The sequence below is a fragment of the Rhodococcus sp. WB1 genome, assembly GCF_001700945.1.
Lineage (GTDB): Bacteria > Actinomycetota > Actinomycetes > Mycobacteriales > Mycobacteriaceae > Rhodococcus > Rhodococcus aetherivorans.
The window spans coordinates 2808949-2924291 of the sequence record NZ_CP015529.1 but is presented as its reverse complement, the minus strand read 5'-3'; the positions used below and the strand labels follow the sequence as shown (position 1 = coordinate 2924291).

Annotated in this window: 106 protein-coding genes (1 of these 106 running past the window's edge); 53 read left to right on the top strand and 53 right to left on the bottom strand. The window is 71.8% G+C overall.

What is annotated here, in order from left to right; all coding sequences use genetic code 11:
* Window positions 1-21: 21 nt before the first annotated feature.
* From A4U64_RS12910 to A4U64_RS12900, 3 genes are all read left to right on the top strand, one after another.
* Window positions 22-645, top strand: a complete 624-nt coding sequence (locus tag A4U64_RS12910) for a TIGR03085 family metal-binding protein (protein WP_029543318.1) — start codon at window positions 22-24, stop codon at window positions 643-645.
* 90 nt (window positions 646-735) lie between these two features.
* Window positions 736-3396: an FtsK/SpoIIIE family DNA translocase gene (locus A4U64_RS12905; protein WP_198163416.1), complete on the top strand. Its 2661-nt coding sequence runs from the start codon at window positions 736-738 to the stop codon at window positions 3394-3396.
* Between the two features lie 210 nt (window positions 3397-3606).
* Window positions 3607-4593: a TerC family protein gene (locus tag A4U64_RS12900; RefSeq protein ID WP_006948285.1), complete on the top strand. Its 987-nt coding sequence runs from the start codon at window positions 3607-3609 to the stop codon at window positions 4591-4593.
* Between the two features lie 26 nt (window positions 4594-4619).
* Here the strand turns inward: A4U64_RS12900 and A4U64_RS12895 are convergent, their stop codons facing one another.
* Complete coding sequence (locus A4U64_RS12895) at window positions 4620-4904, bottom strand: YciI family protein (protein ID WP_065922634.1); 285 nt, start codon at window positions 4902-4904, stop codon at window positions 4620-4622.
* 40 nt (window positions 4905-4944) lie between these two features.
* Window positions 4945-5472, bottom strand: a complete 528-nt coding sequence (locus tag A4U64_RS12890; RefSeq protein ID WP_170914076.1) for an amino-acid N-acetyltransferase — start codon at window positions 5470-5472, stop codon at window positions 4945-4947.
* 132 nt (window positions 5473-5604) lie between these two features.
* Between A4U64_RS12890 and pgsA the strand changes: the two genes are divergently transcribed.
* The 5 genes from pgsA to pspM all read left to right on the top strand — a co-directional run bounded on the left by pgsA (window position 5605) and on the right by pspM (window position 9170).
* Window positions 5605-6261, top strand: a complete 657-nt coding sequence (pgsA, locus tag A4U64_RS12885) for a CDP-diacylglycerol--glycerol-3-phosphate 3-phosphatidyltransferase (RefSeq protein ID WP_006948282.1) — start codon at window positions 5605-5607, stop codon at window positions 6259-6261.
* Window positions 6262-6265: 4 nt separating this feature from the next.
* A complete protein-coding gene (locus A4U64_RS12880; RefSeq protein ID WP_065922633.1) occupies window positions 6266-6766 on the top strand; it encodes a CinA family protein in 501 nt (166 codons plus the stop codon).
* Window positions 6767-6911: 145 nt separating this feature from the next.
* The gene (locus A4U64_RS12875) at window positions 6912-7310 is read left to right on the top strand and encodes a helix-turn-helix domain-containing protein (protein ID WP_006948280.1); all 399 of its coding nucleotides are present in this window, start codon (window positions 6912-6914) and stop codon (window positions 7308-7310) included.
* A 194-nt stretch (window positions 7311-7504) separates the two neighbouring features.
* Window positions 7505-8320 carry a PspA/IM30 family protein gene (locus A4U64_RS12870; protein ID WP_003935651.1) on the top strand — a complete coding sequence of 272 codons (816 nt, stop codon included), beginning with the start codon at window positions 7505-7507 and terminating at the stop codon, window positions 8318-8320.
* Between the two features lie 40 nt (window positions 8321-8360).
* Entirely contained in the window at window positions 8361-9170 is an 810-nt protein-coding gene (pspM, locus tag A4U64_RS12865) for a phage shock envelope stress response protein PspM (RefSeq protein ID WP_006948279.1), read from the top strand.
* Window positions 9171-9185: 15 nt separating this feature from the next.
* Here pspM and A4U64_RS12860 read toward each other — a convergent pair whose 3' ends face one another.
* From A4U64_RS12860 to A4U64_RS12850, 3 genes are read right to left on the bottom strand one after another with little or no spacing between them, the layout of a single operon-like run.
* On the bottom strand, window positions 9186-9791 hold the full coding sequence (locus tag A4U64_RS12860; protein WP_006948278.1) for an energy-coupling factor transporter transmembrane component T family protein: 606 nt from the start codon (window positions 9789-9791) through the stop codon (window positions 9186-9188).
* Window positions 9788-10468: an energy-coupling factor ABC transporter ATP-binding protein gene (locus A4U64_RS12855; RefSeq protein WP_029543325.1), complete on the bottom strand. Its 681-nt coding sequence runs from the start codon at window positions 10466-10468 to the stop codon at window positions 9788-9790. The genes A4U64_RS12860 and A4U64_RS12855 overlap by 4 nt, the downstream gene beginning before the upstream one ends.
* A 22-nt stretch (window positions 10469-10490) precedes the next feature.
* A complete protein-coding gene (locus A4U64_RS12850) occupies window positions 10491-11087 on the bottom strand; it encodes a biotin transporter BioY (RefSeq protein ID WP_006948276.1) in 597 nt (198 codons plus the stop codon).
* 217 nt (window positions 11088-11304) lie between these two features.
* Here A4U64_RS12850 and A4U64_RS28510 point away from each other — a divergent pair, with 217 nt between their 5' ends.
* The gene (locus A4U64_RS28510) at window positions 11305-11478 is read left to right on the top strand and encodes a hypothetical protein (protein ID WP_029543328.1); all 174 of its coding nucleotides are present in this window, start codon (window positions 11305-11307) and stop codon (window positions 11476-11478) included.
* Window positions 11479-11493: 15 nt separating this feature from the next.
* Here A4U64_RS28510 and A4U64_RS12845 read toward each other — a convergent pair whose 3' ends face one another.
* Window positions 11494-13995, bottom strand: coding sequence for a bifunctional lysylphosphatidylglycerol flippase/synthetase MprF (locus tag A4U64_RS12845; protein ID WP_043798200.1), 2502 nt, complete (start codon window positions 13993-13995; stop codon window positions 11494-11496).
* Window positions 13992-15326 carry an alpha/beta hydrolase gene (locus A4U64_RS12840; RefSeq protein ID WP_029543331.1) on the bottom strand — a complete coding sequence of 445 codons (1335 nt, stop codon included), beginning with the start codon at window positions 15324-15326 and terminating at the stop codon, window positions 13992-13994. The genes A4U64_RS12845 and A4U64_RS12840 overlap by 4 nt, the downstream gene beginning before the upstream one ends.
* A gap of 57 nt (window positions 15327-15383) precedes the next feature.
* On the opposite strand from A4U64_RS12840, the gene A4U64_RS12835 reads away from it, so the two are divergent.
* Window positions 15384-16103, top strand: a complete 720-nt coding sequence (locus tag A4U64_RS12835) for a PIG-L deacetylase family protein (RefSeq protein WP_006948272.1) — start codon at window positions 15384-15386, stop codon at window positions 16101-16103.
* Here A4U64_RS12835 and A4U64_RS12830 read toward each other — a convergent pair.
* Both A4U64_RS12830 and A4U64_RS12825 read right to left on the bottom strand, forming a co-directional pair.
* The gene (locus tag A4U64_RS12830) at window positions 16085-16990 is read right to left on the bottom strand and encodes a diacylglycerol kinase (RefSeq protein WP_006948271.1); all 906 of its coding nucleotides are present in this window, start codon (window positions 16988-16990) and stop codon (window positions 16085-16087) included. The two genes, A4U64_RS12835 and A4U64_RS12830, sit on opposite strands and share 19 nt — an antisense overlap.
* Complete coding sequence (locus A4U64_RS12825; RefSeq protein WP_065922632.1) at window positions 16987-18609, bottom strand: FAD-binding oxidoreductase; 1623 nt, start codon at window positions 18607-18609, stop codon at window positions 16987-16989. Before A4U64_RS12825 ends, A4U64_RS12830 begins: the two co-directional genes overlap by 4 nt.
* A 20-nt stretch (window positions 18610-18629) precedes the next feature.
* Between A4U64_RS12825 and A4U64_RS12820 the strand changes: the two genes are divergently transcribed.
* The 3 genes from A4U64_RS12820 (at window position 18630) to A4U64_RS12810 (ending at window position 22404) form a co-directional block, all read left to right on the top strand.
* Window positions 18630-19247 (top strand): TetR/AcrR family transcriptional regulator, encoded by a 618-nt coding sequence (locus A4U64_RS12820; RefSeq protein ID WP_065922631.1) that lies wholly within the window; start codon window positions 18630-18632, stop codon window positions 19245-19247.
* Window positions 19244-20779, top strand: coding sequence for a glycerol-3-phosphate dehydrogenase/oxidase (locus A4U64_RS12815; protein ID WP_050035117.1), 1536 nt, complete (start codon window positions 19244-19246; stop codon window positions 20777-20779). The genes A4U64_RS12820 and A4U64_RS12815 overlap by 4 nt, the downstream gene beginning before the upstream one ends.
* A gap of 83 nt (window positions 20780-20862) precedes the next feature.
* Window positions 20863-22404, top strand: coding sequence for a serine/threonine-protein kinase (locus A4U64_RS12810; protein WP_065922630.1), 1542 nt, complete (start codon window positions 20863-20865; stop codon window positions 22402-22404).
* Window positions 22405-22521: 117 nt separating this feature from the next.
* Here A4U64_RS12810 and A4U64_RS12805 read toward each other — a convergent pair whose 3' ends face one another.
* Complete coding sequence (locus A4U64_RS12805) at window positions 22522-23025, bottom strand: DUF427 domain-containing protein (RefSeq protein ID WP_065922629.1); 504 nt, start codon at window positions 23023-23025, stop codon at window positions 22522-22524.
* A gap of 160 nt (window positions 23026-23185) precedes the next feature.
* Between A4U64_RS12805 and A4U64_RS12800 the strand changes: the two genes are divergently transcribed.
* The 4 genes from A4U64_RS12800 (at window position 23186) to recX (ending at window position 26411) form a co-directional block, all read left to right on the top strand.
* Window positions 23186-24340, top strand: a complete 1155-nt coding sequence (locus A4U64_RS12800; RefSeq protein WP_065922628.1) for a glycosyltransferase — start codon at window positions 23186-23188, stop codon at window positions 24338-24340.
* A 63-nt stretch (window positions 24341-24403) separates the two neighbouring features.
* Complete coding sequence (locus A4U64_RS12795) at window positions 24404-24598, top strand: DUF3046 domain-containing protein (RefSeq protein ID WP_029543347.1); 195 nt, start codon at window positions 24404-24406, stop codon at window positions 24596-24598.
* A gap of 185 nt (window positions 24599-24783) precedes the next feature.
* Entirely contained in the window at window positions 24784-25824 is a 1041-nt protein-coding gene (recA, locus tag A4U64_RS12790) for a recombinase RecA (RefSeq protein ID WP_006948259.1), read from the top strand.
* Between the two features lie 8 nt (window positions 25825-25832).
* Window positions 25833-26411 (top strand): recombination regulator RecX, encoded by a 579-nt coding sequence (recX, locus tag A4U64_RS12785; RefSeq protein WP_006948258.1) that lies wholly within the window; start codon window positions 25833-25835, stop codon window positions 26409-26411.
* Window positions 26412-26415: 4 nt separating this feature from the next.
* Here the strand turns inward: recX and A4U64_RS12780 are convergent, their stop codons facing one another.
* The 4 genes from A4U64_RS12780 to A4U64_RS12765 all read right to left on the bottom strand — a co-directional run bounded on the left by A4U64_RS12780 (window position 26416) and on the right by A4U64_RS12765 (window position 29726).
* The gene (locus A4U64_RS12780; RefSeq protein WP_006948256.1) at window positions 26416-27345 is read right to left on the bottom strand and encodes an amino acid ABC transporter permease; all 930 of its coding nucleotides are present in this window, start codon (window positions 27343-27345) and stop codon (window positions 26416-26418) included.
* Entirely contained in the window at window positions 27342-28022 is a 681-nt protein-coding gene (locus A4U64_RS12775; RefSeq protein ID WP_006948253.1) for an amino acid ABC transporter permease, read from the bottom strand. The genes A4U64_RS12780 and A4U64_RS12775 overlap by 4 nt, the downstream gene beginning before the upstream one ends.
* Before the next feature lie 82 nt (window positions 28023-28104).
* Window positions 28105-28938 carry a glutamate ABC transporter substrate-binding protein gene (locus tag A4U64_RS12770; protein WP_006948252.1) on the bottom strand — a complete coding sequence of 278 codons (834 nt, stop codon included), beginning with the start codon at window positions 28936-28938 and terminating at the stop codon, window positions 28105-28107.
* A 59-nt stretch (window positions 28939-28997) separates the two neighbouring features.
* Window positions 28998-29726, bottom strand: coding sequence for an amino acid ABC transporter ATP-binding protein (locus A4U64_RS12765; RefSeq protein ID WP_029543348.1), 729 nt, complete (start codon window positions 29724-29726; stop codon window positions 28998-29000).
* A 260-nt stretch (window positions 29727-29986) separates the two neighbouring features.
* Between A4U64_RS12765 and miaB the strand changes: the two genes are divergently transcribed.
* Window positions 29987-31537: a tRNA (N6-isopentenyl adenosine(37)-C2)-methylthiotransferase MiaB gene (gene miaB, locus A4U64_RS12760; RefSeq protein ID WP_006948250.1), complete on the top strand. Its 1551-nt coding sequence runs from the start codon at window positions 29987-29989 to the stop codon at window positions 31535-31537.
* Window positions 31534-32142 (top strand): Rv2732c family membrane protein, encoded by a 609-nt coding sequence (locus A4U64_RS12755; RefSeq protein WP_006948249.1) that lies wholly within the window; start codon window positions 31534-31536, stop codon window positions 32140-32142. Before miaB ends, A4U64_RS12755 begins: the two co-directional genes overlap by 4 nt.
* Window positions 32143-32216: 74 nt before the next feature.
* Here the strand turns inward: A4U64_RS12755 and A4U64_RS12750 are convergent, their stop codons facing one another.
* Window positions 32217-33575 (bottom strand): DUF349 domain-containing protein, encoded by a 1359-nt coding sequence (locus tag A4U64_RS12750; protein ID WP_029543352.1) that lies wholly within the window; start codon window positions 33573-33575, stop codon window positions 32217-32219.
* Between the two features lie 151 nt (window positions 33576-33726).
* On the opposite strand from A4U64_RS12750, the gene A4U64_RS12745 reads away from it, so the two are divergent.
* The 5 genes from A4U64_RS12745 (at window position 33727) to A4U64_RS12725 (ending at window position 38825) form a co-directional block, all read left to right on the top strand.
* The gene (locus A4U64_RS12745) at window positions 33727-34443 is read left to right on the top strand and encodes a hypothetical protein (protein WP_029543353.1); all 717 of its coding nucleotides are present in this window, start codon (window positions 33727-33729) and stop codon (window positions 34441-34443) included.
* The gene (miaA, locus tag A4U64_RS12740; protein WP_029543354.1) at window positions 34431-35366 is read left to right on the top strand and encodes a tRNA (adenosine(37)-N6)-dimethylallyltransferase MiaA; all 936 of its coding nucleotides are present in this window, start codon (window positions 34431-34433) and stop codon (window positions 35364-35366) included. The genes A4U64_RS12745 and miaA overlap by 13 nt, the downstream gene beginning before the upstream one ends.
* 10 nt (window positions 35367-35376) lie before the next feature.
* The gene (gene dapF / locus A4U64_RS12735; RefSeq protein WP_029543356.1) at window positions 35377-36243 is read left to right on the top strand and encodes a diaminopimelate epimerase; all 867 of its coding nucleotides are present in this window, start codon (window positions 35377-35379) and stop codon (window positions 36241-36243) included.
* A gap of 102 nt (window positions 36244-36345) precedes the next feature.
* Window positions 36346-37794 carry a GTPase HflX gene (gene hflX / locus A4U64_RS12730; RefSeq protein WP_006935077.1) on the top strand — a complete coding sequence of 483 codons (1449 nt, stop codon included), beginning with the start codon at window positions 36346-36348 and terminating at the stop codon, window positions 37792-37794.
* Entirely contained in the window at window positions 37794-38825 is a 1032-nt protein-coding gene (locus A4U64_RS12725; protein ID WP_065922627.1) for a hypothetical protein, read from the top strand. Before hflX ends, A4U64_RS12725 begins: the two co-directional genes overlap by 1 nt.
* 2 nt (window positions 38826-38827) lie before the next feature.
* Here the strand turns inward: A4U64_RS12725 and A4U64_RS12720 are convergent, their stop codons facing one another.
* From A4U64_RS12720 to A4U64_RS12705, 4 genes are read right to left on the bottom strand one after another with little or no spacing between them, the layout of a single operon-like run.
* Window positions 38828-39085, bottom strand: a complete 258-nt coding sequence (locus A4U64_RS12720; protein WP_006935073.1) for an HPr family phosphocarrier protein — start codon at window positions 39083-39085, stop codon at window positions 38828-38830.
* Between the two features lie 38 nt (window positions 39086-39123).
* Window positions 39124-41169, bottom strand: a complete 2046-nt coding sequence (locus A4U64_RS12715; protein WP_029543363.1) for a PTS fructose transporter subunit IIABC — start codon at window positions 41167-41169, stop codon at window positions 39124-39126.
* Window positions 41170-41178: 9 nt separating this feature from the next.
* On the bottom strand, window positions 41179-42201 hold the full coding sequence (locus A4U64_RS12710; protein ID WP_065922626.1) for a 1-phosphofructokinase family hexose kinase: 1023 nt from the start codon (window positions 42199-42201) through the stop codon (window positions 41179-41181).
* Window positions 42198-42965, bottom strand: a complete 768-nt coding sequence (locus A4U64_RS12705) for a DeoR/GlpR family DNA-binding transcription regulator (RefSeq protein ID WP_029543365.1) — start codon at window positions 42963-42965, stop codon at window positions 42198-42200. Before A4U64_RS12705 ends, A4U64_RS12710 begins: the two co-directional genes overlap by 4 nt.
* Before the next feature lie 139 nt (window positions 42966-43104).
* Here A4U64_RS12705 and ptsP point away from each other — a divergent pair, with 139 nt between their 5' ends.
* The 3 genes from ptsP to A4U64_RS12690 all read left to right on the top strand — a co-directional run bounded on the left by ptsP (window position 43105) and on the right by A4U64_RS12690 (window position 47397).
* Window positions 43105-44790 carry a phosphoenolpyruvate--protein phosphotransferase gene (gene ptsP, locus A4U64_RS12700; RefSeq protein WP_006935064.1) on the top strand — a complete coding sequence of 562 codons (1686 nt, stop codon included), beginning with the start codon at window positions 43105-43107 and terminating at the stop codon, window positions 44788-44790.
* A 73-nt stretch (window positions 44791-44863) separates the two neighbouring features.
* Entirely contained in the window at window positions 44864-46174 is a 1311-nt protein-coding gene (locus tag A4U64_RS12695; protein WP_006935057.1) for a uracil-xanthine permease family protein, read from the top strand.
* An 80-nt stretch (window positions 46175-46254) separates the two neighbouring features.
* On the top strand, window positions 46255-47397 hold the full coding sequence (locus tag A4U64_RS12690) for an acyl-CoA dehydrogenase family protein (RefSeq protein WP_006935056.1): 1143 nt from the start codon (window positions 46255-46257) through the stop codon (window positions 47395-47397).
* 93 nt (window positions 47398-47490) lie between these two features.
* Here the strand turns inward: A4U64_RS12690 and lexA are convergent, their stop codons facing one another.
* On the bottom strand, window positions 47491-48204 hold the full coding sequence (lexA, locus tag A4U64_RS12685) for a transcriptional repressor LexA (protein ID WP_006935055.1): 714 nt from the start codon (window positions 48202-48204) through the stop codon (window positions 47491-47493).
* Between the two features lie 251 nt (window positions 48205-48455).
* Here lexA and A4U64_RS12680 point away from each other — a divergent pair, with 251 nt between their 5' ends.
* Complete coding sequence (locus tag A4U64_RS12680; protein WP_065922625.1) at window positions 48456-49085, top strand: LysM peptidoglycan-binding domain-containing protein; 630 nt, start codon at window positions 48456-48458, stop codon at window positions 49083-49085.
* Between the two features lie 192 nt (window positions 49086-49277).
* Window positions 49278-49751 (top strand): transcriptional regulator NrdR, encoded by a 474-nt coding sequence (nrdR, locus tag A4U64_RS12675; protein ID WP_029543374.1) that lies wholly within the window; start codon window positions 49278-49280, stop codon window positions 49749-49751.
* Between the two features lie 42 nt (window positions 49752-49793).
* On the opposite strand, the gene hrpA is transcribed toward nrdR, so the two are convergent.
* Window positions 49794-53714, bottom strand: coding sequence for an ATP-dependent RNA helicase HrpA (hrpA, locus tag A4U64_RS12670; protein WP_065922624.1), 3921 nt, complete (start codon window positions 53712-53714; stop codon window positions 49794-49796).
* 68 nt (window positions 53715-53782) lie between these two features.
* Here hrpA and A4U64_RS12665 point away from each other — a divergent pair, with 68 nt between their 5' ends.
* Window positions 53783-55045 (top strand): aminotransferase family protein, encoded by a 1263-nt coding sequence (locus tag A4U64_RS12665; RefSeq protein WP_006935041.1) that lies wholly within the window; start codon window positions 53783-53785, stop codon window positions 55043-55045.
* Window positions 55046-55094: 49 nt separating this feature from the next.
* Here A4U64_RS12665 and A4U64_RS12660 read toward each other — a convergent pair whose 3' ends face one another.
* The 4 genes from A4U64_RS12660 to A4U64_RS12645 form a co-directional block, all read right to left on the bottom strand.
* Window positions 55095-55358: a hypothetical protein gene (locus A4U64_RS12660; protein ID WP_006935037.1), complete on the bottom strand. Its 264-nt coding sequence runs from the start codon at window positions 55356-55358 to the stop codon at window positions 55095-55097.
* A gap of 111 nt (window positions 55359-55469) precedes the next feature.
* Window positions 55470-56567 carry an MBL fold metallo-hydrolase gene (locus A4U64_RS12655; RefSeq protein ID WP_230304461.1) on the bottom strand — a complete coding sequence of 366 codons (1098 nt, stop codon included), beginning with the start codon at window positions 56565-56567 and terminating at the stop codon, window positions 55470-55472.
* 52 nt (window positions 56568-56619) lie between these two features.
* The gene (locus tag A4U64_RS12650; RefSeq protein WP_006935034.1) at window positions 56620-57207 is read right to left on the bottom strand and encodes a cysteine dioxygenase family protein; all 588 of its coding nucleotides are present in this window, start codon (window positions 57205-57207) and stop codon (window positions 56620-56622) included.
* 111 nt (window positions 57208-57318) lie between these two features.
* The gene (locus A4U64_RS12645; protein WP_065922622.1) at window positions 57319-58368 is read right to left on the bottom strand and encodes an alpha/beta fold hydrolase; all 1050 of its coding nucleotides are present in this window, start codon (window positions 58366-58368) and stop codon (window positions 57319-57321) included.
* Between the two features lie 140 nt (window positions 58369-58508).
* Here A4U64_RS12645 and A4U64_RS12640 point away from each other — a divergent pair, with 140 nt between their 5' ends.
* Both A4U64_RS12640 and A4U64_RS12635 read left to right on the top strand, forming a co-directional pair.
* A complete protein-coding gene (locus A4U64_RS12640) occupies window positions 58509-59165 on the top strand; it encodes a hypothetical protein (RefSeq protein ID WP_029543381.1) in 657 nt (218 codons plus the stop codon).
* 95 nt (window positions 59166-59260) lie between these two features.
* Window positions 59261-59638, top strand: coding sequence for a VOC family protein (locus tag A4U64_RS12635; RefSeq protein ID WP_006935029.1), 378 nt, complete (start codon window positions 59261-59263; stop codon window positions 59636-59638).
* 35 nt (window positions 59639-59673) lie between these two features.
* Here A4U64_RS12635 and A4U64_RS12630 read toward each other — a convergent pair whose 3' ends face one another.
* The 5 genes from A4U64_RS12630 to A4U64_RS12610 form a co-directional block, all read right to left on the bottom strand.
* On the bottom strand, window positions 59674-60426 hold the full coding sequence (locus A4U64_RS12630; protein WP_050035129.1) for a LysR substrate-binding domain-containing protein: 753 nt from the start codon (window positions 60424-60426) through the stop codon (window positions 59674-59676).
* Window positions 60427-60430: 4 nt separating this feature from the next.
* Complete coding sequence (locus A4U64_RS12625) at window positions 60431-61873, bottom strand: amidohydrolase (protein WP_065922621.1); 1443 nt, start codon at window positions 61871-61873, stop codon at window positions 60431-60433.
* Between the two features lie 3 nt (window positions 61874-61876).
* Complete coding sequence (locus A4U64_RS12620) at window positions 61877-64381, bottom strand: DEAD/DEAH box helicase (RefSeq protein ID WP_029543384.1); 2505 nt, start codon at window positions 64379-64381, stop codon at window positions 61877-61879.
* A 185-nt stretch (window positions 64382-64566) separates the two neighbouring features.
* Entirely contained in the window at window positions 64567-65604 is a 1038-nt protein-coding gene (locus A4U64_RS12615; protein WP_006935025.1) for an alpha/beta fold hydrolase, read from the bottom strand.
* Between the two features lie 182 nt (window positions 65605-65786).
* Window positions 65787-66743 carry a proteasome assembly chaperone family protein gene (locus A4U64_RS12610; protein WP_006935021.1) on the bottom strand — a complete coding sequence of 319 codons (957 nt, stop codon included), beginning with the start codon at window positions 66741-66743 and terminating at the stop codon, window positions 65787-65789.
* A 139-nt stretch (window positions 66744-66882) separates the two neighbouring features.
* Between A4U64_RS12610 and A4U64_RS12605 the strand changes: the two genes are divergently transcribed.
* Together A4U64_RS12605 and A4U64_RS12600 are read left to right on the top strand one after the other, a co-directional pair.
* Entirely contained in the window at window positions 66883-67650 is a 768-nt protein-coding gene (locus A4U64_RS12605) for a hypothetical protein (RefSeq protein WP_065923484.1), read from the top strand.
* 149 nt (window positions 67651-67799) lie between these two features.
* Complete coding sequence (locus tag A4U64_RS12600; RefSeq protein ID WP_006935014.1) at window positions 67800-68933, top strand: DUF4192 domain-containing protein; 1134 nt, start codon at window positions 67800-67802, stop codon at window positions 68931-68933.
* A 19-nt stretch (window positions 68934-68952) separates the two neighbouring features.
* Here A4U64_RS12600 and galE read toward each other — a convergent pair whose 3' ends face one another.
* Both galE and A4U64_RS12590 read right to left on the bottom strand, forming a co-directional pair.
* The gene (gene galE / locus A4U64_RS12595; protein WP_029543387.1) at window positions 68953-69945 is read right to left on the bottom strand and encodes a UDP-glucose 4-epimerase GalE; all 993 of its coding nucleotides are present in this window, start codon (window positions 69943-69945) and stop codon (window positions 68953-68955) included.
* A gap of 53 nt (window positions 69946-69998) precedes the next feature.
* Entirely contained in the window at window positions 69999-70685 is a 687-nt protein-coding gene (locus A4U64_RS12590; protein WP_006935008.1) for a metal-dependent transcriptional regulator, read from the bottom strand.
* 150 nt (window positions 70686-70835) lie between these two features.
* Between A4U64_RS12590 and A4U64_RS12585 the strand changes: the two genes are divergently transcribed.
* Together A4U64_RS12585 and A4U64_RS12580 are read left to right on the top strand one after the other, a co-directional pair.
* Window positions 70836-72107 carry an acetoin utilization protein AcuC gene (locus A4U64_RS12585; RefSeq protein WP_029543391.1) on the top strand — a complete coding sequence of 424 codons (1272 nt, stop codon included), beginning with the start codon at window positions 70836-70838 and terminating at the stop codon, window positions 72105-72107.
* Between the two features lie 211 nt (window positions 72108-72318).
* Window positions 72319-74937, top strand: coding sequence for a bifunctional acetate--CoA ligase family protein/GNAT family N-acetyltransferase (locus tag A4U64_RS12580; RefSeq protein WP_075288601.1), 2619 nt, complete (start codon window positions 72319-72321; stop codon window positions 74935-74937).
* Between the two features lie 174 nt (window positions 74938-75111).
* On the opposite strand, the gene A4U64_RS12575 is transcribed toward A4U64_RS12580, so the two are convergent.
* The 3 genes from A4U64_RS12575 to A4U64_RS12565 form a co-directional block, all read right to left on the bottom strand.
* Window positions 75112-76074, bottom strand: a complete 963-nt coding sequence (locus A4U64_RS12575; RefSeq protein ID WP_006935004.1) for a sigma-70 family RNA polymerase sigma factor — start codon at window positions 76072-76074, stop codon at window positions 75112-75114.
* 181 nt (window positions 76075-76255) lie between these two features.
* A complete protein-coding gene (locus tag A4U64_RS12570; protein WP_065922620.1) occupies window positions 76256-77737 on the bottom strand; it encodes a DUF7782 domain-containing protein in 1482 nt (493 codons plus the stop codon).
* Between the two features lie 54 nt (window positions 77738-77791).
* Window positions 77792-78151, bottom strand: coding sequence for a DUF3099 domain-containing protein (locus A4U64_RS12565; RefSeq protein WP_006935000.1), 360 nt, complete (start codon window positions 78149-78151; stop codon window positions 77792-77794).
* Between the two features lie 72 nt (window positions 78152-78223).
* Here A4U64_RS12565 and A4U64_RS12560 point away from each other — a divergent pair, with 72 nt between their 5' ends.
* Window positions 78224-78460 carry a DUF3039 domain-containing protein gene (locus tag A4U64_RS12560; RefSeq protein WP_029543394.1) on the top strand — a complete coding sequence of 79 codons (237 nt, stop codon included), beginning with the start codon at window positions 78224-78226 and terminating at the stop codon, window positions 78458-78460.
* Here A4U64_RS12560 and A4U64_RS12555 read toward each other — a convergent pair.
* Window positions 78433-79614 carry a YihY/virulence factor BrkB family protein gene (locus A4U64_RS12555; RefSeq protein WP_006934997.1) on the bottom strand — a complete coding sequence of 394 codons (1182 nt, stop codon included), beginning with the start codon at window positions 79612-79614 and terminating at the stop codon, window positions 78433-78435. The genes A4U64_RS12560 and A4U64_RS12555 overlap by 28 nt on opposite strands.
* Before the next feature lie 257 nt (window positions 79615-79871).
* Here A4U64_RS12555 and A4U64_RS12550 point away from each other — a divergent pair, with 257 nt between their 5' ends.
* Window positions 79872-81596: a DEAD/DEAH box helicase gene (locus A4U64_RS12550; protein ID WP_029543398.1), complete on the top strand. Its 1725-nt coding sequence runs from the start codon at window positions 79872-79874 to the stop codon at window positions 81594-81596.
* Between the two features lie 118 nt (window positions 81597-81714).
* Here the strand turns inward: A4U64_RS12550 and A4U64_RS12545 are convergent, their stop codons facing one another.
* A complete protein-coding gene (locus A4U64_RS12545; RefSeq protein ID WP_003935586.1) occupies window positions 81715-81915 on the bottom strand; it encodes a DUF7455 domain-containing protein in 201 nt (66 codons plus the stop codon).
* Between the two features lie 255 nt (window positions 81916-82170).
* On the opposite strand from A4U64_RS12545, the gene A4U64_RS12540 reads away from it, so the two are divergent.
* The 3 genes from A4U64_RS12540 to A4U64_RS12530 are packed head-to-tail and all read left to right on the top strand — an operon-like array spanning window position 82171 to window position 84267.
* Window positions 82171-82515, top strand: a complete 345-nt coding sequence (locus tag A4U64_RS12540) for a DUF952 domain-containing protein (RefSeq protein WP_065922619.1) — start codon at window positions 82171-82173, stop codon at window positions 82513-82515.
* A 45-nt stretch (window positions 82516-82560) separates the two neighbouring features.
* Complete coding sequence (locus A4U64_RS12535; protein ID WP_029543402.1) at window positions 82561-83043, top strand: cation:proton antiporter regulatory subunit; 483 nt, start codon at window positions 82561-82563, stop codon at window positions 83041-83043.
* A 3-nt stretch (window positions 83044-83046) separates the two neighbouring features.
* Window positions 83047-84267 (top strand): cation:proton antiporter, encoded by a 1221-nt coding sequence (locus A4U64_RS12530; RefSeq protein ID WP_029543404.1) that lies wholly within the window; start codon window positions 83047-83049, stop codon window positions 84265-84267.
* Window positions 84268-84277: 10 nt separating this feature from the next.
* Here A4U64_RS12530 and A4U64_RS12525 read toward each other — a convergent pair whose 3' ends face one another.
* Both A4U64_RS12525 and ppgK read right to left on the bottom strand, forming a co-directional pair.
* Complete coding sequence (locus tag A4U64_RS12525; RefSeq protein WP_006938149.1) at window positions 84278-85636, bottom strand: RNA polymerase sigma factor; 1359 nt, start codon at window positions 85634-85636, stop codon at window positions 84278-84280.
* Between the two features lie 134 nt (window positions 85637-85770).
* Window positions 85771-86556, bottom strand: a complete 786-nt coding sequence (gene ppgK, locus A4U64_RS12520) for a polyphosphate--glucose phosphotransferase (protein ID WP_006938148.1) — start codon at window positions 86554-86556, stop codon at window positions 85771-85773.
* A gap of 122 nt (window positions 86557-86678) precedes the next feature.
* On the opposite strand from ppgK, the gene A4U64_RS12515 reads away from it, so the two are divergent.
* A complete protein-coding gene (locus A4U64_RS12515; protein WP_065922618.1) occupies window positions 86679-87575 on the top strand; it encodes an inositol monophosphatase family protein in 897 nt (298 codons plus the stop codon).
* A gap of 15 nt (window positions 87576-87590) precedes the next feature.
* On the opposite strand, the gene cei is transcribed toward A4U64_RS12515, so the two are convergent.
* Window positions 87591-88274 (bottom strand): envelope integrity protein Cei, encoded by a 684-nt coding sequence (gene cei, locus A4U64_RS12510; RefSeq protein ID WP_065922617.1) that lies wholly within the window; start codon window positions 88272-88274, stop codon window positions 87591-87593.
* A 367-nt stretch (window positions 88275-88641) separates the two neighbouring features.
* Between cei and A4U64_RS12505 the strand changes: the two genes are divergently transcribed.
* Complete coding sequence (locus A4U64_RS12505) at window positions 88642-88944, top strand: DUF4193 domain-containing protein (RefSeq protein ID WP_029543409.1); 303 nt, start codon at window positions 88642-88644, stop codon at window positions 88942-88944.
* A gap of 86 nt (window positions 88945-89030) precedes the next feature.
* On the opposite strand, the gene A4U64_RS12500 is transcribed toward A4U64_RS12505, so the two are convergent.
* The gene (locus A4U64_RS12500) at window positions 89031-89540 is read right to left on the bottom strand and encodes a DUF3093 domain-containing protein (protein ID WP_006938139.1); all 510 of its coding nucleotides are present in this window, start codon (window positions 89538-89540) and stop codon (window positions 89031-89033) included.
* 19 nt (window positions 89541-89559) lie between these two features.
* Here A4U64_RS12500 and dut point away from each other — a divergent pair, with 19 nt between their 5' ends.
* Entirely contained in the window at window positions 89560-90030 is a 471-nt protein-coding gene (gene dut, locus A4U64_RS12495; RefSeq protein WP_029543411.1) for a dUTP diphosphatase, read from the top strand.
* Between the two features lies 1 nt (window position 90031).
* Window positions 90032-90835: a DUF3710 domain-containing protein gene (locus A4U64_RS12490; RefSeq protein WP_006938137.1), complete on the top strand. Its 804-nt coding sequence runs from the start codon at window positions 90032-90034 to the stop codon at window positions 90833-90835.
* A gap of 18 nt (window positions 90836-90853) precedes the next feature.
* Here the strand turns inward: A4U64_RS12490 and A4U64_RS12485 are convergent, their stop codons facing one another.
* Window positions 90854-91582 carry an alpha/beta fold hydrolase gene (locus tag A4U64_RS12485; RefSeq protein WP_065922616.1) on the bottom strand — a complete coding sequence of 243 codons (729 nt, stop codon included), beginning with the start codon at window positions 91580-91582 and terminating at the stop codon, window positions 90854-90856.
* Between the two features lie 135 nt (window positions 91583-91717).
* On the opposite strand from A4U64_RS12485, the gene A4U64_RS12480 reads away from it, so the two are divergent.
* Window positions 91718-92095 carry an OB-fold nucleic acid binding domain-containing protein gene (locus tag A4U64_RS12480; protein WP_006938133.1) on the top strand — a complete coding sequence of 126 codons (378 nt, stop codon included), beginning with the start codon at window positions 91718-91720 and terminating at the stop codon, window positions 92093-92095.
* A 69-nt stretch (window positions 92096-92164) separates the two neighbouring features.
* Complete coding sequence (locus A4U64_RS12475) at window positions 92165-92845, top strand: DUF3159 domain-containing protein (RefSeq protein WP_006938132.1); 681 nt, start codon at window positions 92165-92167, stop codon at window positions 92843-92845.
* 4 nt (window positions 92846-92849) lie between these two features.
* On the opposite strand, the gene A4U64_RS12470 is transcribed toward A4U64_RS12475, so the two are convergent.
* Both A4U64_RS12470 and A4U64_RS12465 read right to left on the bottom strand, forming a co-directional pair.
* Complete coding sequence (locus tag A4U64_RS12470) at window positions 92850-93503, bottom strand: potassium channel family protein (protein WP_006938125.1); 654 nt, start codon at window positions 93501-93503, stop codon at window positions 92850-92852.
* Between the two features lie 61 nt (window positions 93504-93564).
* On the bottom strand, window positions 93565-94230 hold the full coding sequence (locus A4U64_RS12465; protein WP_006938124.1) for a potassium channel family protein: 666 nt from the start codon (window positions 94228-94230) through the stop codon (window positions 93565-93567).
* Between the two features lie 185 nt (window positions 94231-94415).
* Between A4U64_RS12465 and A4U64_RS12460 the strand changes: the two genes are divergently transcribed.
* The 4 genes from A4U64_RS12460 to A4U64_RS12445 all read left to right on the top strand — a co-directional run bounded on the left by A4U64_RS12460 (window position 94416) and on the right by A4U64_RS12445 (window position 99843).
* The gene (locus tag A4U64_RS12460) at window positions 94416-96410 is read left to right on the top strand and encodes an APC family permease (RefSeq protein WP_006938123.1); all 1995 of its coding nucleotides are present in this window, start codon (window positions 94416-94418) and stop codon (window positions 96408-96410) included.
* Window positions 96407-97675, top strand: a complete 1269-nt coding sequence (locus A4U64_RS12455) for a class I SAM-dependent RNA methyltransferase (RefSeq protein ID WP_065922615.1) — start codon at window positions 96407-96409, stop codon at window positions 97673-97675. Before A4U64_RS12460 ends, A4U64_RS12455 begins: the two co-directional genes overlap by 4 nt.
* Before the next feature lie 114 nt (window positions 97676-97789).
* A complete protein-coding gene (locus A4U64_RS12450) occupies window positions 97790-98248 on the top strand; it encodes a MarR family winged helix-turn-helix transcriptional regulator (protein ID WP_006938121.1) in 459 nt (152 codons plus the stop codon).
* A gap of 59 nt (window positions 98249-98307) precedes the next feature.
* The gene (locus A4U64_RS12445) at window positions 98308-99843 is read left to right on the top strand and encodes an MDR family MFS transporter (protein WP_029543427.1); all 1536 of its coding nucleotides are present in this window, start codon (window positions 98308-98310) and stop codon (window positions 99841-99843) included.
* Here the strand turns inward: A4U64_RS12445 and A4U64_RS12440 are convergent, their stop codons facing one another.
* The gene (locus A4U64_RS12440; RefSeq protein ID WP_006938118.1) at window positions 99844-100683 is read right to left on the bottom strand and encodes an ABC transporter permease; all 840 of its coding nucleotides are present in this window, start codon (window positions 100681-100683) and stop codon (window positions 99844-99846) included.
* Complete coding sequence (locus A4U64_RS12435; protein ID WP_006938116.1) at window positions 100680-101654, bottom strand: daunorubicin resistance protein DrrA family ABC transporter ATP-binding protein; 975 nt, start codon at window positions 101652-101654, stop codon at window positions 100680-100682. Before A4U64_RS12435 ends, A4U64_RS12440 begins: the two co-directional genes overlap by 4 nt.
* A 285-nt stretch (window positions 101655-101939) precedes the next feature.
* On the opposite strand from A4U64_RS12435, the gene dxs reads away from it, so the two are divergent.
* Entirely contained in the window at window positions 101940-103913 is a 1974-nt protein-coding gene (gene dxs / locus A4U64_RS12430; protein ID WP_084648637.1) for a 1-deoxy-D-xylulose-5-phosphate synthase, read from the top strand.
* Window positions 103914-103959: 46 nt separating this feature from the next.
* On the opposite strand, the gene A4U64_RS12425 is transcribed toward dxs, so the two are convergent.
* The 7 genes from A4U64_RS12425 to A4U64_RS12395 all read right to left on the bottom strand — a co-directional run bounded on the left by A4U64_RS12425 (window position 103960) and on the right by A4U64_RS12395 (window position 114147).
* Window positions 103960-105399, bottom strand: coding sequence for a sugar porter family MFS transporter (locus A4U64_RS12425; RefSeq protein ID WP_006938099.1), 1440 nt, complete (start codon window positions 105397-105399; stop codon window positions 103960-103962).
* 138 nt (window positions 105400-105537) lie between these two features.
* Entirely contained in the window at window positions 105538-107643 is a 2106-nt protein-coding gene (locus A4U64_RS12420) for a 3-hydroxyacyl-CoA dehydrogenase NAD-binding domain-containing protein (protein ID WP_006938096.1), read from the bottom strand.
* 2 nt (window positions 107644-107645) lie between these two features.
* The gene (locus A4U64_RS12415) at window positions 107646-108854 is read right to left on the bottom strand and encodes a thiolase family protein (protein WP_006938095.1); all 1209 of its coding nucleotides are present in this window, start codon (window positions 108852-108854) and stop codon (window positions 107646-107648) included.
* A gap of 375 nt (window positions 108855-109229) precedes the next feature.
* Window positions 109230-110468, bottom strand: a complete 1239-nt coding sequence (locus A4U64_RS12410; RefSeq protein ID WP_006938094.1) for an HRDC domain-containing protein — start codon at window positions 110466-110468, stop codon at window positions 109230-109232.
* Window positions 110469-110587: 119 nt separating this feature from the next.
* A complete protein-coding gene (locus A4U64_RS12405; protein WP_006938093.1) occupies window positions 110588-111964 on the bottom strand; it encodes a WS/DGAT/MGAT family O-acyltransferase in 1377 nt (458 codons plus the stop codon).
* A gap of 118 nt (window positions 111965-112082) precedes the next feature.
* Window positions 112083-113495, bottom strand: coding sequence for a WS/DGAT/MGAT family O-acyltransferase (locus A4U64_RS12400; RefSeq protein WP_029543440.1), 1413 nt, complete (start codon window positions 113493-113495; stop codon window positions 112083-112085).
* A gap of 76 nt (window positions 113496-113571) precedes the next feature.
* Window positions 113572-114147, bottom strand: coding sequence for a DUF3000 domain-containing protein (locus A4U64_RS12395; protein WP_006938090.1), 576 nt, complete (start codon window positions 114145-114147; stop codon window positions 113572-113574).
* A gap of 116 nt (window positions 114148-114263) precedes the next feature.
* Between A4U64_RS12395 and hemE the strand changes: the two genes are divergently transcribed.
* Window positions 114264-115343, top strand: partial view of a uroporphyrinogen decarboxylase gene (hemE, locus tag A4U64_RS12390; protein ID WP_006938085.1) — the 5' portion only. It continues 18 nt past the right edge of the window; only the first 1080 of its 1098 coding nucleotides appear in the window; its start codon is at window positions 114264-114266; the stop codon falls past the right edge of the window.

The following is a 115343-nucleotide window of genomic DNA, read 5'->3' as shown; positions in this document are numbered from 1 at the left end:
TCCGGCACTACAGTGGGCCGCGTGAGCCTCGCCCGTGACGAACGACACGCACTCGTCCGCACCATGACACAGACCGGTCCCGACGCCCCCACCCTGTGCGGGGACTGGACCGCCCGGGACCTCGCCGCCCACCTCGTGGTCCGCGAACGCCGGATCGACACGATGCCGGGCATCGTCCTGCCACCCCTGGCCGGGCACACCGAGCGGGTGCGCGCCGAGGCGGCGGGAGGGTCGTGGGAGCAACTGCTCGCCGACATCGAGTCCGGACCGCCGATCTGGTCGCCGCTGTACCTCGTCGACGGACTCGCCAATGCCGCGGAGATGTTTGTCCACCACGAGGACGTGCGGCGCGCCGCGCCCGGGTGGGAGCCGCGACCGCTCGACCCGTCGACCCAGGACCGCCTGTGGCAGATGGCCCGGCAGGTCGGTCGGCGCGGCTATCGCGGCACCGACGTCACGGTGGTGTTCGAACGCCCCGACGGCACCCGCGCGACGGTCCGGCGTCGCGGGCCGCGCACCGTGGTCCTGCGCGGCGAACCCGCCGAGCTGCTCCTGCATGCGTTCGGCCGTGACGAGGTGCGCGTCGAGACGTCCGGGGAGGCGGCCGACGTCGCGGAGGTCGCCGCATCCGGTCGCGGCATCTGATCCGTCCCGGCGCCGGTGTGACCACCGCGTGCGGCTGATGCCGGTGTTGCGGATGGTTCGGTTGTGGACATTGCGACTAACCTGACGGGTATGGCAGGAAAGTCGGGTGCCCGCGGATCGTCGTCAACGACCTCACGGTCGAGGTCGGGCGCGCGCGGCTCGTCCGCCGCCGCGGGCTCGTCGTCGCGGACGAAGAGCAGCACCCGCAAGCCCGCCCCGACGACCCGCCGGCAACCGGCCGCGCGGCGCCCGGCCCGCGCCACCACCCCCCGGCGCAAGGCGCCCGCCCGCTCGTCGCGGGGCAGCGTCCTGCACACGCTCGGTCGCGGGATCGGGAGCGGCTGGACGATGATCGCCCGCGGTGTGGGCGCCACCACCCGCACGATGGGCAGGGTGACGGAGGTCGAGCACGGCCACCGCCGCGACGGCATCGCCCTCGGGCTCATCGCCGCGAGCGTCGTCGTCGCCGGCACCGTCTGGTTCGCGGTCGGTGGCCCGCTCGGGGGCTGGCTCGAGACCGCAGTCCGCGCGGTCGTCGGCGGCGCCAGCGCGGTGCTGCCGCTGGCCGGCCTCGTGATCGCCGTCGTCCTCATGCGCACCGAGCCGCGGCCGGAGATCCGGCCCCGGCTCGTCCTCGGGTCGCTGCTCGTCGCGCTTCCCGCACTCGGCCTGTGGCACATCGCCTCGGGTATGCCGGACGACGGCCCGGGCCGCGAGGGCGGCGCCGGGTTCGTCGGCTACCTGGTGGGCGGACCCCTCACCGACGGTCTGACGGTGTGGCTGTCGGTTCCGTTGCTGCTGATGGCGGCCGGCTTCGGGATCCTGCTGCTCACCGGCACGACGATCCGGGAACTGCCCGGCATGTTCCGCGACTACTTCGGTCTGCACTACCGAGCCGACGACGAGTACGGCGAGTACGACCCGGACCCTGCCGGCGGCTACGACCCGGAGCGCGACCCGACCCTGTTCGACGCCGACGGCTATCCCGTCGAGCGGCGCACCCGGACCCGGCGGCGCACCCCGGTCGAGAACTACCCCACGGACGAGTTCGACGGCGACGCCCGCACCGAGGTGCTGCCCCTGTGGGAGCCGGATCCGGCGCCCGCCACGTCGCCGGCACCCGAACCCGAACCGGCGCCGGAACCGCCGCGGGCCCGCACCCGGCCCAAGGCGGCCCCCGCACCGGTCCCGCCGGCGGAGGAGCCACCCGCCGACGACAAGCTCGAGCCGCTCGTGCCCGATCGGGTGGTCGAGGGCGACTACACCCTGCCGTCGCTCGGGCTGCTGCTCGAGGGCGACCCACCCAAGCAGCACAGCTCGGCGAACGATCAGATGATCGAGGCCATCACCGAGGTGCTCGAGCAGTTCAAGATCGACGCCGCCGTCACCGGCTTCACCCGCGGCCCGACGGTCACGCGGTACGAGGTGGAACTCGGCCCGGGTGTGAAGGTCGAGAAGATCACCGCACTCGCCCGCAACATCGCCTACGCCGTGGCCACCGACAACGTGCGACTGCTCGCGCCGATCCCCGGCAAGTCCGCGGTCGGCATCGAGGTCCCGAACTCGGATCGTGAGCTGGTGCGTCTCGCCGATGTGCTCGCCGCACCGTCGACCCGCAAGGACCACCACCCGCTGGTGATCGGGCTCGGCAAGGACATCGAGGGCGACTTCGTCTGCGCGAACCTGGCGAAGATGCCGCACCTGCTGGTCGCCGGCTCCACCGGCTCCGGCAAGTCGAGCTTCGTCAACTCGATGCTGGTGTCGCTGCTCGTGCGCGCCACGCCGGACGAGGTCCGGATGATCCTCATCGACCCGAAAATGGTCGAGCTCACGCCCTACGAGGGCATCCCGCACCTGATCACGCCCATCATCACCCAGCCGAAGAAGGCGGCCGCCGCCCTCGCGTGGCTGGTGGAGGAGATGGAACAGCGCTACCAGGACATGCAGGCCAACCGGGTGCGGCACATCGACGACTTCAACACCAAGGTCAGGTCCGGCGAGATCACCGCGCCGCTCGGCAGCGAGCGCGTCTACCGGCCCTACCCGTACATCCTGGCGATCGTCGACGAGCTCGCCGACCTGATGATGACGGCCCCGCGCGACGTGGAGGACGCGATCGTGCGGATCACCCAGAAGGCCCGCGCCGCCGGCATCCATCTGGTGCTCGCCACGCAGCGGCCCTCGGTGGACGTCGTGACCGGCCTGATCAAGACGAACGTGCCGTCGCGGCTCGCGTTCGCCACGTCGTCGCTGACCGACTCCCGGGTCATCCTCGACCAGCCCGGTGCCGAGAAGCTCATCGGCATGGGCGACGGCCTGTTCCTGCCGATGGGCGCCGGAAAGCCGATCCGGATGCAGGGCGCGTTCATCACCGACGAGGAGATCGCGGCCGTCGTCGACTTCGCCAAGAACCAGAAGGAACCGGAGTACACCGAGGGCGTCACGACGGCGAAGGCGGGCGAGAAGAAGGACGTCGACCCCGACATCGGCGACGACCTCGACGTTCTCCTGCAGGCGGTCGAGCTGGTGGTGTCGAGCCAGTTCGGTTCGACGTCGATGCTGCAGCGCAAGCTGCGCGTCGGCTTCGCGAAGGCGGGTCGGCTGATGGATCTGATGGAGACCCGCGGCGTCGTCGGTCCCAGCGAGGGGTCCAAGGCGCGGGAGGTCCTGGTCAAACCGGAGGAACTCGACGGCCTGCTGTTCTCGATCCGCGGCGGCGGGGACGGGGCGGCGTCGGCGCCGGCGGAGTAGGGCCGGCGGCACGGTTCGATGCCGCGACCCGCGTGTGGTTGAATGGGAGACGTGGAGGGGAGTATCCCCTAACCCGCGGCAGTTCCGTCAACACGTGCGACACCGATGTCGTTCCGGGGCTGCCGACCTCGAAGCCGCACCGTCGAGCTGCGATCCGAGGTGGGAGAGACCTCCGGTGGTTAGCTGTACCTACCGGAGGAATATCTGCCGATGCATGTCACCCCGCTCACCTGGATCGTCACCATCCTGGTGATTCTCGGGCTCTTCGTCTTCGACTTCTACGCCCACGTCCGCAAACCGCACGCGCCGTCGCTGCGCGAGTCAGGCTTCTGGTCGGCGGTGTTCATCGGCCTCGCCGTGGTGTTCGGCGTCGTGGTGTTCGCGATCTGGGGGCCGACGTACGGCGGTGAGTACTTCGCCGGTTACGTCACCGAGAAGGCCCTCAGCGTCGACAACCTGTTCGTGTTCGTCATCATCATGTCGACCTTCGCGGTGCCGCGCGAGTACCAGCAGAAGGTGCTCACGATCGGCATCGTCCTGGCGCTCGTGATGCGCGGGGCGTTCATCGCCGTGGGTGCCGCGGCCATCAACGCCTACAGCTGGGTGTTCTACCTGTTCGGGGCGTTCCTCATCTACACCGCGATCAAGCTGATCCGCGAGCACGGAGACGAGGTCGAGCACGAGAAGGAGCGGGAGAATCGCATCGTCTCGCTGGTCCGCAAGGTGTACCCGACCACCGACGAGTACCACGGCGACAAGCTGTTCACCCGGATCGACGGCAAGCGCTTCGCCACCCCGATGCTGCTCGCCCTCGCCGCCATCGGCTTCACCGACATCCTGTTCGCGCTCGACTCGATCCCGGCGATCTACGGCCTCACCAGCGAGCCCTACCTGGTGTTCACCGCCAACGCGTTCGCCCTGATGGGCCTGCGGCAGCTGTTCTTCCTCATCGGCGGTCTGCTCGAGCGGTTGGTCTACCTGTCCTACGGCCTGTCCGTGATCCTCGCGTTCATCGGCGTCAAGCTGGTGCTGCACGCGCTGCACGAGAACACCCTGTCGTTCGTCAACGGCGGTGAGCACGTCGCGGTGCCGGAGATCTCGACCTGGCTGTCGCTGGGCGTGATCGTCGGCGTGCTGGTGGTGACGACCGTCGCGAGCCTGCTCAAGACGCGCAGCGAGAAGGCCGACCTCACCTGACCTTCCCGCCGCGCCGGTGACGGGCGTCAGTCGTTGAAGACGCCCATCACCGGGAGCCACTGCGTGATCCGGACCTCGTCGAGCAGCCCCTGACGGGCGAACGGATCCTGAGCCATGACCTCCCGCACCGCGGGCTCGTCCGCGGCCTCGACGAGGATCAGTGCGCCGGACCCGTCGGCCCACGGGCCGGTCGCGCGCACCGTCCCGGCCTCGACGAGTTCGCCGAGCCAGCCGCGGTGGGCGGGCCGGTGCTCGTCGCGGCCGCTCGCGGTGGCCTCGGAGTAGGTGTACTCGACGGCGAACATGGGCATGGGTCCTCGCATTCGTGACAGGTGGGCGGAAGGGGGCGGCTCAGAGCGTGAGCAGCATCCGGGTGTTTCCGAGGGTGTTCGGTTTGACGTAGCTCAGATCCAGGAACTCGGCGACACCGGTGTCGTACGAGCGGCACATCTCCGCGTACACCTCGGCGGTGACGGGTGTGCCGTCGATCTCGGTGAATCCGTGCCGGCCGAAGAACTCGACCTCGAACGTGAGCACGAACAGCCGTTCGAGTTCGAGTTCGCGGGCGACGTCGATCAGGCGGGACACCACGAGGTGACCGACCCCGCGACCCTTGACCCGGGGATCCACCGCGACGGTCCGGATCTCGCCCAGGTCGGACCACAGCACGTGCAGGGCCCCGCAGCCGACCACGGTGCCCGCCGTCTCGGCCACCCAGAACTCCTGCACGGCCTCGTACAGCGTGACGAGGTTCTTCTCCAGGAGGATCTTGCCCGAGTAGATGTCGACCAGCCGCTTGATCTCCGGAATGTCGCCGGTTCGCGCACGTCGTACGAGGATGCGGTCGTGAGTCTCCTGGTCCGTCGTCCGCGAAGTCATAGTGGTGAACAGTAGCCGGTCGCTCTACCGATATTGTGTCCGTGTGCCGGTCGGATCCCCATGCTCACGTGTCGCCCCGGCGGACCCGGGTCCGCCTCGTCCTGCGGCGACGTCCGTGGCGCGGAGGCCGGCGTGAGCGCGCCGCATCCGGAGGTGGCCGGAACCGGCGGTGCGGCGGCGGCTCCCGGGCCGCATGCCCCCGCGGCCGCGGAGCCGGTCCCGCTGTGGAACATCGCCAACATCCTCACCATGCTGCGGATCGTTCTGGTGCCGGTCTTCCTTCTGGTGCTGTTCGTCGGCGACGGTCACGACGTCGCGTGGCGCATCGCCGCAACGGGTGTGTTCGCCGTCGCGGCGATCACGGACCGCATCGACGGACAGCTCGCCCGCAAGTACGGACTCGTGACCGATTTCGGCAAGCTCGCCGATCCGATCGCCGACAAGGCGCTCATCGGCGCCGCCCTCGTGGGCCTGTCGCTGCTCGGTGACCTGTCGTGGTGGGTGACCGGCATCATCGCGGCCCGCGAGCTCGGCGTCACGGCGCTGCGCTTCTTCGTGCTGCGGCACGCGGTGATCCCCGCCAGCCGCGGCGGGAAGGCCAAGACCCTGGTCCAGACGCTCGCGATCGTGCTGTACCTGCTGCCGCTGCCGGAGGCGGCGATGCCCTTCGCCGTCGCGCTCATGGGACTCGCCGTGATCCTGACGGTGGGCACCGGCATCGACTACGTGGTCCAGGCGGCGCGACTGCGCGCCGGGGTGCACCGCGTCGAGCAACAGCACGGGGAGTGAGGCGGTGCCCGACCCGCTCGTTCCCGGCACCGCGGCCGCGGAGCTGGTCGCGACCCTGGCCGCGCGGCGGCAGACGGTGGCCACGGCCGAATCACTCACGGCCGGGCTGATTGCGGCGACGATCGCCGGGGTACCCGGCGCCAGCGTGGTGCTGCGCGGGGGGCTGATCGTCTACGCCACCGACCTCAAGTCCACCCTGGGCGGCGTGGACCCGGAACGGCTCGCGGCGGACGGGCCGGTCTCCGAGTCCACCGCCGCGGCCCTGGCCGAGGGCGCAGCGACTCGCTGCGGAGCGACGTGGGGCGTGGGCATCACCGGCGTGGCCGGACCGGACCCGCAGGACGGGCACCCGCCGGGCACGCTGTATCTCGGGATCGCCGGGCCGGGCGGCACGGTGGTCACCCGCCCGCCGGTGCGCGGGGACCGGTGGGACATCCGGGCCGGGGCTGCCCGTGCCGCCGTGTCGGGCCTACTCACCCGCGTGCGCGGCGCCGCGGGGATGTAGTGTCTTGACACCGCGGTACCGGTGGCAGCCGGACCCGTGCGGAGCCGCGCCCGGCAGGGTTTTCGTGCCCGGGCGGGGAGCCGGGAACCCGGCGACGTGCGTCGTGCGTTGACGGGTTGAGCGACGACGGACGAAGGAGGATGGGATGGCGCTGTTGTTGCGTGAGGCAATCGGTGACAGTCTTCGGCGCACCCGCGTTTCGCAGAGCCGCACCCTGCGTGAGGTCTCCAGCAGCGCCCGGGTCAGCCTCGGCTACCTCTCCGAGATCGAACGCGGGCGCAAGGAGGCGTCGAGCGAACTGCTCGCCGCGATCTGCGACGCCCTCGACGTCCCCTTGTCCGACGTGCTCTTCGACGTCAGCGAGTCGCTTGCCGATGCGGTTCCCGCCCGCGGCCGGACCCCGGTCGGGGCGGCGGCAGGTCTCGGGGCCGAGCCGAAGTCCCGGGACTCGGACGCCCGCGCCGCCGAGCACGCGGCGCTCGTGGCGCAGGACACGCGTGTGGTGATCCCGCCGCCGGCGGCACGCGCGCTGGCCGCCGCATAACATGGAGGACGGACCGCGCCGGCCTGGCCGGACGCGGCCGAAAGCGACACAATTCGGGTCACCACCGGGGGGTGGCTCGGGACACACGGCGGCCGGGTACGCGGGGATCACACGGCCGACCGGAAACGGTGCGCGAGGGCCGCGCACCGGGTCGCGTTCGCCGCGGCGTACCAGATGGAGGCAGGATCACTCCCATGGCTAATCCGTTCGTCAAGGGTTGGAAGTACCTGATGGCGCTCTTCAACTCGAAGATCGATGAGAAGGCCGATCCGAAGGTCCAGATTCAGCAGGCGATCGAGGACGCGCAGCGCCAGCACCAGGCACTGTCCCAGCAGGCCGCGTCCGTCATCGGCAATCAGCGTCAGCTCGAGATGAAACTCAACCGTCAGCTCGACGAGGTCGAGAAGCTCAACGCGAGCGCGCGGCAGGCCGTGCTCATGGCGGATCAGGCCAACGCCGCCGGCGACACCGAGAAGGCCATCCAGTACACGAACGCCGCGGAGGCGTTCGCGGCCCAGCTGGTGACCGCCGAGCAGTCCGTCGAGGATCTGAAGGTGCTGCACGATCAGTCCCTGCAGGCCGCGGCGCAGGCGAAGAAGGCCGTCGAGCAGAACGCGATGGCTCTCCAGCAGAAGGTGGCCGAGCGCACCAAGCTGCTCAGCCAGCTCGAGCAGGCCAAGATGCAGGAGCGCGTGAGCGAGTCCCTGCGCTCGATGGACTCGACGCTCGCCGCGCCCGGCACCACGCCGAGTCTCGACGCGGTCCGCGAGAAGATCGAGCGTCGTTACGCCACCGCGCTCGGATCCGCCGAGCTCGCGCAGAACTCGGTGCACGGCCGGATGCTCGAGGTCCAGCAGGCCACCGTCCAGATGGCCGGCCACAGCCGTCTCGAGCAGATCCGGGCCTCCATGAAGGGCGAGGCGCTGCCCGGCGCGGCGGCACCCGCGACCCCCGCGGTCAACCCCACCAAGGAACCGCCGTCGGCGGCGGGAAGCGCCGGCTCGCAGTAGCGCCGGGGTCGATGGCAGACGGCAGAAACGCGGCAACGCAATGAACACACCCGCACGCGGCCGGACCGGACAGTTCCCCGGTCCGGCCGCGGCTGCGCTCCGGGACATGACCGGCAGCGTGGTCGAGGCGGCGCGCCGCTGGAACGACCCCGCGGCCCGGGTGCGCCGCAAGAAGCGCCGAGCCCGCCGGCGTGCCCGCCTGTTCGGCGCAGCCTCCGGAATGAGCGGTGTCGGCACCGCGACGCTGGTGGCCGCGTCGGCCCCCGACTGGACCATCGTCGCCACCGGCGGGACGACCGCCGCGCTCGTCGTGCCCGCCGTGCTGGCGGTGCGTACCTTCCGGCGCCTCGACGCCGTGCCGCTGCCGCCGCCGGCACCCGCCCGCCGGGCCCTGCCGCCGTCGGGTTCCGTCGCGCGGGCCCCGATGGCCCGGCTGGCGAGCGACGAACAGAGCCTCGCCCAGCTGCTGACGGTGCTGGCTCGTTCCCGCACCGTCGCCGCCGACGACCTCGAGGAGATCGCCGCGGCCGCCCGGGAGGCCTCCGACGCGCTCGAGGCCGTCGCGGTGGATGTGGTCGCGCTCGAATCCGCCGCCCGGGACAGCGCCGCCGCCGGGGCGCACCTCGGGGCGGCCGTCGCGGCCGCCGGACAGCGACTCGACACGGGCGTCGACCAATTCGAGGAACTCGTCGCCGCCGCGGCCCGGCTCGCGGCGGCCCCCGACGGAACCCGTTCGATGGCCCTGCTCGACCGCCAGCGCGCCGAGCTGATCTCGGCCTCGGACCGGCTCGAGAGCTGGGCCCAGTCGTGGCGGGAGATCCGGCAGATCGAGGGCCGCTACCGGTACTGACGTCGTCCAGGTGGCTCAGTCGTCCAGGCCGCGGGCGACGAGGGCCTCGCCCATCGCCTCCGCGGTCAGCAACGCCCCCACGACGACGGGCACCGCCAGGGCCCGCAGCGAGAAGCCGAGCCCGCGGGCCTTGCGTGCCTCGGTCACCTGCGCGACGATCCCGCCGAGCATCGGGACGGCCCGGACGGTCATCACCAGCACGAGGCCGACCCGCTCCGGATCCACGCCGACCCGCCGGAACGGGCCCAGCCCCGCCACGATCGCATCGAGCATGTCGCTCACCCGGGTGGTCAGCGTCACCAGCGCGGCGAGGGCCACGGCAACCAGCAGCTGACCGGAGACCACCACCGCCCGCTCCCAGCCGGCGAGCAGCACCTGGAACGCCGCGATCACCACGAGCATCCACAACAGCGGCCGGAGCTGTCGCAGCGCGGGCCGGGGCGGGATCCGCGCCAGCAGGTAGAGCCCGAGCACGACCGCCCCGGCCACCGGCACCTGCCACGGTTGCCGCATCCACACCGTGAGCGCGACGATGAGCACCGCGGTGACCAGCAGCTTCGGGCCCGCGGGCGCCCGGTGCAACGGCGACGCCGCGCGATGGTACAAGCCCAGGGTGCTCACGCGACCAGCCTGCGGTAGTAGTCGATCGCCGGGCCGGGTGTGTCGTCGGCGACGACGCGCCCACCGTCGACGACGAGCACCCGGTCGAAGCCGGTCAGCAGGTCCAGATGGTGGGTGACCACCACCAGTTGCTGCTCGAGGGCGGCGAAGGTCCGCGCGATCAGCCGGGCGTTGCGCAGATCCAGCAGCGTGGTGGGCTCGTCCGCCACCAGCACCTGCGGATCGGTGACCATGATCGCCGCGAGGGCCAGGAGCTGCTTCTGCCCGCCGGAGAGCAGGTGACTCGGGTGGTCGTGGTGCCCGGCCAGCCCGAAGTCGGCGAGCACCCGCCGTACCCGCTCCGCGCGCTCGGCCTTGCTCAGTCCGCTGCGGCGCAGGGAGAAGGCGACGTCTTCCGCGACCGTGGGCATCACGATCTGATGGTCGGGATCGGTGAAGACGAATCCCACGCGCCGGCGCACCTCGCGGGCCTTGCGGGCGGTGTCCAGGCCGTCCACCGTGACCGTGCCGGAGGTCGGGATCACCAGCCCGTTGATCATCCGGGCCAGGGTGGACTTGCCGCTGCCGTTGGCGCCGACGATCCCGACGCGGCGCTCGGTGAGGGTCACGTCGATGCCGTCGAGGACGGTGCGCTCACCGTAGGCGTGGCCCACCTGCCGGAAGCGGATCTCGCTCATGCGGTCGTGCCCGGCCCGGCGCTCAGCGCGCGGGGTCGGTGGCCGGGCGTGCCGGTGCGCTCGGGCTGAGCAGGGCCGGGTAGGCGCGGTGCACCTGGGCGGCGACGACCGCCGCGACGACGGCCTTGAGCAGGTCACCGGGCAGGAAGGTGGCGTTCGCGCTCAGCGCCGCCCACAGCGTGAGATCGGTGCGTGCGAGCATGCCGGCGATACCGAAGACGTAGAGCACGACGATGCCACCGAGGACGTTGACGGCGATGCCCGGCAGCACCCGGTAGCGGGGCAGCATGCGCGCCGAGAGCCAGCCGATCACCGCGACGGCGGGAAGCCAGCCGAGCAGGAAGCCGACCGTCGGGCCGGCCAGCGCCGTCAGGGTCGTGCGTCCCCCGGCGAGCACCGGCAGCGCCAGGCCCAGCACGATCACCGTGGCCACCGACAGCACGCCCTTGCGGACGCCGAGCAGCGCCCCGGCGAGCATCACGCCCAGCGTCTGCAGCGTGATCGGCACGCCCGACGAGCCGACGGTGATCTGCCCGGGCAGACCCAGAGCGATGATCAGGGCGGCGAACACGGCGATCTGCGCCAGGTCGCGGGCGGGCGTGCGGCGGGTCGAGGACACGATTCTCAGCCTTCTGACGAGGGGACCGAACCTGTCGAGGGTATGTCGCCGCGGCGTGCTCCTTCTCACCACCCCGCTCCGGGCCGGCCCCCGAACAGGGCCGCACCGGCCTCCGGGTAACCACCCATCTTTCCCTGATCTCTGCGTTGACCTGGTGTTTTTCCGACCGTGGGGTGTCACGATCGACAACGAACGGCAACGACGCAAGGAGAAGACGATGTTCTGGAAGATCGTGGGTGTGGTGGCGCTGGTGTGGATCGCCCTCGTGGTGGTCGGGGCGCTCGCGGAGCACCTGTTCGGGATTCTCGTGGTGAGCGCGCTGATCTTCGGCGGCTACATGCTGTACAAGGCCGTGGCCGGCAGCAAGGACGACCACATCACCCACGTGTGATGTGGTCGCGGCGGCTCAGCGCCGCAGCAACTGTGCGAGCAGCCGGCGACCCTGCCCGAGCGACACGTCGGGCAGATACGCATGACCGACGGCGATGCCGATCGTGGGCAGGGCCGCGGCGTCCGGGAACACCAGGTACATGGGCCGGTGCTGCGGCTGGAACTTCGCCTTGAAGGCGAGCAGCGACCGGAAGCCGTAGACCGGCTCGAGGGTGCGGCCCAGCAGGTCGAGCAGCGCGTCGAGCGCGCCGCGGTCGAGGGCGCCGCGGTCGAGGGCGCCGGCCGACGGGTCGGCGCCGGCGAGCGGCGCGCCGGACAGGCTGAGGAACTCGAGGCCCTGTTCCTGCGCGGACATGGCGGCCGAGGCGATGAGGAACTCCATCGCGGGACGGAAGCCGTCGGAGCGGCGGCGCATGAAGTCGAGGGTCAGGCCGACCAGGGCGCCGTCCCGGTAGACCGGCATCCACGACGTCACGGCGTGCACGTGGTCGTCCGCGTCGATCGCCAGGAGCAGCCGCACCTCGGGGTCGCGCAGTTCCTCGAGCCCACCGAGGGTGAAGCCCATCTCGGGGAGGCCCTTGTCGGCGACCCATTCCTCGGAGATCTCGACGATCTGCTCCGTCATCGGCAACGGCGCCTCGGTGAACGTCGTCCACCGCGCCTCCACGCCGTCCTTGGCGGCGCGGTTGAGGGCGGTGCGGACGTCCTGGAACTTCTTGCCCTTGAACGCGAGGCCGGGAAGCGCGACGACCGTCTCCTCGGCCACCCGCAGACAGCTCCAGCCGTGGTCCCGGGCGATCGCGGCGGTGTCCTCCCCGACGGAGTAGAAGCACGGGGTCCAGCCGTTGCCGAGGCAGTACGCGGCGAACTCGTCGATCGCGTTCTCCAGGCCGGCCGGATCACCCACCGGGTCGCCCGTGGTCAGGGCGACACCCGAGTGGACGCGGTAGGCCACGGCGTGCCGGCCGTCCTCGCCGAACCAGTAGTGGTTGCCGGGCCACGTCGTCATCCACGACAGCGAGGTGCCGCCGGGGGAGTGCAGCAGTGCACGCACCCGGTGTTCGTCGCCGGGATCGTGCCCGAGAGCGGGGACCAGGAAGCTCCGGACCATCAACAGGCAGAACGCGGCCCACACCAGCACCCCCACCCACTCGAACAGCAGCGTGGCGGCCGGGGTCAGCGGCAGTACCGGCGGCTCGAACAGCTGCAGATACACGGGTGGGACGAGACGTCGCGGCGCGTCGCGCACCAGCGTGGCGCCGCCGGGGTCGCGGTCGAAGCCGTCGGCGAGCAGCGCCCCCACCCCCACGTAGGTGACGAGCGCGGCACCCGCCGCGGCGGCGGTGCCCAGCCACACCCGCGGATACGTCCCGCGCGGGGCGCGCACCCCGAACAGCCGGCGGGTCATCAGCAGCAGCACGAGCACCGCGACGAGGGCCAGCAGCGGAGCGAGTTCCATGTACACCGAGCTGGTGCGGCGGGTGCCGTACAGCAGCGACCGGGTCTCCTCCTGCTCGGTGATCTGCACGACCGCGCTGACGGCGGCCACCGCGATCAGGGCGACGTGCCCCCACACCGAGAGCAGCCACGCGGCGCGGCGGCCCCGGCGCAGTCCCTCCGCTCCCACGAGCAGCACCGCCGACGGCATCAGGTTCATCACCAGCGGTCCGATCCCGGACAGGCGCAGCGCCTGCCGCCCCTTGCGGCACTCGTCGCGCAGGGCCGGGTCGGCGCAGATGTCGACCAGTTCCCGTGCGCTGTACGGGACCTGGTCGAACAACTCCCGCAGCGCCGAGAGCGGCCCGATGGCGTGGGGGGAGAACGCCGCCAGGATCGGGCCGAGGACGCTGGCGGCGACCACCAGCGCCACGAGGGTGCGACGCTCCCGCACGGTGCCGCCGAGCGCCGGGCCCCGGGCCGCGCGGCCGAACAGCACGGGTCCGAGGAACAGGCCTGCCAGCGCCGCGCAGAGCCGCACCACGTCCTGCAGGTGCCCCGCGAACAGGGCGCTCGTCACGAGGAACACCAGCACCAGGGTGCGGATGCGGCGCCGCCACAGCGTACCCATCGCCGCGGTGGCGGCGAGCAGGGTGCCGAGCACCCACGGCAGGGGATCCTCGGTCAGGTGCCCGTGCAGCTCGAAGCCCCACGAGTTCGGCACGGTCGACGCCAGCAGCGCCACCAGCAGGGCGAGCGCGGCACCCGCACCCTGCGAGAGCGCCGCGGCGAGTGCGAATCTGCGGCTGCCGAGGCGGTTCTCCACCGGCACCGCGACGGCGAGGATCGCCACGCTCGACAGGACGTACTCGCCCAGGCCGGACGCGAAGAGCCCGGACGTCCAGAGCACCCACGGATGCCCCTCGCCGAAGCTACGGGTGCCGAGGGAGACGTCGAGGGCCAGGTCGTGGGACGGCCCGCGCCACACGGACCCGGTGGCGATCGCGAGCACCCACATCGCCGCGAGCAGGGTCAGAGCGACGGGGGCCCGGCGCAGCGCCGCGCCGCTGCGCGCGATCACGGGGCGACGAGGCCGAGTCGGCGGCTGAGCCACGGCAGCTCCTTCTCGAGTCCGGCGGACCACACCGCGAAGCTGTGCGCTCCCGGCAGTTCCGTGAGGTGGACGTCCATGCCGGCGGCCCGGGCCGCCGTCGTGAGTTGTTCGATTCCCGAACGGTATTCGCTGTCGTCGAGGCCCACGACGAACGCCCCTGCCGAGCCGGGGTAGCGGTTGCGGGCCAGCAGGTCGGCAGGGTTGTTCCGCGCGAACGCCTCCGTGTCGCCGCCGAACACCTCGCGGATCGTGCGGTCCCGATCGCCGAGGGTCGGCTCGGCCTGGCCGGAGAAGTCGAGGAACGTGGGGTACACCTCGGGGCGGGCGGTCGCGAGCTGCAACGCGCACGTGCCTCCGTACGAGAGCCCGCCGATCGCCCAGCCCGCCGGATCGTCGTCGACCTGCAGGTGCTCGCGGACCCAGGCGGGCACGTCGAGCGCCAGGTAGGTCGCGGCGTTGCCGAGGCGGGAATCGGCGCACAGCGGGTTGTCGAACTGGCCGCCGGTGCCGTCGGCGAGCACGACGACCGGTGCCAGCCCCTCGTGCCCGGCCGCGAACGCGTCCATGATCTGCGGCAGCCGGCCCCCGATCAGCCAGTCGTCGGTGCTGCCGGGCTGGCCGGCGAGCAGCACCAGCACCGGGAGTTCGGGGCGCGGGTCGGCGAAGTAGGCGGGTGGCAGGTAGATCCGCGCGTCGCGGGCGCGGAATCCCGAGACTGCGCCGGGGATCGGGGTGGTCGTCACCGCGCCGGTCGCGGGCAGATCGGCCGGGGGCGACCAGGTCTCGGACAGCGGCCGCCGAGCGACCGTCGCCGTGGCCGGTGCCAGGGCCGCGTCGAGCGGCACGGTGCGGTAGTCGGTCATGCCGAGGGCGGAACGCACGGTGGGGTAGGCGTCGAACACCGCGTTGATCCGCCCCGCGCCCGCCACCACCACCGCCAGTGCGGCGACGACGAGGCCGGCCGCGACGAGCGGACGCGCCCGGTCCCGGCGGCGGACGAGCCACCGGCCGGCCAGGAGCGCGACGGCGAGGACGGCGACGGCGGTCCACGCGTACACATCCCGAGGCAACCGATCCGGGAACGGTCGCCACACCTGCTCGACGAGCACGGCGGCGAGCACCACCAGCACCAGGGTCAGCGCGACGGCCGTCGGAATCCCCGTCAGGAGCCAGCGGCGGTGCCGTCGCGCGGCCAGGGCGGCCAGGCCCGCGACGGTGAGGACGGTGAACACCACGGCCGCCGCCGTCGTCGTCAACCGCACGTCGAGCGCTGCTTCGACGAGCCCGGACCACGACACGCCGTCCAGTATGCGCGAGGCCCCCACCCCCGCATCGTGATCGGCGATAGTGGACGAATGGAACCGGTACCGGAGGACTGGCAGCGGGCGCTCGTGATCGCCGCGCACCCCGACGACATCGAGTACGGCGCGGCGTCCGCGGTGGCGCGGTGGACCCGACAGGGCAAGGAGGTGCGCTACGTCCTGGCGACCAGCGGCGAGGCCGGCATCGCGGGCCTGCCGCCGGCGGCGTGCGGGCCGCTGCGCGAGCAGGAGGAGCGGGCATCCGCCCGGGTCGTCGGGGTCGAGGTGGTCGAGTTCCTCGGGCATCCCGACGGCCGCCTGGTGGCGGGGCCGGACCTGCGCCGCGATCTTGCGGCGGCGATCCGGCGGCACCGACCCGAGATGGTGGTGACCGGCAATTTCGGGCTCACGTGGTTCCCCGGCGTCCTCAACAGCGCCGACCACCGTGCCCTGGGGCTGAGCGTGCTCGACGCGGTCACCGACGCGGCGAACGAGTGGATCTTCCCGGACCTGGCCGAGCAGGGTCTGCCGCCGTGGCCGGGGGTGCGGTGGGTGGCGGTGAGCACCACGTCTCCCACTCACGGAGTGGACGTCACCGACACCGTCGAGGACGGCGTCGCGTCCCTCGCCGAGCACCGCCGCTATCTCGAGGCACTCGCGCCCACCCCCGTGCTCGACCAGGCCCGGGCGCAGGTGGAGTCGGCCACGGCCGCTCTGCCCGGGTTCGCGGCGGAACGGGCCGCCGGGTTCGAGCTCTACACGTTCGGGGGCTGACCGCCGGGTACGAGGACGACTCCGGCACCGGGCACGGCCTCGACGTCCACGGGCAGCGGTCCGAGCGGTTCGCCGTCCGCGTAGGCGGAGATGCCGGGACACTCGAGCCGCACCCGCCGGGCGCGGTGCACCCTCACCTCGTCCAGGTCGACGTGGGTGCCGCGGTAGACGGTGGGGAACAGGCGCAGCAGGCGGGTCCGGTTGGCCGAGGTCACGATCACGACGTCGAGGAGGCCGTCGTCGAGACGCGCGTCCGGCGCGATGCGCATGCCGCCCCCGTAGGTGGAGGCATTGCCCACGGCCACCATCGTCGCCGCCACGTCGAGGTCGTCGCCGTCCAGCGTGATGCGATACGGCAGCAGGCGGAGATTCGCCAGTTCCGCGACCATCGCGACGTTGTAGCGCAGCCGGCCGCGCGGCCGGCGCATCCGGTTGGCGCGGTCGGTGACCAGGGAGTCGAATCCGCTGGCGAGCACGGTGCCGAACCAGTGGTCCGGCCGCCCGGGCGCCCGGACCCTTCCGAGGTCGATCGTCCGCGTGGCCCCGTCGGCGATCACGTCGGCCGCCGCCACCGGATCCGACGGCACGTGCAGGACGCGGGCGAGGTCGTTGCCGGTCCCGGCCGGGACGATGCCGAGCGGAATCCCGGTCTGCGCGAGCGCCTGCCAGGCGAGCCAGACGAGCCCGTCCCCGCCGACCGCGACGAGTGCCCCGGTTCCCTCGCCGACGGCGTGGCGCACCAGTTCGAGGGAGTGTTCCGGGGTGTCGCCGGCGATCTCGGTGACGCGCAGGCCCCGTTCGCGCAGCCGGGCCGTGGCGGACCTCGTCGCGCGCGCGGTGTGCGGGCCCGCGGCCGGGTTCGTCAGGACGGTGACGGATTCGATCACGGCAGCAGCTTTCCAGGGTTGAGGATGCCGAGCGGGTCGAGTGCGTCCTTGACCGCGCGGAGCAGGCCGGTGCCCAGAGTCCCGATCTCGTCGGCCATCCACGGCCGATGGTCGCGCCCGACCGCGTGGTGGTGGGTGACGGTGCCGCCGGCCGTCATGATCGCGTCCGTGGCGGCGCGCTTGGCCGCCGACCACTGCGTGAGGGGATCGTCCGTCTGCGCGCACACGACGGTGAAGTACAGGGACGCGCCGGTGGGGTAGGTGTGCGAGATGTGGCACAGCACCAGTGGCGGGGTGCCCTGTTCCTGCAGGGAGGCGGTGAGCGCATCGGTCACCGCCGTCCGCAGCCGCGCCAGATTGCTCCACGTGGTGGCGGTTTCGAGGGTCTCGGCGAGTGCCCCGACCCGCAGCAGGGCGTCGCGCAGGTGCGGCGCGTCGAACCGTCCCTGCTCCCAGGCGCGGGCCGGCTCTTCTCCGAGGTCGGTGCCGCCCAGGGTCGAGAGCAGGGCGTCGACCTCCGCGGCGCGGGCTCGTACGTGTTCGGCGGTGCCCTCGACGGTGGTCACGGCCAGGCATCCGGTGGGGGCGGTCGCACCGATGTGTTCGTGCAACGCGAGGTTCGTCGCGGTCTCGGTCTCGTCCGACAGGCGCAGCACGGTGGGGACGGCGCCGGTCTGCACGAGGGTGCGCAGGGCGTCCGCACCCGTGGCGAAGTCGGGAAACGACCAGGCGCGGTGGGCGGTCGCGGCGGGAATCGGGTGAATTCGCACGCCGACCTCGGTGACGATGCCGAACAGGCCCTCGGACCCGAGGAACAGTTGCCGCAGGTCCGGGCCCGCGGCCGAGGCCGGGGCGCGGCCCGCCCGGACGGTACCGCGCGGGGTGGCGACGACGAGGTGCTCGACCATCTCGTCGAACCGGCCGTGGCCCGCGGAGGCCTGGCCGGAGGATCGGGTGACGGCGAACCCGCCCACGGTCGCGTGGCGGAAGCTCTGCGGGAAGTGCCCGAGCGAGAAGCCGTGGGCACCGAGCAGCTCCTCGGCCTGCGGTCCGGTCGCGCCGGCCTGCAGCGTCGCCAGACCGGAGACCGGATCGAGATCGGTGAGCGCGTTCATCCCTTGCAGGTCCACTGCGACGACGGCCTCGAAGCCGTCGCGCACCGGATCCAGCCCGCCGACGACGCTGGTGCCGCCGCCGAACGGCACGACGGCGATCCCCTCGCCCGTGCAGTAGTCGAGTACGGCGAGCACCTCGTCGTGGCTGCCGGGCCGCAGCACCGCGTCGGGACCGTCCTGCGGGCCGGGGTTCTGTCGCCGCAGCAGGTCGAGGGTGCTCTTGCCGCCGGCGTGACGGAGCCGGGCCGCGTCGTCGTCGGCGACGTGTTCCGGACCGACGATGCGCCGCAGGCCCTGGTGGTGCCGGGTGCCCAGCCGGGACGGGGTGAGCCGCACGGCGGTCTCGGGCAGCGAACGGGCGCGCTCGGTGTCCACGCCGAGAGCCTGTCGAAGCAGTGTGCGGACGCCCTCGCCGAGTTCCTTCCGGCGGTCCGCCGTGCCCCACGCGTCCCACTCCATCTCGGCTGCGGCGGTGGGGTGTTGCGGTGTGAACCTCACAGTCATGCGTTACAGTGTTACATACAATGTCTATTCGTAACGATGAGATCCGGTCTTCCGGCCCGCCGGCGGCAACCGTCGAGAACCAGATCCTCGACGCCACCCGCTCGTGCCTGCTCGACTTCGGACTGCGGCGCACCACCCTCGCCGAGGTGGCGCGGCGCGCCGGTGTCAGCCGCCCCACGGTCTATCGTCGCTGGCCCGACACCCGTGCCCTGGTCGCGGACCTTCTCACCCGTGAGATCCGCGCCGTCCTGCCCGATCTCCGCGAAGAGGGGCCCGTCCGGCCGCGCGTCGTGCGGGCCGTCGTGACGGCCGTCGACGAGATCGGCACACATCCGCTGTTCGAGAAGATCCTGCGGTCGGACCCGGACCTGCTCATGACGTACATCGTGGACCGGCTCGGGACCAGCCAGCACGCAGTGCTCGAGGTGCTGACCGGGGCGCTCGTCCTCGGCCAGCGCGACGGCACCGTCCGCGCCGGCGACGTCCGCGCGCTCGCCGCGTTCGTGCTGCTCACCGCCCAGTCCGTGGTGCAGTCCGCCGGGATGGTCACCGAGGTGGTCGACCGGGCGGCCCTGCTGGCCGAGCTGGCGCACGCCGTCGACACCTATCTCGCACCCTCCGGGGAGGATCGCCCGTGACCGGACCCGCCTCCAGTGCCCTCGACGCCGCCCGCCGCCGCCGGGAACTCGACGACCTCGCCGCCCGGCCCACCGTCGACGTGCTCGTCGTCGGCGGCGGTGTCACCGGCGCCGGCGCCGCGCTCGACGCCGCGTCGCGCGGCCTGAGCGTCGTCCTCGTCGAACGGCACGATCTCGCCTTCGGCACCAGCCGGTGGAGTTCGAAGCTCGTCCACGGCGGCCTGCGCTATCTCGCCACCGGGAACATCGGTATCGCCCGCGAAAGTGCCGTCGAGCGGGGAATTCTCATGACCCACACGGCGCCGCACCTGGTGCGCGCGATGCCGCAGCTGGTGCCGCTGCTGCCGTCGGTCGGCCGCGGCGAGGCCGCGCTCGTGCGCACCGGGTTCCTCGCCGGCGACGCCCTGCGGGTCTCCGCGCACACGCCGTCCGCGGTGCTGCCGCGCTCGCGCCGCATCGGCGCGGGGCGCGCCGCCGACCTGGTCCCCGCCGTCCGGCGCGACGGGCTGCGCGGGGGACTGCTCGCCTACGACGGCCAGCTCGTCGACGACGCCCGGCTCGTCGTCGCCCTCGCCCGCACCGCCGCCTCCTACGGCGCCCGCATCCTCACCCGCGTCGACGCCCACTCCGTCACGGCCGACGGCGCCGCCCTGCGCGACACCCTCACAGGCACCGAGGTGCGGGTGACGGCCCGCGCCGTGATCAACGCGGCGGGCGTGTGGGCGGGACAGGTGGATCCGTCGATCCGGCTGCGACCGAGCCGCGGCACCCACCTCGTGCTCGCCGCCGCCGCCCTCGGCAACCCCACGGCCGCGCTCACCGTGCCGATTCCCGGCGCCACCAACCGGTTCGTCTTCGCGCTGCCCGCCCAGCTGGGCCGCATCTATCTGGGACTGACCGACGAGGAGGCGCCCGGCGCGCTGCCCGACGTCCCGCAGGCCACCGACGGTGAGATCGACTTCCTCCTCGACACCGCCAACACGGCCCTCGCCGTGCCCCTGACCCGCAACGACGTCCTCGGCACCTTCGCGGGACTGCGGCCGCTGCTCGACTCCTCCGCGCCGGGTACCGACACCGGCGGCGGCACCGCGGACCTGTCGCGCCGGCACGCGGTCGTGCGCTCCGAGTCCGGTCCGATCGGCATCGTCGGCGGCAAGCTCACCACCTACCGGCGGATGGCGCAGGACGCCGTCGACGCGGCCGTCGAGACGGCCGGACTGCGTGTCGGGCCGTGCCGCACCCAGCGGCTCCCCCTCGTCGGCGCCGCGACTCCTGCCGTGCTGCGCACCGTCGCCGCCCCGGCGAACCTGGTGCGGCGCTACGGCACCGAGGCGGCCCTGCTCGCCGCGGACCCGCGCCGGCTGGAACCGATCGTCCCCGGGCTCGACATCAGCCGCGCCGAACTGGAATTCGCCGTCACCCACGAGGGCGCCCTCGACGTCGACGACATCCTCGACCGCCGCACCCGGATCGGGCTCGTGCCCGGCGACCGGGCCCGGGCGCTCGACGCCGCCGGGGATGTGTCGGCCTGACCGCCGGAGCGTCCGGCCCGGCACTCTTCACGTGCGCGATATTCTGAGACGGCTGTCGGGCGGGCGCCGCGACGGACTCGGGAGTGGACGACACCGTGGGAGAACTGCAGACCGGCTCCGTGTTCGCCGGGTACCGTATCGAACGCCGCCTCGGCACGGGAGGGATGGGCAGCGTCTACCTGGCGCGGCATCCGAACCTGCCGCGTTTCATCGCGCTGAAGCTGCTCGACCCGTCGGCGACCGCGAACCCGGGAAACCGCAGCCGGTTCCTCCGGGAGGCCGACCACGTGGCGCGGCTCGAACATCCCAACATCGTCACCGTGTACGACCGCGGCAATGTCGGCGACCAGTTGTGGATTGCGATGCAGTACGTGGACGGCACCGACGCGGTGGGTGCACTGCGCAGGGGACCGATGCCTCCGGGGCGCGCCGTGCATATCGTGTCCGAGACCGCCCGCGCGCTCGATTACGCGCATGCACACGGGATACTGCACCGCGACGTCAAGCCCGCGAACATCCTGCTCACGCCGAGCGGGGCGAGCGAACCCGAGCGCGTCCTGCTCGCGGACTTCGGGATCGCGAAGAGCCTCGACAGCACGGCGGTCACCGAGACCGGCATGCTCGTCGCCAGCCTGCAGTACGCGTCCCCCGATCAGATCGAGGGGCGGCCCCTCGGCCCCCGGACCGACGTCTACGCCCTCGGGTGCACGCTCTATCAGCTGCTCACGACGCGGCCACCGTATCCGGGGTCCGAGCCGGCCCATCTGGTCCACGCGCATCTGCATCTGCCCCCGCCGCGCCCCACCGCGGCGCGGCCGGACCTGCCGTCCGCGTTCGACGATGTGATCGCCCGCGCGATGGCCAAGCGCCCCGAGGACCGCTTCCCCACGTGCGGTGCGCTGGCCGCGGCCGCGCGTGCCGCTCTCACCGAGCCGGTCACCGAGCCCGTCACCGCGCCGACCCGGGCGTTCACCGCCGCTGAACCCGCCCCCGTGTCCGCCGGTCCGACCGCCCCGCCCGGACACCCGACGTCGCGTTCCCGTCGGCCGCTGCTCGTGCTGCTGGGCGCCGCGATCGTGGGCCTCGCGCTCGTCGGATCGCTGACGTGGATCCTGCCCGGCCGCGGCGAGGCGCCGGAGCCGGATGTGCGGGCCGACACCTCGGCCACCGGGCAGATCGACAGCCCCGGTCCGGTGGTGCCGCCCCCCGCGACGGTCACGGCGGAGGTCACCGACCTCCTCACCACTTCGTCCGCACCGACGACCACGGCCCCGCCGCAGAGCCGCCCGGACCGCATCCCGGTCGCGCAGGCGGACACCCGGGGCTTCGACGACGACATCGGGCCGCGCTGCAACTCGACCGACGAGGCCGTCGCGGTGGCGCGCACGTCGGAGTCGCGGGTCCTGGTGTGCCGCAACGACTTCGATCGCCTCTACTACAAGGGCCTGCGGCTCAGCGACGGTGCCGACATCGAACTGGCCGACGCCGCCCCGGCCGCCGCCGGATTCACCGTCGTGGCCGGACCTGTTCGCTACACGTTCGACGAGGACGAACTGCTGATCATCGACAACGGAACGGTCACCACCCGCGAGCAGGTGCTCCAGTTCTGGTCGGCGTATCCGTGACCGCCGGCGCCGCGGAACGGCCACGCCGTGGGACTGTTGCCGCCGATCTCCGCGCCGATCGGTGGCCGTCCCCGGATTCGGGCCCGTCGCCGCGGCCGTGCCCGCCCCTCCGCGCGATCACCAGTAGCGACTGCCGGGCCCGCCTTTGAAGGGGCCGACCACCCGATCGGTGATCCAGCCGCCGTAGAAGCCCCCCGCCTGGGGACGCACCCGCTCGCCGTCGACGAAACAGCCGTCCATCGGACCCGGCATGACTGCCACATGCCCGACGAGTGCCTCGTATCCGGCAACCGGCCGGGGATAGTGCCACGCCGCACGCTCGGCGACGGGTCCGCCTGCCACGACGTCGAAATAGTCGGCCCGCCCCTTCCACTCGCACACCGTGCTCCCGGGAACCGGCCGCAGGACCCCCTCGGCGAAGCATGTCCGGGGCAGGTAGTAGGTCGGCGGGTGGCTCGTCTCCAGCAGCCGCAACGGGGTGCGGGTGCGCGCGACGAGTTGCCCGCCGAACCACACCTCGACCAGCTCGTCGCTCCGTCGGACCACGGGCGGCCGCGGGTAGTCCCACACCGACTCCTGCCCCGGACCGACGGGGTCCGGCACCGGATGGCCGCTCCTCACGGGACACCTGCCGACATCGTCATGCTTCCAGGCTCGCACGTACGACGCGGTGGGCACAGCGCGGGCGAGCCCCACCGCCGAGGCGCTGCAGCGGCGGCCGGTACTCCCGGCGTCGCCTCCACAACCGGGCAGCGCGGAGCGGGTGTGGCAGTCTGAGCCGATGCGAGTGGCGGTGGTGGCCGGGCCCGACGCCGGGCATGCGATCCCGGCGATAGCCCTGAGCCTGCGTCTGGCCGAGGCGGGCGACGAGCCCGTCCTCTTCACCGGCGAGCGGTGGCTCGGCCTCGACCTGGACGGGGTGACGCTCGCGCCGCTCGCCGGGCTGGCCCCGCGTCCGGAGGACGACGATGCCGATGCCGGTGCCCGCATCCATGCCCGCGCCGCCCACATCGCGTCCGAGATGCTGCCCGGGCTCAGCGCCTTGCTGCCCGACCTCGTCGTCTCCGACGTGCTCACCGCGGGCGGCGGCATGGCCGCCGAACGCCTCGGTATCCCCTGGGTGGAGCTGTCGCCCCATCCGCTGTATCTGCCCTCGCGGGGGCTGCCCCCCATCGGCAGCGGTCTCGCCGCAGGCACCGGGCTGCGCGGGCGCGCGCGGGACACGGTGCTGCGCGCGGCGACCGCCCGGTCGATCCGGCAGGGGGAACGCGAACGGTCCGCGGCGCGCGTCGGGATCGGCCTGGCCGCCCGGGATCCGGGGCCGGCGGCCCGGCTCGTCGCCACCCTGCCCGCCCTCGAGGTGCCGCGACCGGACTGGCCCGCCGGGGCGCACGTCGTCGGGCCGCTGCTGTGGGAGCCCACCGGCCACGTCCTGGCGCCGCCCTCCGGCGACGGACCGCTGGTGATGGTGGCCCCGTCCACCGCGGCTACCGGCGTGCCCGGCCTGCTCGACGCCGTGTGCACGGGCCTCGGCGGATCCGGGATGCGGATCGTCGTCGCGATGCTCGAGCCGCCCGAGCGGGACTGGCCGGACGGCGTCGTGGCCGGGCACGGCCGGCAGGACCTGCTGCTCGAGCAGGCCGACGTGGTGGTGTGCGGCGGCGGCCACGGGATGCTCGCCAAGGCCCTGCGCGCCGGGGTGCCCGCGGTCGTGGTGCCCGGCGGCGGCGACCAGTGGGAGCTGGCCAATCGGGCCGCCCGGCAGGGCAGCGCGGTGGTCGTGCGGCCACTCGACTCCGACGCGCTGCGGGCGGCCGTGGACACCGTGCTGACCGAGCCGCGCTTCACGCGCGCGGCCCGCCTGGCCGCCGCGACGGCAACGCAGGTCGAGGACCCGGTGACCGTCTGCCGCAGCGTCGTGGCGCCGATGCGGTGACGTGCCCCGCGTCCGCGCCACCGGCCGCTGTCGGGGGTCCGGGAAGCGACTACCGTGGCGCAGGTGCGACTGACGGAATTTCACGAGTGTGTCCGCAACGAGTTCGGGCAGCTGCGCGGCGACGCCCTGCTACGTGACCACGTGCTGCTCTCGCTCGGCGGGCGGACCGCCGCCGCGGCCATCGAGGCCGGCCGGGAACCCCGTGAGGTGTGGCGGGCCCTGTGCGAGGAGTTCGACGTCCCGCCCGCGCGCCGGTGAAACCGCCGCGCCCGTTCCGTTCGAACAGTTGTTCGCCTATGCTGGTCCGCGGGTGGTGAAGAAGTAGTCCACAGGCGTCCGATTCATCCACAGATCCGGCCGCTCGCCGGTCGGGACGGCGAACTTGTCGGTGCCGGACTCTAACGTCATCGGCAAGCAAGACGAGACTCGAAAAGGGGACCACGATGGCACCACAGGCACACGATCGCGACAAGGCGCTCGAGCTGGCGCTCGCGCAGATCGACAAGAGCTTCGGCAAGGGCTCGGTGATGCGCCTGGGGGAGGAGTCCCGCCAGCCCATCGCCGTGATCCCGACGGGCTCGATCGCGCTCGACGTCGCGCTCGGCATCGGCGGCCTCCCGCGCGGCCGGGTCGTCGAGATCTACGGCCCGGAATCCTCCGGTAAGACGACGGTCGCGCTGCACGCCGTGGCCAACGCCCAGGCCGCCGGCGGCATCGCCGCCTTCATCGACGCCGAGCACGCGCTCGATCCCGAGTACGCGCGCAAGCTCGGTGTCGACACCGACGCCCTGCTCGTGTCGCAGCCGGATACCGGTGAGCAGGCGCTCGAGATCGCGGACATGCTGATCCGTTCCGGCGCGCTCGACATCATCGTGGTCGACTCGGTGGCGGCCCTGGTGCCGCGCGCCGAGATCGAGGGCGAGATGGGTGACAGCCACGTCGGCCTGCAGGCCCGCCTGATGAGCCAGGCGCTGCGCAAGATGACCGGTGCGCTCAACAACTCGGGCACCACCGCGATCTTCATCAACCAGCTGCGCGAGAAGATCGGTGTGATGTTCGGCTCGCCCGAAACGACCACCGGCGGCAAGGCTTTGAAGTTCTACGCCTCGGTGCGCCTGGACGTGCGCCGTATCGAGACCCTCAAGGACGGCTCCGACGCGGTGGGCAACCGCACCCGCGTCAAGGTCGTCAAGAACAAGGTGTCGCCGCCCTTCAAGCAGGCCGAGTTCGACATCCTCTACGGCCACGGCATCAGCAAGGAGGGCTCGCTCATCGACATGGGGGTCGAGCAGGGCTTCATCCGCAAGTCCGGCTCCTGGTACACCTACGAGGGCGACCAGCTCGGTCAGGGCAAGGAGAACGCCCGCAAGTTCCTGCTGGAGAACACCGACGTCCGGGACGAGATCGAGAAGAAGATCAAGGAGAAGCTCGGCATCGGGGCGGACGTCACCGCCGAGCCCGCCGACGAGCCCGCCGACTTCTGAGTCGAGCGTTGGGCAGCGACTCCCGTCGCGGTGACCGGCGCGGCGGCGACCTGCCCGGCGGCGGAACGGAGGCACAGGCCAAGGACCTGTGCCTCCGTCTGCTGACCGACCGGGCTCGCAGCCGCGCCGAACTCGCCGCGAAACTCGAACAGAAGGGCTTCGCCGCGGACGTCGCCGAGCGGACCCTCGACCGGCTCACCGAGGTGGGCCTCGTCGACGACGCCGAGTTCGCCCAGCAGTGGGTGCGCTCCCGTCATCGGCATGCCGGCCGGGGCAAACGTGCTCTGGCAATGGAACTGCGCCGCAAGGGGATCGGGCAGCACGAGGCGGCTGAGGCGCTGGAGCAGATCGACGGCGACGACGAACGCGCCCGCGCCGCCGAACTGGTGCGCAAGAAGCTGCGCACCCAGCCCCCGCTGCCCACGGAGGGGGATCGGCGCGAGATCGCCGCGGAACGGGACAAGGTGGTGCGACGGCTGGTCGGCATGCTCGCCCGCCGTGGTTACCCGCAGGGCGTGGCCTTCGACGTGGTCCGCGGCGAACTCGCCGGGCTCGATCCCGAGCCCGGCGACGTCGCCACCGACTGACGGGTTACCGGCGCTTGTCGTGATCGCTGGTGATGTCCACTCCCGGGACGGTCATGCCGGAAAGCACGTTGTCGGGGGCGTTCTCGTCGGCCTCCGGCATCGCGGCACGGTTCTTGCGTCCGGTCCGCAGACGCCGCTCGAGCCGGGTCGCGACGACCGTCAACGCGCCGTTGAGCACGATCATGATCGCGGCCACCACGAGCAGCGACGGCAGGTAGTTGCCGAAGAACGCGCCGAGCTGCTGACCGGCGCGCACCACTTCGACGTACCCGATGAGATAGCCGAGCGCGGAATCCTTCAGGGCCACCACCATCTGCGAGACGATCGCCGGCAACATCGCCGTGACGGCCTGCGGCAACAGGATCAGACGCATGATCTGGCCCTTGCGCATGCCCAGCGCCGCGGCGGCCTCGGTCTGGCCGCGGGGCAGCGACCGGATACCGGCGCGGACGATCTCGGCGATCACCGAGCCGTTGTAGAGGGTCAGGCCGGTGACCACCGCCGCCAGCGCCAGGTACTTCGACCGGAAGACCTGGTATTCGGCGAACAGCTGGTAGGCGAAGATCATCAGGATCAGTACCGGGATGGCCCGGAACAGTTCGACGATGAAGCCGCACACCGCGCGCACGGGCCGGTGATCGGAGAGCCGGCCGATGCCCAGCGCGGCCCCGAGGATCAGGGCGAGCACGATGGATACCGCGGCCGCGATGAGTGTGCCCCGGATGCCGGGGATCAGATACGTGGTCCACGAGCTCGATTCCAGGAACGGCTCCCACTTCGCGGTGGTGAGCTGCCCCTTGTCGTCGAGAGCCCGGTAGACGAAATAGCCGACGGCGACGAGCAGCACGGCCACCGCCGCCGAGGCGACGTGGTAGATCGTTCGCGCCCGGGGACCGGGGGCGTCGTAGAGGACGGTTGCGCGGCCGGTGCTCACCGGGACACCTCGAATCGCGTGCTCAGCCAGCCGAACAGCAGGCCCGTGGGCAGGGTCAGGATCACGAAGCCGAGGGCGAAGATGCCGCCGATGACGAAGATCTGCGCCTCGTTCTCGATCATGGTCTTCATCAGCAGGGAGGCCTCCGAGACGCCGATGACGGACGCGATCGTCGAATTCTTGGTCAGGGCGATCAGCACGCTGCCGAGGGGTGCGATCACCGCGCGGAACGCCTGCGGCAGCACGATCAGGCGCAGATTCTGGCCGAAGGTCAACCCGAGGGAGCGGCCCGCCTCGGCCTGCCCGACGTTGACGGTGTTGATGCCCGAGCGCAGCGACTCGCAGACGAACGCCGCGGTATAGACGCTCAGGCCCAGCACCGCGAGCCGGAAGTTGTTGTCCACCAGGAACGTCGGCGACGACTGGGGGGCAAGGCTGATGCCCAGCGTCTGTGACAGGCCGAACAGGCAGAAGATGATGATCAGCGTCAGGGGGGTGTTGCGGAAGATCCCCACGTACACGGTGCCGACCGCCCGTGCCACCGGCACCGGGGACACGCGCATGCCGGCGAGGATCGTTCCGAGGATCAGCGCGCCGATCGCCGAGAACACCGTCAACTGCACGGTGGTCCAGAAGGCGTCGATCAACTGATCGCCGTACTTGCTCAACAGATCCACAGGTCAACTCCACCGATCGGGGACTGGGATCCGGCCGGCCCGTGACGAGTCGTCGAACGGGCCGGCCGGACGACGGGGACGGTCAGTAGCGGTCGACCTGCGGCGGTTCCGGCAGGGGGTATCCGGACGGGCCGACAGTGGATTCGAGGGCGGCCTGCCAGGCCCCGCTCGAGATCATCTCTTCGATCGCGTCGTTGATCTGGTTGCGGGACTCGGTGTCGCCCTTGGCCAGACCGATACCGTAGCGCTCCTCCGTGAACGGCTCGCCCACGACCTTCAACTGGCCCGGGTACTGGGCCGCGTAACCGGCGAGAATGATGTCGTCGGTGGTCACGGCGTCGACCGCACCGTTGCGCAGCGCCTCGACGCAGGCGGAGTAGGTGTCGAACTCCTGCAGCTGCACGTCCTGCGCGTAGGTGTCCTTGACCTTCTGTGCGGGGGTGGAGCCGGCCACCGAGCACAGCCGCTTGCCGCCGTTGAGCGACTCCGGTCCGGTGATGTCGGTGTTGTCGGCACGCACGAGCAGTGACTGGCCGGCGACGAAGTACGGCCCGGCGAAGTCGACCTTCTCCTTGCGCGTGTCGGTGATCGAGTAGGTGGCGACGATGTAGTCCACCTCACCGTTCTCGATGAGGGTCTCGCGCTGCGGGGACGGGGCTTCCTTGAACTCGATGTTCTCCGGCGCCACTCCCAGCTGCTGCCCGACGTACTTCGCGACCTCGACGTCGAACCCGCTGAAGGTACCGTCCGGGTTGCGCAACCCGAGCCCGGGCTGGTCGAACTTGATGCCGACGACGAGGGAGCCGCTCTCGGCGGACTGCGACACGCTGCGCTGCTCGTCTCCGCCACACGCGGTGGCGAGCACGGCGACGGCGATCGCGCCGATGCCCAGGCGAACCGAGCGGGTGATTCTCATCGAGTACCTCCGTGTTGTGGGTGATGCCGCCCCGGTTCCGGTGCGGCAGCGACGCCGGATCAGTGACTGAGGATCTTGCCGAGGAAGTCCTGGGCGCGGGCGGACTTGGGTGCGGTGAAGAACGTGTCGGGGTCGGTGTCCTCGATGATCTGCCCGTCCGCCATGAACAGCACGCGGTTGCCGGCCTTGCGGGCGAAGCCCATCTCGTGGGTGACGACGAGCATCGTCATGCCCTCCCGGGCCAGCGACGTCATGACGTCGAGCACCTCCTGGACCATCTCGGGGTCCAGCGCCGAGGTCGGCTCGTCGAACAGCATGACCTTCGGGTTCATCGCCAGTGCCCGCGCGATCGCGACGCGCTGCTGCTGGCCGCCCGAGAGCTGCGCGGGATACTTTTCCGCCTGATTGGCGATGCCGACGCGGTCGAGAAGTTGCAGCGCCTGCTCCTTGGCCTCGGTCCTGCCCTTGCGACGGACCTTTACCGGGGCGAGCATGACGTTCTCGAGGATGGTCTTGTGCGCGAACAGGTTGAACGACTGGAACACCATTCCCACGTCGGCTCGCAGCGCCGCGAGCGCCTTACCTTCTGCGGGAAGCAGCTTGCCGTCCACCCGGATCTCGCCCGAGTCGATCGGCTCGAGCCGGTTGATGGTCCGGCACAGGGTGGACTTGCCGGACCCGGACGGCCCCACCACGATCACGACCTGACCCGCCGATACTTCGAGGTTGATGTCCTGCAGCACGTGCAGGGCTCCGAAGTGCTTCTCCACCGCCGACATCGAGATCATCGGGGGTGCGCCGCCTGCCGAGCCGGAGGGCTTCTCGAATTCGACCGCCGCTGGTGTCATGGACAGAACCCTATGCTGCCCGCGCCGCCGTGCCGCAATTTTCGCAAGCCGAGTTCGGACTGCGTAATGGAAAATTTACGGTCGGCCCCGAAAGGCCGGTTCCGGTTCGCCCCGCCGGGTCGCGCGATGGACTAGTTTGTCTCTCTCGGCCCACTTCAGGAGCGGTCCGGCCCCGTGAGCTAGGCTGGGACGTGTCATCGATGGACCATGAACCCCCCAGCGCCCCGGCCGCCCTCGACGCGACCGCCGAGGTCGGCGCCCGCACCTACGAGGTGCGCACCTATGGCTGCCAGATGAACGTGCACGACTCGGAGCGCCTGTCCGGGCTGCTCGAGGACTCCGGGTTCACCAAGGCAGGGCCGGGTGCGCCCGCCGATCTCGTGGTCTTCAACACCTGCGCGGTGCGGGAGAATGCCGACAACAAGCTCTACGGCAACCTGAGCCATCTGCGGCCCGTCAAGGACGCCAACCCGAACATGCAGATCGCCGTCGGTGGGTGCCTTGCCCAGAAGGACCGCGAGGTCGTCGTGAAGAAGGCGCCGTGGGTCGACGTCGTGTTCGGGACGCACAACATCGGCAACCTGCCGGCGCTGCTCGATCGTGCCCGGCACAACCGCCGCGCCGAGGTCGAGATCCTCGAATCGCTCGAGGCGTTCCCCTCGACCCTGCCCGCCCGGCGCGAGTCCAGCTACGCCGGCTGGGTGTCGATCTCCGTGGGCTGCAACAACACCTGCACCTTCTGCATCGTGCCGTCGCTGCGTGGCAAGGAGGTGGACCGCCGGCCCGGTGACATCCTCGCCGAGGTCCGCGCGCTCGTCGACGAGGGCGTCCTCGAGGTGACCCTGCTCGGGCAGAACGTCAACTCCTACGGCCGCTCCTTTGCCGATCCGGAGCAGCCCCGCGACCGCGGCGCGTTCGCCGCGCTGCTGCGCGCCTGCGGCGGTATCGAGGGTCTCGAACGGGTCCGCTTCACCTCCCCGCACCCCGCGGAGTTCACCGACGACGTCATCGAGGCGATGGCGCAGACCCCGAACGTGTGCCCGCAGCTGCATATGCCGCTGCAGTCCGGCTCGGACCGCGTCCTGCGCGCGATGCGCCGCTCGTACCGCAAGGAGCGGTTCCTCGGGATCATCGAGAAGGTGCGCGCGGCCATGCCGCACGCGGCGATCACCACCGATATCATCGTCGGGTTCCCCGGCGAGACCGAGGAGGACTTCCAGGAGACCCTCGACGTCGTCGAGAAGGCCCGGTTCACCAGCGCCTTCACCTTCCAGTACTCCAGGCGACCCGGCACGCCGGCCGCGGAGATGGACGGCCAGCTGCCCAAGGCGGTGGTGCAGGAACGGTACGAACGGCTCATCGCGCTGCAGGAGCGGATCACCCTCGAAGAGAACCTCGCGCTCGTCGGCAGGGAGGTCGAGCTGCTCGTCGCCGCGGGGGAGGGCCGCAAGGACTCCGAGACCGCCCGGATGAGCGGCCGCGCCCGTGACGGCCGGCTCGTGCACTTCCGGCCCGAGGGCAACATCGACCGTGCGGTTCGCCCGGGCGACGTCGTCACGATCGTGATCAGCGAGGCCGCCCCGCACCATCTGGTCGCGGACACCCCGATCCTGACTCATCGGCGCACCCGCGCCGGCGACCGGTTCGAGCAGGGCCGCACCCCCAAGACGCCCCCCATCGGGGTGGGGCTCGGTCTCCCGCAGATCGGTGTGCCCGAGCCACTTCCGGCACAGACGGGATGTGACGCATGACCGCGAGCGGCCCCGACGAGGGCAGGACGCCCGGCGACGACGCCGGGGACGACGGAAGGGATCCGATGGACGAAGTCCGCGCCGACCTCGAGGCAGCCGAACGCAAGATCGCCGGCGAGATCGACCCCGGAGCCCGCGCGCTCGTCGTCGCGGTCGCGGTGCTCGTGCTGCTCGGCTCGTTCAGCCTGCCCCACGCCGGGGCGGCCAACGGGTGGGAGGTGCTGTCCTTCGCCCCCGACGCGACCGCCGAGTCCATCGCGCTGCCCTCCCGCATCTTCGTGTGGCTCGCTCTGGTGTTCGGCGCGATCTTCTCCATCCTGGCGCTCGTCACCCGCCGGTGGGTGCTGGCGTGGCTGGCGCTGGCCGGCTCCGCGGTGTCGATCGTGTTCGGCATGCTCTCGATCTGGTCGAGGCAGACCCTGCCGGTCGGCGACCCGGGTGCGGGACCGGGCATCGGCCTGATCCTGGGCTGGATCACCGTCATGGTGCTCACCTTCCACTGGGCGAAGGTGGTGTGGACGCGCACCGCGCTTCAGCTCGCCGCCGAGGAGGAACTCCGCAACGCGGCCGCCCAGCAGGAGAACAAGGGCCTGCTCGACGACTGACCGCCCGGGACCGGACGAACGACGGTGCCCCCGGCTCGAACGAGCCGGGGGCACCGTCGTGTCCGGAGGGGCGCTCAGCGCTCCCCGACGGCTCCTTCCGCGGCGTCGGCCCATTCCCGCCACTGCTGCGCCTGCGCGAGCGCACTCTCGGCGTCCTTCGGGCGGCCCGCGGCGGTGGCCTTGGCGGCCTGCTCCTCGAACTGGCGCACGCGCTCCCGGAACTGGGCGGCACGGGCGAGCGCCTCCGGGTCGGTGCGTCGCCATTCGGACTCGGCGGCCTCGCGGACCCGCTTCTCGATCGCCCGCAGACGGCTCTCGAGGTCGTGCATCCGCTCCCGCGGGACCTTGCCGATCTCCTCCCACCTGTCCTGCAGCTCGCGCAGCCGGGCCCGGGCGGCGTCGATGTCCGCCGCCGGATCGATCGACGCCGCCGACTGCAGCAGCGCCTCCTTCGCCTGCGCGTTCTCCTCGAACTCCGCGTCCCGCTCCGAGGCGGCCGCGTTGCGGGCGGCGAAGAACACGTCCTGGGCGCCCTTGAACCGCTTCCACAGCTGATCGTCGGCCTCGCGCGGCGCCCGGCCGGCCGCCTTCCACTCGGCGAGAAGTTCCCGGAACGCGGCCGCCGTCGCACCCCAGTCGGTCGAGTCCTGCAGTTCCTCGGCCTGCGCCACGAGATCCTCCTTGCGGGTCCGGGCGGCGGCGCGCTCGCGGTCCAGTTCGGCGAAGTGCGCGCCGCGCCGGCGGTTGAACGCCTCGCGGGCCTTCGAATAGCGCCGCCACAGGGCGTCGTCGACCTTACGGTCCACGCCGCGGATCGTCTTCCACTCCTCGAGGATCTCCCGCAACCGGTCGCCGGCAGCCTTCCACTGGGTCGACTCGGCGCCGATCTGCTCGGCCTCGGCCGCGAGGGCCTCCTTGCGGGCGGTGGCCGCCGCCCGCTGGTGCTCCTTCTCCTGTTTTGCGGCGACCGCCGCCTTCTCCGAGTCCGCGACGATCGCCGCGAGCCGCTCGGCGAGGGTGTCGAGGTCACCGATCACGGCGGCGGTGGGCAAGGACTCCGCGAGCGCCTGGGCCGCCGCCCGGGTCTTCTTCGCGTCCCCGGTGCCCGAGCTCAGCCGCGACTCGAGGATCGCCACCTCGGTCGCGAGGTCGTCGTACCGGCGGCCGAAGTGGGCAAGCCCCTCGGCGGCGTCGCCCGCCTGCCAGGACCCGATGCACCGCTCGCCCTCGGCGGTCTTCACCCACGCCGTGCCGTCCTCGTCGACGCGGCCCCACCGGCTCGGATCGCTGGCCGGGACCGTGGGCTGCGGATGGGGATGGGCGGCCGGGTGCGGCTTGGGTGCCGACGACTCGGGGGCCGGCCGCTGCCGACCCGGTTTGGGAGCGCCCGGCTTCGGAGCGCGGGATTCCTGCGTTGCGTTCGGGTCGGTCATCGGTCCTCATCTCTGCCGCGCGGCACGGCTGCCTGGTCGCACTGGTTCGCGTGGTCGGGCCGCGGAGGTCGCTCCGAGACCACGCCCGCCCACTATTGAAACAGGTCGCACGGCCGGGAGGCGGCGGGTCGGGTCGACTACGGTGGCCCGTGTGTTGATCGCCGCGGCGTTCGTGCCGTCCCCACCCCTGCTCGTTCCCGAGTTGACCGGCTCCGCGGCCGCCGAGACCGCCGACCTGCGCGCCGCCGTGCTCGACGTCGGGGCGGAACTGCGCGCCGCGGCGCAGTGGGTCGTCGTCGGTACGGGCACGGAGGCCGCGCACCTCCCGGACACGGCCGTCGGAACGTTCCGCGGCTTCGGTGTCGACCTGGCCGTATCGCTCGGGCCGGCGACCGCGGGGACGCCCGATCCGCAGCTGCCGCTGCCGGCCCTGATCGCGGGCTGGTTGCGCGACCGGACGGCGCCGGTCGTGCGCGCCACCACGCACGTCGTGCCGGCCGACACGACCCCGCAGGACTGCGCCCGCTTCGGGCGGCGGCTGCGCGGCGCCCTGGACGCGGACCGCACCCCGACGGCCCTGCTCGTGGTCGCGGACGGCCCGGCCACGCTCACCGCGAAGGCACCCGGGGCCTACCACCCCGGGGCGCAGGAGGTGGACGAGGCGCTCGGCGCCGCCCTCGCGGTCGGCGACGCCGCCGCGCTCGCCGCGCTCGACCCGGCGCTCTGCACCGAACTGGTCCTCGACGGCCGCGCCGCATGGCAGGTGCTGGCCGCGGTGTTCGGCTCCGACGGACCGGCGGCGGCCGCCACGACCCACAGCAGCGCGCCGTACGGCGTGGGATACCACGTCGGGATGTGGCGACCGTGACCCGTGAGCCCCTCCCTCCGGTGGCCGTCGTCGGCCCGACGGCCACCGGCAAGTCCGATCTGGGTCTCGATCTCGCCGAGGAGCTCGGCGGGGAGATCGTCAACATCGATGCGATGCAGCAGTACCGCGGCATGGACATCGGCACCGCCAAGCTGCCCGTCGACGAGCGGCGCGGCATCACCCACCATCAGCTCGACGTCCTCGATGTCACCGAGACCGCCACGGTCGCCCGCTACCAGCAGGCCGCGACCGCCGACGTCGAGGCGATCCGGGACCGCGGCGCCGTGCCGATCATCGTCGGCGGCTCGATGATGTACGTGCAGGCCCTCCTCGACGAGTGGCAGTTCCCCGCGACGGATCCGCAGGTACGGGCCAAGTGGGAGGCGCTGCTCGCCGACGAGGGGGTGGCCGCGGTGCACGCGGCGCTGCAGCGGGCCGACCCGGTCGCCGCGGCGACGATCCTCCCCACCGACGGCCGCCGCATGGTCCGCGCCCTCGAAGTGGTCGAGCTCACCGGGGCGCCGTTCGCGGCGTCGCAGCCGCAGATCGGCGATCCCAGATGGGGGACCGTCGTGCTGGGGGTGGACCGGGACACCGTGGCCCTCGACGACCGGATCGCTCGGCGCACGGACCTGATGTTCGAGCGCGGACTGGTCGACGAGGTGGCGGCGCTGTGCGAGCAGGGGCTGCACGAGGGGGTAACCGCCCGTCGGGCGATCGGGTACGCGCAGGTGCTCGAGTACCTGGCCGGTGAGTGCGACCTCGCCCACGCCCGCGAGCGCACCTTCATCGGGACGCGGCGCTACGTGCGCCGGCAACGCTCGTGGTTCCGCCGGGATCCGCGGGTGCACTGGCTCGACGGTGCCGATCCGGCGCTGCGGGACACGGCGCTGCGGGTTCTCGCCGATGCGAACCGTCGTTAAGGTGACGGGCATGGACTTCAGCAAGGGCCACGGCACCGAGAACGACTTCGTGATCCTCCCGGATCCCGACGTGCGGATCTCCCTCGAGCCGAAGCGGGTGGCGGCGCTGTGCGACCGCCGTCGCGGCCTCGGGGCGGACGGGGTCCTGCGCGTCGCGCGCGCCGGGGCGCTGGTCGACGCCGGGGTTCTGCCGGCACTGCCCGAGGGGACGGACGCCGACGACTGGTTCATGGACTACCGCAACGCCGACGGCTCGATCGCGGAGATGTGCGGCAACGGGGTGCGGGTGTTCGCGCACTTCGTCACCGCCAGCGGGCTCGAGTCGCGCGGCGAGTTCGTCGTCGGCAGCCGCGCCGGCGGCAAGCCGGTGCAGGTGCACAGCGCCGACGCCACCCACGGCGAGGTCACCGTCGACATGGGTGTGGTGCGGGAGCTGGGGGAGTCGACGGCCACCATCGAGGGCCGGGTGTACCGCGGGCTGGGCATCGACGTCGGCAACCCGCACCTGGCCTGTGTCGATCCGCACCTGACCGCGGCGACCCTGGCCGCCCTCGACCTTTCCGGTCCGGGTTTCGACCCCGGCTTCTTCCCGCAGGGGGTCAACATCGAGTTCCTCACGCCCATCTCCGCGGGCGCGGTGGACATGCGGGTGTACGAGCGGGGCGTGGGGGAGACCCGGTCCTGCGGCACCGGCACGGTCGCGGCCGCCGCCGCGGCGTTGCGTTTCGACGGGTCCGGCTCCGGTACGGTCCAGGTGCACGTCCCCGGCGGGACCGTGCAGGTGCGCCTCGAGGACGGCCGGGCCGCGTTGCGCGGCCCGTCGGTGCTGGTGGCGTCGGGCACGATCGGCGACGACTGGTGGGGCGGCCTGGACTGACTCCCGGCCCGGCGGCGCCGGTGCGCCGCGCGGGTTTCGCCCTGCGCGGACACCCGGAAAGTCGCATGCGTCGGCGCGTCCGACGTGGGACGATGGTCGTGTATGACGAACACACGACGAAACGAATCGGCCACCGACGACGCGGACCGCGTCGCGGGCTGGGCCCCCGCCGACCCGTCGGTCGGCGAGATGCAGCTCGAGGACCGCAGCGCCCTGCGCCGCGTCGCCGGGCTGTCCACCGAACTCGAGGACATCACCGAGGTCGAATACCGGCAGCTCCGCCTCGAGCGGGTCGTGCTGGTCGGGGTGTGGACCGGCGGCACCGCGGCCCAGGCCGAGGCCAGCCTCGCCGAGCTCGCCGCACTGGCCGAGACCGCGGGCTCCGAGGTACTCGAGGGCCTGATCCAGCGCCGGGACCGTCCCGACGCCGCGACCTACATCGGCTCCGGCAAGGCCGAGGAACTGCGCCAGGTGGTGCTGGCCACCGGTGCCGACACCGTCATCTGCGACGGCGAGCTGACCCCCGCGCAGCTGACCGCCCTGGAGAAGATCGTCAAGGTCAAGGTCATCGACCGCACCGCACTGATCCTCGACATCTTCGCCCAGCACGCCACCTCCCGTGAAGGCAAGGCGCAGGTATCGCTCGCGCAGATGGAGTACATGCTGCCGCGACTGCGCGGCTGGGGCGAGTCGATGTCGCGGCAGGCCGGCGGCCGTGCCGGCAGCAACGGCGGCGTGGGCCTGCGCGGTCCCGGCGAGACGAAGATCGAGACGGACCGTCGCCGCATCCGCGAACGGATGGCCAAGCTGCGCCGCGAGATCAAGGCGATGAAGTCCGTTCGCGACACCAAGCGCACCCGGCGCATGCGCAACCGCATCCCGTCGGTCGCCATCGTCGGCTACACCAACGCCGGCAAGTCCAGCCTGCTCAACAAGCTCACCGGTTCCGGTGTGCTGGTGCAGAACGCGTTGTTCGCGACGCTCGACCCGACCACCCGCCGGGCCGAACTGCCGGACGGACGGGAGTACGTGCTCACCGACACCGTCGGCTTCGTGCGGCACCTGCCGACCCAGCTCGTCGAGGCGTTCCGCTCCACCCTCGAGGAGGTCACGGACGCGGACCTGCTGCTGCACGTGGTGGACGGGTCCGATCCGTTGCCGACGGACCAGATCAAGGCCGTGCGCGAGGTGATCACCGACGTGCTGCGCGAGTCCGACGCTCCGCCGCCGCCCGAGCTGATCGTGGTGAACAAGGTCGACGCCGCCGACCCGCTGACCCTCACCGAGCTGCGCGCCCTGCTGCCCGACGCGGTGTTCGTCTCGGCGCGCAGCGGCGAGGGACTCGACGAACTGCGCGAGCACCTTGCCGCGCTGCTCGAGCACCCGGACGTCGAGGTGAAGGTGCTGCTGCCGTACACGCGGGGCGACCTGCTCGCGCGGATCCACTCGGACGGGCAGGTCCTGAACTCCGCGCATGAGGTGGACGGTACGCGCGTGCATGCCCGCGTGCCGCAGGCGCTCGCGTCGGCCCTGGTCGAGTACGCCGCCTAGTGCGCGGGGCCCTCGTCGGCCTGGTGGCCTCGGCGGCCGTCGTGTCGGCGCCGGCCGCCGCGGCGCAGACCTCCACGGTCCCGATCGCCGAGGTCGACGGTGGCGTGCTGTGCACCCCCACCGATCCCGCCCTCGCGGAGCTGTCGGGCCTTGTCGCCTCCGGTGATCGCGTGTTCGCGGTGCCGGACGCCGGGGCCGACGAGGCGGTGTTCGAGCTCGGGGCCGACTGCGCGGTGGTGCGCCGCATCCCGCCGCCCGTCGACCCGTACGACGTGGAGGACCTCGCCGCCGGTCCGGACGGCCGGCTGTGGCTCGGCGACGTCGGCGACAATCGCGCCGCGCGCGACACCGTCGCGCTGATCTCGGTCGACCCGCAGACCGGCGCGGGCAGCCTGCACCGGCTCACCTATCCCGACGGCCCACGCGACGCGGAGACGCTGCTCGTCCCGCGCGACGGGGTGCCGCTGATCGTCTCCAAGCCGCTGTTCGGCAGTGCCGGGATCTACCGGCCGGCGGGCGGGCGGAGCGTGGACGACCTGCCCGACCCGGGGCCGGTCCCGCTCGAACGCGTCGGATCCCTGACCCTCGGCCCCACGGACACCCCCGGCGGACCCGTCGGCGGGGCCTCCTCCGCGCTGGTCACCGGTGGCGCGGTCAGCGCCGACGGCACCGTCGCCGCAGTGCGCACGTACACCGATGTCTACCTCTTCCACGCCCCCGACGGCGACGTCGCGGCGGCGCTCGCGGCGGGCCCGGCCCTGCGGGTGCCGGTGCCCCACGAACCCCAGGGCGAGGCGGTGGCCTTCACCGCGAGCGGGGACCTGCTGACCGCTTCCGAATCCGCCGGCGGCGCCCTGCCGGGAGTGCGGGTGTGGCGCGACGTGGTGGGCCTGTTCCGGCCCACGCCTGCGGAGGAGCCGGCGCAGACCCCGGACGGGGCGATGCCCGCGGCGATCGCCGCGGGCATCGTGGTGATCGCAGCCGCCGCAGGCGGGCTGTGGCGACGGGCCGCGCGCCGCCGCCGGGGCTGACGTCAGGCGTCGAGGTCGGCGGCCACCAGCTCGGCGACCCGGGCGAGCACGTCGGTGTCGTCGCTGGTCACGGTGACCTCGGTGCCCTGGGTGGCGCCGAGCGTCATGATGAGCAGCGCCGAGCCCGCGTCGACGGGTTCGCCGCCGTCCACGGCCAGGGTCACCGGGACTCCGGAGGCGACCACGGCTTCGGCGATGATGCCGGCCGGCCGGGCATGCAGGCCGATGGACGAGCCGACGGTGACGGTGGTGCTGGGCATGGGAACTCCTTCGGGGTAGGGACGGTCGTCGGATCCGATCAGGCGACGGCGGGCTGGGCCGCGGTGTCGCTGCTGCGCAGGTGGGCGGGCCGGTGCACCTCCTTGGCGAGGGTCACGCACAGCGCACCCACGACGGTGCCGGCGGCGAGGGCGACCAGGAACCACAGCAGGTTGCCGATGGCGAAGAACACGAAGATGCCGCCGTGCGGGGCGCTGAGGGTCGTCCCGGTGGCCATCACGATCGCGCCGGTGACGGCGCCGCCGGCCATCATCGACGGGATCACCCGCAGCGGGTCCGCCGCCGCGAACGGGATCGCTCCCTCGGAGATGAACGAGGCACCGAGCAGCCATGCGGCCTTGCCGTTCTCGCGTTCGGCGGTGCTGTAGATGCCCGGCCGCAGCGTCGACGACAGTGCCATCGCCAGCGGCGGCACCATGCCGGCGGCCATCACGGCCGCCATGATCTGCAGCGAGGCGTTGTTCGAGACGTCGAGCCCGGCGACGGCGAAGGCGTAGGCGGCCTTGTTGACCGGGCCGCCGAGGTCGAAGCACATCATCAGGCCGAGGATCACGCCGAGGATGACGACCGAACTCCCGGACAGGCCGTTGAGCCAGTTCGTCAGGCCCGTGGTGATCGCGGCGAGGGGCTTGCCGAGGACGAGGAACATGAGGGCGCCGACGATGAGGGTGGCGAACAGCGGGATGATCACCACCGGCATCAGCCCGCGGGCCCACACCGGGACCGGGATGCGACCCACCCACAGCGCTGCGAAGCCTGCGATGAGGCCGCCGACGAGGCCACCGATGAAGCCGGCCCCGACGAACACGGCCACCGCGCCGGCGGTGAAGCCGGGCGCCAGGCCGGGCCGGTCCGCGATCGCGAAGGCGATGAAGCCCGCCAGGGCGGGCACCAGGAAGGAGAACGCCAGCGAGCCGAGCTGGAACAGAACCGCGCCGAGATAGGTGGTCAGGCCGCCGTCCGGGAGGTCGGTCAGCGAGTTGCCGACCACGATGTCGGCGGCGGGCTCGGTGATCTCGTACCCGCCGAGCAGGAATCCGAGGGCGATGAGCAGGCCGCCCGCGGCGACGAACGGGATCATGTAGCTCACGCCGGTCAGCAGGATCTGACGCAGCCGGGTGCCCCAGCCGACCTCGCCCGCCGAGGGTTCGTCGGCGGCCGCAGCCACGGCGGCCGCGTCGACGGTGCCCGCGGACGGGTCCTTCGCCGCGCGCATCGCCTCGGCGACCATCACGTCGGGCTCGTTGATCGCCCGCTTGACGCCCGAGGCGACCACCGGTTTGCCGGCGAACCGTTCGCGGTTCTTCACGCCGACGTCGGTGGCGAAGATGACGGCGTCGGCGCCGGCGATCACGGACGCCGGCAGGGGGGTGCTGCCGCTCGAACCCTGGGTCTCGACCCGCACCGTGACCCCGGCGCGTTCGCCCGCGGCCTTGAGGGCATCGGCGGCCATGTAAGTGTGGGCGATTCCCGTCGGGCAGGCGGTGACAGCGACGATGGTGCGCTCGGCGGCCGGGGTGGGTTCGGGCGCCGGGGTGGCCGGCGCGGACTCGGCGGCCGGGGCCGCGGTGGTGGCCGGGGCCGGTTTCGGCAGAACCCCCTCGACCAGCGCGATCACGTCCGCGGGTGTGGCCGCGTCGCGCAGTGACCCGACGAAGTCCGGCCGCACGAGTGCCCGGGCGAGCGACGAGAGCAGCTTCATGTGCTCGGCTCCGGCCCCCTCCGGGGCGGCGATGAGGAACACGAGGTCGGCGGGTCCGTCGGGGGCGCCGAAGTCCACCTTGGGGGACAGTCGCGCGAAGCCGAGCGACGCGGTGGCGACGGCGTCGGCGCGGCAGTGCGGGATGGCGATCCCACCGGGCAGGCCGGTGGCCGACTTGGCCTCCCGGTCCAGGGCGGCGGCCGTCAGTGCCGCCGCGTCGGTGGCGCGGCCGGCGGCGGCCAGCCGCGAGGCCAGCGCGGCGATGACCGACTCCTTGTCGGCGCCGAGGTCTGCGTCGAGCGCGATCAGGCCGTCGTCGATGATCGCGGGCCCGGAGGTGGCGCCGGAAGCGATGTCTGGCATGGCGTGTCCTTACTGGTGGTGAGGGAGGGCCGGGGACGGGGTGTCCAGGGGAACGGGGCGGAGCGGAGCGACCTCGACGGCGCCGGTGTCGACGTCGTCGGGTCCGGGAAGCGTGGTGCCGGGAAGTGCCACGGCCGCCGAGCCGTACGCGACGGCGTGGCGGAGGCGCTCGGCGGGGCCGAGCCCGGCCAGCTCCGCGACGAGATAGCCGGCGAGGGAGGAGTCGCCGGCGCCGACGGTGCTGCGCGCGGTCACGGGTCCGGGCACCGCGTGCCAGGCACCCTCGGCGGTGATCAGCACCGCGCCGGCCGCGCCGAGCGTGGCCAGCACCGCCCCGACGCCGCGCTCGACGAGCCGGCGTCCGGCGGCGACGACCGGTCCGGTGTCGCCGGCCGCCGCCGCGGATTCCAGGGCGGCGGCGTCCGCGCCGGTGAGCTGGGCGAGCTCGTCCGAGTTCGGTTTGAGCAGGTCGGGGGCGGCGTCGGGGAACCGGGCCGCGAGCGACAGCAGGGGAGACTCGGAGGTGTCCACCGCGATGCGGCACGCGACGGACCCGTCGACGGCGGCCGCGCGGACGGAGCGGACGAGATCGGCGTACCAGTCGGCGGGCACGCCGGGCGGCAGCGATCCGGACATCACCACCCAGCGGGCGTCGGCGGCGGCATCGACGACGGTCCGGCGCAGCGCATCGAGTGTCCCTTCGGTATACGCCGGGCCGGGCTCGTTGAGCTTGGTGGTGGTGCCGTCGGGCTCGGCGACGGTGATGTTGCTGCGCGCGAAGCCCCCGGTCGGAACGGCGCGGTAGCCGATGCCGTGGTCGTCGAGCGCGGCGAGCAACGGGTCGCCGGTGTTTCCCGGCAGGACGGCCAGGACCGGCCGGCCGGCCGCGCGGAGCACGCGGGCGACGTTGACGCCCTTGCCGCCCGGGTCCACGCGGGTGGCGGCGGCGCGGTGCACCGCGCCGCGGACGAGCGGGCCCGTCAGTGCGACCGTCCGGTCCAGGCTGGGGTTGGCGGTCAGCGTGACGATCATGCCGTCACCACCTCGATTCCGTTGTCGGTGAGCTCTTTGCAGTCGGTGTCGTCGATCTCGGTGTCCGTGACGAGCACGTCCACGGCGTCGACGGGGGCGAAGCTGATCAGGTGCTGTCGGCCGATCTTGGAGGAGTCGGCGACGACGACCACCCGGTCGGCGCATCGGACCATCGCGCGCTTGACGGCGGCCTCGTCCGGGTCGGGAGTGGACAGGCCGTGGCCGACGCTGAGCGCGTTGGTGCCGATGAAGGCGACGTCGACGTGCAGAGCCCGGAGGAATCGCAGCGCGTCCTCGCCCACGCTGGCCTGCGTGATCCCGCGGACCCGGCCGCCGAGCATGTGCAGGCGCACCGATCCGAGGCCGGCGAGCCGCGCGGCGATCGGAACCGAGTTGGTGACCACCTCGAGGTCCACGTCGGCGGGCAGCGCCGCCACCAGCCGGCCGGTGGTGGTGCCGGCGTCGAACACCACACTGCCGCCGGCGGGGGGAAGGTACCGGGCCGCCGCGGCGGCGATCCGGTCTTTCTGTGCGGCATGGGTGTGCTCGCGCTCGCTCAGCGCGGGTTCGGTCACCGTGAGCGCTGCGGTGGGGATCGCGCCGCCGTGCACCCGGCGCACATGGCCGAGCCGCTCGAGCAGGGCGAGGTCCCGGCGGACGGTCTCGGTGGTGACGCGGAAACGGGTGGCCAGATCGGCGACGGACATCCGTCCCCGTCGGCCGATCAGCTCGGCGATCGCCTGCTGCCGTTCCTCTGCGTACACGCCGGGCTCCTCACCGCCGAAATGTTGGTTTATGTTGTTTTACGCCCGTATGTGTTGACATGTCAATGGTTCGGAGTAATCTCGATCACAGAATTACCCCGGAGGCCCATCCCGACACACCGGGCGGCGAGGAGGAGACATGGAGAAGGTGATTCCCGCAGCGGCGGAGATGTCGATCGTTCGGGGCACGCCCGTCGTGCCCGGGGTTGCCTACGGCCCAGTCGTGCGCCCCGCGCCGCGGCCGCAGATACCCGCCACGTTCGAGAGCATCCCGGACACCGCGCGCGACGCCGAGGCGGAGCGTTTCCGGGCGGCCGCCACCACCGTCGCGGACCGGCTGCGCAGCCGCGCCGGCCAGGCCTCGGGCGCCGCCGCCGAGGTCCTGCTCGCCAACGCCCAGCTCGCCGAGGACCGCGGCTGGCTCGGCGCCGTCGCCGCGAAGATCCGCAGCGGAGCCGGCGCGGTCGAGGCCGCCGTCGGCGCCACCGACCAGTTCGCCGACATGTTCACCAAGCTCGGCGGGCTGATGGCCGAGCGCGTCACCGACCTCCTCGACATCCGCGACCGCGTGCTCGCCGAGCTCAGCGGCCACCCCGAACCCGGTCTCGACCTGCCCGAGGAACCGTCGATTCTCTTCGCGGAGGACCTCGCCCCCGCCGACACCGCCGGCCTCGATCCGACCCGCGTGATCGGGCTCGCCACCACCCTCGGCGGGCCCACCAGCCACACCGCGATCATCGCCCGGCAGCTCGGCATCCCCTGCGTGGTCGCGGCGGCCGACCTGGACACCGTTCCCGCCGGCACCCGCGTCCTCCTCGATGGGGCCGCCGGTGAGATCCGTCTCGACCCCGACCCCGAAGGCGCGGCCGCTGCGGTCGCAACCGACCGCAGCGAGCGTGCGCGCATCGCGTCCTGGGCCGGCCCCGGCACCACCGCGGACGGTCATCGTGTCGAGATCCTCGCGAACGTGCAGGACGGCGCCGGTGCCCGTGCCGCCCGCGAGACCCCGGCCGAGGGGGTCGGCCTGTTCCGGACCGAGCTGTGCTTCCTGGACCGGGAAACCGAGCCGACCGTCGAGGAACAGGCCGTGATCTACGCGGAGGTCTTCACCGCCTTCGCCGGCCGGAAGGTCGTCCTGCGGACCCTCGACGCGGGCTCCGACAAGCCGCTGCGCTTCGTCAACCACCCCGACGAGCACAACCCCGCACTCGGGTTGCGCGGCATCCGGATCGCGACCGCCACCGAAGGACTGCTCGACCGGCAGCTCGACGCCGTCGCCGCCGCGGCCGCCCGCACAGGCGCCGCGCCGTGGGTGATGGCGCCGATGATCGCGACCGTCGCGGAGGCCGCGCACTTCGCCGCCGCCGTCCGCGCCCGCGACCTCGTGCCGGGGGTGATGGTGGAGGTGCCGGCTGCCGCGCTGCTCGCCGAACGCCTCCTCGAACACGTCGACTTCCTGTCGATCGGCACCAACGACCTCGCGCAGTACACGATGGCCGCGGACCGCATGTCGCCGCACCTCGCGGCCCTCACCGACCCGTGGCAGCCGGCCGTGCTGGCCCTGGTCGCCCGCACCGCCGCCGCCGGGCGCGCGGCCGGCAAGCGGGTCGGGGTGTGCGGGGAGGCGGCAGCCGACCCGTTGCTCGGCTGTGTCCTGACCGGCATGGGGGTCACCTCGTTGTCCTGTGCGGCAGCAGCCGTCGCCGGCGTCGGCTCCCGCCTGGCCACGGTCACCCTCGACCGGTGCCGCGAGGCCGCGGACGAAGTGCTCCGCACCGTCGACCCCGGCGAGGCGCGCGAGGCGGCGGCCCGCGTGCTCGCCTGACCGAGGTGATCCGCGTCGGGAGCGACCCCCGCGACCTGCTCCCGGAGCCGGCCGGCGCCTACCATTCCCCGTTGTGAACGAACAACTGAGGACGCGGACGGCCGGGTTCGGCTGGACCCTGCACGGCGACGGACGTCGCGTTGCCGACGGCGAGGTCGTCGCCCCGGACGAACGACTGTCCTGGCCCCGCACCGTGGGCATCGGCATGCAGCACGTGATCGCGATGTTCGGCGCCACGCTGCTCGTGCCGACGATCACAGGCTTCCCGGTCACCACGACGCTGCTCTTCTCCGGTGTCGGCACCGCCCTGTTCCTGCTGATCACCCGCGGCCGGGTGCCCAGCTATCTCGGCTCGTCGTTCGCGTTCATCGCGCCGCTGGCGGCCTCGGCCGGCGAGGGCCCCGCCGCCCAGCTCGGCGGCATCGTCGCCGTAGGAGTCGCCCTCGCGCTCGTCGGTCTCGTCGTCAAGGCGCTGGGGTCCCGCGTCGTCGACGCGCTGATGCCGCCCGTCGTGACCGGCGCGATCGTCGCCCTCATCGGCCTGAACCTCGCGCCGGTCGCGGTCGGATCCTTCGAGGCCCAGCCGCTCGTCGCGGCGATCACGCTGGCCGCGATCCTGCTCGTCACGGTGCTCGGCCCCGGCCTCGTCGGCCGCCTCGGCATTCTCGTCGGCGTGATCGTCGGCTGGCTCTTCGCCGCCGTCTCCGGCGGCCTCGCCGAGGAACGCGTCGCGGCCCTGCGCAACGCCGCGTGGTTCGGCCTGCCCGAACTGCGCGCCCCCGCGTTCGAGCTGTCCGTGGTGCTGATCGCCCTGCCCGTCGTGGTGGTTCTCGTCGCCGAGAACGTCGGCCACGTCAAGGCCGTGGCGGCCATGACCGGCCGCAATCTCGACGACGTCGCCGGCGACGCGCTGCTCGCCGACGGCCTGGCCACGACGCTCGCCGGGGTCGGTGGCGGCTCGGGCACCACCACCTACGCCGAGAACATCGGCGTGATGGCCGCGACGCGGGTGTACTCGACCGCGGCGTACTGGGTGGCCGCCGCGACGGCCGTGGTCCTCGCCTTCTCCCCGAAGTTCGGTGCCCTCGTCTTCACCGTCCCGGACGGCGTGCTCGGCGGCGCCACCCTGGTCCTGTACGGCTTGATCGGCATCCTCGGCGTGCGGATCTGGATGGAGGCGAAGGTCGACTTCACCGATCCGGTCAACCTCACGGTGGCCGCCGCCGCGCTCGTGGCCGGGATCGGCGACCTCACCCTCACTGTGGGTTCCGTCGAACTCGGTGGCATCGCGTGGGGCTCGATCGGCATCCTGATCGCCTACCCGCTCCTGCGGCGATTGGCGGACCTGCGCCGCCGGCCGCCCGGCGTGTCCGGTCACAAATAACGCTCGTTCCTGTCAGCGTCAGACCCGTCCTCCGATGTCTACCGTGAGCGTGACGTACGTCATCGGATACAGGAGCGCACATGGAACGCACCCTCTTCGAGCCCGAGCACGAACTTTTCCGCGAGTCGTACCGGAAGTTCCTCGAGCAGGAGGTGGCTCCCTTCCACGAGCAGTGGGAGCAGGACAAGATCGTCGACCGTGAGGTCTGGAAGAAGGCAGGCGCGCAGGGCTTCCTGGGCATGGCCGTGCCCGAGGAGTACGGCGGCGGCGGTGTCGAGGACTTCCGCTACAACACGATCGTCACCGAGGAGACCACGCGCGGAGGTTTCAGCGGCATCGGTTTCATGCTGCACAACGACGTCGTGGCGCCGTACCTGCTGAAGCTGGCGAACGAGGAGCAGAAGCGGCGCTGGCTGCCGGGATTCTGTTCCGGCGAGATCATCACCGCGATCGCGATGACCGAGCCCGGCACGGGCAGCGACCTGCAGGGCATCAAGACCCGCGCGGTGCGGGACGGCGAGGAGTGGATCCTCAACGGTTCCAAGACCTTCATCACCAACGGCATCAACGCGGACCTGGTGATCGTCGTCGCCTGCACCGACCCGGACAAGGGGGCGCAGGGCTTCTCGCTCCTCGTCGTCGAGCGCGGGATGGCCGGCTTCGAGCGCGGCCGCAATCTCGACAAGATCGGCCTCGCGGCGCAGGACACCGCCGAGCTGCACTTCACCGACGTGCGGGTGCCCGCCGCCAACCTCCTCGGTGAGGAGGGCCTGGGCTTCATCTACCTGATGCAGAACCTGCCGCAGGAGCGCCTGTCGATCGCCGTGGTGGCGGCGGCGGCGATGGAGGCCGTGCTCGAGGACACGATGCAGTACTGCCGCGACCGCAAGGCGTTCGGCAAGTCGATCGGCAGCTTCCAGAACACCCGGTTCGAGCTGGCGGAGCTGGCCACCGAGACCACCCTCGCGCGCGTGTTCGTCGACAGGTGCATCGAGCAGCTCAACGCCGGAACCCTGAGCGTGCAGGAGGCGGCGATGGCCAAGTACTGGACCACCGACAAGCAGGTCGAGCTGATCGACCGGTGCCTGCAGTTGCACGGCGGTTACGGCTACATGCGCGAATACCCGGTTGCGAAGGCGTATCTCGACGCCCGCGTGCAGAAGATCTACGGCGGCACCAACGAGATCATGAAGGACATCATCGGCCGCGGCCTGAATCTCTGACCGGCCCCGGGGCACCGGTCCCGGCCCGGAACGAGCACGGGCGGCGCCGCGATCCGCGGCGCCGCCCGCGCGCGTTCGCGGGGAGGAGCGAGGTCAGAGCTTGCGGATCACGGTGACGACCTTGCCCAGGATGACGGCGTCGTTGCCCGGAATCGGTTCGAACATCGGGTTGTGCGGCATCAGCCACACGTCCTTCTTCACGCGCTTGAACGTCTTCACGGTCGCTTCGCCGTCGAGCATCGCGGCGACGATATCGCCGTTGTCCGCGACGTTCTGCTGGCGCACCACCACCCAGTCACCGTCGCAGATGGCCGCATCGACCATCGATTCGCCGACCACCTTGAGCAGGAACAGCGAACCCTGCCCCACCAGTTCTCTCGGGAGCGGGAACACGTCCTCGACGGACTCCTCCGCCAGGATCGGACCGCCCGCCGCGATCCTGCCCAGCACGGGAACCATGGCGGCCGGCGTGGCGGACTCGGCGGCGGTGTCGACCCCCTCCGCCGGCTGCGCCTGCGGGGCCGCAGGCTGCGGATCGTCGAGGCCGCGCACGTCCACTGCCCGGGGGCGGTTCGGATCGCGCCGGAGGAAGCCCTTGCGTTCGAGGGTGCGCAACTGGTGCGCCACCGACGAGGTGGAGTTGAGGCCCACCGCGTCGCCGATCTCGCGGATGCTCGGAGGGTAGCCCCGTTCGGTGACCGATTCGCGGATCACCTCGAGGACGCGGCGCTGGCGTTCGGTCAGGCCGGCGGCCGGATCGGCGGTGGTCGTCCGGCTCCGCCCGGCCCGGGGATGGCCGTCCGTCATGATCGTGACCTCCGTGCGTCGTGTGTCGGATGTGCTGGATGTGATGGATCGAATCTAGCTCTCCGATGGCCGGTTATCAAACATCTGTTCGAGATTTTCGGCCGGTAGTGCTGACTTTGTCGGAGCGGCGTGGTACACATCGAACACACGTTCTTTCGAACAGGTGATCGAATTACTCTCGCCGTCGATCGAGCGGTGACCGAAGTTCCGCCGCGGGCCCCGTCCCGCGGACGAGCGACACGGAGGCCTCGATGAGGACATCAGCAGTTCGCCGCACCGAATGGAACGACACCCGGCACCACCCAGGCCAGTGCGACGACACCGGGCAGTACGACACGGGACACTACGACGACACCGGGCAGTGCGACACAGGGCCGTGCAACGACACCGGGCAGTTCGAGGACACAGGGCAGTACGACACCGGACGGGACGGCGAGGGCCGGGCACGACGCTCCGCGGCGACGCACCTCGCCCGGCGGCCGCACGAGGCGCCGGACCGGCGGCTGCCGGTCCGCCCGGATCCGGGGGTGGTGGACTACCGGCGCGCTCCGGTCCGGGTCTCGCGCGTCCCGCACCGGCCCGCCGGGACTGCGCAGCCCGGCCTGCGCACCGTACTGGCGACGGCCCTGCTGACCGCGGTCGCGACCGCGGGACTGCTCGGGATTGCCCACCTGCGCACCAGCCAGGTTGCGGCCGGGGCCGCACGTACCGACGTCACCGTCGTGCAGGCGGGGGAGTCGCTCGGCGACGTCGCGGCGCGGGTGGCTCCGGGTTTGCCACGCCCCGAGGCGATCGAGCGGATCCTCGAACTCAATGCCATGTCGGACGGCCGTCTGCGGGACGGCCAGACCCTGCTCGTTCCGGCCTCCGCGCCGCGGTGAACCGGCATGGACGGGCGGGTACCGGATCCGGCCGACGATCCGGGTATGCAGGTATTGTCGACTCTTGTCAGTCACACCACCTCGTGTGGTCGCGCCGAGAGCGATTCGCCTGCCGGTGAGTCCGGTCTCGGGAGGACGGCATCGGTTCGACGCCGACGTCGCGGCCAGCACGGCTACGACGAAGGAATCGACATGTACTGCCCGTATTGCCGGCACCCCGATTCCCGCGTCGTCGATTCCCGCGAAGCCGACGAGGGGGCCGCGATCCGTCGCCGAAGGGCATGCCCCCAGTGCGGCAGGCGTTTCACCACCGTCGAGACGGCGGTGCTGTCGGTCGTCAAGCGCAGCGGCGTCACCGAACCGTTCAGCCGGGAGAAGGTGGTGCGCGGGGTGGCCCGTGCCTGCCAGGGCCGCGACGTCGACAACGACGCCCTCAACCTCCTCGCCCAGCAGGTCGAGGACGCGGTGCGGGCCAAGGGTTCCCCGGAGATTCCGAGCAACGAGGTCGGTCTGGCCATCCTCGGCCCGCTGCGGGACCTGGACGAGGTGGCGTATCTGCGATTCGCCTCCGTCTACCGGTCCTTCAGCTCCGCAGAGGATTTCGAGCGCGAGATCAAGGAACTGCGCGAGCACCAGCACCGACGCGAGACCGAGTCCCCGGACTGAGCGCCGCGCCGTTCGGCGCGCGCCGGGATCCTCGTCGCCGGATCAGCGAATCGCCGCGACGGCCTTGAGGATTCGCGTCTCCGAGATCGGCCCGCGGGTGCCGAGGTGCTGCGCGAACAGGCTGACCCGCAACTCCTCGATCATCCACGAGACCTCCACCACGTCGGCAGCCGTGGCCCGCTCCTCCGGCAGCCGGGCGAGCAGTCGGTCGTACTCGGCGTAGACCCGGTCCAGCACGTCCATGCCCTGCCGGTCGCGAAGCGCGCTCGCCGGCAGCGATTCGAGCCGGTGTGCCGCCGCCGCCAGGTAGCGGGGCAGGTCGGCCAGCCGGGCACTGCCGAGTTCGGCGACGAAACCCCGGAACAGCAGCGAGGTCAGCTGTTCACGCACGTCCTCGGCGGCCTCGCCGCGCACCCGTTCGAGCAGCACCTCCACCTCGTGTGCCCTGGCCAGGGCGGGGACGACGAGCTTCAGCAGCGCCGCCACCCGGCCCGGCAGCTGGGCCCGCACCACCTTCGCCAGCGCGGTGAACTCGTCCGGTGTGCGCACCGGCTTGCCGTGCCGGGCGATCAGCTCGTCCACGGCGCACGCCCGGCAGTCCTCGAGCAGATCCTCGAACGAGCCGTCCGGATTGCGGCCGAGCGCCAGCCGTTCGCCGTTGCTCAGGCCCGACGTCGCGGCGCGCGCCTGCATCGGGACCGCCTCGAGCAGCAGGGCCCGCAGCCCGGTGCGCATCGCGGCCTGCTGCGCGTGCGGGGTGCTGAGCACCCGCACGGCCACGCCACCATCCTCGGCGACCAGCGTCGGATATCCGGTCACCTGCTGGCCGGCGACGGTGCGTGTGACCGTGGGCTCGAGGGTGCCGAGCGTCTCGGCTGTCCATACCAGTGCCGGCGCGCGCTCGGTGCTCGACGCCGCCCGGGAGACCTCGGCCTCGACACGGTTCGCCAGCTGCCTGCGCAGCGCGGTCAGGCTCTTGCTGCGCGCGAGTACGGCGCCGCGTTCGTCGACGGCCGCGAACGTCATCCGCAGGTGGTCCGGCAGGGCGGTCGGGTCGAAGTCGCTCGGCTCGATCCGCGCCGCGCCGAGCCGCGACAGCTCCCGCGCCATCGCGTTGACGAGCGGCTCGGAGCGCGGCTGCACGGACGCGAGGGCTGCCGCAGCGAAGTCCGGTGCCGGAACGACTTGGCGGCGAAGATGCTTGGGAAGCGTCTTGATCAGGGCGGTGACCAGCTCGACCCGCATACCGGGTACCGACCAGTCGAAGCCGACCGGCCGGACCCCGGCCAGCAGCGCGACGGGAATGCGGACGGTGACGCCGTCCTCCTCGGTGCCGGGCTCGAACTGGTAGGTGAGGGGGAACTGCAGATCGCCCTGCCGCCACGCGTCGGGGTAGTCGCCGCCGAGGACGGTGGGCGCCTCCTGGTTGACCACCGTTTCCGGGGTGAAGGTCAACAGGTCGGGATTCTTCTGCCGCTCCTTCTTCCACCACGCGTCGAAGTGCCGCGCCGAGACGACCTCCGGTCCGACGCGCTGGTCGTAGAACTCGAACAGGGTCTCGTCGTCGACGAGGATGTCGCGCCTGCGGGCCCGGTGCTCGAGCGCCTCCACGTCCTTGAGCAACTCACGGTTGGCGTGGAAGAACCTGTGGCGCGTCCGCCATTCGCCCTGGACGAGGGCATGCCGGATGAACAGCTCGCGTGAGGCCTCGCGGTCGATCGGGCCGTACTGCACGGGCCGTTGCGCGACCAGGGGAATGCCGTAGAGTGTGACCCGCTCGTAGGCCATGGCGGCCTCGCGCCTGGTGGACCAGTGCGGTTCGGAGTAGGTGCGCTTGACCAGGTGCGGGGCGAGCTTCTCGGCCCATTCGGGTTCGATCCGCGCGGTGACCCGAGCCCACAGCCGCGACGTCTCGACCAGCTCGGCGGCCATCACCCAGCGCGGCGGCTTCCTGGACAGCGACGAGCCGGGGAAGATCGCGAACCGGGTCCCGCGCGCGCCGAGGAAGTCCCGCTTCTCGCCCTCACGCACGCCGACGTGCGAGAGCAGCCCGGCCAGCAGCGACTGGTGGATCGCGTCGTGGCCGACGTCCTGATGCCGCGTCTCCCACCCGAGGTTGAGGGTGATCTGGCGCAGCTGGCCCTGCAGATCCTGCCATTCCCGGATCCGCAGCCAGTGCAGGAACTCGTCGCGGCACATCTTGCGGAACCGGCTGGACGACAGTTCCTTCCGCTGCTCCTTCAGGTAGTCCCACAGCTTCAGGTACGCAAGGAAGTCCGAGCCCTCGACGGCGAACCGGGCGTGCTTCTCGTCCGCCGCCTGCTGGAACTCGGCCGGCCGTTCGCGCACGTCCTGGATCGACAGCGCCGCAACGATGATCAGGACCTCGCGCAGGCACCCGTTGCGGTGACCCTCCACGATCATCCGCGCCATGCGCGGATCGACCGGCAACAGCGCGAGTTCGCGTCCGGTGCCGGTCAGTTTCGGTGGTTCGTCCTTCGACGGCGGTTCGAGCGCACCGAGTTCCTCGAGCAGCGCGATACCGTCGCGGACGGCCCGCGGGTCGGGGGCCTCGACGAATGGGAACGAGGCGAGGTCGCCGAGCCCGAGCGCCGTCATCTGCAGCACGACCGAGGCGAGGTTGGTGCGCAGGATCTCCGGTTCGGTGAACTCGGGGCGGGCCTCGAAGTCCTCCTCGGAGTACAGCCGGATACAGATGCCGTCGGCGACGCGGCCGCAGCGGCCGGACCGCTGCCGGGCGGAGGCCTGCGAGATCTCCTCGATGGGCAGTCGCTGGACCTTGGTGCGCACCGAGTAGCGGGAGATCCGCGCGGTGCCGGGGTCGACGACGTAGCGGATACCGGGCACGGTGAGCGAGGTTTCGGCGACGTTGGTGGACAGCACCACTCGCCGGCCGGTGTGTGGGGTGAACACCCGGTGCTGCTCGGCGGCGGACAGCCGCGCGTACAGCGGCAGGATCTCGGTGCCCCGTAGCTTGCGGTCGCGCAGCGCGTCGGCGGTGTCGCGGATCTCGCGTTCACCGGAGAGGAACACGAGGATGTCCCCGTCTCCCTCGGCGCAGAGTTCCTCGACCGCCTCACAGACGGCATCCACCGGGTCGCGGTCGACGAGCGCGTCGCCCACCTCGACCGTCAGGGGACGGTACCGGATCTCGACCGGATAGGTGCGGCCGGAGACCTCGACGATGGGCGCGGGCGTGCCGTCGGCCGCTGCGAAGTGGTTCGCGAACCGTTCCGGGTCGATGGTCGCCGAGGTGATGATCACCTTCAGGTCCGGCCGCCGGGGCAGCAGTTCCTTGAGGTAGCCGAGGATGAAGTCGATGTTGAGGCTGCGTTCGTGGGCCTCGTCGATGACGAGGGTGTCGTAACGGCGCAGCAGCCGATCGCGCTGGATCTCGGCGAGGAGGATGCCGTCGGTCATCAGCTTGATCAGCGTCGAGTCCGACACCCGGTCGGTGAACCGGACGGTGTAGCCGACGGTGTCGCCGAGTTCGGAGTCGAGTTCCTCGGCGATGCGCTCGGCGACCGCCCGGGCCGCGATGCGGCGCGGCTGCGTGTGCCCGATCAGGCCGCGGACGCCGCGGCCGAGTTCGAGGCAGATCTTCGGGATCTGCGTGGTCTTGCCGGAGCCGGTCTCGCCGGCGACGATCACCACCTGGTGGTCGCGGATCGCGGCGGCGATGTCGTCCCTGCGCTGCGAGACCGGGAGGTTGTCGGGGTAGGTGACCGTCGGCACGCCGGCCGCCCGCGCCGCGAGCCGCAACCGCGCCTGCTCGATCTCGTCGGCGATCTTCGCCAGCGCCTCGGGTCCGCGGGCGCGGTCGAGCCGCCGGCGGATGCGGTGCTCATCGCGCAGCGATACCTCGGTGAGGCCTGCCTTCAGGTCGCGACGGGTCGCCCCGGGCGGGGCGGGGGAGCGCGGGGTCTCGGGTGAGGTGGACATGCTGAATCAACAGCCTAGCGAAGCGCGGACCGTCGCCGCGCGGCACCCGCGGACCGTCGCCGCATAGGATGGCAATTTCATCGCCGTTCGTGGAACAGGAGCAGATCGTGGGCGCGTTGTGGCACGGGTTCGCAGACATGGGTGTCGTCGAGCGGGACGGTGCGTTCGTCGTCGCGCGCGGAGAGGGCGCCTACATCTGGGATTCCGCCGGCACCCGCTATCTCGACGCGACCGCCGGCCTGTGGTTCGCGAACGTCGGCCACGGCCGCTCCGAGATCGGTGACGCGGTGGCGGCGCAGCTGGCGAAGGTGGCGCACTACTCCAACTTCGGTGACCTCGCCGCGGAGCCGACCGTCGAGCTGGCCGAGCGGCTCGCGACGATCGCTCCCGTTCCCGGCAGCAAGATCTTCTTCACCTCGGGCGGTTCCGATTCGATCGACACCGCGGCCAAGCTGACGCGCCGCTACTGGCAGGAGATGGGCCGGCCGGAGAAGACCCTCGTCGTCAGTCGCGAGAAGGCTTACCACGGCATGCACGTCGGAGGCACGTCGCTCGCCGGGATCCCCGTCAACGCCGAGGGGTACGGGAACCTGTGGGACGACGCCGCGAAGGTGGCCTGGGACGACGCGAAGTCGTTGCTCGCCCTCATCGAGCGGGTCGGCGCGGACCGGATCGCGGCGTTCTTCTGTGAGCCGATCATCGGCGCGGGTGGGGTGTACCTGCCGCCGGAGGGCTATCTCGCCGAGGTCCGCGACATCTGCCGCGAGCACGACGTGCTCTTCGTGGTCGACGAGGTGGTCACCGGCTTCGGCCGCATCGGCGGGTCGTGGTTCGCCTCTGGCCGGTTCGGACTCGAACCCGACCTGATCACCACGGCGAAGGGCCTCACCTCGGGGTACGTGCCGATGGGCGCGGTGTTCGTGGCGCCGAAGGTGGCCGAGCCGTTCTTTGCCGGCGGGGTGTGGTGGCGGCACGGCTACACCTACGGCGGGCACGCCGGTGCCGCCGCGGCTGCCCTGGCGAACCTGGACATCATCGAGCGCGAGAACCTGCTCGACGAGTCGGCGCGGTTGGAGCGGACCCTGCACGAGAAGCTGTCCCCGCTGGCCGAGCACCCGCGCGTCGCGGAGGTCCGCAGTGGTCTCGGCGCCGTCGCCGCAGTGCAGCTCGCCGACCCGGGTGAGGCGCTGGAGTTCGTGAAGGCGCTTCGGCGGCACGGGGTTTCGAGCCGGGCGGCGGGACAGGGTGCGCTGCAGATCTCGCCGTCGTTCGTGATGACGGACGAGCAGGTGCAGGGCCTCGTGGACGGGTTCTCCTCGGCCCTGGGTTGATCGACGATCGAGCGGCGCCGACCGTTCGGCACCGGCACCGCGGGTCGCGTCAGCGGCGGGGGCGGAGCCGTTGCAGCACAGTGCAGATCCGCTCGCGCAGTCCCGTGGGCACGTCGTCCAGCGGTACCGCGCCCTGCGTGTCGTGCGCGGCGGCGACGCGGGCGTAGCGGTCGTGGAGCACCGTGCGTACCTCGTCGGGCGTGTGGGCGCGTCGTCTGCGCTCGTCGCGCGCGACGACTGCGCCCGTCGCCGCGACGCCGACCACACCGGCGAGTCCGACGAGCTTCCACCACTGCCTGCCCTTCAATGCCATGGGCGCGAGCCTAGACGGTAGGGATTGGGCTGGGGCCGCGCTCACCTGGGACCGATGCTCGCCACCGTCGATCGGCGCGATCGCCCGGACGCTCCGGCCGAACAGTGTGCCTCAGGGCCTGTCCGGTACTCCGTTGCGTCCCTGCGCGGCCGTATCCGGCTGCGGGCTTGTCCGGAATTCGAATCGGCTGCCGACGGCATTGGGGTGGAAGGCGTCCGGGAGGGCGGTGAACAGCGCGTGCTGCGCCTTCCACGACGTGCAGTGGGCGGGCACGACCACGGCCGGATCCGCTGCGGCGAGGGCGGTCACCGTCCGGGGGACGATCGGGCCGTCGCGGAGATGGAACCCGCCGAGGACGGCATGGAGCCGGCCGACCCCGGTGAGCCGCTCGGCGTGCTCGAGGATGTTGATCAGCCCGGCGTGCCCGCATCCGGTGAGCACGACGAGTCCCCGGTCGCGTAGGTGCAGGACGACGGCCTGGTCGTCGTGGATGAGCGGGTCGGGCCGCCAGCGGCCGTGCCGGTGGGCTTGATGGCCCGGCATGCCGGTCTCGTACTCGGTGGTCCGGGCGATCCGGCCGGTCACCAGGAGCATTCCGTCCAGCAGGAAGGAGGGGCGCCGGTTCTCGACGACGACGAATCCCGCGCCCTCGATCGCCGCGCGGCTCGGCGTCGGTAACTCGAAGGCGCCGTCGGGACCGACGATGCGCCGCCTCGTCCAGAAGTCGGGGTGCACGAGGATCGGCAGGTGCCGGGAACCGAGCCGGCGGGCGAGGCCCTGCAGACCCATGACGTGGTCGAAGTGGCCGTGGCTGAACACGATCGCCTCGATGCCGTCCGGGGAGATCGCCAGCCGATCGAGATTCGCCATCAGACCGTCCGGCGTGGCCCCCGCGTCGTAGAGCACGCGGTGCGTGGTTTCGCCGACCCGGACCTCGATCAGTACGGAGAACCCGTGCTCCGCTCGGAGGAGGTCGACAGTCCGGAATCCGACCGCCAGATCGCTGGGGACGATCGGGAGCGGACCTGCCGATCCGGCCGGCCCCCAGCGGCGGACGGGCCCCACGTCGGGCAGCAGCACGTCGGAGGAGTTGTCCACCAGCGTCGTCACATCGACCGCGTCGACCGGCCGGAGCTCCACCCGTACCGGGTCCCGCTCCGGCAGCTGTCCGGCGGATCGTCGATCGCGGGTCTCCGCTCCCGTCCTCACGCCCTCCTCCTTCCGGTGGATACGGTGAAACAGCCTTCGGCCGGCCGGGCCGTCAGTGCTCGGGGCCGAGGTCGGTGAAATCGGGACGGAAGGGCGCCTCGCTGCCCGTCCGCAGATCGAACGTGCTGCGGTTCTGCGTGAGAATGTCCGTGCCGTAGACGTGGATCGAGATCGCATCGGTCCCGTCGAGTGCCTCCACCGAGTGGATCGTTCCGTCGGGAACGACGGTCACCGTGCCCCGCGGGTTCACGAAGGTGTCGGCAACCTGGAGCCGGGCCCTGCCCGGCACACTCCCGTCGTCGAGCCGGCGATACCACGTCTCCCGTTCCCGGCCCCGATACACGCCGACCACGGCCCACGCGCCGTGATTGTGCGCCGGAGTGCTCACTCCGGCCTTGAACACCGCCACCAGGATCGACAGGTGCCCGTCCGAGGCCCGGTAGAGGGGGTACAGCACCCAGTCCCGCGTCTCGGGACGCTCCTGGTACTGCGGGTCCAGCCAGTCGCTGTCGTCGGCGACTGCTGCGGCCAGAACCGCACGGACCGCCTCCGGTCCGTCGCGCAGTGCGGACGCCTGTCGGAGGCGGGGGATCAGATCGTGGATCGACTGCCGGTGGCCGACTTCGGTGTGCCTGTTCATGATGCACCTCCTGCAACCGCTCTCGAAGAGAACGGTATGCGCACAACAGTGATGAATGCATCGGTACCAGTACGGACGTCGCGCGCCGTCCCGGTGGTGCCGGGCGCCGGCTCACAGACCGAATTCGACCGCCCGCCGCACCAGCTCCACCCTCGAGTTGATGCCGAGCTTCGCGTAGATGTTGGCGAGGTGGGTCTCCACGGTTCGCTCGCTGATGAACAGGCGCCGGCCGATCTCGGGGGAGCTGAGTCCGGCGACCGCCAGCGCGCCCACCTCCCGTTCGCGGGTGCTCAGGGCCTCCGGCCCCCAGGCCGGGCGGTCCCGGCGGCCCCGCCGTACCCCCGTCAGGAAGGCCTCGATCTCGATCAGCACCGCGTCCATGTCGCCGATCCAGGGCCAGTGATCGATCCCGGGCAGTTCGACGAGTGTCGCGCCCGGAACGCGCGCCGCGACGTAGCGGGAATGCTCGACCGACAGCCACGGATCGTCGACGTGGTGGAGCAGGAGCGTCGGCACCCGAATCTCGTGCAGCCTCGGACGAAGATCGGTCGCGGCGCAGAGCCGGAACAGGTCCCGTGCCTGCGCCGGGCCCGCCGCCCCCCGGGCGTGACGCGCGAACCAGGATCGATACCGCTCGTCCCCGGCCAGGGTCGGATTCATCGACGCGATGCCGGAGCCCGTCGCCCACCCCTCGTCGATGCCGGCCAGGACCGACGAGAAGAACTCCTCGCTCCACCCCGCCGCATACCCGTCGTCCTCCAGGAGCCGGGCATGGGCGTCCCACAGGATCATCGAACGTGTGCGGCCGGGGTACTTCAACGCGAACGAGGTGCAGATCCCGGCGCCGACGGCGACCCCGAACAGGGTCGCCCGCCGGGACGCGGCGGCGTCCATCACGGCGCGGATGTCCTCGACGCAGGCGTCCATGGACACCTCCTCCCGCGGCACGTCCGACAGGCCGGTGCCCCGCTTGTCGAACCAGATCAACCGGGCGAACGACGCCAGGCCGCGCAGGAAACGCGCGAAGAACCGCTCCTCCCAGGCGAGGTCGAGGTGCGAGACGAATCCCGGAACGAAGACGAGGTCGGGTCCCGCCTTGCCCAGCACCTGGTACGCGATGCTGACATCCCCGCTGGCGGCGTACCGGACCTCGTGGTCCATCCCTGCACCGTAGCGCCGTCTGCCGCGCTGTCAACCTCGGGTGAGGCGCAGCGAGGCGGGGCAGCGACGGCGGGCCGGCCACCACCTCCCGTGCTCGGCGGCCGGATCCCGTTACCTCCCCGCGTGAGAGGCTGTCGGTCATGCAGCAGCGGAGCTCAGCGCAGTCCCGGATCACCCTCGACGAGGCGGTGGAACTGACCCGCACCGGCGACCTCTGGATCTTCCGCGGCAGCAGCCACGCCGACCGGGCGATCCAGACGCTGACCAACGCCCCCGTCAACCACGTCGGCATGGCGGTGGTCCTCGCTGATCTGCCACCGCTGATGTGGCATGCCGAGCTGGGCAGGAGCCTGCCGGACATGTGGACCGGCCGGCACCACCGCGGTGTGCAGCTGCACGACCTGCGCGAGGCGGTGCAGGTGTGGAGTGCCCGGTACGGGCAGCGCGGCTGGCTGCGCCAGCTCGGCGTCGAGGTGACGCCGGAGCAGGAGGATCAGCTGCTGCGCACCGTCGCCCGGCTGGACGGCACGCCGTTCCCCTCGACGGGCCGGCTGGCGGGGCGCTGGTTCGCGGGCCGGCTGCCGTGGCGGAAACGCACGTCGGATGCGGGTCTCGAGCGCGCGTACTGCGCCGAGGTGGTGGGCGCGACCCTGGAGGCGATGGGGCTGCTCGAGCAACGCGGGCGCGGCAGCAACTGGTACGACCCCGGACGGTTCTGGAGCGGGGACCGGTTGCCGGCCGCGCCCGGGGTCGCATGGGGGCGCGAGATCGAGGTCGTGCCTCCCGAAAACGGGTGAGGGGCTGGTGCGCTCGGTCGCCCCGCCGGAGGCCCACGCCGCCGGATAGGCCCGTTTGCCGGGCCCGCGCGACGACTTCGCGGGATCATGAGCCCATGTCGCGTCCCGCCATCGCACTGCAGGTCTACGTCCTCGACACGCCGGACCCGTCCGGGCTGGCCTCGTTCTACGCCGTGCTGCTCGGCTGGGACATCGACGACGCCGCCACCGACGACGACTGGGTCCAGTTGCGCGCCCCGGCCGGCGGGGGCCTGGCGTTCCAGCTGGCCCCCGAGTTCACCCCGTCGACGTGGCCGGACGACCGGGTCGGGCTGCAGGCACACCTGGACCTCGAGGTCGACGACCTCGACGCCGCGGAGGAGTGGGTGCTGCGGCACGGCGCAACCCGCGTCGTCGGGCCCAACCCCAGCCCGACCTTCCGCACCTACCGGGATCCGAGCGGCCACCTCTTCTGCCTGGTGCGGTCCGCGTGAGCGGTCCGTGTTCCGGCCCGGGGCCTCGCGGGCGGCTACCGGCGCCGGCGCGCCCGTCCGGCGCTCTTCGGCCGGCCCGCGTTTCCGCGGCGGGTCTTCGGCTTCTTGTCGCCGACCACCTTCTTCGGCTGCGATCCCTGCCGCTCCCCGCGCCGTTTCTGTTTCGGCTGGGACTCGTCCTGCCGGCCGCGGGAGCTGTTGGCGGTGCGGCCGCGCACGATCCCGACGAACTCCTCGACCAGATCGGTGGTCCGCTCCGAAAGCCACACCAGGCCCACCTGCGACTGCGGGGCATCGGTCACCGGCCGGTACGTCAGATCCTTGCGGTGGTACAGCCGGGCCAGCGACTGCGGCACGACCAGCACCCCCACCTCGGAGGCGACGTACGATACGGCCGTCTCCGTCGTGGCCGGGCGCTCGAACGCCGCCTCTCCCGGCAGACGCGCCCAGTCCAGCACGTCGTCGCGCGGATGCAGCACCGTTTCCTCCGCGAGATCGGCGACGCTCAGTTCGTCGACGGCCGCGACGGCATGCTCCTCGGGTACCACCACCACCGATACCTCGGTGTAGAGATTGATCACCGACAGCCCCTCGCGCGGCAGCGGCAGCCGCAGCACCGCCGCGTCGACCGTGCCGTCGCGCACCGCGGCCTCGCCGTCGGCGGCGTCCACGGGCACCAGCTCGAGGGGGACGTCGGGTATCCGCTCCGCCCACACCCGCACCCATTTCGCGGGGGTGACCCCGGGGACGTAGGCCAGCCGGAACACCGGGGCGGACTCTTCGCTCACCCGCTCAGGCTAGCGGCCCGTGCGTCCAGCGTCCGCCGAGCATCGTGCCCCACACCGGCATCGCGGCCAGCTCCGCACCGGAGCGGGGCAGCGTATCCGCGTCGAGCACCACCAGGTCGGCGACGTCGCCGACGGCGACGCGGGCACGACCACCGGTGGACGCGGCCAGCGCCACCTGCAGGTCCAGTTCGTGCTCGCGGTGCCAGACCCGGCCGTCGGGCAGCGTGCGGTCGATCGCGGCGGCCAGCGTCCGCCACGGATCCAGGGGCGCGACCGGCGCGTCGGAGCCCAGTACCAGCCGCGCCCCGGCGGCGTGCAGCGTCCCGTACGGGAAGGCGCGGTGCGTGCGGCCGGGCCAGTACCGTTCGGCCAGGTCCACGTCGTCGTACACGTGCGCCGGCTGGATGCTCGCCGTGACACCCGACCGGGCGAACCGCGGGAAGTCGCGCTCGGCCACGAACTGGGCGTGCTCGACGCTGCCGCGCGCCCCGGTGGCGGCGAACGCGTCGAGCACGTGCTCGCAGGCGTGGTCACCGATCGCGTGGATCGCGCTCTCGACCCCGTGTTCGTGGGCGTGGCGCATCAGCGGCTCGAGCCGTTCCGGCGGCACCGACAACACCCCGTGCCCGCCGTCGGGATACGGGTCGTGACAGTAGGCGGTGCGGGTGCCGAGCGATCCGTCGACGATCACCTTCAGCGGACCCACCGTCGCCAGCCCCGCGGTGCCGGGTACCACGTCGCCGGTGCGCATGCCCGCCGCGATCGCCGCGTCCAGCCACCGGGGCCAGATCCCGCACCGCACACGCAGGTGCCGCGTCCCGGCGCCGATGCGGCGCCTCCACGCGGCGAGAGTGTCCGCGATCTCGAAGTCGACGACGCCCACCACGCCGCGGGCGGCGGCCGCCCGGGCCGCGGAGTCCACGAGGCGATCGCGCACCTCGGGGTCGACGCGCTGGATCTCGTTCATCAGCGGCATGAACTCGGTTTCCCGCAGCAGCCCCGCGGGATGTGGATACAGCGAGAAACGCTGTAGCGCAGCAGTATTGAACCAGGCGCTGTGCAGGTCCGCGCTGAACGCGACGACCGGCCGGGCGGGGGCGATCGCATCGAGCGCCGCAGCGGTGGGCGTGTCCGGCCACAGCCCGTCGCGGAAACCGTGCGCGACCACGACGGGGGCGGGGTCACCGGCCAGGCGGGCGGCCACCAGCGCGACCGCGTGCGCGGCCGACGTCGCGCCCGACAGGTCGAGCGCGGCCTGCGCGAGGGTCCACTGGTCGAAGTGCACGTGCGCGTCCCACAGGCCCGGCAGCACCAGTCGCCCGCCGGCGTCGACGACCTCGGTGCTGCCCGCGATGTCACCGCCGATGCGGTCGCCGGTGATCGGCAGGTCGACCGGGCCGGCACCGGGCGCCGTGCGGGCGCCACGCAGGACGAGGGACGGCGGCACCGCTCAGCCCTCGACGATCTCGAACTCGTCGAACACCACCTCGCCGGCCGCGTCGGACTCGGCGAGGTTCACCTCGCCGAGCAGCGCCCAGCCGTGGTCCCCGGCGGGGTCGGCCAGGGTCTGCCGGACCCGCCACAGATCCTTCTCCTCGACCACGGTGAACAGCTGCGGGCCCCGCGCGTCGGGGCCGGTGCCGATCTCGTCGTACTCCTCGAAGTACAACTCGAGCAGGTCGGCCCAGTCCTGGGCCTCGAGCCCGTCGCCCAGCTCGGCGAGCTCGTTCCACCGTCGCCGCGACGCCAGTTCCACCCGCTTGAACATCGCATTGCGCACCATCACCTTGAACGCCCGCGTGTTCGCCGAGATCGGTTTGGGCACATCCGCGCCGAATGCCACCTGCTGATCGTCGGATTCGACGCCGGGGTTGGTGAGCGACTCCCACTCGTCGAGCAGGCTCGAATCGACCTGGCGGATCAGCTCGCCCAGCCACTCGGTGAGGTCTTCGAGTTCCTCGGTGCGGGCCGCGTCCGGAACCGTCTGGCGCAGCGCCCGGTAGGCGTCCGCGAGGTAGCGCAGCACCAGTCCCTCCGAACGGGTCAGGCCGTAGTGACCGACCAGTTCGGCGAACGTCATGGCCTTCTCGACCATGTCCCGCACCACCGACTTGGGGGACAGCGGGAACTCCGAGACCCACGGATGCCCGGCGCGGTACGTCTCGAACGCCGGCTCGAGGAGTTCCGCCAGCGGCTTCGGCCAGGTGATCTCCTCGAGCAGCTCCATGCGCTCCTCGTACTCGATGCCGTCGGCCTTCATCTGCTGCACGGCCTCACCGCGCGCGGCGTGCTGCTGCGCCATGAGGATCTGCCGCGGATCGTCGAGCGTGGACTCGATCACCGACACCACGTCCAGCGCATAGGTGGGGGAGTCGATGTCGAGCAGCTCGATCGCGGCGAGCGCGAACGGCGACAGCGGCTGGTTCAGCGCGAAGTCGCGCTGCAGGTCCACGGTCAGCCGCGCCGTCCGGCCGAACTCGTCGGGCTCGTCGAGCTGCTGCACCACCCCGGCCTGCACCAGCCCCCGGTACAGCGAGATCGCCTTGAGGATGTGCCGGCGCTGGGCGGGGCGCGCTTCGTGGTTGTCCTCGAGCAGATGGCGCATCGCCTCGAAACAACTGCCGGGGCGGGCGATCACGTTCAGCAGCATCGAATTGCTCACGGAGAAGCGCGAAGTGAGCGGCTCGGGGGAGGCGGCGACGAGCTTGTCGAACGTGCCCTCGCCCCACGAGACGAATCCCTCGGGCGGCTTCTTGCGCTGCACCTTGCGGCGCTTCTTCGGGTCGTCACCGGCCTTGGCGAGGGCCCGCACGTTCTCGATCTCGTGCTCGGGCGCCTGCACCACGACGGTGCCCATCGTGTCGAATCCGGCACGGCCGGCGCGGCCGGCGATCTGATGGAACTCGCGGGCCTTGAGCTGCCGGGTCCGGGTGCCGTCGAACTTCGTCAGGCCGGTCAGCAGCACCGTCCGGATGGGCACGTTGATGCCCACCCCGAGGGTGTCGGTCCCGCAGATGACCTTCAGCAGCCCGTCCTGGGCCAGCCGCTCGACGAGCCGCCGGTACTTCGGCAGCATCCCGGCGTGGTGCACGCCGATGCCGTGCCGCACCAGCCGCGACAGCGTCTTGCCGAAGCCGGTGGAGAACCGGAACGCGCCGATCGCCTCGGCGATCGCGTCCTTCTCCTCGCGCGAGCACATGCTCACGCTGGTCAGGGCCTGCGCCCGCTCCAGGGCGGCGGCCTGGGTGAAGTGCACGACGTAGACGGGGGCCTGGTGCGTGGTGACCAGTTCCTCGATCTCTTCGCCGATCGGCTTCTGGGAGTAGGTGAACGACAGCGGCACCGGCCGCTCGGAGCCGGACACCTCGGTGGTGGTGCGGCCGGTGCGCCGGGTCAGGTCCTTCTTCAGGAAGGTGACGTCGCCGAGGGTCGCCGACATCAACAGGAACTGCGCGCGGGGCAGTTCCACGAGGGGCACCTGCCAGGCCCACCCGCGGTCCGGCTCCGAGTAGAAGTGGAACTCGTCCATCACCACCTGGCCGATGTCCGAGCCGGCGCCCTCCCGCAGCGCCAGATTGGCGACGATCTCGGCGGTGGCGCAGATGATCGGGGCACCGGGGTTCACCGAGGCGTCGCCGGTCATCATCCCGACCCGATCGGCGCCGAACACCTCGCACAACGCGAAGAACTTCTCGCTGACCAGCGCCTTGATCGGGGCCGTGTAGAAGGTGCGCGTACCGGTGGCCAGGGCGAAGAAGTGCGCGCCGAGCGCCACCATCGACTTGCCCGACCCGGTGGGCGTCGCGAGGATCACGTTCGACCCGGAGACCAGCTCCAGCAGCGCCTCCTCCTGCGCCGGATACAGCGAGAGGCCGCGCCCGGTCGTGAAGGTGGTGAAGGCGTCGAACAGCGAGTCCTCGTCGACGATGTCGGGGGTCAGATCCGGAAGCAGCACCGCTCCAGGCTAGTTGTTGCCGCCGTGACCGCGCCGACGCGCCGTGTGCGGCAGGCCGGCGCGCGGCGGCCGACGGGTCCTGCCGCCCGGGCCGGTCTCGACGGCTGCACCTGCCGGAGCGGGCCGACGGCGACGTGCGACGGCGTTCGAGGACTCGGCGCGGGACGTCGTGGGCGGCGGGTCGCTCAGGTGGCGCTGCGTTCGTCGGCGCCCATCGCACCGAGCACGGCCCTGCGGGTGGCCGGACCGCCCGTGATCTGGTTCTCGCTGACGCCGTTGATCAGCAACTCGCGCCAGCGTTGCTCGTCGAACACGAGGGGTGCGGTCGAGTCGAGGAACTCCTCGACGACCCGCAGGAACCGGATGGGGTCGTCCCGGAACGGGAAATGGCCGGCGCCGCGGAAGACGTCGAGCCGGGAGTTGGGCATCGCCGAATGCGCCAGGTAACCGTGACTGACCGGGATCACGCTGTCGTGATCTCCCCAGATCAGCTGCACGGGCAGGTTCTCGGTCAGGTAACAGCGGTCGAGCATCGTCACCACCTGGCCGCGCCAGTCCACGACGGCCCGCAGCGTGCGCAGGAACGCCTCGTACGCGGTGGGATCGGGCAATCCGCTCAGGACCCGGATCAGATCCGAGGTGTCGTGCAGGAAGGGGCCGGGCCGCAGCGGCGTGTCGTGCAACTGTCCGAGCAGGCCGCCGGCGATGCGTACCGCGGGCAGGGCGCCGGGCAGCCGCAGCAGCTTGAGGACCTCGCTCAGGCCGGGCATGGACAGCAGGCGCAGCGCCGGGTGGACGTCCTTGGTGACGCCGCCGGCCGAGACCAGGATGAGCCGGTCGACCATCTGCGGGAACTGGTACGCGAACTGCATCGCGACGCCGCCGCCGAGGGAGTGCCCGACCACGGTGACGTGCTCGATGTCCAGGACCGAGAGCAGGTCGCGGACGCCGTTGGCGTACGCGGCGACCGAGTAGTCGGCGCGCGGCTTGTCGGAGCGGCCGTGGCCGAGCAGGTCCGGCGCGATGACCGTGTACTTGCGGGCCAGGTGCGGGATGACCTCCTGCCAGGTCGAGGAGTTGTCGCCGATCCCGTGGATCAGCAGCAGCGCGGGGCCCTCGCCGGCGAGCCGGAAGGCGCGACGGTAGCCGTGGATGGTGCGGAAGACCATCCGCGTCTCCGCGTCCGGCACCGGCCGGAGCGTGCGTGTGCGCGGTGTACCCATGTGCGTCTCCTGACCGCCGGTTCCTCGTCTACCTGTGGTGTCCGAGGCGCCGGACCGTCTCCGGCCCGACCCTTCAGCTCAACTCGTCGAACTGAGCGTACTGACTGTATGTGACCTGCACAACGCGAAGTGTAACGAGAGAGTAATGATCCGGGGTCGGACAGGCGGCGATTCGAACCCGGTCAGGCGGAGGGGTCCGCGTCGCCGGGCTGTCCGTTCCCGCCGCGATCCTCGTATTCGGCGAGGAAACGCTCGAACTCGGCACCGATCTCCTCGCCGGTCGGCAGGTTCTCGTCCGTCGGCAGCTGGGCGGCCTGCTGCTCCTGGGCCGCCACATAGCTGTCGTACTGCCGCTCGAGTCCGCGGACCACCGCCTGCACCTCCTCGTTCTGGGCGATGTGCTCGTCGATCTGCTCACGCACCCGTGCGGCGGCCTCGCCGAGCGCGGCCAGCGGCAACCCGAGGCCCCCGGCTTCGGCGACGTTCTCGAGCAAGGTCTCGGCAGCGCCCGGGTACTCGGTCTGCGCCAGGTAGTGGGGCACGTGGACCGAGAACCCCACCGACTCGTGCCCGTGCTGCGCCATCCGCAGCTCGAGCAGCGACGACACCCCCGCCGGCACCTGCAGCTCGCCCGTCCAGCGGTGGTGGTCGGCGATCAGGTCCTTGTTCGTCGAGTGCGCCGTCACGCCCAGCGGACGGGTGTGGGGGATCGCCATCGGGATCGCGCTGATCCCGATCGTGCGCCGGACCCCGAACTGCTCGGCGAGCAGGCGCACCGCCGTGATGAACCGCTCCCATTTCAGGTCCGGTTCCGCGCCGGCCAGTAACAGGAAGGGGGTTCCGGCCGTGTCGATCAGGGCGTACAGGTTGAGTTCGGGGGCGGCGTAGTCGGAGAAGTGATCCGCCTTGAACGTCATGGTCGGCCGCCGGGACCGGTAGTCGATCAGCTCGTCCACGGCGAACGACGCCACGAGTTCGCTTTCGAGGCTCTCGCGCAGGTGCGTGGTGGCGAGCCGCACCGCATGCCCGGCGTCGGCGAACCCCTCGAGACCGTGCACCAGCACGGGACCCTCGCCGTCGGCAGACGTCAGCTGCGGAGCGGGGAACTCGAGCTCGTACATGCGGGACTGGTCGTCCATGCGAACATCCTCCGTTCGATCCGGGGCGCCGTGATACCGCCGGGTCACCGGCGTGGCATGGTGGAGTTCGAGTCTAGTTGAACTGGTGATCAGCTTCCGCCGGGGCACGACCCCGGCGGGACGCGACAGCGGAGGTCCGGTGGCAACCCACAGCGCAGGAGACGACGTCCGGACGCCGCGCCGCCCCCGGACCCCGCCGGTGCCCTTCCGCCGGCTGGGCGCGACCGTGATCGGGGGCGCGTTGCTGCTCGCCGCCGGGTGCTCGTCGACCGTCGACGGCACGCCACAGCCCGAGCCGGCTGCACTGGCCACGACGGACGAGGCCGGCACCGCGGGCCGGCCGCTCGCCGAACTGCTGCTGCCGCCCGAGCAGTTCCCCGAGCCGTACGACGCGGTGGTGCTACCGCCGCAGGCAGTCGCCCAGGCCGCTCCCGACCTCACCGGAGTCCCGGAGGGGGCCAAGGTGGATCCACCCGGATGCCTGCCGCCGCCGCAGAACTACGGCCCGGACGGGACCGCGATGGTGGTCGGCACGGACAACGACAGCCGGGCCACGATCTCGGTCGAACTCGTCGCTGTCACCGACGACCTGGCCGCCTACCGCGACCGTCTCGTCGAATGTCCCGTCGTCGCGGCGACCCGCCGGGGCGTCACCGCCACGGTGACGACCACGGTCGACCCGTCGGCGCCGCCGGCCGCCGCGGGGGTGGCGACCCTCGCGTTCACCCGCACCGTCCGCTCGGGCGAGGGCCGGGAGGTGGTCACCCAGTCGATGACCAGCCGGATCGCCCAGGTCGACGACGTGCGGGTGCTGGTGACGTACATGTCCTTCGGTGCGGGGCCCGCCGACACCGCCACCCTGGGCCGGGTGTTCGAGGCGAGCGTGGAGCGCGTGCGCGTCGGCTGACGCGGCACGCTACCAGCCGGAACCGACATCGGGCGGCCGGAACTCCTGCGGCCGCAGTACTTGTCCACAACCGGAGCGCTCGTCCCCAGATTCCGCGGATCCGGGTCGCGCGGCCCCCGAGGGCACCGGTCGTCGGGGACAGTCGGCGCATGACCACATCGACTTCCTCGCCCCGGCCGCTGCGACTCACCGATCCGGGGGATCTGATCGCCGCCGTGCCGGCCATGCTCGGCTTCCTGCCCGCACGGTCGCTGATCGTGCTGAGCCTCGCGTCCGATGCCGGCGGCGGGCGCGACGGTGCCCGGTCCGCGACCGTCGGCGCCGTCATGCGCCACGACCTGATCCTGCCGCCCGGCGAGGACGATCCGGTGCCGGCTGCGATGCGCGACGTCTTCGACCGATTCGGTGCGCTCTGCGATCGGGAGGGCGCCGACGCCGTGCTCGTCGTCCTCGTCGACGACCGTCTCGACCACCCCGACGCCCCCGCCGTCGCCGCGGCCTGCCGACTGCTCGACGACTTCGCCGTCCGCCTCGACCGGCGCGGGGTTCGCATCGCCGGAGCACACGCCGTTTCCGAGGTCGCTTGCGGCAGAACATGGTTTGCGCTCGTCGGCGGTGCGCGCGGGACGGTCCCGGACCCGCAGGCCTCGCCCGTCGCCGCCGCCCGCGTCTTCGAGGGCGGGGCGATCCGGCGGTCCCGCGCCGAACTCGCCGATCTGCTCACCCCGCTGCCGATGCCCGGGCGCATGCAGGTTGCCGACCACATCGACGAGGCGATCGACGCGCGTGACCTCGCCTACGAACTCGCCGTCCGCGCCGGCGGCCGCGACCGCGCCGACCGTCAGGAACTCGAGGCCGTGCTGGCCCACATCGCCCGGCACGACGACGGCGCCGAGCTGCTCGCCCCCGAGCTTGCCGAACTCGCCGTCCTGCTGTCCAATTCGACCGTGCGCGACGCCGTGATGGCCCTCGCGGCGGGCGCCGAGGCCGACACCGCCGAACGGTTGTGGGTCACGCTCACCCGGCGTCTCCCGGACCCGGAACGAGCCGAGGCCGCCGCCCTCGTCGGCTACAGCGCGTACGTTCGGGGCGACGGACCGCTCGCCGGGGTGGCCCTGGGGGTCGCACTCGAGTCCAACCCGCGGCACCGGCTCGCCGACCTCCTCGACCAGGCCCTGCAGGCCGGGCTGCGGCCGCACACCGTGCGCGGCCTCGCCGACACCGGCTACGAGATCGCCGCGCGGCTCGGGGTGCGAATGCCCCCGCCCGCACCGGCGGCGTGACCGCCGGGACGGCGCCGGCTCAGCGCCGTGCCGCGTGCGACCGGTCGCCGAGTTCCTGCAGGTAGACCCACGCGTCGGCGACGATCTCGTCGAGGCTCGTGTGCTGCGGCTTCCAGCCCAGTTCCTCGACGGCGCGGCGGCTCGACGCGATCAGCACGGCCGGATCCCCGGCGCGCCGGGGTGCATCGACCACCGTGATCGGCAGGCCCGTCACTCGGCGGCACGCCTCGATGACCTCCCGGACGGTGAAACCCTCGCCGCTCCCGAGGTTGTAGACGGCGTGCTCGCCGGGCCGGGCGGCCGCCAGTGCCAGCAGGTGGGCGTCGGCGAGGTCCTTGACATGGATGTAGTCCCGCACCGCCGTGCCGTCCTTGGTCGGCCAGTCGGTGCCGAACACCGAGATGTGCTCGCGCTGGCCGAGAGCCACCTGCAGCACGAGCGGAATCAGGTGCGTCTCGACCACGCGGTTCTCGCCGGCACCGTGGTATGCGCCCGCGACGTTGAAGTAGCGCAGGCTCGTCGCGGCCAGACCGTACGCCCGCGTGTACGACGAGATCGCATGGTCGATGGCGAGTTTCGTGGCGCCGTACGGGTTGGTGGGCCGGGCGGGTGCATCCTCGGTGATCGGTACCCGGTCCGGCTCGCCGTACGTCGCCGCCGTCGACGAGAACACCAGCCGCGGTGTTCCCGAGGCGCGGATCGCGTCCAGCAGGGCGAGGGTCGCGACGACGTTGCCGTGCCAGTACTTGTCCGGATGCTCGACGGACTCGCCGACCAGGGACTGGGCCGCGAAGTGCAGCACCCCGTCGAACCGGGGCTGTGCACCGCCGCCGAGCACCTCCGCGGCCGCGGTCGCGATGTCGCCCTCGACGAACTCCGCGCCGGCCGGGACGGCGTCGGCGTTGCCGGTGGACAGATCGTCGAGGATCACCACCTCGTGACCCTGCTCGAGCAGCACCGTGCTGCAGACGCTGCCCACATAGCCGGCACCGCCGGTAACCAGAAGCCTCACGCTGGGACCCTTCTTCGCCGGCCCGCGCGGGGCCGGCGAAGAAGGGGCCTGTCTCAGACCTGCTTCACCTGCACCGCGTGGGCCATCTCGTCGGAAAGTTCGAAGCCGTCGTGGCCGGGCACGTTGATGACCACCGACCCCGGCTTCGTCTCGACTGTAACGCGTGCGTCGGGGACGATCCCCGCCTCACGCAGCCGCCCGATCACCTCGTGATCGGACTGCACGTACTCCGCCAGCCGGCGCACGACCACGGCGGTCGGCTTGCCCGGCGGGATCTCGGTGAGCCGCACCAGCCGCTCGTCCGCCGCGGCCGGGCGGTCCAGGCCGAGCTGGTCCAGTCCCGGAATCGGATTGCCGTACGGCGAGGTCGTGGGGTTGTGCAGCACCTCGACGAGGCGGCGCTCGACCTCCTCGCTCATCACGTGCTCCCAGCGGCATGCCTCGGCGTGCACGTTCTCCCAGTCGAGACCGATCACATCCACGAGCAGCCGCTCGGCGAGCCGATGCTTGCGCATGACCGACACCGCCAGGTCGCGGCCCTTCTCGGTCAGCTCGAGGTGCCGGTCGCCTGCCACGCGCAGCAGCCCGTCCCGCTCCATCCGGGCGACGGTCTGGCTCACGGTCGGTCCGCTCTGTTCCAGGCGTTCGGCAATGCGCGCACGCAGCGGCACGACGCCCTCTTCCTCCAAGTCGTAGATCGTCCGGAGGTACATCTCCGTGGTATCGACCAGGTCCTTCACTCTCACACCCCTTCGTCTGCGGCCGATTCTAACCGGGCGAAACCCCCGGCGGGCGCACCTCGCGCGGCGCCGCCCGGCGGGGCCTGCGGCAGGCGCGCCGGGGCCCTGCGGCACTCGCATCGCCCCGGACGGCGCAGTAGCTTTGTGGCCATGACCACGACCTCCGCCGCGACGGGCGATCCGACACATCCGAGCGGCGACCGAGTGGTGGTGTGGAGCCCGGACTTCCTCGACTACCGGTGGGGCCCGACTCATCCCATGAATCCCACCCGGCTCGATCTCACGATGGCACTGTCCCGCGGCCTCGGCCTGCTCGAGGGGGTGGAGACCCTGCGTCCGCCGGCCGCGACCGACGCCGAGCTGCTGCGCATCCACACCCCTGCCTACGTCGAGGCCGTCAAGCACGCCGGCAGCCTGCCGCCAGGTTCGACCGCCGGGGCGGAGGCCCCGCACGGTCTCGGCACCGAGGACAATCCGATCTTCCCGCGCATGCACGAGGCCAGTGCCGTCCTCGCAGGCGGCACCCTCGCCGCCGCCCGGGAGATCGCCGCCGGCCGCACCCGGCGGGCGGTGAGCATCGGCGGTGGGATGCACCATGCGATGGCGGACTGGGCCGCCGGATTCTGTGTGTACAACGACGCCGCCATCGCCATCTCGTGGCTCCTGGACAACGGCTTCGACCGGATCGCCTACATCGACGTCGACGCCCACCACGGCGACGGGGTGCAGCACGCCTTCCTGAGCGATCCCCGGGTGCTCACCGTCTCCATCCACCAGCACCCCGCGACGCTGTGGCCGAACACCGGCTGGTCCAGCGAGGTCGGCACCGGCGCCGCCGAGGGGACCGCGATCAACCTGCCGGTCCTGCCCGGCACCGTCGACGCGCTGTGGCTGCGCGCATTCCACGCCGTCGTCCCCGCCGCGGTCGCGACGTTCCGGCCGCAGATCATCATCAGCCAGTGCGGTGCCGACAGCCACCGGGAGGATCCGCTGGCCGACCTCTCGTTGACCGTCGACGGCCAGCGCGCGGCGTATCTCGCCATGCGCGAGCTCGCGGACCGGCACTGCGAGGGCCGGTGGCTCGCGGTGGGCGGAGGCGGCTACGGGCTGGTGCGGGTGGTGCCGAGATCCTGGACCCACCTGATCGCAGCCGTACTCGACCGCGAGATCGACCCCGCCACCCCGATCCCCGACGAGTGGCGCGAGCGGGTCGCCGCGATGGCGCCGGGGGTCGATCTGCCGACCGTGATGGGGGAGGGCGGCGACGTGGCGTATCTGCCGTGGGACGGCCCCGGCGGTACCCCCGAGACCGGCGTCGCATCGTTCGATCGTGCCCTCAGCCGCGTCGACTCGGCCATCGTCGCCACCCGCCGGGCCTGCTTCCCGCTGCTCGGCCTGGACCCGGAGGACCCGCGTGACTGAATCCGAGAACACGGCCCACGGCCCCGCGGTCACCGCGGGGCAGACCCCCGACGGCGACGCCGCCGCCGGCGGGCCGGTCGATGCCGCCGCCGGCGAGCCGGTCGATGCCGCCGCCGGCGAGCCGGTCGATGCCGCCGCCCGCGCACAGGCGGAGAAGGAGGCCGCCCGCGAGCGCGCACTCGCCGTCGCCCGCAACTACCCCAAGCACTGGGTGGCGGACGTCCTCGCCGCCGACGGCAAGGCCGTGCACCTGCGGCCCATCGTCCCCGAGGACGCGGACCTGCTCGTGGACTTCCACAGCAAACTCTCCGAGCGCACCCGCTATCTCCGCTACTTCGGCCCCTACCCGACGATGTCGAAACGGGACCTGTTCAACTTCACCGTCGTCGACCACCACCGGCGGGTCGCGTTCGTGGCCCTGCTCGGCGGGGAGATCATCGCGGTCGGCCGCTACGAGGGTCTGCCCGAGGGCGACGGCCTGTCCGCCGAGGTCGCATTCACCGTCGCCGACGCGCACCAGGGCCGCGGCCTCGGTCCGATCCTGCTCGAGCACCTCGCCGGGGCCGCCGCCGAGAACGGCCTCCACACCTTCGTCGCGGAGGTGCTGGCCGAGAACCGCAACATGGTGACCGTGTTCCGGGAGGCCGGCTACCAGGTCAGCCGCAGTTTCGAGGGCGGCGTGGTGCGACTCGAGTTCGCCATCGACCCCACCGAGGCGCTGGTGTCGGTGCGCAACGCCCGCGAACGCGCCGCCGAGGCCCGCAGCGTCCGCAACCTGCTCAGCCCGGGCAGTGCCGCCGTCATCGGCGCGTCCACCGACAGCCGCAAGGTCGGCAACGCGGTCCTGGTCAACATGCTGCGCAGCGGCTTCACCGGCCCGGTCTATCCGGTCAACGCCGAGCACCGCTCGGTGCGTGGCGTGCGGGCCTATCCGACCGTCCGTGACATCCCCGACGACATCGACCTCGCGATCGCGGCGGTCCCGGCCGACGCCATCGACGCGGTGCTCGACGACTGCCTCGCCAAGGGCGTCAAGGCGTTGCTCGTCGTGTCGTCCGGCTTCGGCGAGACCGGTCCGGAGGGCCGGGTCGCGGAACGCCGCCTCGCCCACGCGGCCCGGGCGCACGGCATGCGGCTGATCGGGCCGAACGCGCTCGGCGTCGCCAACAACGATCCGGAGATCCGCCTCAACGCCACCCTCGCGCCCGTGCTGCCCGCGGCCGGCAACGTCGGCTTCTTCTGCCAGTCCGGCGCGCTGGGCATCGCGATCCTCGACGAGGCGGCCAAGACCGGCGTCGGCCTGTCCTCGTTCGTCTCTGCCGGCAACCGCGCCGACCTGTCGGGCAACGACCTGCTGCAGTACTGGGACACCGATCCGGCCACCGAGGTGGTGCTGCTGTATCTCGAGAGCTTCGGCAATCCGCGCAAGTTCTCGCGTATCGCGCGGCGCGTGGCCCGTAGCAAGCCGATCGTCGCCGTCAAGAGCGGCCGCCACGCCGTGCCCCCGGTCCTCGCGGCCCGCACGGGGGAGATGGACGACACCATCGTGCGGGACCTGTTCGAGCAGGCCGGCGTCGTGCAGGTGGGTTCGATCGCGCAGTTGTTCGACTCCGCCCTGTTGTTCGGCTACCAGCCGCTGCCCGCCGGCCCCCGCGTCGCGGTGGTGGGCAACTCCACGGCCCTCGGCGTGCTCGCCGTCGACGCCGCCCGCAGCGAGGGCCTGCACGTCGGTGAACCCGTCGATCTGGGGGCGGCGGCCTCGCCGGAACAGTTCGCGGCAGCCGTCGCCCACGCGCTCGAGGCGGCCGATGTCGACGCGGTGATCGCGGTGTTCGTGCCCCCGGTCGCCGTGACGGTCGAGCCGTACGCGCAGGCCCTGCGCGACGCCGTCGCCGGCACCGACAAGCCGGTGCTGACGACGTTCCTCGCCACCGAGGGCCTGCCCGACGTGCTCGCCGTGCGCGGACCGGACGGCCACCCCACCCGGGGTTCGGTGCCGTCGTATCCGGGGCCCGAGCGGGCGGCGCTCGCGCTGGCCCGGGCGTGGCGGTACGCCAAGTGGCGCAGCCGTCCGGCGTCCCAGGTCGTCCGTCCGGCGGGCATCGAAGCCGACAAGGCCCGCACCCTGGTCGAAGGGTGGCTGGCGACGTCGCCGGAGGGACGCTGGCTCTCGGACACCGAGGCGGCGCTGCTGCTCGCGTGCTACGGCGTGCACATCGCCGAGTTCCGGGCGGTGACCACGGCCGACGAGGCCGTCGCCGCCGCGGAGGAGATCGGGTTCCCCGTCGCGGTGAAGGCGACCGGCGCCCACTGGCGGCACCGGCCGGACCTGAGCGGGGTGCGGCTGGATCTGCTCGGGCCCGAGGCGGTGCGGATCGCGTACCGTGACCTCGCCGCGGTCTCCGGGGAGCCGTTGCTGCACGTGCAGAAGATGGCCACCAAGGGCATCGGTTGCGTCGTGCAGGTGCAGGACGACCCGTCGTTCGGGTCGCTGATCTCGTTCGGTCTCGCCGGGGTCATCTCCGACCTGCTCGGCGACCGCGCTTTCCGGGTCCTACCGGTCACCGAGGACGAGGCGGTCGAGCTGATAGACGCACCCAAGGCGGCGCCGCTGCTGTCCGGATACCGCAACACCGAGCCGGTCAGCAAGGCCGCGCTCGTCGACCTGGTCCAGCGCATCTCCGCTCTCGCCGACGATCTGCCGGAGGTGCGGGAGATCGCGTGCGAACCGGTCCTCGCGTCTCCCACGGGCGCGGAGATCACCGACGCGCACCTGCGGATCGGCCCCGAGCCGCACCCCCTAGACCTCGGCCCCCGCCGGCTGCGCTGACCTCGGCCCCCGCCGGCTGCGCTGACCTCGGCCCCCGCCGGCTGCGCTGACCTCGGCCCCCGCCGGCTGCGCTGACGGCCGCGGCGGCTGCGCTGACGGCCGCGGCGGTCCGCGGACGCGAAGATCCCCGAGAACCCAGCCCGGTTCTCGGGGATCGTCCGGCCGACTGCCCGGTCAGCTGGCGTAGGCGCGGAGGCGTTCGGCGCGATCGCCCTCGCGGAGCTTGCCCATCACTTCCCGCTCGATCTGGCGGACCCGCTCACGGGAGAGGCCGAACAGCTTGCCGATCTGGTCGAGGGTGCGGGGCTGGCCGTCGTCGAGGCCGTAGCGCAGCCGGATCACCTGCTGCTCGCGCTCGTCCAGGGTGGCCAGGACGCTGCGCACGTCGCTGTGCAGCAACCCGGCGATCACCGCGTTCTCCGCGGACGTCGCCTCGGCATCCTCGATGAAGTCGCCGAGCGGGGCCTCCTCGTCGTTGCCGACCGGCATGTCCAGGCTCACCGGGTCGCGGCTGTGGTCCAGCAGGTCGCCGATCTTCTCGACCGGGATACCGGACTCCGCGGACAGTTCCTCGTCGGTCGCCTCCCGGCCGAGCTGCTGATGCAGTTCCCGCTTGATCCGGGCCAGCTTGTTGACCTGCTCGACGAGGTGGACGGGGAGCCGGATCGTGCGGCTCTGGTCGGCCATGCCGCGGGTGATGGCCTGCCGGATCCACCAGGTGGCGTAGGTCGAGAACTTGAAGCCCTTGGCGTAGTCGAACTTCTCCATGGCGCGGATCAGGCCGAGGTTGCCCTCCTGGATCAGGTCCAGCAGGGGCATGCCGCGGCCGGTGTAGCGCTTGGCCAGGGACACGACCAGACGCAGATTCGCCTCGAGCAGGTGACTGCGGGCGGCCTGACCGTCACGCACGACGATCGCCAGGTCGCGCTTCTTCGCGGCGGTGAGCCGCTTCTTGGTCTCCAGCAGATGCTGGGCGTACAGGCCGGCCTCGATCCGCTTGGCCAGTTCCACCTCGTCCGCAGCGCTCAGCAGGGCCGTGCGGCCGATCCCGTTCAGATAGACGCGGACCAGGTCCGCGGCCGGGCTCTGGCTGTCGAGGTCGGAATCGACGCGGGCGGTGGTATCGGGGCGTGCCATGACGTGCCTCCTCATCGGTGGTGTCTCGATGCGTTCAACGCGCAGGACCCCTGGGAAAGTTCCCGGGGTTCCTCCGTGGGAACCGCCCTGACCTGCGTATATGGCGAACAGGTCCTGAGAAGTTGCTGAGAACACACCACCGGGGGAACCGGCGGGTAACTTTCCGGCCCGCCGGGCCGCCCTACCGGACGGGTTCGACGAGTCCGTGCCGGACGAGCGCCTGCACCAGGGGGACCGCCTGCCCGGCCAGCGCCTGCTCGTCCTCGTCGTGCGCGGCGGCGAGCAGCGCCACCAGCTCCGACAGCGGCAGGCCGTCGGCCCGCATCCCCGCCAGCAGGGCCGCCGCGGGATCGTCCACCTCGTGCTGCCAGTTCGGGCCGCCGCCGCGGTGCACGCGCGTCACCACCTGCCGCCAGCCGTCCGCACCCGGCAGGTACACGCGCTCCAGGGCGGTGTCGGGCCGGACGACGAACCGCGCCTCGAGGACATCGTGGTCGCGCAACCACGCCAGCCGCTCGAAGTAGCCGACGGCCTCCGCCCCGAGCGGGTCGGTGAAGCCGTGCCGCAGGTCCTCGGCGAGCACGTCGCTGGGCGCGTCGGTGCGCCGCAGGTAAACGAACCCGAAGCCGATGCCCTCGACCCGGTGCCGCTCGAAGTGGTCCAGCCAGGCCTCGGCGCGCGCCGCCACCGCCGGATCCCGCGGGTCGGCGTCGCCGTCACGCAGCCACGTCCCCACGTAGAGGGCCGGGTCGGCGACGTCGCGCTGCACGATCCACGCATCGACCCCGTGGGCGGGCAGCCAGGAGGCGATCCGGCGTCGCCAGTCCTCGTCCTCGACGTGCACCCACGAGGCCAGCATCGCCGCGGTCCCACCCGGGTTCAGGTGCTCGGCGGCGCGGGAGACCATCAGCTCGCTCGCGCCGTCGAGGTCCAGGCCCGAGTCCCGGTAGGTGTGCTCGACCCGTCCGGTGCTCACCACGAACGGTGGGTTCGCGATGATCCGGTCGAAGCGGCGGCCGGCCACCGGCTCGAACCACGATCCCTCGAGCAGTTCGACCTCGACCTCGTTGAGCGCGGCCGTGGCGGCGGCCAGATCCAGTGCCCGCGGGTTGACGTCGGTGGCGGTGACGGTGCCGGCGAAGTCGGTGGCGCGCACGGCCTGTACGCCGCAGCCGGTGCCCAGGTCCAGCACCGAGCCGACCGGGTCGGTGGGCATGGCCTGCAGCAGCGACAGCGAGGCGTGCCCGACCCCGAGCACGTGGTCCTCGCGGGTGGGCCGGGGGCGCATCGCCCCGTCGAGGTCCGACAGCATCCAGCGGGTGCCGGTGCCGGCGTCGAGCGGTCGCAGATCCAGCGCCGCGCGCACGCCGTCGCCGTCGCGTTCGAGCAGCCCGGCCGCGAGCGCCGTCGCCACGTCGACCGGGGCGAGCGCCGCGGCCACCTCCGCAGCAGGCAGCGTGTCGCACACCAGGAACAGGCGCACGAGGGTGCCGAGATCACCACCGCCCGTCGCGGCCCGCCGCACCGGCACGGGCTCGCCCCGGCCGAGCGCGGCGTGCGCGTCGGGGCCGAGCAGCTCGAGCAGCGTGTCGGTGTCGAACCGGGCGCGCGTCAGCGCCGTGCGCAACGGGGGGCAGATCGAAAGCAGCAGGTCGCGGTCCACCCCCGCATTCTGGCAGCACCCCGAGGCCGCGTCGCCGGGGACCGGGGAGCCGGGTCAGCCCTCGATGATGCGGGGCTGCGGGCCCTCCAGGGCGGTGGTCCCGTCCCCGCGGCCGTCCCAGCGGCTGGGCTCGTCCTTCGACCGCGGTGGCCGATCGTTGGCGATGAGCACCGCCACCCACGGCAACGGGACGGACAGGGCGAGGATGCCCACCGAGAGCCAGGGATTGGCGAACGCCGCGTAGGCGAGGGCGGCAAGGATCATGGCGGGGATGCGGAAGGACATGAGCGTGAGGTACTTGCGGACCCGCGCACGGTGCTGGTCCTCCAGCGACAACGCCGCCTCGGTGATCAGAACCGGTTTCTCGGGTGACCCGTCGTCGTAGTCCCCATTGAAACCCGGAGTTCTCGACATCCCTCTACTGTCCCACTCGCGCGCGCGGAATGCACATGCGCATCTGCACCGGGGGTGCGGCATCATGTAACGGTGAGCACCGACATCAAGGAACGGCCGGATACCACCACCGACGAAACCACCGACGACGACACTCCCAAGTTCTTCCACTACGTCAAGAAGGACAAGATCGCCGAGAGCGCGGTCATGGGCACCCACGTCGTCGCGCTGTGCGGCGAGGTCTTCCCGGTGACGCGCTCCCCGAAACCGGGGTCACCGGTGTGCCCGGAGTGCAAGAAGGTCTACGAGGGCCTGCGCAGGGGCGACTGATCGACGGTCTCGTCCGGAGCCGCCGGGGCGTGTTCGCCGGCGGCCTTCTCCGCTGCGCGCGGGTGCGGAGCGTCCACGGGGCACGACTCCGGTTCCCGCTGGTCCGGCCTCATGATGTCCGGTAGCCGGATCGGGATCGGCGCCGTCCCGAGCCGCCGGGTCAGGCCGGTCACTGCCGCCGCCGCCGGCGAGGGCGCCGCGGCGGCCCGTTCGGCCAGCCACCGGCGCATCTGCTCGATGCGGGTCTCGCGGGCGGGCCAGAACTCCTGCACGGTCGCGTTGAACTCGGCACCCAGCACGACGGCGAAGCCGAGGAAGAAGGTGAACAGCAGGAACGCGATCGGGGTGGCGAGCGCGCCGTAGGTGTAGCCGGTCCCGGAGACCCACCGCAGATACCAGCGCAGTCCCGCGCTCGACGCCATGAAGAACGTGCCCGCGAGGATCGCGCCGCCCAGCAGCCGATGCCACGGCAGCGATCTCGGCAGCGCCACCTTGTACAGCGTCGTCAGGCCCACGAGCAGCAGCAGTCCCACGCCGGGGTAGTAGAACGTGTCCAGCAGCCGGGTGCCGAGGTCGTACCACGCCGCTGGCAGCGCGCGTCCGATCATGGTCGGCCCGAGCGCGACGAGTGGCAGCGTGAACACCGCCAGCACGAGGAACACCACGTACAGCAGCAGCGCGAAGAACCGCTGCCAGACGGGATGCCGGTGATCGTGCTGGTCGTGTGCCTCGTCGATCGAGTCCACGAACGTCGAGATCGCCGACGAACCCGCCCAGAGCGACAGCAGGAACCCGAGGGACATCACGTCGGCGCGTCCCCGCAGCAGCACGTCCTGCACCGTGGGCCCGATGATGTCGTCGACGACGCTCTCGCTGAACATCGTGCGGCTGAACGTGACGATCTTGGACTGGATGATCTCCACCGTGTCCGGCCCGAACCACCCGGCCACGTACCCGAGACTGCCCAGCAGGCCCAGCAGCAGCGGGGGCAGCGACAGCGTCTGCCAGAAGGCGGCGGCTGCGGCCTTGCTGAAGATGGAGTCGTCCCACGCCTTGGTCGCCGTGCGGGCGATCACCTGCAGGCCGCGATGCACCGGCCGCCGTCGCGGGCTCGATGCGGCGGTGGATCCGGCCGGTGGGGATATCTCGCTCATGGGTACTTCCAGCATTCCTGACGACACGCCGCGGTGCGCGGCGGCGGGCCGACGGGACCGCGAATTCTGTCATGATCGTCTCCTGTCGCCCGCGTCACGGACGGCGGTTCGGATGCGGGCCGGGCTCGCGGGCCGGGATAGGCTGCTCGACGGCCGTCGCCCGCCCGGCGACCGCACGGCGGTGCCCGTTCGCCGCCCGGCGACGTCGCCGTAGAGCGAAACCACCTGCACGACCGGAGAAGGAGCACGAGTAGCCGGTGAGCACCGAGACCCTCGGAACAGCGTCCTCCGCCCCCGCCGGACAGCTGCGCGCCTGGCAGCGCCGGGCCCTCACGAAGTACCTCGCGACGGGTCCGCGGGATTTCCTCGCCGTCGCGACCCCGGGCGCCGGTAAGACCACGTTCGCGCTGCGCGTCGCGAGCGAGCTGCTGCGCGACCGCACCGTCGACCAGGTGACGGTCGTCGCCCCGACCGAGCACCTCAAACACCAGTGGGCCGCCTCGGCCGCCCGCTCCGGCATCGCGCTGGACTCGAACTTCACCAACTCCACGGGCCAGACGTCGAGCGACTTCCACGGCGTCGTGGTGACCTATGCACAGGTCGCCTCGCATCCGTTCAAGCATCGGGTCCGCACCGAGGCGCGCCGCACCCTGGTGATCCTCGACGAGATCCACCACGGCGGCGACGCCAAGAGCTGGGGCGAGGGCATCCGGGAGGCGTTCGGCGACGCCACCCGCCGCCTCGCCCTGACCGGAACACCGTTCCGCAGCGACGACAGCGCCATCCCGTTCGTGGTGTACGAACCGAACGCCGACGGTCTCATGCAGTCCAGGGCCGACCACGCGTACGGCTACGCCGACGCGCTCGCCGACGGCGTCGTGCGCCCGGTGGTGTTCCTCGCCTACTCCGGTGAAGCCCGGTGGCGCAACAGCGCGGGGGAGGAGTACTCGGCGCGGCTCGGCGAGCCGCTCAGCGCCGAGCAGACCGCCCGGGCGTGGCGGACCGCGCTCGATCCCGCCGGCGACTGGATCCCGGCCGTCCTCACCGCCGCCAACACGCGGCTCGAGCAGCTGCGCCAGGGCGGGATGCCCGACGCGGGCGGATTGGTCATCGCCAGCGACCAGACGGTGGCCCGCGCGTATGCCAGGATCCTCGAGCAGCTCACCGGCGAGGCGCCCGCACTCGTCCTGTCCGACGACCCGACGGCCTCCGGACGCATCTCGGAGTTCGATGCGAGCACCCAGCGCTGGATGGTGGCGGTGCGAATGGTGTCCGAAGGCGTCGACGTGCCGCGGCTCGCGGTGGGCGTGTACGCCACCAGCGCGTCGACGCCGCTGTTCTTCGCCCAGGCCATCGGCCGGTTCGTGCGATCGCGCCGCAAGGGCGAGACCGCGAGCGTGTTCCTGCCGTCCGTGCCGGTGCTGCTCGATCTCGCCAGCCAGCTCGAGGCCCAACGGGACCACGTGCTCGGCAAGCCCCACCGCGAGAAGGAGGGCTTCGACGACGACCTGCTCGCCGACGCCAACCGGCGCAAGGACGAACCCGGCGAGGAGGAGAAGGCCTTCACCGCGCTCGGCGCCGACGCCGAGCTCGACCAGGTGATCTACGACGGCTCCTCGTTCGGCACGGCGACGTTCGCCGGCAGCGAGGAGGAAGCCGACTACCTGGGGCTTCCCGGGCTGCTCGACGCCGAACAGATGCGGGCGCTGCTGCGCCGCCGCCAGCAGGAGCAGCTGGACAAGCCGGCCTCCCCGCCCACCCCCGTCCCGCCGCCGCAGGTGGCCGAGCGGGTGGCGACCGCCGACTCGCTGGCCCGGCTGCGCAAGGAACTGAACTCGCTCGTCGCCATGCACCACCACCGCACCGGCAAGCCGCACGGGGTCATCCACGGGGAGCTGCGGCGGCAGTGCGGCGGCCCGCCGACCGCGATCGCCACCGCCGAGCAGCTCGGCGACCGCATCGCCCTGCTGCGTCAGTGGTGAGCCGGCCGACGGTGAACCGGCCGACGGCACACTCCCGGAACGGCGAAACGGGCGACCACTCGCGGTGGTCGCCCGTTTCGGGTCGGGTCTCGGAGTCGGTCGGCTCCGGAACGGTGGATCAGACGGCGGCTTCGGCGTCGGACTCGGTCACGATCGTGGCGCCGAGTTCACGCAGCCGGTCGGTGTGCTCCTTGGCGTGGTGGCCGCAGAAGAGCAGCTCGCCACCGGTGGCAAGGACGGCACGGACGCGAGCGGCTGCACTGCACCGATCGCAGCGGTCTGCGGCGGTCAACTTCGGGCTGGTCAACGTTCCGGGCATGACTCCTCCAAACTGGCCACCACTGTCGTCGGTTGCCTGGGGTCTGGTCCGCCGCACCGGGCCGGCGCGGTGGATCTACTGTGTCAGACGATTCCCGTTCATGCGTTGTTCCAATCCTCCGGAAATGGTGTCGCGTTTCACCCCGGAACCGGCCGAATGCCGACGACGTGCGGTTTCGCGGCTGCGGGTGTTCGCTCACAGCGCAGAGCCCTCGGCGCCGTCGCGGGCCCGGAACGGTCGTCGAGAGGGGTCGCGGTGACGGATCGGCTGGTACACATCTGCGCGCGGGCCGACTGGGAGCGGGCGCAGCACAGCGGGGCGTTGACCCCCGAGTCGCTCGCCGCGCAGGGGTTCGTGCACCTGTCGGCCCCGGAACAGGTGCACCTGCCGGCGAACCGGTTGTTCGCCGGCCGCACGGACCTGGTGCTGTTGCACATCGACCCGGCCCGGCTCGCGGACGAGGTGCGGTTCGAGCCGGGCGTGCCGGGTGATCCGGCGGGGATGGCGTTCCCGCACCTCTACGGCCCCCTCCCCGTTGCCGCGGTCACCGCAGTCGTCGACTACCTCCCCGACGAAAACGGACGGTTCGGACATCTCTGACGGTGCGCCGTCACCCGTGTCCGCCGTGAGCCCTACTCTGGCGGCATGAACGTCGAAGTGACGCCTCTTCCCGGGATCGGTGTGCGCAAGGACTTCGAGCTGGCGTCGGGTCGTCGGATCGGGGTCATCACGCATCGGGACGGCCATTCGGACCTGATCATCTCGAAGGCGGACGATCCCGACGCCTGCGCCGCCTCGCTGCCGCTGACCGTCGAGGAGGCGGCCACACTGAGCAACCTGCTCGGCGCGCCCCAGCTCGTCGCCCAGCTCCAGGAGGACCACCGGGAGCTGCCCGGGATCATCACCCGGCAGCTGCACATCCACGACGGCTCCCGCTTCGACGGGGCGGTGCTCGGGGACACGGCGATGCGGACCCGCACGGGCGTGTCCGTCGTCGCGGTGATGCGCGCGGGGCAGGTGACGCCGTCGCCGGGACCGGACTTCGTGCTCACCGGGGGAGACATCCTCGTCGCCGTCGGCACCGCCGACGGGCTGGACGCCGCGGCCAGGATCCTGCGCAACGGCTGACGGATGAACTCGACCACGCTCGCCCTGATCGAACTGGGGGCGGTGTTCTTCGCCCTGGGGGTGCTCGGACGGGTCGCCGCGCGATTCGCCATGTCGCCGATCCCGTTCTACCTCCTCGGCGGTCTGGCGTTCGGCACCGGCGGCTTCGTCCAGCTCGGCGACATCAGCGAATTCAGTCACGTCGCCAGTGAGATCGGCGTGGTCCTGCTCCTGCTGCTTCTCGGGCTGGAGTACACGGCCTCCGAGCTCATGACCGGGCTCAAACGTTCCCGCGCGGCGGGTCTGCTCGATCTCGTGCTCAACGCCGCGCCGGGGGCGGCGATCGCGCTGCTGCTCGGTTGGGGTGCGACGGGGGCGTTCGTCCTCGGGGGCATCACCTACATCTCGTCCTCGGGCATCATCGCCAAGACGCTGACCGACCTCGGCCGTCTGGGTAACCGGGAGACTCCCGTGGTGCTGTCGATCCTCGTCTTCGAGGACCTCGCGATGGCGGTGTACCTGCCGATCCTGACCGCGGTGCTCGCCGGGGTCAGCCTGATCGGTGGACTCGAGGCCGTCGCGATCGCCCTGGGCCTGGTCACGATCGTGCTCGTGCTGGTGCTGCGGTACGGGCGTTACGTCTCCGCGGTGCTCGACAGCCCGGACAGCGAGACGCTGCTGCTCAAGCTGCTCGGGGCCGCGCTCCTCGTCGCGGGCGTCAGCTCGGCGATGCAGGTGTCGGCGGCGGTCGGTGCGTTCCTGCTCGGCATCGCGATCTCGGGGTCGACCGCCCACAATGCGGCTCGCGTCCTCGAGCCCCTGCGGGACCTGTTCGCGGCGATCTTCTTCGTGTTCTTCGGCCTCAACACCGATCCGACCGCGATCCCCCCGGTGCTGGGGTGGGCGGTGCTGCTCGCCGTCGTCACGGCGCTGACGAAGATCGCCACCGGCTGGTGGGCGGCCCGCCGGCACGGCATCGGCACCATGGGCCGGGCTCGCGCGGGCGCCGCACTCATCGCCCGCGGCGAGTTCTCCATCGTCATCGCCGGACTGGCCGTCACCTCCGGCCAGGTGGACGCCGAGCTCGCCGCCCTCGCCTCGGCGTACGTGCTGATCACGGCGGTGCTCGGACCCGTCGCGGCACGGATCGTCGAGCCCGTCACCCGCACCGTGGTGCCCCGGCTACGCGAACGGCCGTCGGCTGCGGAGCCGACGGCCGATCGCCGTGAAGCGGAAGAGTTCTAGACGTCGATCCTCAGTCGAGGTAGTCGCGCAGCACCTGCGACCGCGACGGGTGCCGCAGCTTCGACATGGTCTTCGACTCGATCTGCCGGATCCGTTCGCGGGTGACCCCGTAGACCTGCCCGATCTCGTCGAGGGTCCGGGGCTGACCGTCGGTCAGGCCGAACCGCAGCCGGACGACGCCGGCCTCGCGCTCGGACAGGGTCTCGAGCACCGACTGCAGCTGGTCCTGCAGCAGCGTGAACGACACCGCGTCGACGGCGACCACGGCCTCGCTGTCCTCGATGAAGTCGCCGAGCTGGCTGTCGCCCTCGTCGCCGATGGTCTGGTCGAGGGAGATCGGCTCACGCGCGTACTGCTGGATCTCCAGCACCTTCTCCGGCGTGATGTCCATCTCCTTGGCCAGTTCCTCCGGGGTGGGCTCGCGCCCGAGGTCCTGGAGCAGCTCGCGCTGGATGCGGCCGAGCTTGTTGATCACCTCGACCATGTGCACCGGGATGCGGATGGTGCGGGCCTGATCGGCCATCGCGCGGGTGATCGCCTGGCGGATCCACCACGTGGCATACGTGGAGAACTTGTAACCCTTCGTGTAGTCGAACTTCTCCACCGCACGGATCAGACCGAGGTTGCCCTCCTGGATCAGATCCAGGAATGCCATGCCACGGCCGGTGTAGCGCTTGGCGAGCGAGACGACGAGACGCAGGTTGGCCTCGAGCAGGTGGTTCTTGGCGCGGTTGCCGTCGCGGCAGATCCAGTTCAGGTCGCGGCGCTGCGCGACCGGCAGCTTCTCGCCCTTGTCGGCGTACTCCTGCAGCCGGTAGGTGGCGTACAGGCCGGCTTCGATGCGCTTGGCGAGCTCGACCTCCTCCTCGGCGTTGAGCAGCGCGACCTTGCCGATCTGCTTGAGGTAGGCGCGCACCGAGTCGGCGGAGGCGGTCAGCTCGGCGTCCTTGCGGGCCTGCCGCAGCGCCTCCGACTCCTCCTCGTCCCAGACGAAGTCGCCCGACGCCTTGTCCTTGTCGCTGGGCTCGTCGTCGGCTTCCGTCACCTCCACGACCACGTCCTCGGCACCTTCGAGGTCGGCCTCGGCGACGTCGAGATCCTCGAGCTCGGCTTCCTCGCCCTCGAACTCGTCGCCGGCAGGCTTGCCCGCCTTCTTGGCGGCGGCCTTCTTCGCCGTGGTCTTCTTGGCGGCGGCCTTCTTGGCCGGGGCCTTCTTGGCGGCCGCCTTCTTCGCCGGGGCCTTCTTGGCCGCGGCCTTCTTCGCCGGCCGCTTCGTGGCGGGTGCGGTACCGGTCGTGGTATCCGCGGCGTCCGCGGAGGCTGCCGATTCGTTCGGGGAATCAGCCGTGTGGATTTCGGTGGCTGCCACGTACGCCCTTTCGTGACGAGGTAGTGCGGCGTCGCGCCAGAGTGGTTCCGGCGGAGAGGTCTGTCGGGATCAGGCCGGTTCGCAGCCGGCTGTGCACCATTGTAACGATCGCCGCCACGCGCGATGTGCAGGACTCAGGGGAGTACACCTGTTTTCGCAGCATAGGCGGCCCCGATGATGCCGGCCGCGTTGCGCAATGCGGCCGGAACGACGGGTGTGCGGTTGGTCAGCAACGGGATCCACTTCTCGTGCTTGCGGCTGATCCCGCCACCGGCGATGAACAGGTCGGGCCACAACAGGGCCTCGAACCGCGACAGCACCAGCGAGACCTCCTTCGCCCACCGCTTGTACGTCCACTCGTTGTTCTCCTTGACCGACGACGCCGCGCGGTGCTCGGCCTCCATCCCGTCGATCTCCATGTGCCCGAACTCGGTGTTCGGCAGCAGATCGCCGTTGTGCAATACCGCCGAGCCGATCCCGGTCCCGAACGTGAGCAGGATGACCACCCCGGACGCGTCCTTGGCCGCGCCGAAGCGGTCCTCGGCGAGGCCGGCGGCGTCCGCGTCGTTCAGGACACTCACCGGGCGGTCGCCCAGAACCGACGAGAACAACGTCCGGGCGTCGGTGCCGATCCACGCCGGATCGATGTTCGCGGCCGTGCGCGCCACGCCGCCCGTCACCACGCTCGGCAGGGTGACCCCCACCGGTCCCGTCCACTGCGCCTCGTCCACGATCCGGGCGACCGTGTCGGCGACGGCCTGCGGGGTGGACGGCTGCGGGGTCAGGATCTTGATGCGCTCGCCCACCAACCGGCCTGTGGACAGATCGACGACGCCGCCCTTGATGCCGCTGCCGCCGACGTCGACACCGAATCCGAGAAGGTCCGGGTCCGGCGTGGCCGGGTGCATCGTCTGCGTCATCTCGCGCTCCCTCTCGTCACCGGAACAGTCACCGCGGGCGACCGCTGTCGTGACGTCACCCTAATCCGAACGTGGCCGCCGCGCGGGTGGTGCCGTGCCGCACAGTGTGTTCGGATACTCGGGTGCCCGACACCCCGGACTCCCGCCCCTCTACGCTGTCCCCCGACGTCACCACGGACCCGGCCCTGCTGCGCGAGATCGCCGTGTCCGTCGCGGCCGAGGCCGCCGGTCACGTGCGCGCCCGGCGGCCCGACCTGTTCCCACCCGCCGACACGGGTACCGACCGCGTCGGCGCGGTGCGGACGAAGAGCACCGACACCGACCCCGTGACGGTGGCGGACACCGAGACCGAGGACCTGATCCGTCGGCTGCTGACCCGGTTGCGGCCGGGCGACGCGATCCTCGGGGAGGAGGGCGGCGCCCACACCGGATCGAGCGGCGTCCGCTGGGTCGTCGACCCCATCGACGGCACGGTGAACTTCGTCTACGGCATCCCGGCCTACGCGGTGTCGGTGGCGGCCCAGGTCGGGGGGCGGTCCGTGGCGGGAGCGGTGGTCGACGTCGCCGCCGGGGACGTCTACTCGGCCGCGCGCGGGCGCGGAGCCACCCGCACCGACGTCGGCGGAGCGGTGACGCGCCTGCGCTGCAACCCGGTCGACGACGTCGCCCGCGCCCTCGTCGCGACGGGCTTCTCCTACGCGCCGCACCGTCGCGAACGGCAGGGCGCGCTGGTGGCCGGGCTGCTGCCGAGGGTGCGGGACATCCGCCGCATCGGTGCGGCCGCCCTGGATCTGTGCATGGTGGCGTCGGGGCGCGTCGACGCCCATTACGAACACGGCCTGCAACCGTGGGACTGGGCGGCCGGTGCGCTGATCGCCGCGGAGGCGGGCGCGTGGGTGCAACTCCCGGCCGGAGCCGGCGACGCCGGCGAGATCACCGTCGCCGCCGCGCCCGGCATCGCGACACAGCTCGCGGACCTGTTCGCCGCGCTCGGCGCCGACGCGCCGATCCAGGCCTGACGGTCCGCGGCGCGCTCAGCAGCGGGCGTCGCGGGCCGCGGCCAGCAGGTCGATGTCGAGCGGCGCAGCGGCCGCGCCCACCGGCGCCTCCCGCAGCGACTGCAGCACCTCCTCGGCGTCGGCGTTGGGCGCGATCTCCTTGGAGTAGGTGCCCAGGGCCAGGTCGACGGTGTCGTCGGCGCGGTCGTCGCGGACGAGTTCGGCGCACGGCGCGACCAGCCACACCGTGCTCGCCGCCGCGGTCCCGGCCGCCCCGAACCTGATCTGGCCGTGACACTGCATGTTCTGGTCGATGTAGACCGGGTCGTTGCCGGCCTGCACATCCGGTGCGCTCGCGAATCCGTATTCGGCCAGCTGGGTTGCCACGTGGGTGGCCTGGCCACGTTCGCCGTTGGCGTTGAACACCCGTACCCGCGCCGCCGCCAGGGGAGCGGGCTCCACGTCGAGCAGGACGGAACGGTCGACCACCTCGCCGAGGGGGGCCGGCTGGGGTCCGCCGGGCTCCGACGGGACGGTCGGCGGGGCGTTGCACGCCACGGTCCGGGACACCGGGTCCGAGCCGGCGAACACCGACGTCCACACCACGATCCCGATCGTCGCCAGGACCGCGAACAGGGCCGCGGCGGGCACGACGCGGCGCCGTGGGAACGGCCGGCCGCGTTCGTCCCGCGCGCGGCCTTCGGTGATCAGGGAAACCACGGCGCCCTGCCTCTCGCATCTCCAAGGGTTGTGTGCGACCACTGTAGAGGGCATCCCGGTGGGGTCCGGGAAGGTGGGCGACCGGTGGAATGTCTCGAGTTGCTGTGGTGTTGGTGACAATTGACCGACAATTCCCCGGACCGGGTGTATCGGTTACGGCTTCCGTGGGTACTTCCGCTATTGTTCGGCGGCCCAGGTCGTCGAAAGAGGCGACGGCGAGGCTTTCGACAGCGGAAGGCCCGGGTCGTGTCCGGGACCCGGATACGGCCGGTGGGAACTTCCGGAGACGGTCGGGCGTTGCCCGGGCCGAAGGACATGAACAGTGTCCTTCGGCAGGGCACCTGCACGAGGACTAGAGGTAGAGGAAATGGCGACTGACTACGACGCACCGAGGCGAACCGAAACCGATGATGTGTCGGAGGATTCACTCGAAGAACTGAAGGCGCGACGCAACGAGGCGCAGTCCGCCGTCGTGGACGTCGACGAGTCGGACACCGCGGAGTCCTTCGAGCTGCCCGGGGCGGATCTGTCCGGCGAGGAGCTGTCGGTGCGGGTGGTGCCGAAGCAGGCCGACGAGTTCACCTGCTCGAGCTGCTTCCTGGTGCACCACCGCAGCCGGCTCGCGAGCGACGAGAACGGAGTGATGATCTGCCGGGACTGCGCGGCCTGAGTCCCGGAGGGACGGCGCGGCCTGAGTCCCGGAGGGACGGCGCGGCCTGAGTCCCGGAGGGACGGCGCTGACCGGCCGCCCCCGGTTCAGCGTTCGGTCTTGTCGGCACACCCCAAGGCGGCCAGCAGCTCTGCCGGCCGCCTTGTGCTGATCAGCCAGTAGGGGGTGGGGTCGTCCGGGTCGTCCAGCACGACGAGCACCATCGTCCCGATCCACGGGCGGTGCTGGACGTACGCCGCCGGGTCGAGCTGGCGCCCCAGGGCGGCGCTCTTCGCCGACGCCGGCACCACGACACCGCGGGAGATCACCTCGAGCGGCAGGTGCGCCCGGCCGACGATCAACTCCCCGCCCGTCACCTCCAGCCGCAGCCGGGACAGCCACACGAGCGCCCAGACAGGGAACGGCAACAGCAGCACGTACGGCAGCCAGGCGTACAGGCCGGGCGCCCCCATGTGCAGTTCCGCGGCCAGCAGCGCCGCGACGCCCAGGCCGAGGGGCCACCACCACAGCGGCACCCACATCCGTTCGGAATAGACCGGTGCGCCGGTCGTCTGCTGCGCATCCGCATCGGGTCGAGAGGTTCGAGACACGTCCATCAGAGTAGTCTCGGTGCACGTGACCGATCTTCCAGCCGTCCCCCTGCTCCGCCTGGACCCGGGGATTCCCTTGCCCGCGCGGGCACACGCCGGCGACGCCGGTGTGGACCTGTGCACCACGGTGGACGTGACCATCGAGCCCGGGCGGCGAGCGCTGGTGGGGACCGGCATCGCGGTGGCCCTGCCCGTCGGCACGGTGGGTCTGATCCATCCGCGCTCCGGTCTGGCCGCGAAGTACGGGCTCTCCGTGGTCAACACTCCCGGGACGGTGGATGCGGGCTACCGCGGGGAGATCAAGGTGTGCCTGATCAACCACGACCCCGACCGCGCGGTCGAACTGCGTCGTGGTGACCGCATCGCGCAACTGCTCGTGCAGAGGGTCGAGCTCGTCGACTTCGTCGAGGTCGGCTCCCTCGACGACACCAGCCGCGGCGCCGGAGGATACGGGTCGAGCGGTGGGCACGCCGGTCTGGTGAAGGAAGGTTCCTGACATGTTCGGACGACGCCGGAAGAACCGGGACGCCGAGGCTCCGGGCCTCGCGGACGAGGGCGACTTCGACTCCGCGCCCGTGGACGACGAGGTGCAGGCGGCCGAGGGCGGTCCCTACGACATCGACGACATCGGCGAGGACGCGGTCGGTAGCCGGCTCGACCTCGGGTCGGTGCTCGTCCCGCTGCCACCGGGCGGGCAGATCCAGGTGGAGATGGCACCGAACGGCCAACCGCAGGCCGTGCATCTGGTGACCCAGCACGGCCGGATCACGGTCTCCGCGTACGCGGCACCGAAGTCCCCGGGGCAGTGGCGGGAGGTGGCCGCCGAGCTGGCCGAGTCGCTGCGCCGCGACAACGCGACGGTGAGCATCGAAAGCGGACCGTGGGGCCGGGAGCTGCAGGGCAGCACCCCGAACGCGGACCTGCGCTTCCTCGGTGTCGACGGCTACCGATGGATGATCCGCTGCGTCGTCGCCGGACCGGCAGGTTCGGTGACGGCCGACTCGCCGCTGGTGGAGACGGCCCGTGCCATCGTCGCCGAGACCGTCGTGCGGCGCGGCCAGGATCCGCATCCGGTGCGGACGCCGCTGCCGGTGGTGCTCCCGAAGGCCCTCGCGGAGCAACTGGCCGCCGCGCAACAGCAGGCGGCAGCCCAGCAGGCGGCCCAGCAGGCGGCGGCCCAGCAGCCCCTGCCGCCGCAGCAGTCCGCGCAACAGCAGCAGCCCGCGCCGCCCCAGCAGCCCGCGCCGCCCCGGCCGCGGCACGGCGAGTCGGGTTCGGCGATGCAGCAGCTCGGCTTCTGACGGTCCGGTCCGCCGGGGTCAGTCCCCGACGCGGCGCAGTGCCTCCAGACAGGTGGCTCCCAGCACGGCGGGATCGGCGCCGATCCCGGCGAGGGTGACGGTGCCCAGCGCGGCCCGCCTCAGGTGCGCACACCATTCCTGCGCGACCGCGAGGGGATGGACCGGGTCGTCCACGGCGGCGGCGATGCCGACCGGCACCTCGACGGTCCGCAGCTCGTCCCGGTCCGGCGCCCGGTAGCGGGACGCCTCGTCGAGCGCCGCCGGCAGGCCCGGCCACTGCGACCGCCAGGAGCGGGCCAGTTCGACCCCGAGCCAGGCGGGGCTGGACGCCACCATCGCCGCGGTGACCGCAGCAAGCCCGTGGGCGCGCAGCTCGCCGGCCGTCCAACGGGCGCTCGCCGCCGCCGGCGCGGCCTCCGGCGAGCCCGTCCACGCCGGCAGGGCTGCGAGCACGCCGACGGTGCGCCCCGGGTGCTCGGCCGCCCACCGCAGCGCGACGGCCGCCCCGAGCGACACCCCGCCCACCAGCACGGGACCGTCGGCGGCGGCGCGCTCGAGTGCATCGACGTAGCTGCCGACCACGCGTGCCGGGTCCGGGTCGACCGCGACGGTGCGTATTCCGGCAGCGGCGAGCGGACCGCCGAACGCCCGCTCCACGAAGCGGGCGTCGGAGCCCGTCCCGGGCAGGACGACGGCGACGAAAGTGCTGGGCCCGGCGTGTTCGGGGGACGTGTTCGCGGAGCGCATGGTCCGATCCTGCCGGACCCGTCCGAGCAGGTGGGAACCCGAGTGGTTGCCCTGTGCGGATAGGTCTACAGTGGCCCTCAGGAAAGCCCCATGCGCGGCCCGCGATCCGTGCCGCGCCCTTCTCAGGAGCACGCTATGGCACCCGCCGCAGCCGGTTACTTCCGCCGACTCACCCGTCGGCTCACGGAAGATCTCGAGCAACTCGACGCCGAGGAGATCGCCGAAACCGCCCAGGCGACGGGTGCCCGCCGCGCCTGCGACTGTGCGCGCGGCGAAGAGGTGACCATGTTCGGTCGTCTCCGCAGTGTCGAGGCGTGCCCGAAGGCCGCCAGCGCCGCCGTCGAGGCGGAACTGTTCGACGGCACCGAGGCCGTCAAGCTCGTATGGATCGGACGTCGCCGCATTCCGGGCATCGAGCCGGGCAAGACCCTGCTGGTGCGCGGGCGCGTCGGCGAGCGTGACGGCTCGAAGGTCATCTACAACCCGTATTACGAACTGCGCGAGCGGGCCTGACCCGAGCGCCGGTGCCCCAGCGCCCGGCGCCGCCCCGCGCCCGCGTGGGGCTGTGGCACCCTCGTAGGAGTGAGCGACAAGCAGCAGACGGTCCTGGAACAACTCGGTGGACTCAGCGGGTTGGTCTACTCGACCGTGCCCGTGCTGGTGTTCGTTCCGGTCAACAGCATCTGGGGCCTGACCGCCGCGATCTGGGCGGCCCTCGCCGTGGCCACCGTCATCCTCGTGTGGCGGCTCGTCCAGCGCACCCCCGTCCAGCCCGCGGTCTCGGGGCTCCTCGGCGTGGGCGTGTGTGCGTTCATCGCCTACCGCACCGGCGACGCCAAGGGCTACTTCCTCTTCGGCATCTACACCAGCCTGCTCTATGCCGCCGGTTTCGTCCTGTCCATCCTGGTGCGGCGGCCCCTGGTCGGCGTCATCTGGGGCATGCTCAACGGGCAGGGATCGTCCTGGCGGCGGCATCGCGTCGCCGTGCGCGCCTACGACATCGCGACCGCGGCGTGGGCGCTGGTGTTCGCGGCCCGCTACTTCGTGCAACACGAGCTGTACGACGCCGACCGGACCGGCTGGCTCGCCGTGGCCCGGATCGGTATGGGATGGCCGCTGACCGCGGTGGCGTTGCTCGTGACCTTGTGGGCGGTCCGCCGCGCCGATCGGCTGGTCGAGCCGGCGCCCGAGGCTGTCGACGAGCCCGTCGAGACCGGCCCGGGCCGGGCCGCCGAAGCCGGCCCCGACCAGGACGCGCGCTGACCTGCTAGAGGCCGATGGCCGCCCGCAGTTCCTGCTCCACCTCGGCCGCGGCGACGAACAGCAGCTCGTCGCCGCCTTCGAGCGGATCGTCGGGCTGCGGGACGATGACCCGGCCGCCGCGCAGGATCGTCACCAGGGCCGCGTCCCGGGGCAGTTGCAGCTTGCGCACCGGCTTGCCGGCCAGCACGGTGGTGTCCGGCAGCGTGATCTCGACCAGGTTCGCGCCCTTGCGCAGCGTCATCAGCCGCACCAGGTCGCCGACCGAGACGGCCTCCTCGACCAGCGACGCCAGCATGCGCGGCGTGGACACGGCGACGTCGACGCCCCAGGACTCGTCGAACAGCCACTCGTTGCGCGGATCGTTGACGCGGGCGACGACGCGGGCGACGCCGAACTCGGTGGTGGCGAGCAGGCTCAGCACCAGGTTGGCCTTGTCGTCGCCGGTGGCGGCGATCACCACGTCGTACTGCTCGAGCTGTGCGGCCTCGAGCAGGCTCAGCTCGCACGCGTCGGCGTGCACCCACTTGGCGTCGGGCACGGATTCGGGCTCGACGTGCTCGAGCTTGCGTTCGAGCAGCATCACTTCGTGGTTGTTGCGGATCAGTTCGCGCGCGATGGAGCGCCCGACGGCTCCCGCTCCCGCGATGGCCACCTTCATCGGCGTTCCTCTCGGTGATTCCGGGTCGTGTGTTGCGGCTGCGCCTGCGGGCGCGGCACGGTCAGTCGTCGGCCGCGGGGGGCTGTTCGGCGAGGGCGATCGCCTCGGCGACGGTGCCCGAGACAGCCGCGATGTAGACCTGGTCGTCCGCCTGCAGCACGGTCTTGCGGTCGGGTAGGACCCCGGTGCCGAATCGGATGATGAACGCGACCCTCGAGTGGGTCGCGGCCTCGAACTCGGTGACGTTGCGGCCGATCCAGTCCTCGTGCACCGACACCTCCGCGACGGCGACGGTGCCGGTCGGATCCCGCCACTTGGCGGTCTGGCTCTCATGGGTGAGGTTGTGCAGGAACCTGTCGGTCGTCCACGGCACCGTCGCGACGGTCGGGATCCCGAGTCGCTCGTACACCGCGGCGCGCTTGGCATCGTAGATGCGGGCGACGACGCGCTCGACGCCGAAGGTCTCCCGGGCCACACGGGCGGAGATGATGTTCGAGTTGTCCCCGGAGGAGACGGCGGCGAACGCGTCGGCCCGCTCGATGCCGGACCGCACCAGCACGTCCCGGTCGAAGCCCATACCCACGATCGTGTGCCCGGGAAAGTCCGGACCCAGCCGCAGGAACGCGCTCGGGTCGCGGTCGATGACGGCCACCTCGTTGCCCAGCCGGACGAGCGCCGCGGCCAGGGAGGAACCCACCCGGCCACAGCCCATGACCACCACGTACACCGTTCGCTCCGTTCCGCTTCTTTCCGTGTCGCCGCGCGTCCCGATCGCGACGCGCAGAACCGAACCGTACCGCCCGCGCAGGACCGGCGTGCGGTGCCGGCCGAACGGGCTCCCCGCAGAGGTGCATTTCGGACACGGCCACGGGTGCCCGGCGGGTGGCCGGTGGGACGGCTTAGGCTTTGCGAGTGTCCAAGCTCTCGACCGCCACGAAGCGGTTGTTGTTGGGTAGGCCGTTCCGCAGCGACACGCTCGGTCACACGTTGCTACCCAAGCGAATCGCCCTGCCGGTGTTCGCATCCGACGCGTTGTCGTCGGTGGCGTACGCCCCGGAGGAGATCTTCCTCGTCCTGTCCGTCGCGGGTCTGTCGGCGTACGTGTTCACGCCGTGGATCGGCGTCGCGGTGGCGCTCGTCCTCGCCGTCGTCGTCGCCAGCTACCGGCAGAACGTGCACGCGTACCCCTCCGGCGGCGGCGACTACGAGGTTGCCACCGTGAACCTCGGTCCGACCGCGGGATTGACCGTCGGCAGCGCCCTGATGGTCGACTACGTGCTCACCGTCGCGGTGTCGATCTCCTCGGCCGCGGCGAACATCGGATCGGCGGTGCCGTTCGTGGCGCAGCACAAGGTGCTGTTCGCGATCTCCGCGATCGTCGTGCTGACCGCGGTCAACCTGCGTGGCCTGCGGGAAGCCGGCACCGCGTTCGCCGTCCCGACCTACGCCTTCATGATCGGCATGATCGTCATGCTCGGGTGGGGTCTGGTGCGCGTCTTCGTGTTCGGGGACGACGTCAAGGCCGAGTCGGCCGGGTTCGAGTTGGTCGCCGAGCAGTCGGATCTGGCCGGGATCGCGTTCGTGTTCCTGCTGGCCCGTGCGTTCTCGTCCGGGTGTGCCGCGCTGACCGGCGTCGAGGCGATCAGCAACGGGGTGCCCGCGTTCCGCAAGCCGAAGTCCCGCAACGCCGCCACGACCCTGCTCATGCTCGGCGGGATCGCGATCGTCCTGCTCCTCGGCATGATTCTGCTCGCGAACAAGCTGGGGGTGGTCATCGCCGAACATCCCGAGACCCAGTTGCGCGGTGCCCCGGAGGGCTACCAGCAGAAGACGCTCGTGGCGCAACTCGCGCACGCGGTCTTCGACGACTTCCCGCTCGGGTTCCTGCTGATCACCATCGTGACCGCGTTGATCCTGGTGCTGGCCGCCAACACGGCGTTCAACGGCTTCCCGGTGCTGGCCTCGGTGCTGGCGCAGGACCGCTACCTGCCCCGGCAGCTGCACACCCGGGGCGACCGGCTGGCGTTCAGCAACGGCATCCTGTTCCTGTCGGGCGTGGCGATCGTCTTCGTGTGGGCCTTCGATGCCGAGGTCACCAAGCTGATCCAGCTCTACATCGTCGGGGTGTTCGTCTCGTTCACACTCAGTCAGACCGGCATGATCCGGCACTGGACGCGGCATCTGGCGTCCGAGACCGACCCCGAACAGCGGGCCCGCATGCGACGGTCGCGGATCGTCAACACGATCGGCCTGATCATGACCGCATCCGTCCTGGTGATCGTGCTGGTGACGAAGTTCGCGGCGGGCGCGTGGATCGCGATCGTGGCGATGGTCGCGATCTTCGGTGTGATGAAGGCCATCCACCGTCACTACGACAGCGTGGCCGAGGAACTGGAGAACACCGAATGGGACGGTGTGCTGCCCAGCCGCACCCATTCGATCGTGCTGGTGTCCAAGCTGCACATGCCGACCCTGCGGGCGCTGGCGTACGCGCGGGCCACCCGGCCGGACACGCTCGAGGCGGTCACCGTCAACGTCGACGAGGCCGACACGCGGATGCTGGTGCGCGAATGGGAACGCAGCGACATCACCGTCCCTCTCAAGGTCGTCGAGTCGCCGTACCGGGAGATCACCCGCCCCGTCCTCGAATACGTCCGGCGGGTGCGACGGGACTCGCCGCGCGACGTGGTGACCGTGTTCATCCCGGAGTACGTGGTGGGTCACTGGTGGGAGCAGATCCTGCACAACCAGAGCGCGCTGCGGCTGAAGAGCCGGCTGCTGTTCCAGCCCGGTGTCATGGTCACCAGCGTCCCGTGGCAGCTGAGCTCGTCGGCCCATGCCCGCGGCGAACGATTGGACTCCGCGCCGGGATCGGTGCGGCGGGGATTCGAGGAGGAGGAGCGGTGAGCATCGACTGGTCCGGCCGTCGGCTCGAGGTGACGCTGGGCAACCCGGCGCACGGGGGCTTCTGCGTCGCCCGGCACGAGGGGCGGGTCGTGTTCGTCCGGCACGGTCTGCCCGGGGAGCGCGTCGTCGCGCTGGTCACGGAGGACCGTGGCGGCTCGTTCTGTCGCGCCGACGCCGTCCACATCCTCGAAGCGTCGCCGGACCGGGTGGAGCGGGTGTGTCCCATCGCCGGTCCCGGCGGATCGGGGTGCTGCGACCTGTCCCACGCGACGGTGCCGGCCCAGCGGGCATTCGGGGCTGCGGTGGTCGCGGAGCAGTTGCGCCGTCTCGGCGGCATCGAGCGCGAGGTGGTCGTCGAGGAGGTGCCGGGCGGGGCGGCGAACGGCACCCGCTGGCGCACCCGGGTGCGGCTGGCCGTCGACGCCGCCGGGCGAGCGGGGTATCGGCGCTACCGGAGCCACGAACTGGAGACCGAACTGGCGTGTCCGCAGATCGAGGCGCGCGCCTACGAGGGGCTGGCCGAGCGGGTGTGGCAGCCCGGTTCCGAGGTCCAGGTGGTCCTCGATGCGGACGGGACGCGGCACGTGGTCGAGATCGCACCGCCGCCGGTCTCCCGCACGGGACGTCGCAGTCCGGGCCGGCGGGGAGCGTCCGCCCGCCGCGCGGCGGCCGGTGCGCCCCGCGCCGAGAAGGTGATCGAGGGCTCGGGGCGGGCGGTGGAGCGGGTCGGCGGCCGGGACTGGCACCTGGCCGCGACCGGCTTCTGGCAGGCACACCGCGGCGCGGCGCAGACCTATTCGGACACCGTGGGGGAGTGGGCCGCGGCGTCGCCGGGGGCGACGGCGTGGGACCTCTACGGCGGTGTCGGGGTGTTCGCGGCCGTCCTGGCCGATCAGGTCGGCCACGGTGGCCGGGTCGAGTCGGTGGAACTGTCGCGCCGGGCGGTGCAGGACGGCGCGGAAGCGCTCTCGGATCTCGGGCAGGTGCGGTTCCATGCGGGCCGGGTGGAACGGCTGCTGCCGGATCTCCCCGCCCCGCAGGTCGTGGTGCTCGATCCGCCTCGGGCCGGCGCCGGGCGCGAGGTGGTGGCGGCCGTCGCGGCGGCCGGGCCGGAGCGCGTCGTGCACGTCGGATGCGATCCGGCGTCGTTCGGCCGGGATGTCGGCCTGTACCGGGAGCACGGGTTCGAGCTGGCCGAGCTGCGCGTCTACGCGGCGTTCCCGTCGACGCATCACGTGGAGTGCCTGGCGTTGTTCACCCGCTGAGCGGGCCGATCACGGATTCAGGGCGTCTCGCGCGTCCTCCGCGGTTGCTTGCGGCATGCAACTAAATGTATAGTTGCGTGTCGCAAGCAAATAATTTCGATTCGGAGGTGTTCCGTGGCTGTCCAGCCCGACACCGCGCACGCGCTCGTCGACGCGATCTTCCTGTTCGGTCGCACGCTGCGCACGACCCTGGCCAACTCGACGGGTGACCCGTTGCCCAACGCGCTGACCGGCGTCCTGTTCGTCCTGTGGCGAATGGGGGAGTGCCGCCCCACCGAACTCGCCGCGGAGCTGTGCATGAGTCAGTCCGCGTTGAGCCGGCAGCTGGGGGAGCTCGTCGAACGGGGGATGGTGGACCGCCACCGTGACCCGGACGACAGGCGTGCCCACCGCGTCAGCGTGTCCGAGACCGGGCAGAAAGCCCTGCGCGAGATCCGCGACCGGCGCGCCTCCCGATTGCACGAGCTGCTCGGCGGCTGGGACCAGGCGCAAGCCGAATCCGCCCTCGACGCGCTCGCGCACCTGAACCACACCCTTTCCGTACACGAACCCCCCGGAAGGAACTGCCTGTGAGTGCCGCAGCTGTCAGTCCCCCCTCCTCGGCGAGCGGACCCGGCGCCGCCGAGACCACCATGACGCACCGCGAGATCCTCGAGGCTCTCGCCGGCCTGCTCGCCGCCCTCTTCACGGCGCTGCTCAGCAGCACCATCGTGGCGGTTGCGCTCCCCACGATCATCGCGGACCTGAACGGCACCCAGACCCAGTTCGCGTGGATCATCACCACCGCGCTGCTCGCCAACGCCGCCTCGACGCCGATCTGGGGCAAGCTCGCCGACCTGTTCAACAAGAAGCTGCTGGTGCAGACGGCGATCGTCGTCTTCGTGGCCGGCTCGATCCTCGCCGGCTTCGCCACCAACGTGCCCGTCCTGCTCGCCGCCCGCGTGATCCAGGGCATCGGCATGGGCGGTCTCACCGCGCTCGTCGTCGCGGTCATCGGCAGCATCATCCCGCCCCGCGAACGCGGCCGGTACTCCGGCTACATGGGCGCGGTGATGGCCGTGTCGATGTCGGGCGGACCGATCCTCGGCGGCATCATCGTCGACAGCCCGCTCGGCTGGCGCTGGTGCTTCTTCATCTCGATCCCGATCGCCGTCGCGGCCATGCTGTTGCTGCAGCGCACCCTGCACCTCGTGACCGAACGCAAGCAGAACGTGAGCATCGACTGGCTGGGCGCCACCCTGCTGACCGCCGGTGTCAGCGTCCTGCTGATCTGGGTGTCGTTCGCCGGCAAGGCCGGCTACTACGAGTGGCTGTCGTGGGAGACCCTCGCGTACGTCGGCGCCGGCGTCGGACTGCTCGCCGCCACCGTCGTGGTCGAGTCCAAGGTCGCCGACCCGATCATCCCGCTGAAGATCGTCACCGAACGCACCACTGCGCTCGCGATCATCGCGTCCGTCGCCGTCGGCGTCGGAATGTTCGGTGCCACCGCGTTCCTCGGCCAGTACTTCCAGACGGCCCGCGGCTACAGCCCGACGGCCGCCGGCCTGCTCACCATCCCGATGGTGCTCGGCTCGCTCGTGGCCTCGGTGGTCTCCGGCCAGCTGATCACCCGCTTCGGCCGGTGGAAGCCGTTCCTGGTGCTCGGCGCCGTACTGCAGGTGATCGGTTTCGGGCTGCTCGGGTTCCTCGACCACGCCACCCCGATGTGGCTGATCGGGGTCTACATCGCGATCGTCGGCCTCGGCACCGGCATGCTCATGCAGAACCTGGTGCTCGCCGTGCAGAACACCGTCAGCGTCCGCAACATCGGAGCCGCGAGCAGCTCGGTCGCGTTCTTCCGTACCTTCGGCGGCGCGATCGGAGTGTCCGTGCTCGGATCGATCCTCGCCACACGCGTGACGACGCTGTCCGCGGACGGCTTCGCCGCCCTCGGCATCGACACCGGCTCGGCCGGCGGCGGAGGCAACCTCGACCTCGCGGCCCTGCCCGAACCGGTCGCGGAGATCATCCGCCACGCCTACGGCGACGCCACCGGCCTGCTGTTCCTCGTCGCCGCGATCATCGCGCTGGTCACCGTCGCGGCGGTCGCGTTCATCCCGAACCGCCCGCTGCGCAAGACCATCGACATCGTCACCGAGGAGAAGGTGCCCGCGCCGGCGGAGCACTGATCAGGACCGGCGGTTGTACAACCACATCGTCGCCGGCCCGAACAGCACGATCAGCGCCGCGCACCACGCGAACACGATCGCGAGGTGCGCGGCGTCCGGCGTGCCCGCCGTCAGATCCCGGATGGCGGTGACGAGCCGGCTGATGGGATTGACCGTCACGAAGCCCTGCAGCCAGCTCGGCATCGTCGCGGGGTCGACGAACACGTTCGACGCGAAGGTGAGCGGGAACAGGATGGTCATGGACACACCCATCACCGCCTGCTCGGTGCGCAGCAGCATCGCCAGCATCGTCCAGACCCACGAGAGACTGAACGCGAACAGCAGCACGAGCGCCACCGACCCGATCGTGCCGATCGGGCCGCCCGTGGGCCGGAACCCGAGCATCATCCCGAGGGCCAGCACGATCACCGACGCCAGCGTGTAGCGGGCGAGATCACCGAACAACGCGCCGACGAGGGGAGCGGGCCGCCACACCGGCATCGAGCGGAACCGGTCGAACACGCCCTTCTCGATGTCGCGGTTGAGCGTCATGCCCGTGTACATCGTGATGGTGCACACCGTCTGCACCAGGATGCCGGGGATCAGGAACTGCACGTACGCGGTGGTCGAACCGGCCAGCGCCCCGCCGAACAGGTACGTGAACAGCAGCGTGAACATCAGCGGGAAGACGGTCACGTCGAACAACTGCTCGGGAACGTGCTTGATCCGCAGCAGTGCCCGCCACCCGAACGACAGCGACGCGGCGAACGCGGACGCCGGCGTCGGACGCGGCCCGGGGACGTGGAGGACGTCCACGACGGCGGCGGGGGTGCCCGCCCGTCGGTCGGCGGTCGAGGTCACGACGCGATCTCCTCGTCTTCGTCGGGAACTTCCGTGGGATGGCCGGTGAGCGCGAGAAAGACCTCGTCCAGGCTCGGCTGCCCGAGGGCGAACGTCGTGACCGGGATGTCCGCCGCGGCGAGGGCCGTCAGCGCCCCCGCCGCGGCCCGCGGATCGTCCACCCGCGCGGTCAGCGCGGCCGGATCGGACGCGGCCGTCACCGCCACCCCCAGCGCGGCGCCCAGCACCGCCGCCGCCTCGTCCCGGCGCGCGGGATCGACCACCCGCACGTGCAGCGAACCCGACCCGACGGACGCCTTGAGCTCGCCCGGGGTGCCCTCGGCGATCACCCGGCCACGGTCGATGACCGCGACCCGGTCGGCGAGCTGGTCCGCCTCGTCGAGGTACTGCGTCGTCAGCAGCACCGTCGTCCCCGCGGCCACGAGCGCCCGCACGATCTCCCACACCTGGTTGCGGCTGCGCGGGTCGAGCCCCGTCGTCGGCTCGTCCAGGAAGATCAGTTCGGGGGCGACGATGATGCTCGCGGCGATGTCGAGGCGCCGCCGCATGCCCCCCGAGTACAGCTTCACCTGACGGCCCGCGGCCGGCTCCAGATCGAACGCCGCCAGCAGCTGTCCGGCCCGGGACCGGGCACCCGCCCTGGAGAAGCCCAGCAGCCGGGCGAGCAGTACCAGGTTTTCCGCGCCGGTCAGATCCTCGTCGAGCGACGCGAACTGGCCGGTGAGCGAGACCCGGCGCCGCACCAGCTCGGGCTGAAGACGCACGTCGTGCCCGAGTACGGTCGCGGTCCCGCCGTCCGGTGCGAGCAGGGTGGCCAGCATCCGGATCGTGGTCGTCTTCCCGGCGCCGTTCGGGCCGAGGACGCCGTAGACGCCGCCGGCGGGGACGGCGAGGTCGATTCCGGCCACGGCGGTCTCCGCGCCGAATCGCTTGATCAAGCCCGAGGTCTCGATGGCCAGTGCAGGGGGCATGGGTCCAGCCTCGCCCACGGTGCCGGGCCCGGCAATCGGTTTTGTCGGATTCGACCGGCCTGGGGTCGCCCCGCGCAGTGCCCACCCCCGCTCGGCGGGGGCCCGGCGTGCCACACCGGCGCCACCGTGGGCGACGTCACATCATCGGCATAATGAGGTGAGGGACACGGTGTGAGACGGGGCGGCGGCACGACGAAGCGAGTCGACCACCTCCGACGCTCCGTAGACTGGGTGGAACCGCTCGCGCGGAGACGCGCGGGTCCGAGCCGGAGGGAGCAATTCCAGTTGGGTGTCCTGTCCCGCATCGAGTCGCCCGAGGACCTGCGTCGGCTCAGCCAGCCGGAGATCAGGGAACTCGCCGGGGAGATCCGGCAGTTCCTGGTCGAGAAGGTGGCGGCGACCGGGGGACACCTCGGCCCCAACCTCGGCGTCGTCGAACTGACCATCGCCATGCACCGGGTCTTCGACTCCCCCCACGACCCGATCATCTTCGACACCGGGCATCAGGCGTACGTCCACAAGATCCTGACCGGTCGTAAGGACGGCTTCGACACGCTGCGCAAGCAGGGCGGCCTGTCGGGCTACCCCTGCCGCGCCGAGAGCGAGCACGACTGGGTCGAGTCCTCGCACGCCTCGGCCGCCCTGTCCTACGCCGACGGCCTCGCCAAGGCCTACGAGCTGTCGGACCAGCAGGACCGGACCGTGGTCGCCGTGGTCGGCGACGGCGCGCTCACCGGCGGGATGTGCTGGGAGGCGCTGAACAACATCGCGGCCGGCAAGGACCGGCGGCTCGTGATCGTCGTCAACGACAACGGCCGCTCCTATGCCCCCACCATCGGCGGACTGGCCGAGCACCTCGCGGCGCTGCGGCTGCAGCCCGGCTACGAGCGTGTCCTCGACAACGGCCGCCGCTTCGTGAAGCGGCTGCCGTGGATCGGTGCGGCCGCGTACTCCGTGCTGCACGGGATGAAGGTCGGCATCAAGGACGCGGTCAGCCCGCAGGTGTTGTTCACCGACCTCGGCCTGAAGTACCTCGGACCGGTCGACGGCCACGACGAGGCCGCTCTCGAGGCCGCCCTCCGCCGCGCCAAGTCGTTCGGCGGACCGGTGATCGTGCACGCCGTCACCCGCAAGGGCGCCGGGTACGCCCCGGCCGAGAACCATGTCGCCGATCAGATGCATGCCACCGGTGTCATCGACCCGGTCACCGGCCGCGCCACCGCGGCGGCGTCGGCTCCGGACTGGACGTCGGTGTTCTCCGACGAACTGCTCGTGCAGGGCGGCCGCCGCAAGGACGTCGTGGCGATCACCGCGGCGATGCCGGGACCGACCGGGCTGTCGGCCTTCGGCGAACGCTACCCCGACCGGATGTTCGACGTCGGCATCGCCGAGCAGCACGCCGTCACCTCCGCCGCCGGCCTCGCGCTCGGCGGAATGCACCCGGTGGTCGCGGTGTACTCGACGTTCCTCAACCGCGCCTTCGACCAGTTGCTGATGGACGTGGCGCTGCTGAGGCTGCCCGTGACCGTGGTGCTCGACCGGGCCGGCATCACCGGCGCCGACGGCGCCAGCCACAACGGTATGTGGGACTTCTCCCTGCTCGGCGTGATCCCGGGGATCCGGGTGGCGTCGCCGCGCGACGGCGCGACCCTGCGCGAGGAGTTCGGCGAGGCGCTCGCCATCGCCGACGGCCCGACCGTACTGCGGTTCCCGAAGGGCGCGGTCGGCCCCGACATCCCTGCGGTGGAGCGCATCGACGGCACCGTCGACGTGCTGCGGATGCCGTCCGAGCGTCGCGGTGACGTGCTGATCGTCGCGGTCGGCGCGTTTGCGGGCCTGGCGCTCGACGCAGCGGAGCGGCTCGAGCAGCACGGCCTCACCGCCGCCGTCGTCGACCCGCGCTGGGTGCTGCCCGTCCCGGCGGCCCTCGCCCGGCTGGCGCGGGACTTCCGGCTCGTCGTCACCGTGGAGGACGGCGGCATGCACGGCGGTGTGGGTTCGGCGGTCTCGTCGGCCCTGCGGGCGGCCGGAGTCGACGTTCCCACCCGTGAACTCGGTGTGCCGCAACGGTTCCTGGATCATGCGTCGCGGGAACAGATCCATCGTGAGCTGGGGCTGACCGCGCAGGACGTCGCGCGTCAGGTGACCGGCTGGGTCGTCGGGCTCGGTGCCGCGCAGAAGGCGGAGCAGGCCGTGGACGGGACCGCCGGGGAGGAGTCCGCGGGCGACGTCGTCGTCCGGCGGGACCCCGGCCTCTGACGCTGCGACGACGGGCCGGCCGCACGTGCGGCCGGCCCGTCGTCGCTCAGCCGGCTTCCTCGAGGGTCCGTCCGCGTGTCTCGGGCACGAACTTGATCACCACCAGCAGAGACAGCGCGGCCATCACCGCGTAGCCGGCATAGGTGAACGACAGGTTCCAGTCCGCCAGCGCCGGGAACGTCGCGGACACGAGGAAGTTCGCGATCCAGTTGGAGGCGGTCGCGATGCCGACGGCGACGGCACGCACCCGGTTCGGGAACATCTCGCTGATGAGGACCCACACCACCGGACCCCACGACAGGGCGAAGAAGAACACGAAGGCGTTGGCCGCGAGCAGGGCGATCATGCCGTAGGTGTCGGACAGCGTCGCGACCTTCTCCCCGTCCTCGTTGACGACGAAGGTCGCCGAGTGGAAGCACACGGCGGCGGTGCCCAGCGACGCCGCCATCCCGACGGATCCGACGAGCAGGAGCGGCTTGCGGCCGATCTTGTCGATCACCGCGATGGCCACGAAGGTACCGACGATGTTGACCAGTGCGCTGACGACGCTGATGAGCAGGGACCGGTCTTCGCCGAATCCGACCGCCTGCCACAGCGTCGACGAGTAGTAGAAGATCACGTTGATGCCCACGAACTGCTGCAGCGCGGCCAGGGCGATGCCCACGTAGATCAGCGCAGCCACGCCCAGCCGCCGGGAGAACACGTCCCGCACACCCGGCCGGGCGGACTCGAGGTGCAGGGTCTCGCGGATCGTGGCGATCCGCTCGGCGACGGCGACCTCGTCGCCGCCCTCGACCGTGGCGATGATGCGGCGCGCGGCGTCCTCCCGGCCGATCCGCACCAGGTACCGCGGCGATTCGGGGATGGGGAAGGTCATGATCAGGTACAGGGTCGCGGGGACCGCGCCGAGTGCGAGCATCCACTGCCAGGCCTCGATGCCGAGCAGCTCTTCGCTGGCCCCGCCGGCGGCCGCGGCGAGGGCGTAGTTGACGAGCTGGGAAATTGCGATGCCGAGGACGATCGCGAGCTGGTACATCGAGCCGAGTCGGCCACGTATGGCGGCGGGCGAGATCTCGGCGATGTAGGCCGGGGCGATGACCGAGGCGAAGCCGACGCCCACGCCACCTATGGAGCGCCAGAACGTCAGGTCGTAGATGCTGAAGGGGAACGCCGACCCGAGTGCGCCGACAAGGAACAGGACCGCGGCGATCTGCATGACCCGGATCCGGCCCAGCCGATCGGCGATGCTGCCGGCGATCCACGCACCGAGCGCCGCGCCGACCAGCGTCAGCGACACGGACAGGCCGATGGCCCCGGCGCCGACCTCGTAGCGCTCGCGGATGGCGCCGACGGCGCCGTTGATGACGGCGGTGTCGTATCCGAACAGGAATCCGCCGAGCGCGGCCACGGCGGCGAACAGCACCGCGCGGGCCACCGTGTGCTGCTGCTCGATCCTCGAATGGGGGAGGTGGGAACTGTCGGTCACAGGCTGGACGGTACGCCTGACACCGCGTCGGGGGGGCCGCTTCGGTGGGCACCGTGGCCGGGGTGATACGCACGGACGCGCCCCGGGGCCCACGACGGTTGCGCGGGTCCCGGGGCGCCGTGCGGAGCTACCGGTTCGTCAGACGCCGGCCACGCCGGGGGCGAGGAAGCGTGTGCCGTTGACGGCCTCCGAGGTGCCGGTGCGATCCAGGTACGGCGTGATGCCGCCGTTCCAGAATCCGAAGCCGCCGCCGAGGATCAGGCACAGGTCGATGTCCTCGGGGGCGGCGACAACGCCCTCCTCGAGCATGATCCGGATCTCCTCGGCGAAGGCGCGACGGGTCCGCTCGAGCACCTCCTCGGCGGTGGAGGGCTTGTCGCCCTGCGGCCACAGCGCCGCGACCTCCGGGTCGACGACCTGCTTGCCGTCCGCGTACGTCCACACGCCCGGCTTGCGGGCCTCGACGAGCGCCTCGAGTCCGGGGGAGGACACGAAACGGTCGGGGTAGGCGGCCTGCAGGGTCTCGCCGGTGTGTAGCGCGACGGCCGGGCCGACGAGTGCGAGCAGCGTGAACGGGCTCATCGGCATGCCCAGCTCGCCGACGGCGTTGTCCGCGACCTCGAACGGGGTGCCCTCGTCCACGGCGGTCATCACCTCGCCGAGAGTGCGGGTGACGAGCCGGTTGAACACGAAGCCCGGCAGGTCCCCGCACAGCACGGCCGACTTCTTCAGCGCCTTGGCGGTGGCGAAGGCCGTCGCAAGGGTCGCGTCGTCCGTCTGCGCGCCCCTGATGATCTCGAGCAACGGGAGCACGGCGACGGGGTTGAAGAAGTGGAAGCCGACGACGCGCTCGGGGTGCTTCAGGTCCGCGGCCATCGTGGTGATCGACAGCGACGACGTGTTGGTCGCCAGGACGGTTTCCGGCGAGACGTACTGCTCGATCTCGGCGAACACCTGCTTCTTGACGTCCATGTTCTCGAACACGGCCTCGATGACGAAGTCGGTGTTCGCGAACGCGGCCTTGTCGAGGGAGCCCGACACGAGCGCCTTGAGGCGGTTCGCGGCGTCGGGCGACAGCCGGCCCTTGCCCTGCAGCTTGTCGATCTCGGTGTGCACGTAGCCCACACCCTTGTCGATGCGCTCGGAGTCGACGTCGGTGAGGATCACCGGCACCTGCAGCTGGCGCACGAACAGCAGCGCGAGCTGGCTGGCCATCAGGCCCGCCCCGACGATGCCGACGCCGGTGACCTTGCGGGCCAGGGACTTGTCCGGCGCACCGGCGGGACGCTTGGCACGCTTGTTGACCAGGTCGAAGGCGTAGAGCCCGGCCCGCAGCTCGTCGGACATCAGCAGGTCGGCCAGCGCCTCGTCCTCGGCGGCGAAGCCCTTCGACAGCGACTCGGGATCGGCGATGTCGGTGTTACGGGCCAGCTCGAGCAGCTCGACCGCCCGGGCCGCTCCGGGCGCGAAGCCGCGGGTCTTGGCCGCGACGAGCGCCTTCGCGCGGCCGAGCGCCGCGTCCCAGCCGGCGCCGCGGTCGATCTCGGGGCGGGCCGGGGTGATGTCCCCGGCGAGGACCTTCGCTGCCCAGGCGAGGGACTGCTCGAGGAAGTCGGCCGAGCCGAACACCGCGTCGGCCAGGCCGAGTTCGGCGGCCTGCTTCGCGCGGATGACCTTGCCGTTGTTGAGCGGGTTCTCGAGGATCAGCGTCACCGCGTGGTCGGGCCCGATCAGGTTCGGCAGCAGCTGGGTGCCACCCCAGCCGGGGACCAGACCCAGCATCGTCTCGGGCAGGCCGAGCGCCGGCACGTTGTCGGCGTAGGTCCGGTAGTGGCAGTGCAGCCCGACCTCGAGGCCGCCGCCGAGGGCGAGGCCGCCCACGAAGGCGAACGTCGGCACCTGCGAGTCGCGCAGGCGGCGGAACACGCGGTGGCCGAGGCGGCCCAGCTCGAGCCCCTGCTCGCGGCTGGTGATCGAGGGAACGCCCTTCAGGTCGGCGCCGGCGGCGAAGATGAACGGCTTGCCGGTGACCGCGACAGCAGCGGGGTTCGCGGCGAAGGCCTCGTCGAGGGCCTTGTCGAAGGCCTCGAGGCCGGCGGGGCCGAACGAGTTCGGCTTGGTGTGGTCGAACCCGTTGTCGAGGGTGATCAGCGCGACGGGGCCGTCGATGCCGGGCACCTCGACGAGCTTGGTGTAGGCGTTCGTGACGACCTCGTCGGCGAACAGGGACGAAAGCTCGCTCATGACTACTTGTCTCCCTCGAAGTTGGGGTTCTCCCAGATCACGGTGCCGCCCATGCCGAGGCCGATGCACATCGTGGTCAGGCCGTAGCGCACCTCGGGGTGCCGGGCGAACTGCCGGGAGAGCTGGGTCATCAGGCGCACGCCGGACGACGCGAGCGGGTGGCCGCAGGCGATGGCGCCGCCCCACTGGTTGACCCGCGGGTCGTCGTCGTCGATGCCGAAGTGTTCGAGGAACGCGAGCACCTGCACGGCGAAGGCCTCGTTGATCTCGAACAGACCGATGTCGTCGATGGTCAGGCCGGTGCGGGCGAGAACCTTCTCGGTCGCCGGCACCGGGCCGATGCCCATCACGGCCGGGTCGACGCCCTGGAAGGCGAAGCCGACCATGCGCATGCCGATCTGCAGACCGAGTTCGCGGGCGGTGTCCTCGCCGGCGAGGAGGCAGGCCGTCGCGCCGTCGTTGAGGCCGGCGGCGTTGCCGGCGGTGATGCGGCCGGCGGGGCGGAACGGCGTCTTGAGCTTCGCGAGATCCTCGAGCGTGGTGCCCGGGCGCGGCGGCTCGTCCTCGGTGGCCAGGCCCCAGCCGGTCGCCGACCGGGTGGCGACGGGCACGAGGGTCTCGGCGATGTAGCCGGCCTTCTTCGCGGCGTCGAACTTGTTCTGGCTGGCGACGGCGTAGGCGTCGGTGCGGGCCTTGGTGATACCGGGGAACCGGTCGTGCAGGTTCTCGGCGGTGTTGCCCATCACCAGGGCGCTGGGGTCGACGAGTTTGTCGGCGAGGAACCGGGGGTTCGGATCGGCGCCCTGACCCATCGGGTGGCGGCCCATGTGCTCGACGCCGCCGGCGATCACCACGTCGTACTGACCGAAGCCGATTCCGGAGGCGGTGGTGGTGACTGCGGTCATCGCGCCGGCGCACATGCGGTCGATCGCGAAGCCCGGCACGGTCTCCGGTAGGCCGGCGAGGATCGCGGCAGTGCGGCCGATGGTCAGGCCCTGGTCGCCGGTCTGGGTGGTCGCGGCGACGGCGACCTCGTCGATGCGCGCGGGGTCGAGCTGCGGGTTGCGGCGCAGCAGCTCCCGGATGGTCTTGACGACGAGGTCGTCGGCGCGGGTCTCCGCGTAGATGCCCTTCGGGCCCGCTTTCCCGAACGGGGTGCGTACGCCGTCGACGAAGACGACATTGCGTTGAGTTGTGGTGGTTGACGCCACGCGTATTCCTCCCGATGGAGCGATGCTCGCCGACGCCGGCGAGGCCAGGGTTCCGGGAACATCCCGGCGCCGGGCAGCCCGGACGCCAGCGTGTTACCGACCAGTAACTTACCATCCGCGCCGGGCGTCACCGGAGGGGTGCGCGCGCCGGGCAGCCACCGGTCTCGCCGGCGGTCTGGGCGTCCTGCGGCGAGGCCGGTGGCCGCGGGGGTTGCGGGGCGCGCTCGTGACCATCAGGGGAACTCGCCGCGCTGGTCCCGAGTACGTTGCTCTGAACAGCGGGTATGCGGAAGCGCTCGACGCCGAGGCGGTGGCGAATGCAGGGATCGGGCGTGACGCGACCGTGGGTCCGCGGGCCGGGACGGTGGGAACGGGTCAGTCCGCGGTCAGCGCCTTCGCCAGGCGCGGCGCCGTCAGCTCCCGCTGCCAGGGCCGTGCCCCGTCGGTGGCGAACCGTTCCTCGATGTACGCGACGACGTCGGTATCCGCCGACACCCGCCACTCCCAGCACAACCGGCGCACCAGTTCGGGGCCGACGAGATTCTCCACCGGCACCTGGACCTGCTCGCTGAGCTCGGCGAGCGCGGCACGGGCCGCGGTGAGCCGCGCGGCGGCGTCGGGATCGTGCCGGGCCCAGCGGTTGGCCGGCGGCGGGCCGGTGAACGGCTGTGTAACGGGTGGCAGCTCCGATTTCGGCAGCGCCCGGGCCCGCTCGATCGCTCCCAGCCACACCCGCGACGACCGGCGCTGCCGCGGCCCCCCGAAGACCGGCAGGGCGCGCAGCTCGTCGACGGTACGGGGGGCGGCCTCGGCTGCGGCGACGATCGCGGAGTCCGGCAGCACCCGGCCCGGGGCGATGTCCCGGCGTGCCGCGAGTTCGTCTCGCGCCGTCCACAGCTCGCGCACGATCGCGAGCCGCCGCGGATCCTTGAGGGTGTGGATGCGGGAGGTGCGGCGCCAGCGGTCGGGCTTGGGGGCCGGAGGCCCGGCGCGACGGATGTGCTCGAACTCCTGCGCGGCCCACTCCGACTTGCCCTGCTGCTCGAGCTCGGCCGCCATCGCGTCCCGCAGCTCGACGAGGATCTCGACGTCGAGAGCCGCATAGTTCAGCCAGGCGTCGGGGAGCGGCCGGGTGGACCAGTCGGCCGCCCCGTGGCCCTTGCGCAGCTCGAAACCGAGGGTGCGTTCGACGATGGCGGCCAGCCCCACCCGATCGAAGCCGGCGAGACGCCCGGCCAGTTCGGTGTCGTAGAGCACCGCGGGCCGCAGGCCCAGCTCGTCGAGGCCGGGCAGGTCCTGGTCGGCGGAGTGCAGCACCCACTCGAGATCGTTGATCGCCGCCGCGAGCGGCGCGAGCGCGTCGGCCGTCGGGATCGGGTCGAGCAGCACCGTGCCGGCGCCGGCGCGACGCAGCTGCACCAAATAGGCGCGCGCGGAGTACCGGAAGCCCGAAGCCCGCTCGGCGTCGACGGCGAGCGGCCCGCTGCCCGCGGCGAGCGCTTCCGCCGCCGCGGCCACCCCGGCTGCCGTGGTGACGACCTCGGGGACGCCGTCACGCGGGGTCAGCAGCGGGACCGTCGCCCCTGCGGGCTCGTGTTCGTTGGCTACCGACATGGTTCGTGACTCTATCCGGGTGGCGGTGGTCTGGGCGTCGACCCGGTCAACCGCGCGGTCGACGTGCCGATTCCCGGTGTGACGAGTGGCACACGACCGCGCGGGCTGCTGCGCGGATTCTACGGTGCGGTGTCGAGTTCGTCGAGCGCCGAAGGGAAGGCGTCGACGAGCGCCCAGACGTCGGGAACAAGTTCGGGGCACGTGAGCACGCCGACATCGAGCGCGCCGTCCAACGACATCACGGTGATGTTGAGTCCGACCCCGTGGAAGATCGGTCCCAGCGGGTACATGGCCCGGATCCGGGCCCCGAGGAAGTACAGGGGCATCGCAGGGCCGGGCACGTTCGAGACCACCAAGTTGTGGACCACGGGGTGGCGTTCCGCGAGCCGCAGCGACGCGTACGTGCGCATCGCCGCGCCGAACACCGCGGGCGCCATGAACTGCGTCCAGTCCTGCAGCAGGCTTGCGCCCAGGGCCGAATTATGTTCTTTGGCACAGGCATTCGCATCCGCGATCGCGTGCAGTCGCTCGATCGGATCGGCGATGTGGGTGTGCAGGCTCGCGAACATCGGCGAGACCTGGTTGCGTCCGGGCCGGTCCGACTTGCCGCGCACCGACACCGGGACCATGCCGATCAGCGGAGAGTCGGGGAGCTCGTCGCGGTCGGCGAGGTAACGGCGCAGCGCACCGGCGCACACGGCCATGACCACGTCGTTGACCTTCACCCCGTGCTCGTCCTTCACGGACTTGACCCGGCCCAGGTCGAACTGCGCGAATCCGACGCTGCGGTGGCCGGTGATCGTGCCGTTGAAGGAGGTGCGCGGAGCGGTGAACGGTGCCGGCATGGCCTCGCCGCGACGGGCCCGGGTGATCCACCGGGGCACCAGCTCCACGGTCTTGGGCAGCGCCCGCACCAGCCCCAGCGGGCGGGTGGCGACGTTGAACAGGCCGCCGAGGGCGATCCCGAGCGCCGAGCCGCCGCCGGCCCCGTCGGTGACGGGCTCGGGCCGTGGCGCGTCCGGTTCGAGGCTGCACAGCTGCGCCACGAGGTCCGCGCCGGTGACGCCGTCGGCGCCGGCGTGGTGGATCTTCGTCATCACCGCGACCGATCCGTCCTCGAGGCCCTCGATCACCACCATCTCCCACAGCGGCCGGGAGCGGTCGAGCGGCTGTGCGGCGATGTGCCCGCACAGGTCCGCGAGCTCCTCCCGGCGCCCGGGCGCCGGGACCGCGACCCGGTGCAGGTGGCGGTCGAGGTCGAAGTCCGGATCGTCCACCCATACCGGATGGTCGAGGTTGAACGGGCTGTCGGCGATCTTCTGGCGGAACAACGGTACGGCCGTGAGGCGGGCCGCGAGTTCCGCGCGCAGTGCCTCGTAGCGGTACCCGTCCGGAACGGTCGTCGTGTCGAGGACGATCAGTCCGCACACGTGCAGCAGCTGCGTCGGCGTCTCGAGGTACAGGAATCCGGCGTCGAGGCCGCTGAGTCGATGCATGGCCACATTCTAGAACAGGTTCTAGTATCGGCGGGGGAACCTGGTCCACCTGCCCGAGCGGGTCTTCGTCGCCCCGGCGGTCCGGAACCCGTTCCCCGGGCGCCGCGACGGGCGCCGGTCAGCTCGGCGCGGCGAGCGGGGCCGGCGGAGCGCCCGGCACCCGGTCGGCCAGCTCCGCGAGAGCAGCCGGGAAGCCGTCGGCCAGCCGCCACAGGTCCGGCAGCAGGTCGGGGCACGACTGCAGGCCGAAGTGCAGGCCGCCGTCGAGCGACAGGACGGTGATGTTCAGGCCCGCGCCGTGGTAGATCGGCCCGAACGGGTACAGCGCGGTGATCCGCGCGCCGAGGTAGTACAGCGTGTCCGTCGGCCCGGGGATGTCGGAGACCACGAGATTGTTCAGCACCGGGAGCACGTTGGGCAGCCGCAGCGCCGAATACAACCGCAGGGCCGCCCCGAACGCCGCGCCCGGAGCCACCTGGCCCCAGCTGCCGAGCAGGTCGGGGTCGAAGGTGGCGTGGTGGGCCTTGGCCGCAGTCTCGTCCGCCGCGACGGCGTGCAGCCGCACGACGGGATCGGCGATCTCGGTGTGCAGCCGCCCCATCAGCACCGAAATCTGGTTGCCGGCGTCCCCCCGGGCGCGTCCGTGCACCGAGACCGGGACGGCGGCCACCAGGGGAGAGGCCGGCAGTTCGCCGCGGGCGGCGAGATATCGGCGCAGAACCGAGGCGCACAGGGCCAGCACGACATCGTTGACCGTGACGCCGAACGCGCGCTTGACCGCCTTCACGGCCGCGAAATCCAGCGTCACGAACGCGACGTTGCGACGGCCGGTGACGCGGCGGTTGAACGACGTCCGCGGCGCCGTGAGCGGCACCGCCATCGCCTCCCCTCGCCGCGCCCGGCCCACCCACCGGGGCACCATGGCCGCGCTGGACCGCACCGCGCGGGCGAGGTCCAGCGGCCGGGTGGCGAGATCGGCAACGCCGCCCGCGGCGACGGTCAGGCGGTTCGCCCCACCGACGCCGGGCGACTCGGGCCGCGGTGGCGGGGCGCCGGGTTCGCGGTCGCACAGCTGCGCCAGCAGGGTCGCCCCGGCGAGGCCGTCCACGACGGCGTGGTGGATGCGCGTCAGCACCGCGACCGAGCCGTCGGCCAGTCCCTCGAACACCGCGGTCTCCCACAGCGGCCCGGACCGGTCGAACCGCTGGGCGAAACGCTGCCCACAGAGCACGGCCAGTTCGGCCGCGGTGCCCGGGGGCGGCACGGTGAACCGGCGCACGTGCCGGCCGACGTCGAAATCGGGGTCGTCCACCCACACGGGATGGCCGGGATTGAGCCGGGAGTCGACCACTCGCCGGCGCAGCAGCGGCACCGCCGCAACGCGCGCCTCCAGGTCGGAGCCGAGCCGTTCGAAGGAGTAGCCGCCCGGCACGGTCGAGACGTCGAGCAGGGCCAAGCCGCCGATCTGCACGGGCAGCCCCGGCGAGTCGGTGTAGAGGAGCGCGGCGTCGAGCCCGCTGAGCCGACGCATGCCTCGATCATAGGACCGCGGGGTGCGCCGGTGCACCGCTCTCCGTGCCGTCGGCGACTCGGGACTCGGCGACGGCTCAGTGCTGCAGGCGCGTCACGCCCGCCGGGGGCAGGCCCGCCGCATACGCGAGCACCTCGCAGAACGCCTCCACGTGCGGTCCGAGCTCGCCGGACTGTGCGGTCCACGACGCCCGTAGCTCCAGCTGATGCGCCCGCGCCGGGCCGGCGATGTCGCCGAAGCGCACCGAACTCGTCGACGTCACGGTGCCGCCGAGCGCCGTCAGCGGCTCGCCGTGCGCGTCGAGCGCATCGACCAGCCAGCTCCAGGCCACCTCCGGCAGCAGCGGATCGGCAGCCAGGGTGGCGTCCACGTCGGCCTGGATGTAGGCGACGAGCCGCATGGTGCCGTTCCAGGCCTCGTCGCCCTCCGGGTCGTACAGCAGGATCAGCCTGCCGAACGCGTCGCCCTCCGATTGCTCGGGCACCAGGTCGGTGTCCGGATGGAGCACCTCCGCGCCCAGCGCATAGCTGTACGGAGCCAGCCGCTGCGGCGGCCGGATCGGACCCACCTCGATCTCCGGCCGCACGGTGGCCGCGTTCATCGAGTCGATGGCAGCGCGGAACTGGGCCGGCTCGGCGGGCGAGGTGGTCACGACAGCGGACGTTAGACCGGGTGACCGGGACCACGCGGGAGGCGCGCCGATTCCGGAGGGGTGGCCGGGCGTGGCAGCATGGGCAGCGACCCGTGCCCTTGGACGAACGAGGATCAATGACCGGCCTGGAGAACACGAACGTCGGCTCCACCCCGCGTGTGGATTACCCGACGCGGCGCCAGCTCCCGCAGGCGCCCCTGCTCGCCGCCGCGCGGGGACTCGAGCCGGCGCACCGGCCCGTGTGGTTCATGCGGCAGGCCGGCCGGTCGCTGCCGGAGTACCGCGAGATCCGGGCGAACATCGGCATGCTCGAGTCCTGCTTCGATCCCGAACTGGTCTGCGAGATCACCCTGCAGCCGGTGCGCCGGCACCGGGTGGACGCCGCGATCCTGTTCTCGGACATCGTCGTTCCGCTCAAGGCCGCCGGGATCGACCTCGACATCGTGGCCGGGACCGGACCGGTGATCGCGAACCCCGTGCGCACCGCGGCGGACGTCGCGAAGCTGCCCACCCTCGAACACGACGAGGTCGGTGCCGTCGCACGGGCGGTGGGGCTGCTCACTCGCGAACTCGGCGACGTCCCGCTCATCGGCTTCGCCGGGGCGCCGTTCACCCTCGCCTCCTACCTCGTCGAGGGCGGACCCAGCCGCAACCACGAGCGCACCAAGGCCCTCATGCACGCCGATCCGCGCACCTGGCACGCCCTGCTGGGGCGGCTCGCCGACATCACGATCGCGTTCCTGCAGGCTCAGCTGCACGCCGGCGTCGACGCGATCCAGCTGTTCGACTCGTGGGCCGGCGCGCTGTCGCTGGCCGACTACCGCGAATTCGTGCTGCCCCATTCGGAACGCGTGTTCGCCGAGGTCGAGTCCGCCGGCGTGCCGCGCATCCACTTCGGTGTCGGCACCGGCGAACTGCTCGGCGCCATGGGCGAGGCCGGCGCCGATGTGGTCGGCGTGGACTGGCGGGTGCCGCTGGACGTCGCCGTCACCCGGGTGGGGGCCGGAAAAGCGTTGCAGGGCAATCTCGATCCCGCGATCCTGTTCGCCGGACCCGAGGTGGTCCAGGCCGAGGTGCGCCGCATCGTCGCCGAGGGTGACCGCGCCCGCGCCGCGGGGGCGACCGGGCACATCTTCAACCTCGGGCACGGCGTCCTGCCCGACACCGATCCGGACGTCCTCACCGCCGTCGTCGAA

Coding starts and splice junctions, on each gene's coding strand:
- A4U64_RS12715 (WP_029543363.1), bottom strand. CDS start 41,169: ATGCCAGACATCGCTTCCGGCGCCACCTCCGGGCCCGCGATCATCGAC.
- A4U64_RS12890 (WP_170914076.1), bottom strand. CDS start 5,472: ATGACTTCGCGGACGACGGACCAGGAGACTCACGACCGCATCCTCGTA.
- A4U64_RS12490 (WP_006938137.1), top strand. CDS start 90,032: ATGTTCGGACGACGCCGGAAGAACCGGGACGCCGAGGCTCCGGGCCTC.
- A4U64_RS12615 (WP_006935025.1), bottom strand. CDS start 65,604: ATGGGTACACCGCGCACACGCACGCTCCGGCCGGTGCCGGACGCGGAG.
- A4U64_RS12585 (WP_029543391.1), top strand. CDS start 70,836: ATGACCACGACCTCCGCCGCGACGGGCGATCCGACACATCCGAGCGGC.
- A4U64_RS12800 (WP_065922628.1), top strand. CDS start 23,186: ATGCGAGTGGCGGTGGTGGCCGGGCCCGACGCCGGGCATGCGATCCCG.
- ptsP (WP_006935064.1), top strand. CDS start 43,105: ATGGAGAAGGTGATTCCCGCAGCGGCGGAGATGTCGATCGTTCGGGGC.
- A4U64_RS12645 (WP_065922622.1), bottom strand. CDS start 58,368: ATGGACCACGAGGTCCGGTACGCCGCCAGCGGGGATGTCAGCATCGCG.
- hrpA (WP_065922624.1), bottom strand. CDS start 53,714: ATGTCCACCTCACCCGAGACCCCGCGCTCCCCCGCCCCGCCCGGGGCG.
- A4U64_RS12820 (WP_065922631.1), top strand. CDS start 18,630: ATGTCTATTCGTAACGATGAGATCCGGTCTTCCGGCCCGCCGGCGGCA.
- A4U64_RS12610 (WP_006935021.1), bottom strand. CDS start 66,743: ATGGACGACCAGTCCCGCATGTACGAGCTCGAGTTCCCCGCTCCGCAG.
- A4U64_RS12895 (WP_065922634.1), bottom strand. CDS start 4,904: ATGCCCATGTTCGCCGTCGAGTACACCTACTCCGAGGCCACCGCGAGC.
- A4U64_RS12405 (WP_006938093.1), bottom strand. CDS start 111,964: ATGCATCGACTCAGCGGCCTCGACGCCGGATTCCTGTACCTCGAGACG.
- A4U64_RS12635 (WP_006935029.1), top strand. CDS start 59,261: ATGTCGCGTCCCGCCATCGCACTGCAGGTCTACGTCCTCGACACGCCG.
- A4U64_RS12765 (WP_029543348.1), bottom strand. CDS start 29,726: ATGATCTCGATGTCGGCGGTGGAGAAGCACTTCGGAGCCCTGCACGTG.
- A4U64_RS12575 (WP_006935004.1), bottom strand. CDS start 76,074: ATGGCACGCCCCGATACCACCGCCCGCGTCGATTCCGACCTCGACAGC.
- A4U64_RS12750 (WP_029543352.1), bottom strand. CDS start 33,575: ATGACCGACCCGAACGCAACGCAGGAATCCCGCGCTCCGAAGCCGGGC.
- A4U64_RS12875 (WP_006948280.1), top strand. CDS start 6,912: ATGGCGCTGTTGTTGCGTGAGGCAATCGGTGACAGTCTTCGGCGCACC.
- A4U64_RS12870 (WP_003935651.1), top strand. CDS start 7,505: ATGGCTAATCCGTTCGTCAAGGGTTGGAAGTACCTGATGGCGCTCTTC.
- A4U64_RS12665 (WP_006935041.1), top strand. CDS start 53,783: ATGGCAATTTCATCGCCGTTCGTGGAACAGGAGCAGATCGTGGGCGCG.
- A4U64_RS12825 (WP_065922632.1), bottom strand. CDS start 18,609: ATGACTGTGAGGTTCACACCGCAACACCCCACCGCCGCAGCCGAGATG.
- dapF (WP_029543356.1), top strand. CDS start 35,377: ATGGACTTCAGCAAGGGCCACGGCACCGAGAACGACTTCGTGATCCTC.
- A4U64_RS12640 (WP_029543381.1), top strand. CDS start 58,509: ATGCAGCAGCGGAGCTCAGCGCAGTCCCGGATCACCCTCGACGAGGCG.
- lexA (WP_006935055.1), bottom strand. CDS start 48,204: ATGACGGACGGCCATCCCCGGGCCGGGCGGAGCCGGACGACCACCGCC.
- pspM (WP_006948279.1), top strand. CDS start 8,361: ATGAACACACCCGCACGCGGCCGGACCGGACAGTTCCCCGGTCCGGCC.
- nrdR (WP_029543374.1), top strand. CDS start 49,278: ATGTACTGCCCGTATTGCCGGCACCCCGATTCCCGCGTCGTCGATTCC.
- A4U64_RS12690 (WP_006935056.1), top strand. CDS start 46,255: ATGGAACGCACCCTCTTCGAGCCCGAGCACGAACTTTTCCGCGAGTCG.
- A4U64_RS12680 (WP_065922625.1), top strand. CDS start 48,456: ATGAGGACATCAGCAGTTCGCCGCACCGAATGGAACGACACCCGGCAC.
- A4U64_RS12720 (WP_006935073.1), bottom strand. CDS start 39,085: ATGCCCAGCACCACCGTCACCGTCGGCTCGTCCATCGGCCTGCATGCC.
- A4U64_RS12545 (WP_003935586.1), bottom strand. CDS start 81,915: ATGCCCGGAACGTTGACCAGCCCGAAGTTGACCGCCGCAGACCGCTGC.
- A4U64_RS12600 (WP_006935014.1), top strand. CDS start 67,800: ATGACCACATCGACTTCCTCGCCCCGGCCGCTGCGACTCACCGATCCG.
- A4U64_RS12410 (WP_006938094.1), bottom strand. CDS start 110,468: ATGTCGGTAGCCAACGAACACGAGCCCGCAGGGGCGACGGTCCCGCTG.
- A4U64_RS12485 (WP_065922616.1), bottom strand. CDS start 91,582: ATGCGCTCCGCGAACACGTCCCCCGAACACGCCGGGCCCAGCACTTTC.
- A4U64_RS12470 (WP_006938125.1), bottom strand. CDS start 93,503: ATGAAGGTGGCCATCGCGGGAGCGGGAGCCGTCGGGCGCTCCATCGCG.
- ppgK (WP_006938148.1), bottom strand. CDS start 86,556: ATGACGCAGACGATGCACCCGGCCACGCCGGACCCGGACCTTCTCGGA.
- A4U64_RS12480 (WP_006938133.1), top strand. CDS start 91,718: ATGGCACCCGCCGCAGCCGGTTACTTCCGCCGACTCACCCGTCGGCTC.
- A4U64_RS12710 (WP_065922626.1), bottom strand. CDS start 42,201: ATGATCGTCACGCTGACCGCCAACCCCAGCCTGGACCGGACGGTCGCA.
- A4U64_RS12755 (WP_006948249.1), top strand. CDS start 31,534: ATGACCGCGAGCGGCCCCGACGAGGGCAGGACGCCCGGCGACGACGCC.
- recA (WP_006948259.1), top strand. CDS start 24,784: ATGGCACCACAGGCACACGATCGCGACAAGGCGCTCGAGCTGGCGCTC.
- A4U64_RS12905 (WP_198163416.1), top strand. CDS start 736: ATGGCAGGAAAGTCGGGTGCCCGCGGATCGTCGTCAACGACCTCACGG.
- miaB (WP_006948250.1), top strand. CDS start 29,987: ATGGACCATGAACCCCCCAGCGCCCCGGCCGCCCTCGACGCGACCGCC.
- A4U64_RS12555 (WP_006934997.1), bottom strand. CDS start 79,614: ATGAGCGAGATATCCCCACCGGCCGGATCCACCGCCGCATCGAGCCCG.
- A4U64_RS12650 (WP_006935034.1), bottom strand. CDS start 57,207: ATGAACAGGCACACCGAAGTCGGCCACCGGCAGTCGATCCACGATCTG.
- A4U64_RS12505 (WP_029543409.1), top strand. CDS start 88,642: ATGGCGACTGACTACGACGCACCGAGGCGAACCGAAACCGATGATGTG.
- A4U64_RS12770 (WP_006948252.1), bottom strand. CDS start 28,938: ATGAGAATCACCCGCTCGGTTCGCCTGGGCATCGGCGCGATCGCCGTC.
- A4U64_RS12500 (WP_006938139.1), bottom strand. CDS start 89,540: ATGGACGTGTCTCGAACCTCTCGACCCGATGCGGATGCGCAGCAGACG.
- hflX (WP_006935077.1), top strand. CDS start 36,346: ATGACGAACACACGACGAAACGAATCGGCCACCGACGACGCGGACCGC.
- A4U64_RS12855 (WP_029543325.1), bottom strand. CDS start 10,468: ATGAGCGAGATCCGCTTCCGGCAGGTGGGCCACGCCTACGGTGAGCGC.
- A4U64_RS12400 (WP_029543440.1), bottom strand. CDS start 113,495: ATGCGTCGGCTCAGCGGGCTCGACGCCGCGCTCCTCTACACCGACTCG.
- A4U64_RS12420 (WP_006938096.1), bottom strand. CDS start 107,643: ATGAGCGAGCTTTCGTCCCTGTTCGCCGACGAGGTCGTCACGAACGCC.
- A4U64_RS12900 (WP_006948285.1), top strand. CDS start 3,607: ATGCATGTCACCCCGCTCACCTGGATCGTCACCATCCTGGTGATTCTC.
- A4U64_RS12530 (WP_029543404.1), top strand. CDS start 83,047: ATGAACTCGACCACGCTCGCCCTGATCGAACTGGGGGCGGTGTTCTTC.
- A4U64_RS12435 (WP_006938116.1), bottom strand. CDS start 101,654: ATGCCCCCTGCACTGGCCATCGAGACCTCGGGCTTGATCAAGCGATTC.
- A4U64_RS12835 (WP_006948272.1), top strand. CDS start 15,384: ATGGAACCGGTACCGGAGGACTGGCAGCGGGCGCTCGTGATCGCCGCG.
- A4U64_RS28510 (WP_029543328.1), top strand. CDS start 11,305: ATGTTCTGGAAGATCGTGGGTGTGGTGGCGCTGGTGTGGATCGCCCTC.
- A4U64_RS12660 (WP_006935037.1), bottom strand. CDS start 55,358: ATGGCATTGAAGGGCAGGCAGTGGTGGAAGCTCGTCGGACTCGCCGGT.
- A4U64_RS12535 (WP_029543402.1), top strand. CDS start 82,561: ATGAACGTCGAAGTGACGCCTCTTCCCGGGATCGGTGTGCGCAAGGAC.
- A4U64_RS12565 (WP_006935000.1), bottom strand. CDS start 78,151: ATGTCGAGAACTCCGGGTTTCAATGGGGACTACGACGACGGGTCACCC.
- A4U64_RS12445 (WP_029543427.1), top strand. CDS start 98,308: ATGACGCACCGCGAGATCCTCGAGGCTCTCGCCGGCCTGCTCGCCGCC.